General features: G+C 72.1%; 109 protein-coding genes, 1 tRNA gene and 2 riboswitches (1 of these 112 cut by a window edge). Of the genes, 86 read left to right on the top strand and 24 right to left on the bottom strand.

Annotated features, from left to right (window positions below; translation table 11 throughout):
• Positions 1 to 1,265 carry the 3' portion of a dynamin family protein gene (locus D1648_RS13515; RefSeq protein WP_122942696.1) on the top strand. Its footprint begins 415 nt before the window's first position, so 1,265 of the gene's 1,680 nt are visible here — the last part of the coding sequence; the start codon falls outside the window, past its left edge; it ends in the stop codon at positions 1,263 to 1,265.
• A 153-nt stretch (positions 1,266 to 1,418) separates the two neighbouring features.
• Positions 1,419 to 1,517, top strand: coding sequence for a 30S ribosomal protein bS22 (locus tag D1648_RS13510; RefSeq protein WP_019174583.1), 99 nt, complete (start codon positions 1,419 to 1,421; stop codon positions 1,515 to 1,517).
• A 97-nt stretch (positions 1,518 to 1,614) separates the two neighbouring features.
• Here the strand turns inward: D1648_RS13510 and D1648_RS13505 are convergent, their stop codons facing one another.
• Entirely contained in the window at positions 1,615 to 1,920 is a 306-nt protein-coding gene (locus tag D1648_RS13505) for a glutaredoxin family protein (RefSeq protein WP_122942693.1), read from the bottom strand.
• A 93-nt stretch (positions 1,921 to 2,013) separates the two neighbouring features.
• Positions 2,014 to 2,544, bottom strand: a complete 531-nt coding sequence (locus D1648_RS13500; protein ID WP_122942691.1) for a YceI family protein — start codon at positions 2,542 to 2,544, stop codon at positions 2,014 to 2,016.
• A gap of 131 nt (positions 2,545 to 2,675) precedes the next feature.
• Between D1648_RS13500 and D1648_RS13495 the strand changes: the two genes are divergently transcribed.
• The 6 genes from D1648_RS13495 (at position 2,676) to ccsB (ending at position 8,281) form a co-directional block, all read left to right on the top strand.
• A complete protein-coding gene (locus D1648_RS13495) occupies positions 2,676 to 3,293 on the top strand; it encodes a MarR family winged helix-turn-helix transcriptional regulator (RefSeq protein ID WP_241155498.1) in 618 nt (205 codons plus the stop codon).
• 96 nt (positions 3,294 to 3,389) lie between these two features.
• Positions 3,390 to 4,037, top strand: coding sequence for a histidine phosphatase family protein (locus tag D1648_RS13490; RefSeq protein WP_122942688.1), 648 nt, complete (start codon positions 3,390 to 3,392; stop codon positions 4,035 to 4,037).
• Entirely contained in the window at positions 4,034 to 4,633 is a 600-nt protein-coding gene (locus tag D1648_RS13485) for a TlpA disulfide reductase family protein (RefSeq protein WP_164518720.1), read from the top strand. Before D1648_RS13490 ends, D1648_RS13485 begins: the two co-directional genes overlap by 4 nt.
• Complete coding sequence (locus tag D1648_RS13480; protein ID WP_122942686.1) at positions 4,630 to 5,448, top strand: cytochrome c biogenesis CcdA family protein; 819 nt, start codon at positions 4,630 to 4,632, stop codon at positions 5,446 to 5,448. Before D1648_RS13485 ends, D1648_RS13480 begins: the two co-directional genes overlap by 4 nt.
• Complete coding sequence (locus D1648_RS13475) at positions 5,448 to 7,175, top strand: cytochrome c biogenesis protein ResB (protein WP_241155497.1); 1,728 nt, start codon at positions 5,448 to 5,450, stop codon at positions 7,173 to 7,175. The genes D1648_RS13480 and D1648_RS13475 overlap by 1 nt, the downstream gene beginning before the upstream one ends.
• Positions 7,172 to 8,281: a c-type cytochrome biogenesis protein CcsB gene (ccsB, locus tag D1648_RS13470; RefSeq protein ID WP_122942683.1), complete on the top strand. Its 1,110-nt coding sequence runs from the start codon at positions 7,172 to 7,174 to the stop codon at positions 8,279 to 8,281. Before D1648_RS13475 ends, ccsB begins: the two co-directional genes overlap by 4 nt.
• 26 nt (positions 8,282 to 8,307) lie before the next feature.
• Here the strand turns inward: ccsB and D1648_RS13465 are convergent, their stop codons facing one another.
• On the bottom strand, positions 8,308 to 8,703 hold the full coding sequence (locus D1648_RS13465; RefSeq protein ID WP_122942681.1) for a PLD nuclease N-terminal domain-containing protein: 396 nt from the start codon (positions 8,701 to 8,703) through the stop codon (positions 8,308 to 8,310).
• Positions 8,704 to 8,828: 125 nt separating this feature from the next.
• Here D1648_RS13465 and D1648_RS13460 point away from each other — a divergent pair, with 125 nt between their 5' ends.
• Entirely contained in the window at positions 8,829 to 9,236 is a 408-nt protein-coding gene (locus D1648_RS13460; protein WP_122942679.1) for a DUF4229 domain-containing protein, read from the top strand.
• Positions 9,237 to 9,265: 29 nt separating this feature from the next.
• On the opposite strand, the gene D1648_RS13455 is transcribed toward D1648_RS13460, so the two are convergent.
• The 4 genes from D1648_RS13455 to D1648_RS13440 form a co-directional block, all read right to left on the bottom strand.
• Positions 9,266 to 10,162 (bottom strand): 1,4-dihydroxy-2-naphthoate polyprenyltransferase, encoded by an 897-nt coding sequence (locus tag D1648_RS13455; RefSeq protein WP_122942677.1) that lies wholly within the window; start codon positions 10,160 to 10,162, stop codon positions 9,266 to 9,268.
• A gap of 116 nt (positions 10,163 to 10,278) precedes the next feature.
• The gene (locus D1648_RS13450) at positions 10,279 to 11,646 is read right to left on the bottom strand and encodes an AMP-binding protein (protein WP_122942675.1); all 1,368 of its coding nucleotides are present in this window, start codon (positions 11,644 to 11,646) and stop codon (positions 10,279 to 10,281) included.
• Position 11,647: 1 nt separating this feature from the next.
• Entirely contained in the window at positions 11,648 to 12,643 is a 996-nt protein-coding gene (locus D1648_RS13445; RefSeq protein WP_122942673.1) for a 1,4-dihydroxy-2-naphthoyl-CoA synthase, read from the bottom strand.
• A 194-nt stretch (positions 12,644 to 12,837) separates the two neighbouring features.
• Positions 12,838 to 13,389: a GNAT family N-acetyltransferase gene (locus D1648_RS13440; protein ID WP_122942671.1), complete on the bottom strand. Its 552-nt coding sequence runs from the start codon at positions 13,387 to 13,389 to the stop codon at positions 12,838 to 12,840.
• A 55-nt stretch (positions 13,390 to 13,444) separates the two neighbouring features.
• Between D1648_RS13440 and D1648_RS13435 the strand changes: the two genes are divergently transcribed.
• From D1648_RS13435 to D1648_RS18450, 3 genes are read left to right on the top strand one after another with little or no spacing between them, the layout of a single operon-like run.
• Complete coding sequence (locus tag D1648_RS13435; protein WP_122942669.1) at positions 13,445 to 14,422, top strand: o-succinylbenzoate synthase; 978 nt, start codon at positions 13,445 to 13,447, stop codon at positions 14,420 to 14,422.
• A 34-nt stretch (positions 14,423 to 14,456) separates the two neighbouring features.
• Positions 14,457 to 16,313, top strand: a complete 1,857-nt coding sequence (gene menD / locus D1648_RS13430) for a 2-succinyl-5-enolpyruvyl-6-hydroxy-3-cyclohexene-1-carboxylic-acid synthase (protein ID WP_122942667.1) — start codon at positions 14,457 to 14,459, stop codon at positions 16,311 to 16,313.
• A gap of 22 nt (positions 16,314 to 16,335) precedes the next feature.
• Entirely contained in the window at positions 16,336 to 17,820 is a 1,485-nt protein-coding gene (locus D1648_RS18450; protein ID WP_122942665.1) for a trypsin-like peptidase domain-containing protein, read from the top strand.
• Between the two features lie 18 nt (positions 17,821 to 17,838).
• Here the strand turns inward: D1648_RS18450 and D1648_RS13420 are convergent, their stop codons facing one another.
• Complete coding sequence (locus D1648_RS13420) at positions 17,839 to 19,137, bottom strand: isochorismate synthase MenF (RefSeq protein WP_164518719.1); 1,299 nt, start codon at positions 19,135 to 19,137, stop codon at positions 17,839 to 17,841.
• 157 nt (positions 19,138 to 19,294) lie between these two features.
• On the opposite strand from D1648_RS13420, the gene D1648_RS13415 reads away from it, so the two are divergent.
• Positions 19,295 to 20,818, top strand: coding sequence for a DUF6350 family protein (locus tag D1648_RS13415; RefSeq protein ID WP_241155496.1), 1,524 nt, complete (start codon positions 19,295 to 19,297; stop codon positions 20,816 to 20,818).
• Here D1648_RS13415 and D1648_RS13410 read toward each other — a convergent pair.
• On the bottom strand, positions 20,796 to 21,224 hold the full coding sequence (locus tag D1648_RS13410) for a hypothetical protein (protein WP_122943330.1): 429 nt from the start codon (positions 21,222 to 21,224) through the stop codon (positions 20,796 to 20,798). The two genes, D1648_RS13415 and D1648_RS13410, sit on opposite strands and share 23 nt — an antisense overlap.
• Positions 21,225 to 21,287: 63 nt before the next feature.
• Between D1648_RS13410 and purN the strand changes: the two genes are divergently transcribed.
• The 3 genes from purN (at position 21,288) to ppk2 (ending at position 24,699) form a co-directional block, all read left to right on the top strand.
• Complete coding sequence (gene purN / locus D1648_RS13405) at positions 21,288 to 21,860, top strand: phosphoribosylglycinamide formyltransferase (protein WP_164518718.1); 573 nt, start codon at positions 21,288 to 21,290, stop codon at positions 21,858 to 21,860.
• Between the two features lie 30 nt (positions 21,861 to 21,890).
• A riboswitch (ZMP/ZTP riboswitch) is annotated at positions 21,891 to 21,969 on the top strand.
• A gap of 30 nt (positions 21,970 to 21,999) precedes the next feature.
• The gene (gene purH, locus D1648_RS13400; protein WP_122942659.1) at positions 22,000 to 23,667 is read left to right on the top strand and encodes a bifunctional phosphoribosylaminoimidazolecarboxamide formyltransferase/IMP cyclohydrolase; all 1,668 of its coding nucleotides are present in this window, start codon (positions 22,000 to 22,002) and stop codon (positions 23,665 to 23,667) included.
• Between the two features lie 126 nt (positions 23,668 to 23,793).
• Positions 23,794 to 24,699, top strand: coding sequence for a polyphosphate kinase 2 (gene ppk2 / locus D1648_RS13395; protein ID WP_122942657.1), 906 nt, complete (start codon positions 23,794 to 23,796; stop codon positions 24,697 to 24,699).
• Between the two features lie 38 nt (positions 24,700 to 24,737).
• On the opposite strand, the gene D1648_RS13390 is transcribed toward ppk2, so the two are convergent.
• A complete protein-coding gene (locus tag D1648_RS13390) occupies positions 24,738 to 26,270 on the bottom strand; it encodes an aspartate ammonia-lyase (protein WP_122942655.1) in 1,533 nt (510 codons plus the stop codon).
• 84 nt (positions 26,271 to 26,354) lie between these two features.
• Here D1648_RS13390 and D1648_RS13385 point away from each other — a divergent pair, with 84 nt between their 5' ends.
• The 4 genes from D1648_RS13385 (at position 26,355) to galK (ending at position 30,705) form a co-directional block, all read left to right on the top strand.
• A complete protein-coding gene (locus D1648_RS13385) occupies positions 26,355 to 26,645 on the top strand; it encodes a DUF3017 domain-containing protein (protein ID WP_122942652.1) in 291 nt (96 codons plus the stop codon).
• 116 nt (positions 26,646 to 26,761) lie between these two features.
• Positions 26,762 to 28,258, top strand: coding sequence for a threonine/serine exporter ThrE family protein (locus D1648_RS13380; RefSeq protein ID WP_122942650.1), 1,497 nt, complete (start codon positions 26,762 to 26,764; stop codon positions 28,256 to 28,258).
• A complete protein-coding gene (locus D1648_RS13375) occupies positions 28,255 to 29,331 on the top strand; it encodes a beta-propeller fold lactonase family protein (protein ID WP_122942648.1) in 1,077 nt (358 codons plus the stop codon). The genes D1648_RS13380 and D1648_RS13375 overlap by 4 nt, the downstream gene beginning before the upstream one ends.
• A 132-nt stretch (positions 29,332 to 29,463) precedes the next feature.
• Complete coding sequence (galK, locus tag D1648_RS13370) at positions 29,464 to 30,705, top strand: galactokinase (protein ID WP_122942646.1); 1,242 nt, start codon at positions 29,464 to 29,466, stop codon at positions 30,703 to 30,705.
• A gap of 6 nt (positions 30,706 to 30,711) precedes the next feature.
• Here galK and D1648_RS13365 read toward each other — a convergent pair whose 3' ends face one another.
• Both D1648_RS13365 and D1648_RS13360 read right to left on the bottom strand, forming a co-directional pair.
• The gene (locus tag D1648_RS13365) at positions 30,712 to 31,746 is read right to left on the bottom strand and encodes an adenosine deaminase (RefSeq protein ID WP_122942644.1); all 1,035 of its coding nucleotides are present in this window, start codon (positions 31,744 to 31,746) and stop codon (positions 30,712 to 30,714) included.
• Entirely contained in the window at positions 31,743 to 32,969 is a 1,227-nt protein-coding gene (locus D1648_RS13360; RefSeq protein WP_122942642.1) for a pyridoxal phosphate-dependent aminotransferase, read from the bottom strand. Before D1648_RS13360 ends, D1648_RS13365 begins: the two co-directional genes overlap by 4 nt.
• A 221-nt stretch (positions 32,970 to 33,190) precedes the next feature.
• Here D1648_RS13360 and D1648_RS13355 point away from each other — a divergent pair.
• The 14 genes from D1648_RS13355 to tuf all read left to right on the top strand — a co-directional run bounded on the left by D1648_RS13355 (position 33,191) and on the right by tuf (position 52,454).
• A tRNA-Trp gene (locus D1648_RS13355) sits at positions 33,191 to 33,263 on the top strand.
• Positions 33,264 to 33,296: 33 nt separating this feature from the next.
• Positions 33,297 to 33,593: a preprotein translocase subunit SecE gene (secE, locus tag D1648_RS13350; RefSeq protein ID WP_241155495.1), complete on the top strand. Its 297-nt coding sequence runs from the start codon at positions 33,297 to 33,299 to the stop codon at positions 33,591 to 33,593.
• Between the two features lie 76 nt (positions 33,594 to 33,669).
• Entirely contained in the window at positions 33,670 to 34,584 is a 915-nt protein-coding gene (gene nusG, locus D1648_RS13345; RefSeq protein WP_122942639.1) for a transcription termination/antitermination protein NusG, read from the top strand.
• A 243-nt stretch (positions 34,585 to 34,827) separates the two neighbouring features.
• Positions 34,828 to 35,259 carry a 50S ribosomal protein L11 gene (gene rplK, locus D1648_RS13340; protein WP_122942637.1) on the top strand — a complete coding sequence of 144 codons (432 nt, stop codon included), beginning with the start codon at positions 34,828 to 34,830 and terminating at the stop codon, positions 35,257 to 35,259.
• Between the two features lie 5 nt (positions 35,260 to 35,264).
• Positions 35,265 to 35,984: a 50S ribosomal protein L1 gene (gene rplA, locus D1648_RS13335; RefSeq protein ID WP_122942635.1), complete on the top strand. Its 720-nt coding sequence runs from the start codon at positions 35,265 to 35,267 to the stop codon at positions 35,982 to 35,984.
• Between the two features lie 638 nt (positions 35,985 to 36,622).
• The gene (gene rplJ / locus D1648_RS13330) at positions 36,623 to 37,141 is read left to right on the top strand and encodes a 50S ribosomal protein L10 (RefSeq protein ID WP_122942633.1); all 519 of its coding nucleotides are present in this window, start codon (positions 36,623 to 36,625) and stop codon (positions 37,139 to 37,141) included.
• A 147-nt stretch (positions 37,142 to 37,288) separates the two neighbouring features.
• Positions 37,289 to 37,678, top strand: coding sequence for a 50S ribosomal protein L7/L12 (gene rplL, locus D1648_RS13325; protein WP_122942631.1), 390 nt, complete (start codon positions 37,289 to 37,291; stop codon positions 37,676 to 37,678).
• 587 nt (positions 37,679 to 38,265) lie between these two features.
• The gene (gene rpoB, locus D1648_RS13320) at positions 38,266 to 41,754 is read left to right on the top strand and encodes a DNA-directed RNA polymerase subunit beta (RefSeq protein WP_122942629.1); all 3,489 of its coding nucleotides are present in this window, start codon (positions 38,266 to 38,268) and stop codon (positions 41,752 to 41,754) included.
• Positions 41,755 to 41,873: 119 nt separating this feature from the next.
• Positions 41,874 to 45,758, top strand: coding sequence for a DNA-directed RNA polymerase subunit beta' (locus tag D1648_RS13315; RefSeq protein ID WP_122942627.1), 3,885 nt, complete (start codon positions 41,874 to 41,876; stop codon positions 45,756 to 45,758).
• A gap of 463 nt (positions 45,759 to 46,221) precedes the next feature.
• The gene (locus tag D1648_RS18445; protein ID WP_122942625.1) at positions 46,222 to 47,496 is read left to right on the top strand and encodes a resuscitation-promoting factor; all 1,275 of its coding nucleotides are present in this window, start codon (positions 46,222 to 46,224) and stop codon (positions 47,494 to 47,496) included.
• Positions 47,497 to 48,057: 561 nt separating this feature from the next.
• A complete protein-coding gene (gene rpsL, locus D1648_RS13305) occupies positions 48,058 to 48,432 on the top strand; it encodes a 30S ribosomal protein S12 (RefSeq protein WP_053917140.1) in 375 nt (124 codons plus the stop codon).
• Positions 48,432 to 48,902, top strand: a complete 471-nt coding sequence (gene rpsG / locus D1648_RS13300) for a 30S ribosomal protein S7 (protein ID WP_010550341.1) — start codon at positions 48,432 to 48,434, stop codon at positions 48,900 to 48,902. Before rpsL ends, rpsG begins: the two co-directional genes overlap by 1 nt.
• A gap of 92 nt (positions 48,903 to 48,994) precedes the next feature.
• Positions 48,995 to 51,142, top strand: a complete 2,148-nt coding sequence (gene fusA / locus D1648_RS13295) for an elongation factor G (protein ID WP_122942622.1) — start codon at positions 48,995 to 48,997, stop codon at positions 51,140 to 51,142.
• A gap of 124 nt (positions 51,143 to 51,266) precedes the next feature.
• Positions 51,267 to 52,454 carry an elongation factor Tu gene (gene tuf, locus D1648_RS13290; protein ID WP_122942620.1) on the top strand — a complete coding sequence of 396 codons (1,188 nt, stop codon included), beginning with the start codon at positions 51,267 to 51,269 and terminating at the stop codon, positions 52,452 to 52,454.
• 445 nt (positions 52,455 to 52,899) lie between these two features.
• Here the strand turns inward: tuf and D1648_RS13285 are convergent, their stop codons facing one another.
• Positions 52,900 to 53,757: a general stress protein gene (locus D1648_RS13285; protein WP_122942618.1), complete on the bottom strand. Its 858-nt coding sequence runs from the start codon at positions 53,755 to 53,757 to the stop codon at positions 52,900 to 52,902.
• Between the two features lie 160 nt (positions 53,758 to 53,917).
• Between D1648_RS13285 and ngcE the strand changes: the two genes are divergently transcribed.
• From ngcE to rpsQ, 14 genes are all read left to right on the top strand, one after another.
• Positions 53,918 to 55,390 (top strand): N-acetylglucosamine/diacetylchitobiose ABC transporter substrate-binding protein, encoded by a 1,473-nt coding sequence (gene ngcE, locus D1648_RS13280; RefSeq protein ID WP_122943325.1) that lies wholly within the window; start codon positions 53,918 to 53,920, stop codon positions 55,388 to 55,390.
• Positions 55,390 to 56,397, top strand: a complete 1,008-nt coding sequence (locus tag D1648_RS13275; RefSeq protein ID WP_122942617.1) for a carbohydrate ABC transporter permease — start codon at positions 55,390 to 55,392, stop codon at positions 56,395 to 56,397. Before ngcE ends, D1648_RS13275 begins: the two co-directional genes overlap by 1 nt.
• A complete protein-coding gene (locus D1648_RS13270) occupies positions 56,394 to 57,290 on the top strand; it encodes a carbohydrate ABC transporter permease (protein ID WP_122942615.1) in 897 nt (298 codons plus the stop codon). The genes D1648_RS13275 and D1648_RS13270 overlap by 4 nt, the downstream gene beginning before the upstream one ends.
• Positions 57,291 to 57,897: 607 nt before the next feature.
• Positions 57,898 to 58,206 carry a 30S ribosomal protein S10 gene (rpsJ, locus tag D1648_RS13265; RefSeq protein WP_015776378.1) on the top strand — a complete coding sequence of 103 codons (309 nt, stop codon included), beginning with the start codon at positions 57,898 to 57,900 and terminating at the stop codon, positions 58,204 to 58,206.
• 11 nt (positions 58,207 to 58,217) lie between these two features.
• Complete coding sequence (gene rplC, locus D1648_RS13260; protein WP_122943323.1) at positions 58,218 to 58,898, top strand: 50S ribosomal protein L3; 681 nt, start codon at positions 58,218 to 58,220, stop codon at positions 58,896 to 58,898.
• A gap of 5 nt (positions 58,899 to 58,903) precedes the next feature.
• A complete protein-coding gene (gene rplD / locus D1648_RS13255; RefSeq protein WP_122942613.1) occupies positions 58,904 to 59,851 on the top strand; it encodes a 50S ribosomal protein L4 in 948 nt (315 codons plus the stop codon).
• The gene (gene rplW / locus D1648_RS13250) at positions 59,848 to 60,150 is read left to right on the top strand and encodes a 50S ribosomal protein L23 (RefSeq protein ID WP_122942611.1); all 303 of its coding nucleotides are present in this window, start codon (positions 59,848 to 59,850) and stop codon (positions 60,148 to 60,150) included. The genes rplD and rplW overlap by 4 nt, the downstream gene beginning before the upstream one ends.
• Before the next feature lie 46 nt (positions 60,151 to 60,196).
• Positions 60,197 to 61,033 carry a 50S ribosomal protein L2 gene (gene rplB / locus D1648_RS13245; RefSeq protein WP_122942609.1) on the top strand — a complete coding sequence of 279 codons (837 nt, stop codon included), beginning with the start codon at positions 60,197 to 60,199 and terminating at the stop codon, positions 61,031 to 61,033.
• Positions 61,034 to 61,048: 15 nt separating this feature from the next.
• Positions 61,049 to 61,330, top strand: coding sequence for a 30S ribosomal protein S19 (gene rpsS, locus D1648_RS13240; protein WP_010550329.1), 282 nt, complete (start codon positions 61,049 to 61,051; stop codon positions 61,328 to 61,330).
• A 52-nt stretch (positions 61,331 to 61,382) separates the two neighbouring features.
• Positions 61,383 to 61,736 (top strand): 50S ribosomal protein L22, encoded by a 354-nt coding sequence (gene rplV, locus D1648_RS13235; RefSeq protein ID WP_010550328.1) that lies wholly within the window; start codon positions 61,383 to 61,385, stop codon positions 61,734 to 61,736.
• 10 nt (positions 61,737 to 61,746) lie between these two features.
• A complete protein-coding gene (rpsC, locus tag D1648_RS13230) occupies positions 61,747 to 62,583 on the top strand; it encodes a 30S ribosomal protein S3 (RefSeq protein WP_122942607.1) in 837 nt (278 codons plus the stop codon).
• Between the two features lie 5 nt (positions 62,584 to 62,588).
• A complete protein-coding gene (gene rplP / locus D1648_RS13225) occupies positions 62,589 to 63,008 on the top strand; it encodes a 50S ribosomal protein L16 (RefSeq protein WP_053917130.1) in 420 nt (139 codons plus the stop codon).
• The gene (gene rpmC, locus D1648_RS13220) at positions 63,008 to 63,241 is read left to right on the top strand and encodes a 50S ribosomal protein L29 (protein ID WP_010550325.1); all 234 of its coding nucleotides are present in this window, start codon (positions 63,008 to 63,010) and stop codon (positions 63,239 to 63,241) included. Before rplP ends, rpmC begins: the two co-directional genes overlap by 1 nt.
• Positions 63,242 to 63,261: 20 nt before the next feature.
• On the top strand, positions 63,262 to 63,597 hold the full coding sequence (gene rpsQ, locus D1648_RS13215) for a 30S ribosomal protein S17 (protein ID WP_122942604.1): 336 nt from the start codon (positions 63,262 to 63,264) through the stop codon (positions 63,595 to 63,597).
• Between the two features lie 92 nt (positions 63,598 to 63,689).
• On the opposite strand, the gene D1648_RS13210 is transcribed toward rpsQ, so the two are convergent.
• Positions 63,690 to 64,097, bottom strand: coding sequence for a hypothetical protein (locus D1648_RS13210; RefSeq protein WP_122942602.1), 408 nt, complete (start codon positions 64,095 to 64,097; stop codon positions 63,690 to 63,692).
• Positions 64,098 to 64,535: 438 nt separating this feature from the next.
• Between D1648_RS13210 and rplN the strand changes: the two genes are divergently transcribed.
• The 20 genes from rplN to D1648_RS13110 all read left to right on the top strand — a co-directional run bounded on the left by rplN (position 64,536) and on the right by D1648_RS13110 (position 77,493).
• Complete coding sequence (rplN, locus tag D1648_RS13205; protein WP_102235363.1) at positions 64,536 to 64,904, top strand: 50S ribosomal protein L14; 369 nt, start codon at positions 64,536 to 64,538, stop codon at positions 64,902 to 64,904.
• A 1-nt stretch (position 64,905) separates the two neighbouring features.
• Positions 64,906 to 65,292 (top strand): 50S ribosomal protein L24, encoded by a 387-nt coding sequence (gene rplX / locus D1648_RS13200; protein WP_122942599.1) that lies wholly within the window; start codon positions 64,906 to 64,908, stop codon positions 65,290 to 65,292.
• Position 65,293: 1 nt separating this feature from the next.
• Positions 65,294 to 65,866 (top strand): 50S ribosomal protein L5, encoded by a 573-nt coding sequence (gene rplE / locus D1648_RS13195; RefSeq protein WP_122942597.1) that lies wholly within the window; start codon positions 65,294 to 65,296, stop codon positions 65,864 to 65,866.
• Between the two features lies 1 nt (position 65,867).
• Positions 65,868 to 66,053, top strand: coding sequence for a type Z 30S ribosomal protein S14 (locus tag D1648_RS13190; RefSeq protein WP_010550318.1), 186 nt, complete (start codon positions 65,868 to 65,870; stop codon positions 66,051 to 66,053).
• 72 nt (positions 66,054 to 66,125) lie between these two features.
• Entirely contained in the window at positions 66,126 to 66,524 is a 399-nt protein-coding gene (gene rpsH, locus D1648_RS13185; protein WP_122942594.1) for a 30S ribosomal protein S8, read from the top strand.
• A gap of 22 nt (positions 66,525 to 66,546) precedes the next feature.
• Positions 66,547 to 67,089 carry a 50S ribosomal protein L6 gene (gene rplF, locus D1648_RS13180; RefSeq protein WP_122942592.1) on the top strand — a complete coding sequence of 181 codons (543 nt, stop codon included), beginning with the start codon at positions 66,547 to 66,549 and terminating at the stop codon, positions 67,087 to 67,089.
• A gap of 2 nt (positions 67,090 to 67,091) precedes the next feature.
• Positions 67,092 to 67,478 carry a 50S ribosomal protein L18 gene (gene rplR, locus D1648_RS13175; protein ID WP_122943321.1) on the top strand — a complete coding sequence of 129 codons (387 nt, stop codon included), beginning with the start codon at positions 67,092 to 67,094 and terminating at the stop codon, positions 67,476 to 67,478.
• 37 nt (positions 67,479 to 67,515) lie between these two features.
• A complete protein-coding gene (rpsE, locus tag D1648_RS13170; protein ID WP_122942590.1) occupies positions 67,516 to 68,190 on the top strand; it encodes a 30S ribosomal protein S5 in 675 nt (224 codons plus the stop codon).
• A complete protein-coding gene (gene rpmD, locus D1648_RS13165) occupies positions 68,187 to 68,369 on the top strand; it encodes a 50S ribosomal protein L30 (RefSeq protein ID WP_164518750.1) in 183 nt (60 codons plus the stop codon). Before rpsE ends, rpmD begins: the two co-directional genes overlap by 4 nt.
• A 1-nt stretch (position 68,370) precedes the next feature.
• Complete coding sequence (gene rplO, locus D1648_RS13160) at positions 68,371 to 68,829, top strand: 50S ribosomal protein L15 (protein WP_122942585.1); 459 nt, start codon at positions 68,371 to 68,373, stop codon at positions 68,827 to 68,829.
• Between the two features lie 153 nt (positions 68,830 to 68,982).
• Complete coding sequence (gene secY / locus D1648_RS13155) at positions 68,983 to 70,287, top strand: preprotein translocase subunit SecY (RefSeq protein ID WP_122942583.1); 1,305 nt, start codon at positions 68,983 to 68,985, stop codon at positions 70,285 to 70,287.
• On the top strand, positions 70,284 to 70,889 hold the full coding sequence (locus tag D1648_RS13150) for an adenylate kinase (RefSeq protein ID WP_122942581.1): 606 nt from the start codon (positions 70,284 to 70,286) through the stop codon (positions 70,887 to 70,889). Before secY ends, D1648_RS13150 begins: the two co-directional genes overlap by 4 nt.
• Positions 70,886 to 71,722, top strand: coding sequence for a type I methionyl aminopeptidase (gene map, locus D1648_RS13145; protein ID WP_122942579.1), 837 nt, complete (start codon positions 70,886 to 70,888; stop codon positions 71,720 to 71,722). The genes D1648_RS13150 and map overlap by 4 nt, the downstream gene beginning before the upstream one ends.
• A 294-nt stretch (positions 71,723 to 72,016) precedes the next feature.
• Entirely contained in the window at positions 72,017 to 72,238 is a 222-nt protein-coding gene (infA, locus tag D1648_RS13140; protein WP_010550308.1) for a translation initiation factor IF-1, read from the top strand.
• 22 nt (positions 72,239 to 72,260) lie between these two features.
• Positions 72,261 to 72,374 (top strand): 50S ribosomal protein L36, encoded by a 114-nt coding sequence (rpmJ, locus tag D1648_RS13135; RefSeq protein ID WP_010532506.1) that lies wholly within the window; start codon positions 72,261 to 72,263, stop codon positions 72,372 to 72,374.
• A gap of 223 nt (positions 72,375 to 72,597) precedes the next feature.
• Positions 72,598 to 72,972 carry a 30S ribosomal protein S13 gene (gene rpsM / locus D1648_RS13130; RefSeq protein ID WP_122942577.1) on the top strand — a complete coding sequence of 125 codons (375 nt, stop codon included), beginning with the start codon at positions 72,598 to 72,600 and terminating at the stop codon, positions 72,970 to 72,972.
• 109 nt (positions 72,973 to 73,081) lie between these two features.
• On the top strand, positions 73,082 to 73,486 hold the full coding sequence (gene rpsK / locus D1648_RS13125; protein ID WP_122942575.1) for a 30S ribosomal protein S11: 405 nt from the start codon (positions 73,082 to 73,084) through the stop codon (positions 73,484 to 73,486).
• Between the two features lie 166 nt (positions 73,487 to 73,652).
• Entirely contained in the window at positions 73,653 to 74,648 is a 996-nt protein-coding gene (locus D1648_RS13120) for a DNA-directed RNA polymerase subunit alpha (protein ID WP_122942573.1), read from the top strand.
• Between the two features lie 27 nt (positions 74,649 to 74,675).
• Positions 74,676 to 75,167 (top strand): 50S ribosomal protein L17, encoded by a 492-nt coding sequence (gene rplQ, locus D1648_RS13115; protein ID WP_122942571.1) that lies wholly within the window; start codon positions 74,676 to 74,678, stop codon positions 75,165 to 75,167.
• Positions 75,168 to 75,420: 253 nt separating this feature from the next.
• Entirely contained in the window at positions 75,421 to 77,493 is a 2,073-nt protein-coding gene (locus D1648_RS13110; RefSeq protein ID WP_122942569.1) for an N-acetylmuramoyl-L-alanine amidase, read from the top strand.
• Positions 77,494 to 77,506: 13 nt separating this feature from the next.
• Here the strand turns inward: D1648_RS13110 and purL are convergent, their stop codons facing one another.
• From purL to D1648_RS13095, 3 genes are all read right to left on the bottom strand, one after another.
• Positions 77,507 to 79,834 (bottom strand): phosphoribosylformylglycinamidine synthase subunit PurL, encoded by a 2,328-nt coding sequence (gene purL / locus D1648_RS13105; RefSeq protein WP_122942566.1) that lies wholly within the window; start codon positions 79,832 to 79,834, stop codon positions 77,507 to 77,509.
• Positions 79,835 to 79,970: 136 nt separating this feature from the next.
• A complete protein-coding gene (locus D1648_RS13100) occupies positions 79,971 to 82,124 on the bottom strand; it encodes an acyl-CoA dehydrogenase (protein ID WP_122942564.1) in 2,154 nt (717 codons plus the stop codon).
• Positions 82,121 to 82,798 (bottom strand): TetR/AcrR family transcriptional regulator, encoded by a 678-nt coding sequence (locus D1648_RS13095; RefSeq protein WP_122942562.1) that lies wholly within the window; start codon positions 82,796 to 82,798, stop codon positions 82,121 to 82,123. Before D1648_RS13095 ends, D1648_RS13100 begins: the two co-directional genes overlap by 4 nt.
• Positions 82,799 to 82,881: 83 nt before the next feature.
• On the opposite strand from D1648_RS13095, the gene D1648_RS13090 reads away from it, so the two are divergent.
• From D1648_RS13090 to D1648_RS13075, 4 genes are all read left to right on the top strand, one after another.
• The gene (locus D1648_RS13090) at positions 82,882 to 84,204 is read left to right on the top strand and encodes an acetyl-CoA C-acetyltransferase (RefSeq protein WP_122942559.1); all 1,323 of its coding nucleotides are present in this window, start codon (positions 82,882 to 82,884) and stop codon (positions 84,202 to 84,204) included.
• 25 nt (positions 84,205 to 84,229) lie between these two features.
• A complete protein-coding gene (locus D1648_RS13085) occupies positions 84,230 to 85,570 on the top strand; it encodes a 3-oxoacyl-ACP reductase (protein WP_122942557.1) in 1,341 nt (446 codons plus the stop codon).
• Entirely contained in the window at positions 85,570 to 86,508 is a 939-nt protein-coding gene (locus D1648_RS13080; protein ID WP_122942554.1) for a MaoC/PaaZ C-terminal domain-containing protein, read from the top strand. Before D1648_RS13085 ends, D1648_RS13080 begins: the two co-directional genes overlap by 1 nt.
• 455 nt (positions 86,509 to 86,963) lie before the next feature.
• Entirely contained in the window at positions 86,964 to 88,667 is a 1,704-nt protein-coding gene (locus D1648_RS13075; RefSeq protein ID WP_122942552.1) for an HNH endonuclease signature motif containing protein, read from the top strand.
• Positions 88,668 to 88,782: 115 nt separating this feature from the next.
• Here D1648_RS13075 and D1648_RS13070 read toward each other — a convergent pair whose 3' ends face one another.
• Both D1648_RS13070 and D1648_RS13065 read right to left on the bottom strand, forming a co-directional pair.
• A complete protein-coding gene (locus tag D1648_RS13070; RefSeq protein ID WP_122942550.1) occupies positions 88,783 to 89,742 on the bottom strand; it encodes a nucleoside hydrolase in 960 nt (319 codons plus the stop codon).
• 103 nt (positions 89,743 to 89,845) lie between these two features.
• Positions 89,846 to 90,046 (bottom strand): hypothetical protein, encoded by a 201-nt coding sequence (locus D1648_RS13065; protein ID WP_122942548.1) that lies wholly within the window; start codon positions 90,044 to 90,046, stop codon positions 89,846 to 89,848.
• A gap of 77 nt (positions 90,047 to 90,123) precedes the next feature.
• Between D1648_RS13065 and D1648_RS13060 the strand changes: the two genes are divergently transcribed.
• The 3 genes from D1648_RS13060 (at position 90,124) to D1648_RS13050 (ending at position 93,095) form a co-directional block, all read left to right on the top strand.
• Positions 90,124 to 90,522 (top strand): MmcQ/YjbR family DNA-binding protein, encoded by a 399-nt coding sequence (locus D1648_RS13060; protein ID WP_122942546.1) that lies wholly within the window; start codon positions 90,124 to 90,126, stop codon positions 90,520 to 90,522.
• 72 nt (positions 90,523 to 90,594) lie between these two features.
• Positions 90,595 to 91,650, top strand: coding sequence for a pirin family protein (locus tag D1648_RS13055; protein ID WP_122942544.1), 1,056 nt, complete (start codon positions 90,595 to 90,597; stop codon positions 91,648 to 91,650).
• A 122-nt stretch (positions 91,651 to 91,772) separates the two neighbouring features.
• Positions 91,773 to 93,095, top strand: a complete 1,323-nt coding sequence (locus tag D1648_RS13050; RefSeq protein ID WP_122942542.1) for a class I SAM-dependent methyltransferase — start codon at positions 91,773 to 91,775, stop codon at positions 93,093 to 93,095.
• A 194-nt stretch (positions 93,096 to 93,289) separates the two neighbouring features.
• On the opposite strand, the gene purQ is transcribed toward D1648_RS13050, so the two are convergent.
• Positions 93,290 to 94,015, bottom strand: a complete 726-nt coding sequence (gene purQ, locus D1648_RS13045) for a phosphoribosylformylglycinamidine synthase subunit PurQ (RefSeq protein WP_122942540.1) — start codon at positions 94,013 to 94,015, stop codon at positions 93,290 to 93,292.
• Positions 94,015 to 94,266: a phosphoribosylformylglycinamidine synthase subunit PurS gene (gene purS / locus D1648_RS13040; protein WP_122942538.1), complete on the bottom strand. Its 252-nt coding sequence runs from the start codon at positions 94,264 to 94,266 to the stop codon at positions 94,015 to 94,017. The genes purQ and purS overlap by 1 nt, the downstream gene beginning before the upstream one ends.
• 221 nt (positions 94,267 to 94,487) lie before the next feature.
• Here purS and D1648_RS13035 point away from each other — a divergent pair, with 221 nt between their 5' ends.
• The 5 genes from D1648_RS13035 to D1648_RS13015 all read left to right on the top strand — a co-directional run bounded on the left by D1648_RS13035 (position 94,488) and on the right by D1648_RS13015 (position 100,016).
• Positions 94,488 to 95,240 carry an MBL fold metallo-hydrolase gene (locus D1648_RS13035; RefSeq protein ID WP_122942536.1) on the top strand — a complete coding sequence of 251 codons (753 nt, stop codon included), beginning with the start codon at positions 94,488 to 94,490 and terminating at the stop codon, positions 95,238 to 95,240.
• A gap of 6 nt (positions 95,241 to 95,246) precedes the next feature.
• On the top strand, positions 95,247 to 95,969 hold the full coding sequence (locus D1648_RS13030; protein ID WP_255414293.1) for a protein-L-isoaspartate O-methyltransferase: 723 nt from the start codon (positions 95,247 to 95,249) through the stop codon (positions 95,967 to 95,969).
• Between the two features lie 52 nt (positions 95,970 to 96,021).
• Positions 96,022 to 96,130: riboswitch (TPP riboswitch) on the top strand.
• A 37-nt stretch (positions 96,131 to 96,167) separates the two neighbouring features.
• Positions 96,168 to 96,917 (top strand): Ykof family thiamine-binding protein, encoded by a 750-nt coding sequence (locus D1648_RS13025; protein ID WP_241155494.1) that lies wholly within the window; start codon positions 96,168 to 96,170, stop codon positions 96,915 to 96,917.
• The gene (locus tag D1648_RS13020; protein WP_122942533.1) at positions 96,914 to 97,558 is read left to right on the top strand and encodes an ECF transporter S component; all 645 of its coding nucleotides are present in this window, start codon (positions 96,914 to 96,916) and stop codon (positions 97,556 to 97,558) included. Before D1648_RS13025 ends, D1648_RS13020 begins: the two co-directional genes overlap by 4 nt.
• A complete protein-coding gene (locus D1648_RS13015; protein WP_122942531.1) occupies positions 97,548 to 100,016 on the top strand; it encodes an ATP-binding cassette domain-containing protein in 2,469 nt (822 codons plus the stop codon). Before D1648_RS13020 ends, D1648_RS13015 begins: the two co-directional genes overlap by 11 nt.
• A gap of 48 nt (positions 100,017 to 100,064) precedes the next feature.
• Here D1648_RS13015 and D1648_RS13010 read toward each other — a convergent pair whose 3' ends face one another.
• Positions 100,065 to 100,979 carry a phosphoribosylaminoimidazolesuccinocarboxamide synthase gene (locus tag D1648_RS13010; protein WP_122942528.1) on the bottom strand — a complete coding sequence of 305 codons (915 nt, stop codon included), beginning with the start codon at positions 100,977 to 100,979 and terminating at the stop codon, positions 100,065 to 100,067.
• The gene (gene purD, locus D1648_RS13005; RefSeq protein ID WP_122943315.1) at positions 100,976 to 102,250 is read right to left on the bottom strand and encodes a phosphoribosylamine--glycine ligase; all 1,275 of its coding nucleotides are present in this window, start codon (positions 102,248 to 102,250) and stop codon (positions 100,976 to 100,978) included. The genes D1648_RS13010 and purD overlap by 4 nt, the downstream gene beginning before the upstream one ends.
• Before the next feature lie 181 nt (positions 102,251 to 102,431).
• Here purD and truA point away from each other — a divergent pair, with 181 nt between their 5' ends.
• The 5 genes from truA (at position 102,432) to D1648_RS12980 (ending at position 107,750) form a co-directional block, all read left to right on the top strand.
• Positions 102,432 to 103,433, top strand: coding sequence for a tRNA pseudouridine(38-40) synthase TruA (truA, locus tag D1648_RS13000; RefSeq protein ID WP_241155493.1), 1,002 nt, complete (start codon positions 102,432 to 102,434; stop codon positions 103,431 to 103,433).
• Between the two features lie 315 nt (positions 103,434 to 103,748).
• On the top strand, positions 103,749 to 104,192 hold the full coding sequence (rplM, locus tag D1648_RS12995) for a 50S ribosomal protein L13 (RefSeq protein ID WP_122942526.1): 444 nt from the start codon (positions 103,749 to 103,751) through the stop codon (positions 104,190 to 104,192).
• A 51-nt stretch (positions 104,193 to 104,243) separates the two neighbouring features.
• Positions 104,244 to 104,744 (top strand): 30S ribosomal protein S9, encoded by a 501-nt coding sequence (gene rpsI, locus D1648_RS12990; protein WP_122942524.1) that lies wholly within the window; start codon positions 104,244 to 104,246, stop codon positions 104,742 to 104,744.
• 265 nt (positions 104,745 to 105,009) lie between these two features.
• On the top strand, positions 105,010 to 106,278 hold the full coding sequence (locus D1648_RS12985) for a hypothetical protein (RefSeq protein WP_122942522.1): 1,269 nt from the start codon (positions 105,010 to 105,012) through the stop codon (positions 106,276 to 106,278).
• Positions 106,279 to 106,421: 143 nt separating this feature from the next.
• Positions 106,422 to 107,750, top strand: coding sequence for a CoA transferase (locus tag D1648_RS12980; RefSeq protein WP_122942520.1), 1,329 nt, complete (start codon positions 106,422 to 106,424; stop codon positions 107,748 to 107,750).
• 87 nt (positions 107,751 to 107,837) lie between these two features.
• Here the strand turns inward: D1648_RS12980 and D1648_RS12975 are convergent, their stop codons facing one another.
• On the bottom strand, positions 107,838 to 111,209 hold the full coding sequence (locus tag D1648_RS12975; RefSeq protein ID WP_122942518.1) for a DEAD/DEAH box helicase: 3,372 nt from the start codon (positions 111,207 to 111,209) through the stop codon (positions 107,838 to 107,840).
• A gap of 165 nt (positions 111,210 to 111,374) precedes the next feature.
• Here D1648_RS12975 and glmM point away from each other — a divergent pair, with 165 nt between their 5' ends.
• Positions 111,375 to 112,721 (top strand): phosphoglucosamine mutase, encoded by a 1,347-nt coding sequence (gene glmM / locus D1648_RS12970; RefSeq protein ID WP_122942516.1) that lies wholly within the window; start codon positions 111,375 to 111,377, stop codon positions 112,719 to 112,721.
• The last annotated feature ends 111 nt before the right edge of the window (positions 112,722 to 112,832 follow it).

The raw sequence follows: 112,832 nt of genomic DNA, 5'->3' as shown, positions 1-112,832 counted from the left end.
CCGAGGGGAGCGCCGTGCCCGGCGTGGTGCTGCTGGACCTGCCGGACCTCGACTCCGTCGCGTCCGCCCACCGCGACATCGCCGAGCGGATGACCGGGATGGTCGACGTGATCGTGTGGGTCACCGATCCGCAGAAGTATGCCGATGCGCTCCTGCACCACGAGTTCGTGCGCCCCTTCGCCGGGCACGACGCGGTCACCGTCCTGGTCCTGAACCAGGCCGATCGCCTGCGGCAGGGCGAGCTCGAGAGCGTGCTCGCCTCCCTCGCCCGGATCGCCCGCGCCGACGGGCTCCAGGACGCGCCCGTGCTCGCGACCTCCGCCGAGACCGGGGACGGCGTCGCGGAGCTGCGCGAGCACCTGCTGGGCATCGCCCGCAGCCGCGAGGCGAGCATCCAGCGCCACCGCGCCGACGTGCGCGGGGCCGCCGAGGAGCTGCGCCGTGCCGCCGACCCCGCGGGCATGGCCGAGCGGGCCGCGCCCGCCGCGGTGGACGAGCTGGTGGACGACCTCGCCCAGGCCGCCCATGTCGAGCCCGTCTCCCGTGCCGTCGGCGCCTCCTACCGCCACCGGGCCGCGCGCCGGGTCGGCTGGCCGCCGCTGCGCTGGGCTCGCGGCCTGCGCCCGGATCCGCTGGGCCGACTCGGGATCGGGCGGGCGCGGGACGGCGCGGGGCTCGAGCGCACCTCGCTGCCCGCTCCGGACGCCGCCGCGGCCGCGCGCGCCTCGAGCGGGCTGCGCCGCTTCGCCGACGAGGCCTCCGCCGGCGGCACCGATCCCTGGCGCGCTGCGGTCCGGGCCGCGGCCCGCAGCGGCGAGGCGACCCTGCCGGACGCCCTCGACCAGGCGGTCGCCGGCGCGGACCTGCACGCCGGGCGGACCTCCTGGTGGTGGCGCGTGCTGGACGTGCTGCAGTGGCTCGCGCTGCTGGTCGGCGTGGTGGGCCTGGGCTGGCTGGGCCTGAACGCGGCGCTGGCCTTCCTCGGAGTGCCCCCGCCGCCGATGCCGATGGTCGAGGACCTGTGGATCGCGATCCCGCTGCCCACGGTGATGCTGGTCCTCGCGATCGCGGCCGGGATCCTGCTGGGCGTCGCGGGCGGTGCGATCGCGGCGCTGACCGGGGCCCGGCATCGGCGTCGGGCGCGGCGCGTGCTCACCGCCCGGGTGCGGGAGACGGCGCACGAGCTGGTCGTCGAGCCGGTCGACGCGACGCTCGCCCTGGCCGCCTCCTCTGCGAGGGATCTCGCAGTCGCGCACGGCGAATGATGCGGCCGGACGGTGTAGAGTTGCTCGTCGACCGTGGCGTCGGCCCGGCGTCGGCCCGGGAGACGGCTCAGCCTGCCCCGCACGCTGACCGGCCGCGCATCACAGATCCGCTGCATCACACCGCAGGCCAGTCCTGCAGAACAGAGGCTACCTATGGGTTCTGTCGTCAAGAAGCGACGCAAGCGCATGTCCAAGAAGAAGCACCGCAAGCTGCTTCGCAAGACCCGTCACCAGCGCCGCAACAAGAAGTGAGCGACGCCTGACCTGCGAGAGCCCCCACCCGGCGGTGGGGGCTCTCGCATGTCGCGGCCCGTCGGCCCGCGGCGCGGGCGCAGTCGCTCGGGGCCGTTCAGGCGCGGCCGGTGAGGCGACGCCACCAGGGGCGACGGCGCAGCGCGCCGCGCAGCTGCTCGGACTCGACCCGGTAGCGGGCGTGGACCTTCCCGTCCACGATGATCACCGGGACGTCGTGGTCCCAGTCGGTGCGCAGGCGCTCGTCCTCGTCGATGTCGCGCACCTCCACCGCGGTGCCGGCCCGGTCGGCTTCGGCCCGCACCACCGGCAGCGCCTCCTCGCAGAGGTGGCAGCCCTCGCGGGTCAGGTACAGCACCCGGGCGTCGGGGTCGGCGGGGGAGGGGATGTGCTGCGAGCTCATGGGCGGCACTGTATCCGGGACGGCGGACGGGCCGCCCGCATGCTGCGGACGGCCCGTCGGGCTCGCGGCGGAGTGCGCCGCGCGGGGGAGGGGTCAGGCGGCGGTCGGCGCGGTGAACTCGGCCTCGATCGAGATCTTCACGGCGTCGGCGACCAGCACGCCGCCGGCCTCGAGGGCGGCGTTCCAGGTCAGGCCGAACTCCTTGCGGGAGATCGTGGTCTCGCCGGTGAAGCCCGCGCGGTAGACGCCGAACGGATCGGTGGCGGCGCCCTCGTAGGAGAAGTCGAGCTCGACGGGCTTGGTGGTGCCGCGGATGGTCAGCTCGCCGTGGAGGGTGTCGCCCTCGAGGGAGGTGGAGCGGAAGGTGATCTCCGGGTGGTTCTCCACGTCGAAGAAGTCGGCGCTCTTGAGGTGCCCGTCGCGGTCCTCGTTGGAGGTGGAGACGGACTCGGTCCTCAACGTCGCGGTGAAGGCGAGGTCCTCGCCGCCCTCGCCGACGACGAGGCTGCCCTCGACGTCGGTGAACTGGCCGCGGGCCTTCGAGATGCCGGCGTGGCGCACGGTGAACGCCGCGGAGGTGTGGGCGGGGTCGAGGGTCCAGGTGCCGGGGGTGAGGTCGCTCATGGGGTGTCTCCTTGTCATCGAGCTGCGGGGTGACGGGCGATCGGCAGGGCCGGTGGGGCCGTCTTGCTTGAAAGATAAACTAAAATGGGGGATGATGGCAGGCGTCGGAACACCTGCAGAGAGGAAACGTGATGCATGACACGACGTCAAGAGGTGAGGCTGCCGGCGGGGACGTCCGCGAGCCCGAGGCGGCGGAGACCGCGAGGTCCAGGGCGGCTCGGGACCGTGCCTCGACGCCCGAGGAGCTGTGGCTGAGCCCGAACGAGCAGGAGGCCTGGCGCACCTTCCTGTATGCGACGACCCTGCTCAACGACCGCTTCGGCGAGGCGCTCCAGTCCGACCCCGAGATCGGACTCACGCTCGGCGAGTACGAGATCCTCGTGCGGCTGAACGAGGCCGAGGGCGGGTTCCTGCGCATGTCCGAGCTGGCCGACAAGGTCGTCCACTCCCGCTCCCGCCTCACCCACACCATCACCCGCATGGAGAAGAGGGGCCTCGTCGAACGCGTGCGCTGCTCCTCCGACGGCCGCGGCCGTCAGGCGCAGCTGACCGCCGAGGGTCGGGCGCTGCTCGAGCGCGCCGCCCCCACGCACGTGCGCTCCGTGCGCGAGCTGCTGCTGGACGTGATCGGCCACGAGGACCTCCTCGAGCTCGGGCGGATCCTCGCCAAGACCATCGCCGAGGACGCCCCGATCGCGGTGGGATGTCCGGCACCTCACGCACAGGCTCCCGCTCCCGGTCGATCCTGAGGTTCGGTTGGTACCGTGAGGCGGCTCGGCGGGAGCCCGCGTCGCGGCCCGTCCGCACGCCCCCGGGCCGGCGACAGCGAAAGAGGAACGTCTGCGATGACCACCACCACGGTGCATCTCGTCCGCCACGGCGAGGTGCACAACCCGGAGCGCATCCTGTACGGGCGCCTGCCCGGATACCGGCTCAGCGCCCGTGGTGAGCAGATGGCGCAGCGCGTCGGCGAGCACCTCGCCGGCGCCGACATCGCCCTGGTGCGCTCCTCGCCGCTGCTGCGCGCCCAGCAGACCGCCGCCCCGATCGCCGCCCCGCACGATCTGCCGATCAGCACCGACGAGCGCCTGATCGAGTCGGGCAACCGCTTCGAGGGCCAGCGGATGGGCCACGGCGACGCGAAGCTCACCGATCCCCGCAACTGGCGCTGGTTCATGAACCCCTTCCGTCCCTCCTGGGGCGAGCCCTATCGCGAACAGGTCGCGCGCGTCGTCGCCGCCGTGCACGAGGCGCGCGCGGAGGCGGAGGGTCGCGAGGCCGTGCTCGTGCTGCACCAGCTGCCGATCTGGGTCACCCGTCGCAGCGCCGAGGGCAAGCCCCTGTTCCACGACCCCCGCCGCCGCCAGTGCGGGCTGTGCTCGGTGACCAGTCTGCGCTTCGTCGGCCCGCACCTGGTGGGCCTCGACTACGCCGAGCCCGCCGCCGCCCTCTACGACGGGGCGGTCGACGCGACCGGCGGGAAGCTCACATGACCCGCGCACGCCATGCCCCGAGCAGGCGCCGCCTCCTCGCCGCCGGCGCGGGAGTTCCGCTGGCGCTGCTCCTGGCCGCCTGCGGGACCGACACCTCCGACCGCTACGCCTCCGGCGACGCGGGCTACGTCTCCGGCGACGGCGTCGCCGTCGAGATCCCCGCCGAGGAGCGCGACGAGGAGATCGCCTTCAGCGGCACCACCTACGACGACGAGCCCTTCGACCTCGCCGACACCCGCGGCGAGGTGATGGTGCTCAACGTCTGGTACGCCTCCTGCCCGCCCTGTCGCAAGGAGGCCCCCGATCTGCAGGCGATCCACGAGGAGTACGCCGAGCAGGGCGTGAGCTTCCTCGGCATCAACGTCCGTGACGCCGCCGGGCCCGCCGAGGCCTTCGAGGAGCGCTACGGGATCACCTACCCCTCCCTGCCCGACACCGGCGCGGAGATCATGTACGCCCTGCGCGGGCAGGTCTCCCCGAACGCCGTCCCCTCGACGCTGGTGCTGGACCGGGAGGGCCGGGTCGCCGCCCGCATCTCCGGCGCCGCCGACCCGTCGGTGCTGCGCGCGATGATCGACGCGGTGGTCGCCGAATGAGCCTCGCCGAGATCGGGGACGCCTTCCAGGCGACCGCGCTGTCCGGATCGCTGCTGCTGGCGATCGCCGTCGCCGCCGCGGCCGGGATCGTCGCCTTCCTCTCTCCGTGCGTGCTGCCCGTCGTGCCCGGCTATCTCGGCTACGTCTCGGGCCTGGCCGGGCAGGGCCCCGCCCCGGCGTCGACGAAGGGCTCCGGCCGGCGCGCCGCCCGCCCCGCCCGTCCCGGAGCCGGCCGGATGCTCGCCGGATCCCTGCTGTTCGTCGCCGGTTTCGCGCTGGTGTTCATGGTGCTCGGCGGCTTCGCCGGCGCCGTCGGCTATCTCCTGCAGGAGCACGCCGTGTGGATCAACCGCGTCGCCGGCGCGATCGTGATCCTCATGGGCCTGGTGTTCATGGGGGCGATCCCGGGCCTGTCCGCCACGAAGCCGATCTCCTCGAAGAAGCCCGACGCCGGCCTGCTCGGCGCCCCGCTGATGGGGGTCGTGTTCGGGCTGAGCTGGACCCCCTGCATAGGCCCGACCTACGCGGCGATCATCGCGCTCTCCCTCGACGGCGGGGGAGACGGGGCGGCCGTGCGCGGCGGGGTGCTGGCGCTGGCCTACTCCCTCGGACTCGGCATCCCCTTCGTGCTCTTCGCACTGCTCTTCGAACGGGCGCTCGGCCTCAGCCGGAAGCTGGCGGCCCACCGCCGCACCATCGGCCTGCTCTCCGGCGCGCTGCTGCTCGCCATCGGCGTGCTGCTGATGACCGGCGTGTGGGCGACCTGGATGAGCCAGCTGCAGGGACTGATCGCGACCTTCGAGCCGGTGGTGTGATGAGCGAGAGGACCACGTCCCAGGACCCCCGGGAGAAGAGCGCCGAGCCGGGCGCGGGCGCCGAGTCCGGCCGCTGGTCCAGCAAGCCCGAGGTCGACGGCGCCCGCGCGGCCGTGCCCTCCCTCGGCCTGCGCGGCACGCTGCTGTTCCTGTGGCGCCAGCTGACCTCGATGCAGACCGCGCTCGTGCTGCTCATGCTGCTCGCGGTCGCCGCGATCCCCGGCTCGCTCTACCCCCAGCGCAGCGTCAACCCGGCGCTGACCGAGCAGTTCCTCGACGAGAACGGCCGCTGGGGCGAGATCCTCGATGCGCTGGGCTTCTTCGAGGTGTTCTCCTCGCCGTGGTTCTCCGCGATCTACCTGCTGCTGTTCATCTCCCTGATCGGCTGCATCGTGCCGCGCGTCGGCGTGCACCTGAAGCAGCTGCGCGCGAAGCCGCCGCGCACCCCCTCCCGCCTGACCCGCTTCACCGGCTACACCCGCGTCGAGCTGCCCGGCGAGCAGGCCGATGCGCTGATCGAGTCGGCCCGCCGCAGCCTGCGCCGCTCGCGCTACCGCACCGAGGTGCGCGAGGAGAGGAACGGCCGCTCCGTCAGCGCCGAGCGCGGTCTGCTGCGCGAGACCGGGAACCTGCTGTTCCACATCGCGCTCGTCGGCGTGCTCGTGTGCGTCGCGGGAGGCAGCCTGACCAGCTACCGCGGCCAGGTCACCGTGATCGAGGGCGACGGCTTCTCGAACTCCCTGACCCAGTACGACTCCTTCGAGGCCGGGGCCTGGTTCGACGAGAGCGACATGCCCGACTTCCGCTTCACCCTCGAGGACTTCCGCGCCACCTACGTCGAGCCCGGCGAGTCCGGGAAGGTCGGCGAGCCGCGCTCCTTCGAGGCCGACGTGCAGGTGTCCACCCCCGGGCAGGAGGACGAGTCCCGCACGGTGCAGGTCAACAAGCCCCTGCACGTCCCCGGCGCCTCGATGTACCTGCTCGGCAACGGCTACGCCCCCGAGATCACCGTCACCGACCCCGAGGGCACCGTCGTCGCCGAGGGGCCGCTGATCACCGTCCCGATGGGCGATGTCGGCTACACCTCGCAGGTCGTGCTGAAGGCGCCCGACGCCCAGCCCGAGCAGACGGCCGTCGTCGGCTTCTTCCTGCCCACCGGCACGATCGACGAGCAGGGGCCGCGCTCCCTCTACCCCGACGCGGTGGACCCGCAGCTGGCCCTGACCGTCTACCAGGGCGATCTGGGGCTGGACTCCGGCGTGCCGCAGAACGCCTACGAGGTCGACCTCACCACCCTCACCGCGGTCCCGGGCGAGGACGGCGATCCGGTGCTGATCCGGCTCTACCCCGGCGAGGAGTACGAGCTCGCCGACGGCACCACCGTGAGCTTCGACGGTCTGCGCCGCTACGCCGCCTTCGACATCGCCCACAACCCCTTCGAGCGCGGGATCCTGGTGAGCGCCCTGGTCGCCGTCGGCGGCCTGATCCTCTCCCTCTTCGTGCCGCGCCGACGCCTGTGGGTGAGGGTGCGCGAGGCCGACGGGACGGCCGTGCTCGAGGTGGCCGGGCTCGCACGCAGCGACGATCCGGCTCTCGAGACGGACGTGAAGGCCCTGGCATCCCGGCTCGCGGGAGCGCACGATGGGAACCGGCCCCCGGACGCCGCCTCGTCCGGGCACCCCGCGGCAGACGCCGACGGCGGACACCGAGAAGGAAGTGCCCAGTGATCAACCAGCAGCTGGCGGAGATCTCGAACCTCGCCCTCGTGGTGACGATCGTGCTCTACGTGCTCGCCCTGATCGGCTTCGGCGCCGATCTGGCCTCGTCCTCGCAGCGCCGCAGCGATGCGCGCCTCGCCGCACGCGAGCGGCAGGAGGCCGAGCAGGAGGCGCAGCCGGCCACGGTCGGCGCCGCCGCCGGGCACACCTCCGGCACGACGACGGGCGGCTCCCCGGACAGCGCGGATGCGAAGGGTGTCGCGGATGCCGCGAGCGCCGGCGACGTCACGGATCCCGCCGGCGCCGAGCACGTCGCGGCGGGCACCATGACCGCCCAGCGCTTCGCCTTCGTGCTGACCTCCGCCGCGACCGTCCTGCACCTGGCCGGCGTGATCACCCGCGCCCTGGCGACCCAGCGCGTGCCGTGGGCGAACATGTACGAGTTCGCGACCACGAGCACCGCGATCGTGATGGTCGCCTTCCTCGCCTTCAGCATCCGACGCACCGAGCTGCGGGCGCTGGGCACCTTCGTGGTGGGTCCCGTGCTGCTCGTGCTGCTGCTCGCGCAGACCTTCTGGATCGTCCCCGCCGCGGAGCTGACCCCGAGCCTGCAGAACTCCCACTGGATCTACATCCACATCGGCGTCGCGATCCTGGCGACCGCCCTGTCGATCCTCGGCGCGGTCGTCGCGAGCCTGCAGCTGCTCCAGGCGAAGCACGAGCGGACCCTCGCCGAGCGTGCCGCGACCGAGGACTTCCCCGAGCACTGGGGCCGCTTCGGCCACGTGCTGGACCGCCTGCCGTCCTCCTCCTCGCTCGAGTCGCTGAGCTTCCGCATCCACTCGCTCGCGTTCGTGTGCTGGACCTTCACGCTGATCTTCGGCGCGATCTGGGCGAGGGAGGCCTGGGGCCGCTTCTGGGGCTGGGACCCCAAGGAGGTGTGGACCTTCATCATCTGGGTGATCTATGCGGCCTACCTCCACGCCCGCGCCACCGGCGGCTTCCGCGGCTCGCGCGCGGCGGGCCTGGCCCTGGCCGGCTTCGTGGCCGTGATCTTCAACTACACGATCGTGAACACGGTCATCAACGGGCTGCACTCCTACTCCGGGCTCTGAGCCGCCGCGGCTCTGCCGCCGCCCGGTCAGGCGCCGCCGTGGTCGCGGGGGCGACCGTCGTCGGCCCCGGGTCCGTCATCGGTCTCGCCGGGGGACTCGGGACCCAGCGCGTCGCGGCGGCGCTGCTCGCGGCGCTCCCGACGGATGTCCTCGTCGAGCTGGCGCAGGAAGTCGGGATCCTCGTCGGGGGCGAGGGGCCCGTCGCGGCGCGGTCCGGAGCCGCCGGCGGAGCCTCTGCCCCAGGAGCGCTCCCGGCCCGCGAACAGCCAGGTGAGCGGGCCCACCCAGGGGATCACCACGATCAGCACGATCCAGGCCCATTTCGGCACGCCGCGGACCTTGTCGTCCTGGGTCTGCACGCAGTCGGCGAGTGCGAAGACCGTCAGGGCGATCGAGAGGACTGCCAGGATGCCGCGGGCCATGGGGACAGTCTAGGCGTCGGACCTGGGACGGGGGTGGTCCCGGTGCAGGCCCCCGAGGCGTGATCCTGACCCCGGCACGGCACCGCGGCCAGACGGTTCCCGGGCGGGGGACCTACTCTGGGGCGATGCGACAGTTCCTGCTCTACGCCGTAGTCCGCCTCGGGATGTGGGCCCTGCTCTGGTGGCTGCTCACCCTGGCCGGGGTGGGGGTCATGCTCGCGGGCGTGCTCGCGGCGCTGATCGCGATGCTGATCTCGATCCTGTTCCTGGACCGGCTGCGGGACGGGGCGGCGATGCGCTGGAAGGACGCGCACGAGCGACGCGTGGAACGTCGCGGCGAGGTGGTCGACGAGGACGCCGAGTACGAGGACGGGCTCTTCGCCGACGACGTCGAGATCCTCACCGAGCAGGACGCCGCCGATGAGCACGCCGCCGACGATGACGGCGAAGAAGCGGATCCCACCGATCTGCCGTCGCTCGAGGAGGACCCCGACGCCGAGGACGAGGGACCGCAGGCCGCGCCGGAGCGCTGAGCCTCAGCAGGCCGACCGCGGCACCGACCTCAGAGGACGAGGCCCGCCAGCAGCAGCAGCGAGAAGACCAGCTCGAGGCGTCCGGTCGCGCCGAGCACCGCGATCAGGTCCCGCCCCTTCGCGCCGCCGAGCACGGCCCGCACCGGACCCACCGTGAGCGGGAGGGCCAGCAGCACGAGCGCCGCCGGCCGGTGGGCGATCATCACCGGCATCATGAGCACGAAGGGCGCCACGACCGTCGCGGTGTACAGCGCCCGGGTGCCCCGCTCGCCGAGCCGCACCGCGAGGGTGCGCTTGCCGGAGACGGCGTCGGTGGGGATGTCGCGCAGGTTGTTCGTGAGCATCAGCGCGACGGCGAGCAGCCCGATCGCGACCGAGGCGAGCAGCGCCGCCCACGAGGCGCGGCCGGTGATCGCGAGCGCGGTGCCGTTGACGGCGATGAGCCCGAAGAACACGAAGACGAACAGCTCCCCGAGCCCCATGTAGCCGTAGGGCTTCTTCCCACCGGTGTAGAACCAGGCCGCGGCGATCGCGGCGGCGCCCACCGCGAGCGCCCACCACAGCTGCGCGAGGAGCACGAGCGCCACGCCGAACAGACCGCCGAGGGCGAGGGAGAGGAGCGCGGCGCGCTTGACGGTCGCGGGGCGGGCGGCGCCGGAGCCGGTGAGGCGGAAGGGGCCCACCCGCTCGTCGTCGGTGCCGCGGATCCCGTCGGAGTAGTCGTTGGCGAAGTTCACGCCGATCTGCAGGGAGAAGGAGACGGCGAGGGCGAGCAGCGCGCGCGGGACGACGAGGGACCAGTCGACCGCGCCGTCGTCGGCTCCGAGCTGCCACACCGCGGCACCGGTGCCGGCGGCGACCGGGGCGAGCGCCGCCGGAAGGGTCTTGGGGCGGGCGCCCTGCACCCACTGCGACAGGCTGGCCATCGTGCTCCTCGTGCGATCTGCGGCCGGCGGTCGACGGCCCCGTCGAGCTTACGCCGTGACGTGCGGGTCGGCGGCGTGAGGCCGGTCGCGCACCCGGTCCGGCCGGGGCGCTCCGCTCAGCCCCCGGCGTGGCGCCGGGCGGCGGCCCGGTCCACCTTCCCGATCCCCAGCAGCGGCAGCTCCGCGACGACGTGGACTCGCTTGGGGATCATGTGTGCGGGCACCTCGGTGGTCCGCAGCGCCGCGCGCACCAGGGCGGGGGCCTCGTCCGGGTCGGCGCCCTCCTCGAGGGTCACCAGCGCCTCGACGCGCTGGCCCCACTCGGGATCCGGCACGCCGACGACCACGGCGCCACGCACGAGGCCGCGCAGCATGAGGGAGCGGTCGATCATCCGCTCGACGTCCTGCGGGATCACCTTGCGGCCGCCGGTGTTGATCACGTCGTCGGCGCGCCCGAGCACCGTCAGCGCGCCGTCGGCGTCGAGCTCGGCGAGGTCCGAGGTGCGGAAGGAGCGCCTCGCACCGGCAGGCCCCGCACCGTCGGGACGCACGCTGTCGGGCCTCACGCCGTCGGGGCCCGCCTCGTCGGCCGACGGGCCCGGCCCGACGAACACGCCGCCGTCGGTGCCGCCGTCCTCGGTGAGATAGCCGAGGGCGAGGGTGGGGGAGGAGACCTGCAGCCGCCCCGCCCCGGAGTCGTCGGGCTCGAGCACCGACAGGGACACCCCCGGCAGGGGCCGGCGGTCGTAGACGCAGCCGCCGGCCGTCTCGGAGGAGCCGTAGGTGGTGCGCACCGCGATCCGCTGGCCGCGGGCCCGGGCGAGCACGTCGGGGCTGGTCGCCGCGCCGCCCACGAGCACGGCCGCGAAGCGCTTCAGCAGGGCGCGGGCCCTGGCGTCGTCCCCGCTCGCGCCGGTGACGATGCGGGTCAGCTGGGTCGGGACGAGGGAGGTCAGCGCCGGCAGCCCGGCCCGCTCGGCCTGCTCGAGGGCGGGCCCGGCGAGCTCGACGAAGGCGGCGGCGTCGAAGTGGCCGCGCAGGTCCGGCAGCGGATCCGGCAGGGCGGGGACGGGCAGGCCCAGCACCTGCGCGGTGCGATGGGCGCGGGCGAGGACCTGCACCCCCGCGATGTGCGTCGGCGGCAGCAGCGGCAGCCAGAAGCCGTGCCCGCGCGTGCCCGACGCCGTGCCGTCGGCCGCGAACAGCGCAGCGGTCGCGTCCTGCGAGGCGTGCAGGGCCCCGAGGCTCAGCGCGACCGCCTTCGCCGCCCCGGTCGACCCGGAGGTCGGGACCACGAGCGCGGTCCCCTCGTACCCGGCGGGCAGCGTCGCGGGGGCGGGGAAGGGGCCCAGCCACAGCCGGGCCCGGCCGGCCATCATCTCGCCGATCGCGGCCGAGTGCGCGCCGAGGGAGGCGGCGGAGGCGTCGTAGGAGGGCGGGCCGAGCCAGGGCAGGGCGTCGTCGACCCCGGGCGAGTCGCTCATCTCAGCCCTGCGGGTGGGGGAAGGCGGACCAGTCGGGAGCGCGCTTCTCGAGGAAGGCGTCGCGGCCCTCGGCGGCCTCGTCGGTCATGTACGCCAGGCGCGTCGCCTCCCCGGCGAAGACCTGCTGGCCCATGAGCCCGTCGTCGGCGAGGTTGAAGGCGAACTTCAGCATCCGGATCGCCTGGGGGGACTTCGTCGCGATCGTCGCGGCCATGGCGAGCGCCTCGTCCTCGAGGCCCGCGTGGTCCACGACCCGGTTCACCGCGCCCCAGTCGTAGGCGTCCTGGGCGGAGTACTCCTCGGCGAGGAAGAAGATCTCCCGCGCCCGCTTCTGCCCGACCTGCTCGGCGAGATAGGCGGAGCCGTAGCCGCCGTCGAAGGAGCCCACGTTCGCATCGGTCTGCTTGAAGCGGGCATGCTCGCGGGAGGCGATCGAGAGGTCGGCGACCACGTGCAGGGAGTGCCCGCCGCCCGCGGCCCAGCCGTTCACCACCGCGATCACGACCTTGCCCGTGGTGCGGATCAGGCGCTGCACCTCAAGGATGTGCAGGCGCCCCGCGGAGCGGGCCCGCACCGAGCCGGTCTCCTCGAGCGCCTCCTGCTCGGCGTACTCGTAGCCGGAGCGGCCGCGGATCCGCTGATCGCCGCCGGAGCAGAAGGAGTGCCCGCCGTCCTTGGGGGAGGGGCCGTTGCCGGTCAGCAGGATCACGCCGACGCCCGGGTCGAGCCGGGCGTGGTCGAGGGCTCGGTACAGCTCGTCGACGGTGTGCGGGCGGAAGGCGTTGCGCACCTCGGGCCTGTCGAAGGCGATGCGCACCGTGGGCAGGTCCCGCTCGGTCAGCTCGCCGTCGGGGGACTCGATCCGCTCCACCGCCCGGTGGTAGGTGATGTCGGTGAGCGCCTCGCCGCCGTGCTCGTGCGCCGGCACCTCCCGCCAGCGGCGGGGATCGAAGGTGTCGGAGACCCGACGGGGCAGCGGGGAGGGCACGGTGGTCATGGGGCTCAGGGTATCGCCGGGGCACCGGGCTGGTGCCTGGCCGACGCGCAGACGCCGGGCCGACGGGGCGGAGAAGGCTCCCCGCACCCCGAGCGCGCCCTCGGCGACCGCCAGCTTCGCCGACGTCACCGGGGACCTGCTGGGCCCCTGGGCCGCCTTCTTCGCCGGCTGGACCGACTGGTTCTGCTGGGTGGTCACCGCCAGGGGAGCCCGGCCGTGGGCGGCGCCGGATCGCTGCGCAGCCTGCCCATCACGTGCACGTCCCGACGTAGGCCGTCCACGAGGAACTTGCCGCGCTCGGTGCCCTCGTGCACGAACCCGGCGGCACGGGCCACCGCCCCCGAGCCGGCGTTCTCGACCCGGTGGCCGAGCTCGAGCCGCTCGAGCCCCCAGCCTCCCTCGTCCGACGGGGTCAGCGCGTGCTCGGCGACGGTCGCGGCCGCCCGGGCGGCGAGGCCGCGGCCGCGATGTCCGGCATGCAGCCAGTAGAAGAACCAGCCGCTGCGGTTGTCCTCGTCGACGCTGATCGCCACCAGGCCGACGAGCAGATCGTCCTGATCGACGATCGCGACCGCTCGACGCTGCGGCGCGCGCAGCCAGGCCACCTGCTCCTGCGCCTGCTCGAGGGTCTGCACCCCTCCCTGACGCGCCATGTCCGCGGCGGAGCGGAAGGCGGCGAGCACTGCGGGCGCATCCGAGGTGCGCACGGGGCGCAGTGCGCATCGGTCGTCGGCGGTGGGCTGCATCGCCCCATCGTGCCGCGCCTCGCACCGGCGGCGCACGCTCATTACCCTCGTGGCCATGCGTATTCCCCCCGCCCTGCGCGAGCGCGGCATCGACCGCGCCCTCGCGTGGTCGATCCCGATGACCACCCGCTTCCGACGGATCACGGAGCGCGACGGCATGCTGCTGCGCGGCCCCGAGGGGTGGGCGGAGTTCTCCCCGTTCTGGGACTACGACGCGGTCGAGTCCGCGGCCTGGCTGCGCGCCGCGCTCGAGGACGCCACCACGCAGCGTCCGGCGCCGCTCCGCACAGAGGTCGAGGTCAACGCCACGATCCCCGTCCTCCCGCCCGTGCTCGCCGCGCGGATCGCGACCGTCGGCGGAGCGCGGACGGCGAAGGTCAAGGTCGCCGATCCCGGCTCCGATCTCGCGGCCGACGCGCAGCGGCTCGAGGCGGTGCGGGAGGCGATGGGTCCCGACGCGCGCCTGCGCATCGACGCGAACGCCGCCTGGACCCTCGAGGAGGCGCTCGAGGCGCTGCCCGTCATGGACCGGGCCGCGGGCGGCCTCGAGTACGCCGAGCAGCCGTGCGCCGCCCTTGAGGACCTCGCCGCGCTGCGCCGCGCCCTGGACGTGCCGATCGCCGCGGACGAGTCGGTGCGCCGCGCGGAGGATCCGCTGCGGGTCGCCCGGGCTGAGGCCGCCGACGTGCTGGTGATGAAGGTCCAGCCCCTCGGCGGCGTGACCCGCTGCCTCGAGCTGGCCGAGCAGGCGGGGCTGCCGGTGGTGGTCTCCTCCGCGCTCGAGTCCAGCGTGGGCCTGGGCGCCGGGATCGCGCTCGCCGCCGCCCTGCCCGAGCTGCCCCACGCCTGCGGGCTCGCGACGGCCACGCTGCTCACCGGCGATCTGGTCGAGCAGCCGCTGCGCGCGGCCGACGGGATGCTTCCCGCCCATCGGCCCGCCCCGAGCGAGGAGCTGATGTCCCGTCACGCCGCGGACGACTCCCTCGCCGCCCGCTGGGAGGAGCGCCTCGCCGCCTGCGCCGCACAGCTCTGACCGGCGCCGAGCAGCGCAGGACTACCCTGGCGAGGTGCACGCTCACTCCGCTCCACTGCCCGCACCGGCCACGATCCCCGCTCCGCGCCCCACCGGCTCCGGCGCCGTGGACCAGGCGGTCGCGCTGTGGTCGGCGCTGGCCGAGCTCGGGCTCTCCGAGGCGGTGCTCGCGCCCGGCTCCCGCTCCGCCCCGCTGGTCCACGGACTCGCAGCCCCGGAGGTCGCCGGGCGCATCCGCGCCCACGTGAGGATCGACGAGCGCGCCGCCGCCTTCACCGCCCTCGGCCTCAGCCGTCACGACCCCGCCCGCCCCGCCGCGGTGGTCACCACCTCCGGCACCGCCACCGCACACCTCCACGCCGCGGTGATGGAGGCGCATCACTCCCGGATCCCGCTGCTCGTCCTCACGGCGGACCGGCCGGCCGAGCTGCGGGAGGTCGGCGCGAACCAGACGACGCGGCAGGCCGGCATGTTCCGCTCCCTCACGCGCCTGGCGGTGGACCTGCCCGCCCCGGCCGCGGACGCGGCGAGCCCGCTCGAGCTGCGCACCGCCGTCTCCACCGCCGCGCGCGCCCTCGCCGCCGCGACGGGGGAGCATCCCGGGCCGGTGCACCTGAACCTCTCCTTCCGCGACCCCCTCGTGCCCCGACCGGGCAGCGGGGGTCGCGATGCCGTCGGCAGGGCCGACGACGCTGCCGCCTCCGCCCCGGAGCGGATCGTGGTCACCCGCCGGCTCCCCGCCCCGGCCCCCGCTCCGCAGCCGGTCCCGGTGGACTCCCGCACCGTCGTCGTCGCCGGCGACGGGGCGGGCCCGGCCGCCGCCGCGCTCGCCGACGCACACGCGCTGCCGCTGCTCGCGGAGCCGAGCTCCGGCGCGCTGCACGCGAAGAGTCTGGTCCCGCGCTATCCCGCGCTGCTGCGTGAGGTGATGGCCGACCCGGAGCATCCGCTGCGTCCGCATCGAGCGATCGTGCTCGGTCATCCGACGCTCTCCCGCCCCGTCGTCGGCGCCCTGCTCGGTGCCGCCGACGTCGAGGTCGTCGTCGTGGACCCGCACCCGGACTGGCCCGACGTCGCACGCCGGGCGAGCCTCGTCGTCCCCGCCGCGCTCGGCGAGGAGACGGCGGCGCCGTGCACCGCAGCGACCGACTCGTCGGCATCCGGCACGGCGCCGATCGACCGAGCAGCACGCCTCGACGCGTCGTCCGAGGCGCAGGAGCGGCATGCCTGGATCGAGGCCTGGAGGACCGCGGCCGATACCTCCGTCGCCGCGCTGCCGCACCCCTGGCAGCAGCGGGCCGCGCTCGCGGTGTGGGAGGCCTCCGGGCCCGGCGACCTGCTCGTGCTCGGCTCCTCGAGCCTCGTGCGGGACCTCGAGCAGCACGCCGGCCCCACCGCCGCCCGCGTGATCGCGAACCGGGGCCTGGCCGGCATCGACGGGACCACCGCGATGGCCGGCGGCCTCGCCCTCGCCCGTGCCGCGGGCGCGGCGTCCGACGGCGCGGCGGGGCCGAGCGCTGCCGGGCCGAACGCAGCGGAGCGGCCGGGCCGCACCCGGCTGCTGGTCGGCGACCTCACCGCCCTCCATGACCTCACCGGCCTGCTCGTCGGCCCCGAGGAGCCCCGGCCGGACCTCGACGTGATCGTGGTCGACGACTGCGGGGGCCGCATCTTCTCCGGGCTCGAGCACGCCGCGGCCCCGCCCGAGCTGCTGCGCCGCTTCTTCACGACCCCGCACGGCGCCGACATCGCGGCGGCCGCCTCCGCTCTCGGCGCGAAGGCGTGCTCGCTCGGCGTCGAGCAGCTGCCCGAGGCGCTCGACGAACCCGCGCACGGGCTGCGGATGCTCGTCGTCCAGGAGTCGCCCAGCCCGGTCCCGAGGAATTCTTGACGAACGGTGGTGACATGACCCCATGAACGACGAGCACTCCCCGCAGCCGCCCCGCGACGACGACACCGCGATCCCGGCCGCGCCCAGCCCGGACGCGTCGAGCCCGGCCGCGTCCGGCCCGGAGACGTCCATCCCGGACTCGAGCACTCCCGGCACCGCGCCGCTCCCGCCGCAGGCCGCTCCGGATCCCGGGCCGAGCTGGTACGGCGCGTCCGGCGCAGGCTTCTCGTACGGCGCGGCGACCCCGCACGGCGCCGACGTCTCCTCTGGGGGCGGCGCGCCCTACGGGCCCGACGCCCCGTACGGTGCGGGCGCGTCCTACGGCGCCGACGCGACCGAGCCGCTCCCCGTCACCGCCGCCGCACCGGCAGCTGCATCCGCCGGCACGGCCGCCCCTCGCCGCGGCCCGGGCTGGATCGGCACCGGCGGCCTCGTGATCGCCGGCATGCTCCTCTCCAGCGGCCTGACCCTCGGCGGCGTCATCGCCTACGACCAGCTGCAGGACGACGAGCCCGTCGCCGCCTCCTCGAGCTCGACCACCACCGAGGCCCGCCCCGCCGCGACCACCACCGCGGAGGATCCCGACTGGGCGGAGATCGCCGAGCAGGTCTCGCCCAGCGCCGTCTCGATCCTCGCCTCCACCGGCGCCGGCACCAGCCAGGGCACCGGCGTGATCCTCGACGAGGAGGGCACGATCCTGACCAACGACCACGTCGTCGGCGAGGCGCGCTCCCTCCAGATCACCACCAGCGACGGGCGCAGCTACACCGCGAGCCCCGTCGGCACCGACCCCACCACCGACCTCGCCGTCATCCGCCTAGACTCCCCGCCGGACGACCTGCAGCCCGCGACCTTCGCGGACTCCTCGACGGTCGCCGTGGGCCAGCCCGTCATGGCGCTCGGCACCCCGCTCGGGCTCGAGAACACGGTCACCACCGGCATCGTCTCGGCGCTGGACCGGCCCGTGACCGCCTCCGGCGAGGAGACCGACGGCTCGGACACCACCTACACCTCCGCGATCCAGACCGACGCCGCGATCAATCCCGGCAACTCCGGCGGCCCGCTCGTCGACGCCGCCGGCCAGGTCATCGGCATCAACACCGCGATCGCCTCCATCCCGAACGAGTCGGGGCAGGCCGGCAGCATCGGGCTCGGCTTCGCGATCCCCGCGAACACGGCCATGCTGATCGCCGATCAGCTCGAGGACGGCGGCCCGGTCGAGCACGCCTTCCTGGGAGTGACCACCACCGACGGCTCCGCGGACGACGGCAGCGCCGGGTACCGGGGCGCCCAGGTCGTCTCCGTCGAGCCGGGCAGCCCCGCCGCCGAGGCGGGTCTGGCCGAGGGGGATCTCATCATCGGGGTCGACGACACGACCATCGGCGGCGCCGGCGCGCTCACCGGCGCGGTGCGCGGGCTGGAGGTCGGCTCGACCCACCAGCTCGAGGTGGTCCGCGACGGCGGCATCCAGCAGGTCGAGGTCACCCTCTCCGCACGGGAGGGCTGATCGGTCCGGGCGTCGGGCTCAGGCGCCGGCGTCGCCCCGCAGCGCGCGCAGCATCGGACGGCACTTCGCGAGCGCCTCGGCATGCTCGGAGACCGGGTCCGAGGCCGCGACGAGCCCGCCGCCGGCCTGCAGCACCGCCGTGCGCTCCCCGGTCAGGTGCGCCATCCGCAGCGCGATCGCCCACTGGCCGTCGCCGCTCGCGTCCATCCAGCCGACGGGGGAGGCATAGCCGCCGCGGTCATGCGGCTCGAGCCGGTCGATGATCTCGTCGGCCCGCTCGCGCGGCGTCCCGGAGACCGCGGCCGACGGGTGCAGGCGCGCCGCGACGTCCAGGCTCGTGACCCCCTCGTGGAGGCGGGCCGAGACGTCCGAGGCGAGGTGCTCGAGCCCCGGCAGGCGCAGCACGAACGGCTCGGGGGAGACCTCCGGCTCCGCGGCGAGATCGGCGAGCCGCTCGACCACCGAGTCCACCGCGTAGGCATGCTCGGAGCGCTCCTTGCGGTCGCTGCGGAAGGCACGGCGATCCGCCTCGTCCAGCTCGCCGTCGTCCGCGACGGGCCGGGAGCCGGCCAGCACGCGGGAGAACACGCGGCCCTGCTCGGTCTGGGCGAGCATCTCCGGGCTCGCGCCGACGACGTCCTCGAGGTGGTACACCCAGGTCGAGGGATAGTCGCGCGCGAGCCGCGTCAGGAGCAGGGCGGGGGACAGCGGCCGGGGCGCGCGCACGGAGGTGCGTTCGGACAGCACGATCTTCTCCGCCGCCCCGGCCCGGATCTCCTCCACGGCCTGCTGCACGAGGGCCTGGTACTCGTCGGGCGTGTGATCCGCCTCGAGGTCCAGAGGGACGTCCGCGGGGACGTCGGCGGGGGAGGAGGGGAACAGGTCCCGCCAGGAGACGGGCAGCTCCGGCTCCTCGTCGATCCCGACGACGGTGAGGAAGGCCTCGCCGTCGTGGACGCCGAGCAGCGCGCGCGGCACCAGCAGGGTCGAGGCCCGCGCGGAGGACGCCGCGTAGGAGAAGGAGCCCAGCGCGATCAGGCCGCTGGTGCGCACCCGCACCTCGTCGTCGATGCGGGCGCGGGAGGCGAGCTCGCGGAAGGCGGCGCTCGCCGCCGCGAAGCGGTCCGGCCCCCGGGTGCGGACCGACCAGGCGGTGCCCAGGGCGACCACGCCCTGACCGTGCCGGAGCCAGGCGCCGCTGACGCCCTCGGGGACGTGGCCCAGCAGGTCCACCGGCTCCTCGATCCGCATCGTGCGGACGACGGGCGTCGCAGTCACGGGTGCGGTGAGATCGGGGCGAGGGAGAGGAGCGGACATCCGTGTCATTATGCGTCACCCCCGCGCCGCCGCGCCGTGACTCGCGTCCCGTGCCCGGATGCGTCGGCGGGACCGGCCGAGGTGCGACCATGGACCGGCGAGAGACCACGGGCCCGGCACCGTCCGGGCGCCTTCCCCCACCCCCGAGGAGCATCGCGTGAGCACAGACGGCGACAGCATCACGACGCCACTGGTCCGCGGGCTCCTCGCGGCGCTGTCCGTGCTCGGCGTCGCGCTCGCCGTCGTCGTCGTGCCGGCCCTGGCCGCGCAGGTCGCCGGGACCTCCTCGAGCGCGACCGCCCTGGACGCCGTGCTGATCGCGCTGAGCATCCTCGTGCTCGGCCACGGCGGCGGGGTCGTGCTCAGCACCGGGGTGATCGACGGGGCCGTGACGCTCACCCCCGTCGGCCTGCAGATCCTCCTGGTGCTCCTGGCCGCGCTGAACCTGCGCCGGGTCGGGCGGCGCCTGCAGCTCGTGCGGGAGGACGGGGTGCTGCGCGTCGGCGCCCTGCGCGAGGCCGGGGTGGCGCTGGCCGCCTTCGCCGGCACCTATGCGATCGGCCTGTCGATCCTCGCCGCGATCGGCCGCAGCGCCGAGGCGACACCGGTGGTGACCTCAGCGTTCGTCTCCGGTGCGCTCGTCTCCGTCGGCGGCGGGCTGATCGGCCTGCTGTGGTCGCTGCGCCGGGAGGCGACCTCCACGGTGCCGGGGGTGAGGGTGCTGGACCTGCTGCCCGCCCCCTACGACGCGGTCGCGCGAGCCGCGGCGATCGCCCTGCTGGGCCTGGTCGCCGCCGGGCTGCTGCTCGTGCTCGGGCTGGCCGCCTTCCGCGTGCCCGCCCAGACCGCGCTGTTCGACCAGCTCGCACCGGGGATCGTGGGCGGTCTCGTGCTGCTGCTGCTGCAGCTCGCGCTGCTGCCGCTGCTGGCCGTGTGGGCGCTCGCGGTGCTGCTCGGCGGCACCGTCGTGGTGGGGACCTCGACCGGGATCTCCCTCGGCGAGGCGCAGACCGGGGTGCTGCCGGCTCTGCCGCTGCTGGGAATCCTCCCCGATCCGGGCGGCTTCCCGGTCTGGACCTGGGCGCTCATGCTGCTGCCCGCGATCGCGGTGGGGCTGGGCGCGTCCTCGCTCGTGCGGGACGTCGCCGAGCTCGGACGGCGCGAACGGCTCACCGCCTGGATCGCCTATCCGGCGGCGGTGATCGTCGCGGTGCTGCTGCTGGCGGGCCTGACCACCGGCGGGATCGGGGACGGACGCCTGGTGCACCTCGGCCCGCAGATGTCGACCCTCGCCCTGCCGCTGCTGGGCGTGGTGGTGCTCGCCACCGGGGCCGTCCTCGCCGTGCGCGGCACCGACCTCGTGCCGTGGACGCGCCGCGGCATCGCCTCCCTGCGGCAGCGGGTCGAGGAGGCCGAGTCCCGTGAGCGCGGCGAGGACGAGGACCGCCCGCTCACGTCGAGCGGGAGGGGAGACGCCGACGGGAGCGCCGCGTCCGCGGCGAGCGCCGTCTCGGCCGGGAGCGCTGACTCTGCGGCGAGTGCTGGCTCCTCGATGAGCGCCGCCTCGGCCGGGAGCGCGGCCTCGCCCGACGTGAGCCCGGCCGCGTCACCGCGGAGCCCGGTGGACAGCCCTGCCTCGCCCGCGGACGAGGACCCGCTCAGCCCCCCAGCAGGCCGCTGAGCCACTCGACCATCGAGCCCTGCGCCTCCGCATCGCACTTCACGCGCGCCTGCTCGGTGATCGCCGTGGCCCGGCAGTCCTCGAGCTCGGCCAGCGGCGTGTAGAACAGGGTGCTCAGCAGGGCGCCGGCGATGATCATCAGCGTCGCCGGGAGCCCCAGGAACACGCCGATGACCGCCGTCGACCAGCGGCCGTCCTTCACCGACTGCACCACCACCAGGACCAGCAGCACCAGCGCGGACAGCCCCGTCAGCCCTGCCAGCAGCGAGATCGGCAGCGGCATCATCATCAGCAGCCACGAGGCGAGCAGCGTGAGGGCGAGCGCCCCGAGCCGGCGACGGTGACGGCTCCCCGAGGTGCCGTCGGAGCGCGGGGACGAGGAGCGATCGCTGTTCACCCCACCCATTGTGCCGTGCGCGCGCGGCGGGCCGCACAGGACGGGCACCGCGCCGGCCACTACCCTGGGACGGTGACTCGCACCCCCGTCGTCGTCCTGATCTCCGGCACCGGCTCGAACCTCGCCGCCCTCCTCGCCGCCTCCGCCGAGGAGCAGTGCCCCTACGAGGTGGTCGGCGTGATCGCCGACCGCGAGGCCGCCGGCCTCCACCACGCCCGCGCCGCCGGCATCCCCGCCGAGGTGATCGCCCTCGGCGACCACCCGGACCGCGATGCCTGGGACCGGGCGCTCGCGGCGGCGGTCGCCGCCCACGCGCCGCAGCTCGTGGTCCTCGCCGGGTTCATGAAGCTCGTCGGCCCGCCCCTGCTCGAGGCCTTCGGCGGCCGGATCATCAACACCCACCCGGCGCTGCTGCCCGCCTTCCCCGGCGCGCACGGGGTGCGCGACGCGCTCGCCCACGGCGTCAAGGTCACCGGCTGCAGCGTGATCGAGGTCGACGCCGGGGTGGACACCGGGCGGATCCTCGCCCAGCGCGCCGTGGACGTGCTCGAGGACGACACCGAGGCCGCCCTGCACGAGCGGATCAAGGCTGTCGAGCAGCCGCTGCTGGTCGAGGTCGTGCGCCGTCTCACCGCCGCCCGCTGAGCGCCGGCGCGCGAGCCCGGCCCGGTAGGCTGACCGGGACACGACTGGCGAAGGTGGGGGACCACCGGGGAGTGTGACGTCGGGGGCATCGACCGCCTGGGTGCCCGCCGCAAGCAGATCCGACCAAGGAGCACGCCACGTGAGCACCGCAGACCGCCGCCCGATCCGCCGAGCCCTCCTCTCCGTCTTCGACAAGACCGGGATCGTCGACCTCGCCCGCACCCTCGCCGAGCAGGGCGTGGAGATCCTCTCGACCGGCTCCACCGCCGCGAGGATCCGCGAGGCCGGCGTCGCCGTGACCGACGTCGAGTCCGTCACCGGCTTCCCCGAGATGCTCGACGGCCGGGTCAAGACCCTCCACCCGCGCATCCACGGCGGGATCCTCGCCGACCAGCGCCTGGAGGGACACCGCGCGCAGCTCGCCGAGCACGACATCGCCCCGATCGACCTCGTGGTCGTGAACCTCTACCCCTTCGCCGAGACCGTCGCCGCCGGCGGCACCTTCGACGAGATCATCGAGAAGATCGACGTGGGCGGACCCACCATGGTGCGCGCCGCGGCGAAGAACTTCGCCTCCGTGGCCGTGGTCGTGGACCCCGAGGGGTACCCGATCGCGGCCGAGGCCGCCGAGGCGGGAGGCTTCACCCTCGCCGAGCGCCAGGAGCTCTCGACCATCGCCTTCACCCGCACCGCCGAGTACGACGAGGCGATCAGCGACTGGATGCTCGGCCAGCTCGCCGAGGACGAGGCAGACGCGGGCGGCGAGGCCCAGGCGGCGGAGGCCGACGCGGAGGGCGAGCTGCCCACGATCCTGGACCTCTCCGACGCCGACGCCGCCGAGCTCGGCATCTCCGCGACCCTCCGCTACGGCGAGAACCCCCACCAGCGGGCCCGCCTGGCCGTCACCGACGAGGACGAGCCCGGCATCGCCGGCGCCGAGCAGCTCGGCGGCAAGGCCATGAGCTACAACAACTACGTCGACGCGGACGCCGCGGTGCGCGCCGCCCACGACCACACCCGCCCCGCCGTCGCCGTGGTCAAGCACAACAACCCCTGCGGCATCGCCGTGGTCGACGAGGACGAGGACATCGCCCGCGCCCACGCCCTCGCACACGGCACCGACCCCGTCTCCGCCTACGGCGGCGTGATCGCGGCCAACCGCACGGTCACCCTCGCCATGGCCCAGCAGGTCAAGCCCATCTTCACCGAGGTGATCCTCGCCCCCGGCTACGAGGACGAGGCCCTCGAGCTGCTGCGCACGAAGAAGAACCTCCGCATCCTGAAGCTCGAGGGGGAGTACACCCGCGGCGTCGAGATGCGCGAGATCTGGGGCGGCATGCTGATCCAGGACGCCGACCGGATCGACGCCGAGGGCGATGCCCCGGCCGGCTGGACCCTCGCCGCAGGCGACGCGGCCGACGCCGCGACCCTCGCCGACCTCGAGTTCGCCTGGCGCGCCGTGCGGGCCGTGAAGTCCAACGCGATCCTGCTGGCCTCCGGCGGCGCGGCCGTCGGCATCGGGATGGGCCAGGTCAACCGCCTGGACTCCTGCCGCCTGGCGGTCGCCCGCGCGAACAGCCTCGGCGAGCACGCCGAGGGCGAGACCGCCCCGGAGCGGGCCCGCGGCGCGGTCGCCGCCTCCGACGCCTTCTTCCCCTTCGCCGACGGCGCGCAGATCCTGCTGGACGCCGGTGTGCGGGCGATCGTCCAGCCCGGCGGCTCGATCCGCGACGAGGAGGTCGTCGAGGCCTGCCGCGCCGCGGGCGTGACCCTCTACCTCACCGGCACGCGCCACTTCGCGCACTGACGGCGTCCCCGCGCCGCCCCGCCCGGCCCCCGACGCGGCGGGCGGCGCAGGACCTCCGTTCACCTACGGGTCATCAGCGACCTCTAGAGTTGAGCGCATCGACCAGCGAGCCCCGAAGGAGTGAGCGTGAGGATCCCCGACAACCAGAGCCTGCGCGAGTACATCGAGCACCTGCGCGAAGAGGGCTACTCGGTCCAGGACGGGCACACGCCGGACCCCGACCTGATCGACCCTCAGGGCAACCCGGTCTACACCTGGCAGGAGGGCTACCCGTACGAGACCCGCATGGACCGGGACGAGTACGAGTTGGAGAAGTACAAGCTGCAGGTCGAGCTGCTGAAGTACCAGTACTGGCTCGAGGACCACGACCAGAAGTCCGTGATCATCTTCGAGGGGCGGGACGCGGCCGGCAAGGGCGGCACCATCAAGCGCTTCACCGAGCACCTCAACCCCCGCACCGCCCGGGTCGTCGCGCTGAACAAGCCCTCCGACCGCGAGCGCGGCCAGTGGTACTTCCAGCGCTACATCCAGCACCTGCCCACCGAGGGCGAGATGGTCCTGTTCGACCGCTCCTGGTACAACCGGGCCGGCGTCGAGCGGGTCATGGGCTTCGCGACCCCCTCCGAGTACGAGACCTTCATGAACCAGGTCCCGTTCTTCGAGCGGATGCTCGTCGACTCCGGCATCCACCTGACGAAGTTCTGGTTCTCCGTGTCGCAGAAGGAGCAGCGCACCCGCTTCGCGATCCGGCAGCTGGACCCGGTGCGACGCTGGAAGCTCTCCCCGATGGATCTCGAGTCCCTCGACCGCTGGGAGGCGTACACGCTGGCCAAGGAGGAGATGTTCCGGCGCACGGACAAGAAGTACGCGCCGTGGACGATCATCCGCTCCAACGACAAGAAGCGCGCCCGCCTGAACGCGATGCGCTACTTCCTCTCCCAGTTCGAGTACGAGGGCAAGGACCACGAGGTCGTCGGCACCCCGGATCCGAAGCTCGTCATGCGAGGGAAGATGGAGGAGGCCGACGAGTGAGCCGCCCGCGCGCGGCCTGACGTCTCGTCGGCCGGTGCTCAGAAGTCCAGGCGCTCCGTGGGCGGCACCGCCATCTCCCCCGAGTCGGGCTGCTCCGTGGTCTCCGCCGGCTCCGCGTCCTCGTCGAGCACCGGGATGGTGCCCGTCGCCGTCGCGCGGTGCGGCGCGGTCATCGAGGCGGGGGAGAGCAGGCCGGCCAGGCGGTCCTCGTCCAGCAGCCCCCGTTCGAGCACGAGCTCCTTGACCGGGCGGCCCGTCTCCAGCGCGGACTCCGCGATCTCCGTCGCGGCGGCGTAGCCGATCACCGGCACCAGCGCCGTCACCAGCCCGATCGAGCGGTGCAGGTAGTCCTGCAGCACCCCGTCGTTCAGGGTGATCCCGGCGACGCAGCGATCGGCGAGGGTGTTCATCGCCCGGGTCATGATCTGCGTGGACTCGAGGATGTTGAACGCGATCACCGGCTCGAACACGTTCAGCTGCAGCTGCCCGCCCTCGGCCGCGAAGGTCACCGAGAGGTCGTTGCCGATCACCTCGTAGGCGACCTGGTTGACGACCTCCGGGATCACCGGGTTCACCTTGCCGGGCATGATCGAGCTGCCCGGCTGCACGGCCGGCAGGTTGATCTCGTGCAGCCCCGCCCTCGGCCCGGAGCTCAGCAGGCGCAGGTCGTTGCAGATCTTCGAGATCTTCACCGCGATGCGCTTGAGGATCCCCGAGAAGGTGACGAAGGCGCCCGTGTCGCTGGTGGCCTCGACCAGATCCGCGGAGACCACGAAGGGCACCCCCGTCAGCTCCTCGAGCTCGTGCGTGGCCATCGCCGCGTAGCGCGGGTCGGAGGTGATGCCGGTGCCGATCGCGGTGGCGCCGAGGTTGATCTCCTGGAACAGCGTCGCGGTGCGGGTCAGGCGCTGGACGTCCTCCTCGATCGTGGTGGCCCAGGCGTGGAACTCCTGGCCCACCGTCATCGGGACCGCGTCCTGCAGCTGGGTGCGGCCCATCTTCAGGACCGAGGAGAACTCCTCGCCCTTGGCGCGCAGGGTCGTGATCAGGTGGTCCATCGCCTCGGCCAGCGCCGGGAAGGACAGCATGATCGTCAGCCGGATCGCCGTCGGGTACACGTCGTTGGTGGACTGGCCGAGGTTGACGTGGTTGTTGGGGTGCAGCACGTCGTACTGCCCCTTCTCATGCCCGAGGATCTCCAGCGCGCGGTTGGCGATCACCTCGTTGGCGTTCATGTTCGTGCTCGTGCCGGCACCGCCCTGGATCATGTCCACCACGAAGTGCTCGTGCAGGGCGCCGCCCACGATCTCCTCGCAGGCGCGGTCGATCGCGGCGAAACGCTCGTCGTCGAGCGCCCCCAGGCGGTGGTTGGCGCGGGCGGCGGCGCGCTTGACCTGGGCGAGGGCCTCGATCATCCGGGGGAAGTGCTGCAGCTGCACCCCCGTGATGTGGAAGTTCTCCTGTGCACGCAGGGTCTGGACGCCGTAGTAGGCATCGGCTGGGACGTCGCGGTCTCCGAGCAGGTCGTGCTCGCGGCGGGTGCCGACCGACGTCGCACCGGGGCTGGTCATCGTGGGATCCTCCGGATGTCGCGGTGGCCGACGGCTCTGCCGGCCCCTGCCAGGGTAACCGTGCGGTACCCGTACCATGGCCGGATGCCGCCAGCCCGTTCCCCCCACACCCTGGGCGCCGCCTTCCGACGGCAGGCGGTGCTCACCCTCGCGCTGTCCGCGCTCGCGCTGATCGTGGTGATCGGCACGGCGGTCTCCGCCTCGCTCGCCGGGATCCTGCTCTCGGCCCTGCTGCTCTCGCTCGCCCTGCTGCGCGCCCTGCTGCCCGTCCGCGCGGTGGGCGCGCTCGCCGTGCGCTCCCGCGGCCTGGACACCGCCGTCCTGCTCGTGCTCGCCCTCTCGATCGCCGCGCTGACCACGTCGCCGAACCTCTGAGGGACACGTCCGCAGGAGCCCCCGCAGGAGCCCCCGCCGGAGCGTCCGGGGGAGTGTGAGCATCATGTCCCCCGCCGTCGGCGCGAGGCCCGGCGGGGGTGTGGCACGATCGATCCGTGCCCACCGACTCCACCCGGCTCCATGCCGTGTTCGACCTCGCCATGAGGATCGGGGAGGGCCTGCTCACCAACGGCGCCGCGGCCTCCGAGGTCACCGCCACGGTGCTGCGGGTGACCAGCTCGTCCGGCCTGCGCAACGTCTCCGTGCAGGTCACCTTCAACGAGGTCACGATCTCCTATCTGGAGGACGAGTCCGCGACCCCGTTCACGAGGGTCCGCTCGGCGGGGGAGCGGACCCAGGACTTCGCGCGCCTGGCCGCCTTCGAGGACATCTCCCACCAGTACCTCTCCGGCGAGCTGCCGCTGGACGAGGCGCGCCATCGCGCCGCCGCGATCCCGCAGCGCCAGCCGCTGTACCGCCTCGCGCTCGTCGTCGGCGGCTTCGCGGTGATGGGCGGTGCGGCCGCCCTGAGCTTCGGGGCGGGCAGCCTCGTCGTCATCGCCGCGACCCTGGCCGCCGGGCTGCTGATCGCGATCGCCGAGGTGCTCGCCCGCTGGTCCATCCCGCCGTTCTACAGCCAGGCCCTCGGCGGGCTAGTCGCCGTCGCCGCGGCCATCGGCGTCTCGGTCATCGACCCCACCGAGAACTCCTCGATCGTGGTCGTCTCCTGCCTGATCGTGCAGCTCGCGGGGCTCAGCTCGATCAGCGCCGTGCAGGACGCGGTCACCGGCTGGTACGTCACCGCCGCGGGGCGGATGCTCGAGACGCTCATGCTCACCATCGGGATCGTCGTGGGGGTGCGGGCAGGGCTGCTGATCGCCGACGCGGTCGGTGCGGACATCTCCGTGACGGCCTCGATGCCGCTGTCGATCACCACGGCCCTGGTGGTGCTGATCTCGGGCCTGGGGATGGGGCTCGGCTACGGCGTCGGCACGCAGACCCCCGCCCGGCTCCTGCTCGCTCTCGCCCTGGTCGCCGCCGGATCGGGGCTCATCTCCCATGTGATCACCGGGCTGCTGCAGGACCGCACCGTGGGCGTGGGCGCCGCCGCCTTCACCACGGGTCTGGTCGCGACCGCGCTCGCCGACCGGGTGCGCGCCCCCGCCCTCGCCTTCGTCATGGGCGGCGTCATCCCGCTGGTCCCCGGCAGCCGGATCTACCGGGGGCTGCTCGGGCTGCAGGACGACCTGGACGTCGGCATCGCCGAGCTGCTCGAGGCCGCGCAGATCGCGATCGCGATCGCGGCGGGAGTCGTGCTGGGCCAGCTCATCTCCTCCCGCGTGATGCCCTACGTCCGGCGCAGCGGCATCGCCTACACCCCGGCGATCTCCTCCCCGTTCACCACGCTGCGCCGTCGCCGTCTCTCGCTCGGCACCCGGAAGATGCGGCGTCGCAGCGGCGGGCCCGTGATCGAGCCGTCTACGATGACCGGTGAGATGACGGCGCTGTCGCCGTCCCTGTTCGACGACCCGGAGCTGCTCGAGGACCTCGAGCCGCCCGCGGACCTCGAGGACGGACCGACGCGCCGCGGCGAGGACGAGGAGGTCCCATGAGCACCCACGCACTGCTGGCCGTCGGCGGCTACTCCACGAGCGGCACCGGCCGAGGGCGCGGCATCGAGCTGCTGCACCTGCACGACGACGGGCAGGATCTCGCCGTCGAGCGCCGTGCCGCGGTCGACCTGCCCGACCCCTCCTTCGTCCTGTGGAGCGAGGACGGCACCCTGCTCCACGCGGTGCTCGAGACGGATCCCACCCGGCTCGTCACCCTGCGCGTGGACGAGGACGGCATGCGCCCGGAGGTCGTCGCGGACCTGCCCCTGGACGGGGCGGGCGGCTGCCACCTCGCCCTCGGGCACGACGGACGCTCCCTCGTCGTCGCCCAGTACGGCTCGGGCTCGGTCGCGACGGTGCGGCTGGACGAGGACGGCCTGCCCAGCGCGCAGATCGACCTCGACGAGCACCGCGATCTCGTCGACGGGATCGCGGACCTCTCCCCGCACCCCCACCAGGTCGTCGCGCTGCCCGGCACAGGTGCGCTCGCCGTCCCGGATCTCGGCCTGGACCGCGTGATGCTGTACCGCCAGAGCATCCGCGGGGAGATCGACCTGGCCGGGGAGATCCCGCTGACCCGCGGCAGCGGACCGCGGCACCTCGCCGCCGATCACGAGTCCGAGCAGATCCACATCGCCTGCGAGCTCTCGGGCATGGTCGCCACCGCCGTGCGCACCGCCGAGGCCCCGAGCCGCGCGGTCCCGGCCGTCATGCCTCCGGCCCCGCGCCGCTGGACCGTGCGCTCGATGACGCCCGCGAGCGGCCGCGCGGCCGATGCCGCCCTCTCGCACATCGAGCTCGTCGCCGACGAGTCCGCGCTCCTGGTCGCCGCCCGCGGCCCCGACACGCTCTGCCTGCTCTCCCTCGACGCGATGCGGCCCGAGTGCGTCACCGAGGTCGAGGTCGGCGCGCATCCGCGCCATTTCACGCAGTGGGGCGATCTGGTCCTGGTCGCCGCCCAGGAGGGCGACCGGATCGACGTGCTGCGGCGCAGCGGGGAGCATCTGACCCCTGCGGGAGAGCCGGTCCCCGCCCCGTCGGCCGCCTGCCTCGCCCTGCGCCCGAGCCGCTGAACTGCGCGGACGCCCCGCACGCCGCCCGTTTGCCGTTCCTGTCCATCGGACGGATAGACTCACCGACGCCCTGCCGGTCGATCGGCGGGCTCCGTCGCGCCCCCACGTACTCGTCCCGGAAGGACACTCCCGATGGCTGCAGCCGCTGACCCCACGACCGTTCCCGCACCGCAGGGCATCGAGCTCTCGGCCGCGCCGGAGCGCTCCGCGGCCGCCGACCGTGCCGCGGAGAAGTTCGAGGAGTCCTTCGGCTACGCGCCCGACGGGGTGTGGTCCGCGCCCGGCCGCGTCAACATCATCGGCGAGCACGTCGACTACCAGGACGGGCTGTGTCTGCCGATGGCGATCTCGCACCGCTGCTTCGCCGCTGCGGCCCGCACCCCCACCTCGCGCCTGCGCCTGCGCTCCGCCCAGAACACCCTCGAGCTGGACCTGGACGCCGGCGAGCTCGCCCCCGGTGCCGTCGAGGGATGGCCCGCCTACGTCGCCGGCGTGCTGTGGGCGCTGCGCCCCTTCATCTCCGGCGCCGTCACCCAGGGCATGGACATCCTCATCGACGGCCAGGTGCCGCTCGGCGCGGGCCTGTCCAGCTCCGCCGCCCTCGAGTGCGCCTCCGCCGAGGCGATCGAGGCGCTGCTGACCCTGGGCACCGAGCCGCTGGACCGGGTGCGCGCCGCGATCACCGCCGAGACCGACTTCGCCGGCGCCTCCACCGGCGGCCTGGACCAGTCCGCCTCCGTGCTCTCCCGCGAGGGCCATGCCCTGTTCCTGGACTGCCGCGACTTCTCCACCCGGCCCGTGCCGTGGGACCTCGCCTCCCAGGGCCTGGCCCTGCTGATCACCGACACCCGCGCCGAGCACTCCCACGTCGACGGCGAGTACACCGCCCGCCGCGCCGACAGCGAGCGGGCCGCCGAGGCGCTCGGCGTGCCGACCCTGCGCGACGCCGAGCCGGCCCGGCTCGAGGAGCTGCTGGCGAGCATCGACGACGAGGTCGTGCGGCGACGCGCCCGCCACGTCATCACCGAGATCGAGCGCGTGCGCGAGTTCGACGCGCTGCTCGCCTCGGGCACCGTGCGCGAGCACGTCGCCGAGCTCGGCGCGCTGCTGGACGCCTCCCACGACTCCCTGCGCGAGGACTACGAGGTGACCGTCCCGCAGCTCGACCTCGCCGTGGACACCGCCCGGCAGGCCGGGGCGCACGGCGCCCGCATGACCGGAGGCGGCTTCGGCGGCTCGACCATCGCGCTCGTCGAGGCGGACCGCGCGCAGGAGATCGCCGAGACGATCGCCGCCGCCTTCGACGGCGCCGGCTTCACCGCGCCGGAGTTCTTCCTCGCCCTGCCCTCGGAGGGCGCCGGCCAGGACCGCTGAGGCCGGTCAGGGCGCGGGCGACCCGAGCCAGTCCCGCACTCCGTCCAGGAGCCTGCTGCGCACCGGCTCGGGCGCGGCCGAGAGCCGGATCGAGGAGGCCGCGAGGCCCGCGAGCTCGGCGTCGTCCAGCCCGATCCGACGCGCCGTCTCGTACTGCTCGAGCAGGCGCGAGCCGAACAGCAGCGGATCGTCGGCCCCGAGCGCGATCTGCGCCCCCGCCGCCATCAGGGTCCGCAGCGGCACGTCCTCGGCGACCTGCAGCACGCCGAGCGAGGCGTTCGAGGCGGGACACACCTCGAGCCCGATACCGGCCTCGACCACGCGGTCCAGCAGCTGCGGGTCCTCGACGGCCCGCACCCCGTGGCCGAGCCGGTGCGGATGCAGGTGCTCGACCACGTCGCGCACATGGGACGGGCCCAGCAGCTCCCCGCCGTGCGGCACCGACAGCAGGCCCGCCTCGCGCGCGATCCGGAAGGCGGGCCCGAACTCGGCGGTGTCCCCGCGTCGTTCGTCGTTCGAGAGCCCGAAGCCGATCACGCGGCCCGCCTGGCGCGCGGCGAGCCGGGCGAGGGTGCGTGCGTCCAGCGGGTGCCGGGTGCGGGAGGCGGCGATCACGATCCCGACGCTCACGCCGGTCGCGGCCTCGGAGCGCTCGGCCTGGTCGAGCACGATCTCGACGGCCGGGGTGATCCCGCCGACGAAGGGGGCGTAGCTGGTCGGGTCCACCTGCAGCTCGAGCCGGCCCGAGCCCTCGGCCGCGTCGTCCTCGACGGCCTCGTGCAGCAGGCGGCGCATCGCCTGCTCGGAGTCGACGACCGCCCGCGCGGTGTCGTACTGCCGCTGGAAGCGGAACCAGCCGCGCCGGGTCGGCTCGACCTGCAGCGCGATGTCGTCGGTGAGGGAGCGGGGCAGGCGCATGCCCCGCTCCCCGGCGAGCTCCTGCAGCGTCGCCGGCCGCATCGACCCCGTGAAGTGCAGGTGCAGATGCGCCTTCGGGAGGTCGCGCAGGTCACGGCCCGCGCCGGTGGGGGAGGAGGTCATCCCGCCAGGAGCGCGGCCACCCGGTCGATCCCCTCGACGATGTCCTCGTCGCCGAGCGCATAGGAGAAGCGCAGATGGCCGGGCGCGCCGAAGGCCTCGCCGGGCACGGCCGCGACCTCGGCCTCCTCGAGGATCACGGTCGCGAGCTCGGTGGTGGTGGTGACCTTCCGGCCCCGGATCTCCCGCCCCAGCAGCTGCGAGACGTCGGGGAAGACGTAGAAGGCGCCGGTGGGGGTGGGGACCGTGAATCCCTCGATCGCGGAGAGCTTCTCGACGATCAGGCGGCGGCGCCGGTCGAAGGCCTCCCGCATCGCCTCCACGGGCTCCGTCGGCCCGGTGATCGCCGCGAGCGCGGCGCGCTGGGCGATGTTGTTGACGTGGGAGGTGAGATGGGACTGGAGGTTCGTGGCGGCCTTGATGACGTCGGCCGGCCCGACCATCCAGCCCACCCGCCAGCCGGTCATCGCGAAGGACTTCGCCACCCCGCCCAGCAGGATCGTGGTCCCGGCCAGCTCCGGCACCTCGGCGAGGACCGAGGTGAAGGGCACGCCCTCGTAGGTCAGGGACTGGTAGATCTCGTCGGTGATCACCCACAGGCCGTGCTCGTGGGCCCAGCGGCCGATCTCCCCGATCTGCTCGGGGGTGAGCACGGCGCCGGTCGGGTTCGACGGCGAGCACAGCACCAGGGCGCGGGTGCGCTCGGTGAGCGCGGCCTCGAGCTGGTCGACCGTGGGGACGTATCCCTGGTCCGCGCCGGCGAGGACGGGCACCTCGCGGGCGCCCGTCTGCCGGATCGCCTCCGGATAGGTGGTCCAGTACGGCGCGGGCAGCAGCACCTCGTCGCCCGGGTCGAGCACCGTCGCGAAGGCCTGGAACACGGCCTGCTTGCCGCCGTTGGTGACGAGCACCTGGGCGGGATCGATCTCGAGATGCGTGGTCGCGGAGACCGAGGCGGCCAGCGCCTCGCGCAGCTCGGGCAGGCCCGGCGTCGCGGAGTAGCGGTGGTTGCGGGGATCCCGTGCGGCCTCGACGGCGGCCTCGACGACGTGCGCCGGGGTAGGGAAGTCGGGCTCGCCGGCACCGAAGCCGATCACGGGCCGGCCGGCGGCCTTGAGCGCCTTCGCGGTCGAGTCCACGGCGAGGGTGGCCGAGGGCTCGATCGCGCCGATGCGCTCGGAGATGCGGGAACGGGTGGCGGGTGTGCGGGCGTCGTCGGTGGTCACGGGTCCATCGTGGCAGAGCTCGCGCCGCCTCGCCAGGATCTCCCTCCTTCGGACGGCGGGTGCTGCGAGGGGAGGGGCGACCGGCTCGGATGTGACGTGGTGCGGGTCGATTCGCACGAGCCCCCGTCGGCTTGTATGCTGGTCGCTGGTCAGAATCGCTCAGGCCTCCTCGGGTGCGTCCCGGAGCTGGGCGAGAGGGCCTGCGGGGTGCGTCCCCGCGAAGGGCAGTGGCGCAATTGGTAGCGCAGCGGTCTCCAAAACCGCAGGTTGCAGGTTCGAGCCCTGTCTGCCCTGCCGGTCCGGCCGGGGTCACCCGGCCGGATGCGGATGACCTCGACGAGATCGGACAGCCCCCACGTGAACTCCAGCCAGAACGCCCCGTCGGCACCGCGCACCGGTGACGCCCAGGGCTCCGGGTCGAAGAACCCGTTCCTGGCCATCGGTCTGTTCATCCGCCAGGTGATCGCCGAGCTGCGCAAGGTGGTCGTCCCCAGCAGGCGCGAGCTGGTCCTGTACTCGATCACCGTGCTGCTGTTCGTCGCCTTCATGATCCTGATGATCTTCGGGTTCGACGCGGTCTTCAGCTGGCTCTCCCGCATCGCCTTCACGGTCCCGGACGTGTGAGCGAGCGTCCCGTCCGCACCGCGCCCCGTCCCGTGACCGATCAGTCCACCGCCGCCAGGAAGGCAGGTTCCCGCCGATGAGCGAGACGACCTCTACCCCCGACGAGTCCTTCGACGACGTCGACGACACCCTCTCCTTCTCCGCCTCGGCCCCCGCCGAGCAGGCCCCGGCCGCGGACGCCGCCGACGAGGGCGTCCCCGCCGCGGAGGACGGGGTCGACGCCGAGCACGGCGCCGATGTCGACGCCGCCGAGGCCGAGGCCGACGAGAGCGCCGTGGCTCCTGCCGACGCCGACGAGGACCCTGAGGCCGCCGCCGAGGGTGACGAGGACGAGCAGCCCGCCGAGGGCGAGGCCGCCGCGTCCGAGGAGCCCGAGGAGGACCCGCTCCAGCAGCTGCGCATGCACCTGCGCTCCGCCATCGGCGAGTGGTACGTCATCCACTCCTACTCCGGTCACGAGAACCGCGTGAAGACCCAGCTCGCCACGCGCACCGAGACCATGGACATGGAGGACTACATCTTCGAGGCGCAGGTCCCGATGGAGGACGCGACCGAGGTCAAGAACGGCCAGAAGAAGATCGTCCGCCGCGTTCGCGTCCCCGGCTACGTGCTGGTGCGCATGGACCTGACCACCGAGTCCTGGCGCGTCGTGCGCGACACCCCGGGCGTGACCGGCTTCGTCGGCAACGCGACCGAGCCCACCCCTCTCACCTTCGACGAGATCTACTCGATGCTCGCCCCCTCCGTCGGCCTGCCCGAGAAGAAGCGCTCCTCCGGCGGTGCGGGTGCGTCCTCGAAGCCCGCGGCCGCGCAGAAGGTCCCCGACTTCCAGGTCGGCGAGTCCGTCACCGTCATGGACGGCCCCTTCGAGACCATGCCGGCCACGATCTCCGAGATCCACTCGGAGGCCCAGAAGCTGCAGGTGCTCGTCTCGATCTTCGGCCGCGAGACCCCGGTCGAGCTCGGCTTCGACCAGGTCGCCAAGATCTGAGCCCCCGGATCCGGGCCGCGCCGGCCCGGGTCCCCATGAACCGATCCGCCTCGCGGATCCGCGGCGACGTGCGGCCCCGGCCGCGCGGATACGACCAGGATCACCCCCGATCCGGGTCGACGCCGCCGCGACGTGCAGGTAGCGTCGCATCCCGGACCCGAGCCGCCGTGGGCGCACGGGTCCCGCAGTGGGAGGAGCGCGTGATGAGCTCCGCCCGGACCACACCACAGTGAGGAAGAGTCAATGGCTCCCAAGAAGAAGATCGCGAGCATCATCAAGCTCCAGATCCAGGCCGGCCAGGCCACACCTGCGCCGCCCGTGGGTCCCGCGCTCGGCGCCGCCGGCGTGAACATGATGGAGTTCGTGAAGGCCTACAACGATCGCACCGCCGATCAGCGTGGCAACATCATCCCCGTCGAGATCACGGTCTACGAGGACCGCTCGTTCACCTTCATCACGAAGACCCCGCCGGCCGCTGAGCTCATCAAGAAGGCCGCCGGCCTGCAGAAGGGCTCCTCGACGCCGCACACCGACAAGGTCGGCAAGATCACCCAGGCTCAGGTCCGCGAGATCGCGGAGACCAAGATGCCTGATCTGAACGCGAACGACATCGAGGCCGCGGCGAAGATCGTCGAGGGCACCGCTCGTTCCATGGGCATCACGGTGGAGGGCTGAGAACGATGGCATTCCGTAGCAAGGCTTACAAGAACGGTGCGGCGCTGATCGAAGAGGGCCGCACGTACTCCCCGCTGGACGCGCTGCGCCTCGCGCAGAAGTCCTCCCCGGCGAAGTTCGACGCCTCCGTCGAGGTCTCGATGCGCCTGGGCGTCGACCCCCGCAAGGCGGACCAGATGGTGCGCGGCACCGTCAACCTGCCCAACGGCACCGGCAAGACCGCCCGGGTCATCGTCTTCGCGACCGGAGCGCAGGCCGAGGCCGCTCTCGCGGCGGGCGCCGACGAGGTCGGCGACGACGACCTCATCGAGAAGGTCGCCGGCGGCTGGACCGACTTCGACGCCGCCGTGGCGACGCCGAACCTCATGGGCAAGGTCGGCAAGCTGGGCCGCGTGCTCGGCCCCCGCGGCCTCATGCCGAACCCGAGGACCGGCACCGTGACCATGGACGTCACCAAGGCTGTGAACGACATCAAGGGCGGCAAGATCGAGTTCCGCACCGACCGTGCGGCGAACCTGCACTACATCGTCGGCAAGGTCTCCTTCTCCGACCAGCAGCTCGTCGAGAACTACGTCGCGGCGCTGGACGAGATCCTGCGTCTCAAGCCGTCCGCCTCGAAGGGCCGCTACATCACGAAGATCACGGTGTCCACCACCATGGGCCCCGGCATCCCGGTCGACGTGAACCGCACCCGCAACCTCCTCGAGGACACCGACGAGGCCTGAGCGCGCTTCTGCCGCCGCATCCCGACGCCCCGTCCACCCCAGCGGTGGGCGGGGCGTCGTGCTGTCCGGGCGGGGGAGGAGGATGGTCAGGTGGTGGCGTATGGCGTACCACTGCGGTGATATCACCGTACTGGGACGCCATGCGCCAGCAGATGACCATCCGCAGGGGGCGGGGCATGCCGGAGCGGGCGAGACGCCCTCGTCCCGGGCCGAGGCGCCTGCCTCCCCGGTCGGCCGCACGCCCAGGGGCGCAGGCACAGAGTTCTTCGACGAGATGGACCAGGAATGCGGAACAGGTCGTCGAAGAACTGCCCGGACCCGCCCCGCTCGGCTGCACCCGCCGTGGAACTGTGACGCAGACCGCCGCTCTCGCCATGGCGTGCAACGGCCCGGCTGCACTACGCTGGACCTACCGAAGACCGCCGGTCGTCGCTCTCCGCCCGGGGAGCGTCCGAAGAAGTCCCGAGGGGACGGCCTGCGCAGGTGGACGAACGCGACCCGCACGGTCGCGCCCTCCGCGGAGCAGCAGCTCCCGGGGAGCCGGATCGTGCGTGCTGGCCTCGACACCTGCGTGTCGAGGCCTTTTCCCTTCCCAGGGCTCCTTCACCCGGTGGCGAGAGACCTCTGGAAGGAGGGCCATGGCGAATCCCGAGAAGGTGGACGCCGTCGCGGAGATCGCGGACATGTTCCGCACCTCCGACGCCGCCGTCATCACCGAGTATCGCGGGCTCAGCGTGGGGGAGCTCAAGGAGCTCCGTCGTGCGCTGGGTTCCGAGACGACCTACGCCGTGGTGAAGAACACGCTCACGGAGATCGCCGCTCGCGAGGCCGGCATCGACGTGTTCGACGGCACGCTCAGCGGGCCGACCGCGATCGCCTTCATCAAGGGCGAGCCGGTGATGCCTGCGAAGGCTCTGCGTGACTTCGCCAAGACCCACGAGAACCTCGTGGTCAAGTCCGGCTACTTCGAGGGCAAGCTGCTCTCGCAGGAGGACGTCCAGAAGCTCGCGGACCTCGAGTCCCGCGAGGTCCTGCTGGCCAAGGCCGCCGGCGCCATGAAGGCGTCGATGTCCAAGGCCGCCGCAGTGTTCGCTGCGCCGCTGTCCAAGACGGCGCGCACCGTGGACGCGCTGCGGGCCAAGCAGGAAGCCGCCTGAGCAGAACCGCTCAGCGGATTCCGCACCACAGCCTCAGCGCTGTCCACCGGCTGCCCCGTCGGAGCAACCGGACCGCATGACCTGGCGCGCGAGCGCCGCTCCAACACCGCAGGGACGCAGGTCCCGCCTACAGGAAGGAACGCCCTCATGGCGAAGCTCAGCAACGACGAGCTCATCGAAGCTTTCAAGGAGATGTCCCTCATCGAGCTCTCCGAGTTCGTGAAGCAGTTCGAGGAGGTCTTCGACGTCACCGCCGCCGCCCCCGTGGCCGTCGCCGGTGCCGCTCCCGCCGCCGGTGGTGGCGAGGCCGCCGCCGAGGAGGAGAAGACCGAGTTCGACGTCATCCTCGAGTCGGCCGGCTCCGCGAAGATCGCCGTCATCAAGGAGGTGCGCGGCCTGACCTCCCTCGGTCTGAAGGAGGCCAAGGCGCTCGTCGACGAGGCCCCCAAGCCCGTCCTCGAGGGTGTCAAGCAGGAGGACGCCGACGCCGCCAAGGCGAAGCTCGAGGAGGCCGGCGCGACCGTCTCCGTCAAGTGATCTCCGGCGCACGCCCCGGTGTGCGCCTCACCTGACGGCAGTCGCACTGCTCCGAGGAGGGCCGTCCCGCATCGCGCGGGGCGGCCCTTCCGCATGCTCGGGGGAGGGGCGTGCGTCCACGGGGCCGCGGGAAGAGGCGCCTCGCGGCCACCGCCCTGAGCCGTGCTCGCACGGCGTGGAGCGCGCGCACCGACCCGCGGCGACGCGCGCGATCCGCCTCTGACGTGGCGCGACAGCGCGCCGTCGGCCCCGCCTGCTTGACTGCGCCGAGATTTCCCGCCACACTTTTTCCCGTACGGGGCTGTTCCTGCCGCATGTGCCCGGTGTGATGACACCGCCGGGCCGGTCGAGCCAGACGGGCAGGAAGCGCCGACGAAGAACCCCCGCGCCAGGCATATAGCGGCCGACGCGGATGGAACGGCTCCTCAGGGGGCCTTGTCTCCATCCGCGATTTTGTGTATGCTCGGTCCTTGCGCTGTGCGTCTCCCGTGGGTTCCGTCGCCTGATCTCGACACCGTTCGCTCCACCGCCTGACGGGTGTTCGCCGCGCCTGGGATTCCGTCATCGGCCTGTGGAAGGACCCCCCTTTGGCTGCCTCGAGCACCGATCGCACCACCGACATCGCACTTCGCACCGCCTCCCCTCGCGTCACCTTCGCGAAGCTCGGCGACCCTCTCGACGTCCCGGATCTGCTGAGTCTGCAGACCACCTCGTTCGACTGGCTGCTGGGCAACGAGCGCTGGCAGGAGCGTGCGGCCGACGCCGCCTCCGCCGGCCGCGAGGACGTCCCGCAGACCTCCGGTCTCGCGGACATCCTCGAGGAGATCTCCCCGATCGAGGACTTCGCCGGCAACATGTCGCTGTCGTTCCGCGATCACACCTTCGACGACCCGAAGTACACGGTCGAGGAGTGCAAGGAGAAGGACCTCACCTACGCGGCTCCGCTGTACGTCATCGCGGAGTTCATGAACAACGAGACCGGTGAGATCAAGACCCAGACGGTCTTCATGGGCGAGTTCCCGCTCATGACCGACAAGGGCACCTTCATCATCAACGGCACCGAGCGCGTCGTCGTCTCGCAGCTCGTCCGTTCCCCGGGCGTGTACTTCGAGGAGTCGATCGACAAGACCTCGGACAAGCACATCTTCTCGGCCAAGGTCATCCCCTCGCGCGGTGCCTGGCTCGAGTTCGAGGTCGACAAGCGCGACCAGGTCGGCGTGCGCATCGACCGCAAGCGCAAGCAGTCCGTCACCACGCTGCTGCAGGCGCTGGGCATGTCCCACAGCGACATCCTCGAGGAGTTCGGCGAGTTCGAGTCGATGCGCTCCACGCTCGAGAAGGACCGCATCACCTCCCAGGACGAGGCCCTCATCGACATCTACCGCAAGCAGCGCCCGGGCGAGCCGCCCACGCGCGATGCGGGCGAGGCGATGCTGAACAACCTCTACTTCAACGCCAAGCGCTACGACCTGGCGAAGGTCGGTCGCTACAAGATCGACAAGAAGCTCGGCCTCGAGGGCAGCCTCTCCGAGTCGACCCTGCGCCTGCAGGACATCGTCGCGACCATCAAGTACATCGTCGCGCTGCACGACGGCGTCTCGGAGTACACGAGCGTCGACGACCGCGCGGTGCGCGTCGAGACCGACGACATCGACCACTTCGGCAACCGTCGCATCCGCGCCGTCGGCGAGCTGATCCAGAACCAGGTCCGCACCGGCCTGTCCCGGATGGAGCGCGTCGTCCGCGAGCGCATGACCACGCAGGACGTCGAGGCGATCACCCCGCTGACGCTGATCAACATCCGTCCGGTCACCGCCGCGATCAAGGAGTTCTTCGGAACCTCCCAGCTGTCGCAGTTCATGGACCAGAACAACCCGCTGTCGGGCCTGACCCACAAGCGGCGCCTGTCCGCGCTCGGCCCGGGCGGCCTCTCCCGCGACCGCGCCGGCATGGAGGTCCGCGACGTCCACCCGAGCCACTACGGCCGCATGTGCCCGATCGAGACCCCCGAGGGGCCGAACATCGGTCTGATCGGTTCGCTGGCGACCTTCGCCCGGATCAATCCCTTCGGCTTCGTCGAGACCCCGTACCGCAAGGTCGAGAACGGCCTCGTCACCGACGAGATCGTCTACCTCACCGCGGACGACGAGGACCGTCACATCATCGCCCAGGCGAACGCGAAGATCGACGAGGACGGCCGCTTCCTCGAGGACGAGGTGCTCGTGCGCCTCGCCGGCGGCGAGCCGGACCTCGTGCCGATCGCGGACGTGGACTACATGGACGTCTCCGCGCGTCAGATGGTCTCCGTCGCGACCGCGATGATCCCCTTCCTCGAGCACGACGACGCCAACCGCGCGCTCATGGGCTCGAACATGCAGCGCCAGGCCGTGCCGCTGCTCCGCTCCGAGATGCCGCTGGTCGGCACCGGCATGGAGCGTCGCGCCGCGGTCGACGCGGGCGACGTGGTCGTGGCCAGCAAGGGCGGCGTCATCGAGGAGCTCTCGGCGGACCTCATCGTGGTGATGGCCGACGACGGCACCCGCCAGACCTACCCGATCGGGAAGTTCCAGCGCTCCAACGCCGGCAACTCCTACAACCAGCGCGTCCTCTTCGACGAGGGCGACCGGGTCGAGGCCGGCTCGATCCTCGCCGACGGTCCCTCGACCGATCAGGGCGAGCTCGCCATCGGCAAGAACCTGCTGGTCGCGTTCATGTCGTGGGAGGGCCACAACTACGAGGACGGCATCATCCTGTCCTCGCGCATGGTCCAGGACGACGTCCTCACCTCGATCCACATCGAGGAGCACGAGGTCGACGCCCGCGACACGAAGCTGGGCAAGGAGGAGATCACCCGGGACATCCCGAACGTCGGCGACGACGTGCTGGCCGATCTCGACGAGCGCGGCATCATCCGCATCGGCGCCGAGGTCGAGCCGGGCGACATCCTCGTCGGCAAGGTGACCCCGAAGGGCGAGACCGAGCTGACCCCCGAGGAGCGCCTGCTGCGCGCGATCTTCGGCGAGAAGGCCCGCGAGGTGCGCGACACCTCGCTGCGCGTCCCCCACGGCGAGTCCGGCACCGTGATCGGCGTGCGGGTGTTCACCGATGACGAGGACGGCGACATCCTCCCCACCGGTGTCAACGAGATGGTCCGCGTGTACGTGGCCCAGAAGCGCAAGATCACCGACGGCGACAAGCTCGCCGGCCGCCACGGCAACAAGGGCGTCATCGCGAAGATCCTGCCGGTCGAGGACATGCCGTTCCTGGAGGACGGCACCCCGATCGACATCATCCTCAACCCCATGGGCGTGCCCGGCCGCATGAACATCGGCCAGGTCATGGAGACCCACCTCGGCTGGGTCGCGAAGTCCGGCTGGGACCTCGAGGCCTCCGACGCCGTCGCCGCGGACCTGCCCGAGGCCGCGCTGCACGGCGAGCCCGGCACCCCGGTCGCGGTCCCGGTCTTCGACGGCCTCACCGCCGACGAGGTCACCGGCCTGATCGCCAACCACCGCCCCAACCGGGACGGCGAGCGGATGGTCAAGGAGAACGGCAAGGCGCGCCTGTTCGACGGCCGCTCCGGCGAGCCCTTCCCGGACCCGATCTCCGTGGGCTACATGTACATGCTGAAGCTCCACCACCTGGTGGACGACAAGCTGCACGCCCGCTCGACCGGTCCGTACTCGATGATCACGCAGCAGCCGCTGGGCGGCAAGGCCCAGTTCGGCGGCCAGCGCTTCGGCGAGATGGAGGTGTGGGCCCTGGAGGCCTACGGCGCCGCCTACGCCCTGCAGGAGCTGCTGACCATCAAGTCCGATGACATCTCGGGCCGCGTGAAGGTCTACGAGGCGATCGTCAAGGGCGAGAACATCCCCGAGCCCGGGATCCCGGAGTCCTTCCGCGTGCTGCTCAAGGAGATGCAGTCGCTGTGCCTGAACGTGGAGGTGCTGTCCAGCGACGGCACCGCCCAGGAGGTCCAGGAGAGCGACGAGGAGGTCTTCCGCGCCGCGGAGGAGCTCGGCATCGACCTGTCCCGCCGACCCCACGAGGGCGTCGGCTCCATCGAAGAGGTCTGACGGACGGGGGACCGGGAGGGATCCCGCGCGGCGCCCGCCGCCCCTGAGACCCCTCCCGGCCCCGCCCTCGACCCCCGTTCCCTCAGACACCACGACTTCCGATCGAGAGAAGGACACCTGTGCTCGACGTCAACACCTTCGATGAGCTGCGCATCGGCCTCGCGACCGCCGATGACATCCGCGGCTGGTCCCACGGCGAGGTCAAGAAGCCCGAGACCATCAACTACCGCACCCTGAAGCCCGAGATGGACGGCCTGTTCTGCGAGCGCATCTTCGGTCCCACCCGGGACTGGGAGTGCTACTGCGGCAAGTACAAGCGCGTCCGCTTCAAGGGCATCGTCTGCGAGCGCTGCGGCGTGGAGGTCACCAAGTCCTCCGTGCGCCGTGAGCGCATGGGCCACGTGGAGCTCGCGGCCCCCGTCACCCACATCTGGTACTTCAAGGGCGTGCCGAGCCGTCTCGGCTACCTGCTGGACCTCGCGCCGAAGGATCTCGAGAAGATCATCTACTTCGCCGCGTACATGATCACCGACGTGGACGAGCAGGCCCGCCACGACGACATGCCCGATCTGCAGGCCCGCTTCGACCTCGAGGTCAAGGAGCTCGGCAGCGAGCGCGACGCCGCGATCAACCAGCGCGCCGTCACCGCGGAGAAGGACCTCGCCCAGCTCGAGGAGGAGGGCGCCAAGGCCGACGCGAAGCGCAAGGTCCGCGACTCCTCCGAGCGCGAGCAGGCCCAGATCCGCAAGAAGTACGACGCGGAGATCGACCGCATCACCCGCGTGTGGGAGCGCTTCAAGACCCTCAAGGTCGCCGACCTCGAGGGCGATGAGCAGCTCTACCGCGCGATGAAGCTCCGCTACGGCACGTACTTCGAGGGCGGCATGGGCGCCGAGGCGATCCAGCGTCGCCTCGCCGACTTCGACCTCGAGGCCGAGGCGGCCTCGCTGCGCGAGGTCATCGCCACCGGCAAGGGGCAGAAGAAGGCCCGCGCGCTCAAGCGCCTCAAGGTCGTCTCCGCCTTCCTCACCACCACGAACTCTCCCGTCGGCATGGTGCTGGACGCGGTCCCGGTGATCCCGCCGGACCTGCGCCCGATGGTGCAGCTGGACGGCGGCCGATTCGCGACCTCCGACCTCAACGACCTGTACCGCCGCGTGATCAACCGCAACAACCGCCTCAAGCGGCTGCTGGATCTCGGCGCGCCCGAGATCATCGTGAACAACGAGAAGCGCATGCTGCAGGAGTCGGTCGACTCGCTGTTCGACAACGGCCGCCGCGGCCGCCCGGTGACCGGTCCGGGCAACCGCCCGCTGAAGTCGCTCTCGGACATGCTCAAGGGCAAGCAGGGGCGCTTCCGCCAGAACCTGCTCGGCAAGCGCGTGGACTACTCCGCCCGCTCCGTGATCGTCAACGGCCCGCAGCTGAAGCTGCACCAGTGCGGTCTGCCCAAGGGCATGGCGCTCGAGCTGTTCAAGCCCTTCGTCATGAAGCGCCTGGTCGAGCTCAGCCACGCCCAGAACGTCAAGGCCGCCAAGCGCATGGTCGAGCGCGCCCGTCCCGAGGTCTGGGACGTGCTCGAGGAGGTCATCACCGAGCACCCGGTGCTGCTGAACCGTGCGCCGACGCTGCACCGCCTGGGCATCCAGGCCTTCGAGCCGCAGCTCGTCGAGGGCAAGGCGATCCACCTGCACCCGCTGGTGTGCGCCGCCTTCAACGCGGACTTCGACGGCGACCAGATGGCCGTGCACCTGCCGCTGTCCGCGGAGGCGCAGGCCGAGGCGCGCATCCTGATGCTGTCCTCGAACAACATCCTGAAGCCCTCCGACGGCCGCCCGGTCACCATGCCCGCGCAGGACATGATCATCGGCCTGTACCACATCACCACGGTGCGCGAGGAGGTCGAGGGCGCCGGTCGCTCCTTCGCCTCCGTCGCCGAGGCGATCATGGCCCACGACCGCGGCGAGCTGCATCTGAACGCCCCGGTCTCCATCCGCTTCGAGGACATCGTCCCGCCGAGCGACTGGCAGGCCCCGGAGGGCTGGTCCGAGGGCGATCCGATCGTCCTGACCACCACCCTGGGCGCGGTGTACTTCAACGAGACGCTGCCGGAGGACTTCCCCTTCGTGCAGGGCCAGGTCGGCAAGAAGCGTCTGGGCGGGATCGTCAACGCTCTCGCCGAGCGCTACGACAAGGGCCAGGTCGCCGCGTCCCTGGACGCGCTGAAGGCCTACGGCTTCTCGTGGTCGACCCGATCGGGCGCGTCCTTCGCGCTGTCCGACGTCGTGACCCCGCCTGCGAAGGCGGAGATCATCGCGAAGTACGAGGCGAAGGCCGCGCAGGTCCAGGAGAACCGTGACCTGGGCCTGGTCTCCGAGTCCGAGCGCAACATGGAGCTCATCGACATCTGGACCGAGGCGACCAACGAGGTCGACCAGGCCATGCGGGCGAACTTCGAGCCGACCAACACCATCTACCGCATGGTGGACTCCGGCGCCCGAGGCAACTGGATGCAGATCCGCCAGATCGCCGGCATGCGCGGCCTGGTGAACAACCCCAAGGGTGAGATCATCCCGCGCCCGATCCTCTCCAACTACAAGGAGGGGCTGTCGGTCCTGGAGTACTTCATCGCCTCGCACGGCTCCCGCAAGGGCCTGGCGGACACGGCGCTGAAGACCGCCCAGTCGGGCTACCTGACCCGACGTCTGGTCGACGTCTCGCAGGACGTCATCGTCCGCGAGGACGACTGCGGCACCACGAAGGGCCTGGTCCTGCCGATCGCGGTCGAGGAGGGCGGCGTGCTGCGCCCCCACGAGCACGCGGAGTCCACGGTCTACGGCCGTGTGCTGGCGACCGCCGCGATCGGGGCCGACGGCACCGAGGCGGCACCCGCGGGCACCGAGCTCGGCGACGTGCTCATCGAGCAGCTCGTCGAGGCCGGCGTGCGCGAGGTGAAGATCCGCTCCGTGCTGACCTGCGACTCGGCGGTGGGCACCTGCGCCCAGTGCTACGGCAAGTCGCTCGCCACCGGCCAGCTGGTCGACATCGGCGAGGCCGTCGGCATCGTCGCGGCGCAGTCCATCGGCGAGCCCGGCACGCAGCTGACCATGCGCACCTTCCACTCCGGTGGTGTGGCCAGCGCCGACGGCGACATCACGCACGGTCTGCCGCGTGTGCAGGAGCTCTTCGAGGCCCGCACCCCGGCCGGCTTCGCGCCGATCTCCGAGTTCGCCGGCCGCGCCGCGATCGAGGAGAACGACAAGCAGCGTCGGATCACGGTCACGCCGGACGACGGCTCGGACGAGGTGACCTACACCGTCTCCAAGCGCGTCACCCTGCTGATCGCCGACGGCGACCACATCGAGGTCGGCCAGCAGCTCACCCAGGGCTCCGTCGACCCGAAGCAGGTGCTGCGCATCCTCGGCCCCCGCGCGGTGCAGCAGCACCTCGTGGACGAGGTCCAGAAGGTGTACATCTCCCAGGGCGTGGACATCCACGCCAAGCACATCGAGGTCATCGTGCGGCAGATGCTCCGCCGCGTGACGGTCATCGAGTCGGGCGACACCGATCTGCTGCCGGGCGACTTCGCCGAGCGCGTCACCTTCGAGCGGGAGAACCGTCGGGTCCTCTCCGAGGGCGGTCAGCCGGCCTCGGGCCGTCCGGAGCTGATGGGCATCACCAAGGCGTCGCTCGCGACCGAGTCGTGGCTCTCGGCGGCCTCCTTCCAGGAGACCACCCGCGTGCTCACCGAGGCCGCCCTGAATCGCAAGAGCGACCAGCTCATGGGGCTCAAGGAGAACGTCATCATCGGCAAGCTCATCCCGGCGGGCACCGGCCTGTCGCGGTTCCGCCGCATCGCGGTCGAGCCCACCGACGAGGCGAAGGCGCAGATGTACCAGGTGCCGGGCTACGACGAGCTGGACTTCTCCGGCTTCGGCCAGACCGGCGCGGTCAACCTCGACGACATCGACTACGCCGATCCCTTCCGCACCGACTTCCGGTGACGGAGCAGCGGTGAGCGGGTGCTGAGCGCCCGCTGACCGAGAACGCCGCGGGGCGGTCCCACCACACGGTGGGGCCGCCCCGCGGCGTCTGCGCACCCGGCCGGCGGCAACCCCTGACAGCGCACCCGCGTCGTCGGGCGAGCGCGGACGGGCAGGGGCGGGCGGATACGTGGCCCAGGTCGCCTCCGCGCCATCCTCCAGGCACCTCGGCGTGACCTGTCGGACGCCGAACTTCACGAGACGGTAAAGGCCTCGTGGGCGCTTGTCCAAAGTCCGGTCCGTCCCCTTACGTCATCCCGAGAAGAACGGAAGCATGGCTTCCGGCAGTTCCCGCGCGACCTTTCCTGATGCACCTCTCCGTGATGGTGCGCGCGTGCCGGAGCTGCAGATCCCGCCGAGCGGGGTCCGAAGCTCAGGGAACGACACGCGAACGCCGCACGTGCGGCAGGGAACAGGTGGAACAGTGAAGAAGACTCCGTGGATCGTCGGCGCCGCGACCGTGTGCGTCGTGGCCGTGGGTGGAGGCGGCACCGCCTTCGCGATGTCCAACGAGGCCCAGATCAGCGCCTACGGCGAGGAGTCCGCGGTCCGCGTCTTCTCCCAGCCCACCGTCGGCGACCTCCTCGCCGCGCAGGGCATCGAGGTCAAGGACACCGACCTCGTGACCCCGGGCCTCGAGGAGCTCGTCACCGACGGCATCGACATCCAGGTCGTCCAGCGCACCCCCGTCACCATCACGATCGACGGCGAGGACCAGGAGCTGCTCACCACCGGTGACACCGTCGCCGACGCGCTCGCGGAGACCGACTACGAGGCCGAGGGCGCGAAGATCAGCCCCGAGCCCGAGACCGCCCTCGACGACACCGACGGCCAGGTCTCCGTGGTCACCCAGAAGACGGTCACCTTCGTCGGCCAGTACGGCAAGGACACCTTCGACGTCACCGCCCTCACCGTGGGCGAGGCGATGGAGAAGGTGCTCGGCAACATCGAGGACACCGACAAGGCCGACGTCCCCCGCGACGAGCTGCTCGAGGACGGCGAGACCTACACGGTCCAGCGCATCCGCGAGAAGGAGCGCACGGAGTCCGAGGAGATCCCGTTCGAGACGAAGACCGTCGAGGACGACTCCCTCACCGAGGGCACCACGAATACGAAGACCGAGGGCAAGGTCGGCGAGACCGAGAAGGTCTACACCGACAAGGTCGTCGACGGCGAGGTGACCGACTCCGAGCTGGTCTCCGAGGAGGTCGTCGCCGAGCCCGTCACCCAGGTCGTCGTCAAGGGCACCAAGCCGGCCCCCGAGCCGGAGCCCGAGGTCGAGGAGGCCCCGTCGGCCCAGAAGACCGAGAAGCGCGAGTCGGACACCAAGTCCAACCGCAGCTCCGAGCGCAGCTCCACGGAGGACTCCGACTCCTCGTCGAAGTCGGAGTCGAAGTCCGAGTCCACGTCCGACTCCGGCAACACCGGCGCCTCCGCCCCGGCCGCCGCCTCGGGCGGGGTGTGGGATCGCCTCGCCCAGTGCGAGTCCGGCGGCAACTGGTCCATCAACACCGGCAACGGCTACTACGGCGGCATCCAGTTCAACCAGCAGACCTGGGCTGCCTACGGCGGTACGAAGTACGCCTCCCGCGCCGATCTCGCCACCCGCGAGCAGCAGATCGACATCGCCAAGAAGGTCCAGGCCAACCAGGGCTGGGGCGCCTGGCCCTCCTGCACCTCCCAGCTCGGCATCCGCTGACCTGCTGATCGACGTATCGCGAGGGACGAGAGATAGGAGATCAGCGCAAGAACGCTGCTGATCGACCGCACGGTCATCTCCACCGCCGACGAGCGCGCCGCCCACGAGGGCGGCGCGCTCGTCGCGTCCTGCGCGGCTTACCTCGCCCGTTCGCCCCGATGCAAGCTCCAGGCCACATGCCGTCATGTGATCTGCGTCGGAAGACTCCGGAAGCTTTGACCCTGCCGCGCGGGCGTCAGTAGAATCTGTGACGCGTCCGGAGTGCCCTCTGGTCGTGACCGGGACAGGACCGCCGCTCCACGGAGCGGCGGGGGAGTCCCCCGCGAGGAGCGGATCCTCGCGGCGTGCCCGAAAGCGAGAAGGCGGCCAGGCCCGGCCCCGGCCCGCGGGCACCGATCACGGTCCTCCAGGACGCCCGGCAGGTGCCATCACCTGGCGGGCGGGTCGACCCGCCGAGCCCCGGGCCATGGGGCGGCGGATCGGGTCGCAGGCCGCGCGAGCGGTCGAAGAAGTCGATCCAGCGGGACGAACAGTCCCGGTGGCCGAACAGGAAGAGAAGCTGTGCCCACTATCCAGCAGCTGGTGCGCAAGGGGCGGGACGCCCGGTCGTCCGCCTCGAAGACGCCTGCGCTCAAGGGGTCTCCCCAGCGCCGCGGCGTCTGCACGCGCGTCTACACCCAGACCCCCAAGAAGCCGAACTCCGCGCTGCGCAAGATCGCGCGCGTGAAGCTCTCCACCGGCGTCGAGGTCACCGCCTACATCCCCGGTGAGGGTCACAACCTGCAGGAGCACTCGATCGTGCTCGTCCGCGGCGGCCGTGTGAAGGACCTGCCCGGTGTCCGCTACAAGATCGTGCGAGGCGCCCTGGACACCCAGGCCGTCAAGGGCCGCCAGCAGGCGCGCTCCCGCTACGGCGCGAAGAAGGAGAAGAAGTAATGCCTCGTAAGGGCCCCGCTCCCAAGCGCCAGCTCGTCGTCGACCCGGTCTACGGCTCGCCGATCGTCACCCAGCTCATCAACAAGATCCTCCTGGACGGCAAGAAGACCGTCGCCGAGGGGATCGTCTACGGAGCGCTCGAGGGCGCCCGTGAGAAGAACGGCCAGGACCCGGTCGTCACCCTGAAGAAGGCGCTGGACAACATCCGGCCGTCCCTCGAGGTCCGCTCCCGCCGCGTCGGCGGTGCGACCTACCAGGTGCCGATCGAGGTCAAGCCCGGCCGCTCCACCACCCTCGCGCTGCGCTGGCTGGTCAGCTACTCCCGCGCGCGCCGCGAGAACACCATGACCGAGCGTCTGATGAACGAGATCCTCGACGCCAGCAACGGCCTCGGCGCCGCTGTCAAGCGCCGCGAGGACACTCACAAGATGGCCGAGTCCAACCGGGCCTTCGCTCACTACCGCTGGTGAGAGCACGGTGGGGTCCGCTCCTTCGGGGCGGGCCCCACCGATCGCCTCCCGGCGGCTCCTGCAGCACCCGTTCTCCAGAAAGGCACAAGCCCGTGGCACTCGAAGTGCTCAGCGACCTCACCAAGGTCCGCAACATCGGCATCATGGCTCACATCGATGCCGGCAAGACCACCACGACCGAGCGCATCCTCTTCTACACCGGCGTGAACTACAAGATGGGCGAGACCCATGACGGCGCCGGCACGATGGACTGGATGGAGCAGGAGAAGGAGCGCGGCATCACGATCACGTCGGCCGCGACGACCTGCTACTGGCACGACAACCAGATCAACATCATCGACACCCCCGGCCACGTCGACTTCACCGTCGAGGTGGAGCGCTCGCTCCGCGTGCTCGACGGCGCCGTCGCGGTGTTCGACGGCAAGGAGGGCGTGGAGCCCCAGTCGGAGACCGTCTGGCGCCAGGCCGACAAGTACGACGTCCCCCGCATCTGCTTCGTCAACAAGATGGACAAGCTGGGCGCCGACTTCTTCTTCACCGTGAAGACGATCGTCGACCGCCTCGGCGCGAAGCCGCTGGTCATGCAGGTCCCGATCGGCGCGGAGAACGACTTCCGCGGCGTCGTCGATCTCGTCGAGATGAAGGCCTACGAGTGGCCCGAGACGCTCGAGGAGGACATGAAGGCGATCAACTCCAAGAAGGGTGATCCGGCGCTCGGCCAGTGGCAGCGCGAGATCCCGATCCCGGAGGACCTCCAGGACACCGTCGACGAGTACCGCGCCAAGCTCGTCGAGGACGTCGCCGAGAGCTCCGAGGAGCTCATGGACAAGTACCTCGAGGACGGCGACCTCACGGTCGAGGAGCTGAAGGCCGGCATCCGCCGGCTCACCATCTCCTCGGAGGCCTACCCGGTCTTCTGCGGCACCGCCTTCAAGAACAAGGGCGTCCAGCCCGTCCTGAACGGTGTCGTCGACTACCTGCCCTCGCCGCTGGACGTGCCCGACATGGTCGGCCACAAGCCGGGCGACGAGTCGGTCGAGCTGACCCGCGCCGCGGACTGGGACGCGCCGTTCTCGGGTCTCGCGTTCAAGGTCGCCGCGCACCCGTTCTTCGGGTCGCTCACCTACGTCCGCGTCTACTCGGGCCAGGTCAAGCAGGGCGAGCAGATCCTCAACGCCACCACCGGCAAGAAGGAGCGCGTCGGGAAGCTCTTCCAGATGCACTCCAACAAGGAGAACCCCGTCGACGAGGCCTTCGCCGGCCACATCTACGCGTTCATCGGCCTGAAGGACACCACCACCGGTGACACCCTGACCGATTCGGCGAACCCGATCCAGCTGGAGTCGATGAGCTTCCCGGAGCCCGTGATCTCCGTGGCCATCGAGCCCAAGACCAAGGGCGACCAGGAGAAGCTGGGCGTGGCCATCCAGAAGCTCGCCAAGGAGGATCCGACCTTCCAGGTGGAGCTCGACGAGGAGACCGGCCAGACCGTCATCCGCGGCATGGGCGAGCTGCACCTCGACGTGCTCGTGGACCGCATGCGCCGCGAGTTCAACGTCGAGGCGAACATCGGCAAGCCGCAGGTGGCCTACCGCGAGACGATCAAGCGGACGGTGGAGAAGTTCGACTTCACCCACAAGAAGCAGACCGGCGGCTCCGGCCAGTTCGCGAAGGTCCAGATCACCTTCGGCCCGCTGACCGATGCCGAGGACGGCGTGTTCTACGAGTTCGAGAACAAGGTCACCGGCGGTCGCATCCCGCGCGAGTACATCCCGAGCGTGGACGCGGGCATCCAGGACGCCCTCCAGGGCGGCATCATGGCCGGCTACCCGGTCGTGAACGTGAAGGCCACGCTGCTCGACGGCGCCTACCACGACGTCGACTCCTCGGAGATGGCCTTCAAGATCGCCGGCTCCATGGCGGCCAAGGAGGCCCTGCGCAAGGCGCAGCCGGTCCTCCTCGAGCCGCTCATGGACGTCGAGGTCCGTACTCCTGAGGAGTACATGGGAGATGTCATCGGCGACCTGAACTCGCGTCGCGGGCAGGTCCAGTCGATGGAGGACGCGAGCGGGGTCAAGATCGTCCGTGCTCTCGTCCCGCTGTCGGAGATGTTCGGGTACGTCGGCGACCTGCGGTCCAAGACCCAGGGTCGCGCGATGTACACGATGCAGTTCGACAGCTACGCGGAGGTCCCGTCCAGCATCGCTGACGAGATCGTCGCGAAGACCCGGGGCGAGTGAGAGGCCGGGGGAGCAGGTAGGCTCCTTCTCCTGTTCCCCCGCTTCCCTCGGAACCCTTCCTCGCGGAGGGGATCCGATCCCGATCCAGAAGTACCACGAGAAGAAGTCCTAGGAGGACACCACAATGGCCAAGGCCAAGTTCGAGCGGACCAAGCCGCACGTCAACATCGGCACCATCGGTCACGTCGACCACGGCAAGACCACGCTGAGCGCCGCGATCTCCAAGGTCCTGTACGACAAGTTCCCGGAGCTCAACGAGAAGCGTGACTTCGACACGATCGACAACGCGCCCGAGGAGAAGCAGCGCGGCATCACGATCAACGTCTCGCACATCGAGTACGAGACCGACAAGCGCCACTACGCGCACGTCGACGCGCCCGGCCACGCCGACTACGTGAAGAACATGATCACCGGTGCGGCGCAGATGGACGGCGCCATCCTCGTGGTCGCCGCCACCGACGGCCCCATGGCCCAGACCCGTGAGCACGTGCTGCTCGCGAAGCAGGTCGGCGTCCCCTACCTGCTCGCCGCTCTCAACAAGTCCGACATGGTCGAGGACGAGGAGATCCTCGAGCTCGTCGAGATGGAGGTCCGCGAGATGCTGGGCTCCCAGGGCTTCGACGAGGAGGCGCCGGTCATCCAGGTCTCCGCGCTCAAGGCGCTCGAGGGCGACCCCAAGTGGGTCAAGTCCGTCGAGGACCTCATGGACGCGGTGGACGAGAAGATCCCGGACCCGGTCCGTGACCTCGACCAGCCCTTCCTCATGCCGATCGAGGACGTCTTCACGATCCAGGGTCGCGGCACCGTCGTCACCGGCAAGGTGGACCGCGGCAAGCTCGCGATCAACTCCGAGATCGAGATCGTCGGCATCCGTGCGCCCCAGAAGACCACGGTCACCGGCATCGAGATGTTCCACAAGCAGATGGACGAGGCGTGGGCCGGCGAGAACTGCGGCCTGCTGCTCCGCGGCACCAAGCGCGAGGACGTCGAGCGCGGCCAGGTCGTGGTGAAGCCGGGCTCCATCACCCCGCACACCAACTTCGAGGCGCAGGTCTACATCCTGTCCAAGGACGAGGGCGGCCGCCACAACCCGTTCTACTCGAACTACCGTCCGCAGTTCTACTTCCGGACCACCGACGTCACCGGCGTCATCACGCTGCCCGAGGGCACCGAGATGGTCATGCCCGGCGACAACACCGAGATGACGGTCGAGCTCATCCAGCCGATCGCCATGGAGGAGGGCCTCGGCTTCGCCATCCGTGAGGGTGGCCGCACCGTGGGCTCCGGCCGCGTCACCAAGATCATCAAGTGATCTGAGCGGGCCAGCGCCCGCTGACGCGGCTCGCCCCTCCGGGGCGCCGCGCACAGGAAGGCCCCGCACCGGTTCGCCGGTGCGGGGCCTTCCCCATGCCCGGACGGCGCTGCCGATGATGCGGTGGGAGGCCGCTGCAGCGCGGCGCCGAGGGGTTCGTCGATGGTCCGTGCCACCTCACCCGCTCCGGCGTGCCCCGGGTCGCTGTGTCTGGTCATCTGCTGGCGCATGGCGTCCCACTACGGCTATATGGCCGTACTGGGACGCCATGCGCCAGCACCTGACCATCGGCCCGCTCCCGCCCCGAGCGCTCCCGCCCCGGGCGCGCCCGCCCGAGCGCTCCCGCCCGCGACTCCGTCCCGCCCGGGGAGGACCTCCGCCCGTGCGGCACGATGCCCCCGTGCCGAGGCTCTCGGCGCGGGGGCATCGTGGGGGTCGGTGCTGCTCAGCGCTCCGGGGCGTCGTCCTGGCGGGCTCCGGCGGCAGGCGGGCGGCCCTCGCCGGGAGCGGCGCCGTCGGCGGGGGAGTCCTGCGGGGGAGTGCTCGCCGGCCGCCCGAAGCTCGGGCGGTGCGGGCGCGCCTCCGGCGCCGTCCCCTCCTGGGCGGCGGGAGCGCCGTACCGACCGCTCGTCGTCTGCGAGCCCGGTGCCGCCTGCTGAGCCGCCGCGCCCTGAGCCGCCGCGCCCTGCGCCGCGGAGGGCGCTCCGTATCCGGCCGAGGGGGAGGGAGCGGAGGTGCCGAAGCGACCCGCGGCCTGCGGGGAGACGGGAACCGGCCCCGTGGCGGGCGTCGGGGCGTGTGCCGGCGCGGCTCCGGTCTCCGCGAGGATCTGCCGGGCCTGCTGGGCGTGCTTGTGCTCCACCAGCAGCTCGTACTGCATCGGGATGGTGGCGGTCATCGAGGTGAAGTCGCGCTTCCCGCCGGTCATCGCGTAGCCGATCACCGACCAGACGGTGAAGAACACGATGCCCATCAGCACGCTCGAGATCACGATCATCAGGTCACCGGGCGTGATCAGCATGAACAGCAGCCCCAGGAACAGGCCCATCCACAGGCCCGAGAGCACGCCCTGACCGATCACCTTCGGCCAGGTGCGCCGGCCGGTCACCCGCTCCATGAGCTTCAGATCGGTGCCCACGATCAGAGTGGACTGCACCGGGAACTCGCGATCGGCGAGCGTGTCGACGACGGACTGCACCTCCTGGTACGTGCTGTACACGCCCAGGGAGCGCGGGTACTCGAGGTCGTACAGGCGCGCGGTGAGTGGCGATGCCGGGCGGTGGCTCTGCGGGGGCTGGCTCATGGCGCCCACGGTAGACCAGGCGCCCCGGAGTCCGCTGGGCACCGGCAGATCACGATCTGGGAGCGGGCGCGCCGAAATGCAGGACAGCAGTGTGAAAGGTACTACGCTCCACATCAGCACTCGTTATTCACCGACGAACAACGACCGGAGCGTGACCACCATGTCCACCCAGCACGAATCCCCCGAGAGCTCCACCGAGTCCCTCGAGACCCCGCTCGACCGGCTCGCCGCATCGCGCCGTCGCTTCCTCTCCCTCGCCTCCCTGGGCACCGGCGCGGTCGCGCTGAGCGCCTGCGCGACCGGCGGCGGCGGGGACGACGACGACAGCGGCGGCGACGTCGCCGAGGGCGGTGGGGAGGTCTCCGACGACAACCCCTTCGGCGTGGATCCCTCGAAGCCCGTCGAGGTCGTCATCTTCGACGGCGGCTACGGCGACCAGTACGCCAAGGACGCCGGCGAGGCGATGGCAGCCCTGCACGAGGGCATCGAGGTCAACGTCAGCTCGACCGTCGACATCCAGCCGGAGCTGCAGCCCCGCTTCGTCGCGGGCGAGCCGCCGGATCTCTACGACAACTCCGGCGCCCAGTCGATGAACACCGCGGCGCTGGTGAGCGAGGGGCAGCTCTCCGATCTCGCGGCCCTCATCCAGGCGCCCTCGCTGGACGGCGGCACCGTGGAGGACTCGCTCCTGCCCGGCGCTCTCGAGCCCGGCACCTACTCGGGCACCCTCTACTCCCTGAACTACGTCTACACGGTCTTCGCCCTGTGGTACTCGGCCAAGCAGTTCGAGGAGAAGGGCTGGTCCGCCCCGGTCACCTGGGAGGACGTCATGACCATCGGCGAGGAGGCGAAGAAGGAGAAGCTCTCGCTCTTCGCCTACGGCGGGCAGAACGCCGCCGACTACTACCACACCCTCGCGATCTCGATGGCGGTCAAGGAGGGCGGCCCCGAGGTCGCGACGATGCTGGACAAGCTCGACGCAGGCGCCTACGAGCAGGACGCCGTGGTGAAGGCCTTCGCCGCGATCGAGGAGGCCGTGAAGGCGGACTTCTTCCTCCCCGGCGGCTCGGGCATCAAGCACACCGACGCCCAGGCCCAGTGGGTCAGCGGCAAGGCCGTGATGTACCCCTCGGGCTCGTGGATCGAGAACGAGCAGAAGGGCGTCACCCCGGAGGACTACGAGATGACCGGCTGCCCCGAGCCGCAGCTCAGCTCCTCGGCGGCCATGCCGGCCGAGGCCATCCACGGCACCGCCGGGGAGCCCTTCCAGGTGCCCGCCCAGGCGAAGAACGGCGCGGGCGGTCTCGAGTTCCTGCGCGTGATGCTCTCCAAGGAGCAGGCGCAGAACTTCGCGAAGGTCACCTCCTCGACGACCGTCGTCAAGGACTCGGTGCCCGACGACGCCTTCGGCTCGACGGCCCTCGCCTCGGTCAACGAGATGATCAAGGCCGCCGGCGAGAACGTCTACACCTGGAACTTCACGGACTGGTACAACCTCGGCACGGACTTCAAGCCGCTGTGGAACGAGTTCCTCAACGGCGACATCGGCGCCGACGAGGCCCGCGAGCGCTCTCAGGAGCTGGTCGACGGGGTCCGTGAGGACGACAGCGTCGACAAGTTCGACGTCGAGTGATGACGGCAGTCCCCACGACGCTCGAGAGCCCGTCGTCCGACGCATCGGCACCTCGCCGGCGCGTCGGGCGGCGGCCCTCCGCGTCCCGCCTCCTGTTCTTCGCGGTCTTCCTCGGGGTGCCGCTGCTCGTCTACATCGTCTTCGTCGTCTCGCCGTTCCTGCAGGCGTTCTACTACTCCCTGACCAGCTGGCGGGGCGTGAGCGGGAACGCCGACTTCATCGGTCTGGACAACTACCGGACGATCTTCGCGGACCCGGTGTACCGCAAGGCGCTGGCGAACAACCTGCTGCTGATGATCATCCTGCCCACGGTGACGATCACCCTCGCGTTCATCCTCGCGGTGATGGTGACGATCGGCGGCGACTCCCGCGGCGAGATCCGAGGCATCAAGGGGGCGAGCATCTACCGCGTGGTGAGCTTCTTCCCCTACGTGCTGCCCGCGGTCGTGATCGGCATCCTCTTCGCCTTCATCTACTCGCCCAACGGCGGGCTGCTGAACGGCGTCCTGAACCTCCCCGTCGGCCTGCTGAACCAGCTCGGCGCGGACATCGACCCCATCGGCCTCGCCTGGCTGGGGGAGCGGCGCTTCGCCCTGGCCGCGATCATCGCGGCGGTCGTGTGGTCGCTCGTCGGCTTCTACATGGTGCTGTTCGTCGCCGCGATCAAGGCCATCCCCTCGGAGACCATCGAGGCGGCCCGTCTCGACGGCGCGGGGCGTGCGCGGCTCGCGTTCCAGGTGGTGCTCCCGCAGATCCGCGAGAACGTCTCCACGGCGGTGGTCTACATGGGGATCATGGCGCTGGACATGTTCGTCTACATCTCCGTCATGACGCCCTCGGGCGGGATCGGCAAGAGCACAGAGGTCGTCTCCCGCTATCTCTACGAGACGGCGTTCGCCCGCTCCCAGTTCGGCCTCGCCTCCGCCATGGGCGTGGTCCTGGCGCTGGTGACGATGCTGATGGCCGTGGTGGTCCTGTTCGCCTCCCGGTCGAAGGAGGACCGATGAGCACCACCACCGACACCCGAGCGGAGACCGGCACGCAGGTGACTCCCCGTGAGCACCCCCGCAGCCGTGGCGACCGCGCGTTCTCCACGATCGCCCACATCGTCCTGATCGCCTGGGCGCTCGTGGTGATCCTGCCGCTGCTGTGGACCTTCTACAGCTCGTTCAAGACCTCCGGGGAGATCCTGCTCTCGCCGTTCGCGCCCCCGTCCTCGCTGAACCTCGACAACTTCGTCACGGCGTGGAACGAGGCCGGCATCGGCAGGTTCTTCTTCAACACGATCATCGTCGTGGGCGGGGCGCTGGTGCTGGTCATGCTGCTGGGCGCGATGTGCGCCTACGTGCTGGCCCGCTTCGAGTTCCCCGGTCGGCGGCTCATCTACTACGGCATGATCGCGGGGCTCACGTTCCCGATCTTCCTCGCGGTGGTGCCGCTGTTCTTCGTGCTGCAGAACATGGGGCTGCGCGGCACCTATCTCGGGCTGATCCTGGCCTATGTCGGGTTCGCGCTCCCGTTCACGGTGTTCTTCCTCTACGCCTTCTTCCGGCAGCTGCCGGAAGAGGTCTCCGAGGCCGCGGCCATCGACGGCGCGGGGGACTTCCGCACCTTCTTCCAGATCATGCTGCCGCTGGCCGCGCCCGGCCTGATGAGCGTCACGATCTTCAACTTCCTGGGGCTGTGGAACCAGTACCTGCTCCCGGTGGTGCTGAACACGGACGGGGACAAGTACGTCCTCGCCCAGGGGCTCAAGAGCCTCCAGGCCCAGCAGGGCTATGAATCGGACTGGGGCGCGATGTTCGCCTCGGTGACCATCACGATCCTGCCGGTGATGATCGTCTACGCGATCTTCCAGCGGCAGCTCCAGGGCGGTCTCGGGCCGAGCACGAACAAGTGAGGCCCAGCCCGGACCGCGCACGCGGGACGGGGAGGGCATCGAGGGCCGGGCCGCGGGGGCGCGCACGTCGCGCCGTCGCGGCCCGGCCCTCTGCCCGCCAGGGGAGCTCCGTCTGCCCCGGCCCTCCGCCTGCCCCGGCACTTCCGCCGCCTCCGGCCCGCCCCGCGGCCGGGGGAACGGTCAGGTGCTGGCGCCTGGCGTCCCGCTGTGCCCATATAGGCGTACTGGTACGCCCTGCGCCAGTAGGTGACCATCGCCCGCTGCCGGCCGGCCCCGGCACCCTCGTTGTGACGGGGTGCACGGCCCTCTCCCTTGTCGTGCCCTGCGCATGTCTGGCAGACTGTTCGAGTTGTCTGCGCGGGCCGACATGCCCGGTTCCGTTCTCCGAGGAACTCCTCGGCGAATGATCACCGGATGAGGTCCGTCCCGAGGATGCGAACTGCACCATCGTGCAGAGCGCGCATCAGAGGTAGGGATCCGACGCAGAAGCAGCCGATCCACGGCGGTCCCGTGCTGGGCTCGTGTGCCCCGCACAGGCCGACACGCCCGTCCTCGGGTACCGGGGAGAGGCCGCATCCATGCCAGACGAGAAGAGAGACAGGACGCCATGGCGGGACAGAAGATCCGCATCCGGCTCAAGTCGTACGACCACGAGGTGATCGACAGCTCGGCGCGCAAGATCGTCGACACGGTGACCTCCGCGGGCGCGACTGTGGTGGGCCCGGTGCCGCTGCCGACCGAGAAGAACGTGTTCTGCGTGATCCGTTCGCCTCACAAGTACAAGGACTCCCGTGAGCACTTCGAGATGCGCACGCACAAGCGACTGATCGACATCGTCGATCCCACGCCCAAGGCCGTGGACTCGCTCATGCGTCTCGACCTGCCGGCGGACGTCAACATCGAGATCAAGCTCTGAGGGTGGTGGAGATGAGCAACGAACTGACCGGCCAGAAGGCCGCCCCGGTGGCTGGCGTGCTCGGCACCAAGCTCGGCATGACCCAGGTCTGGGACGACAGCGGCAAGCTCGTCCCCGTGACCGTCGTGCAGACCGGCGCGAACGTCGTCACCCAGATCCGCTCCGTCGAGACCGACGGCTACGACGCGGTCCAGATCGCCTACGGGCAGATCGACCCGCGCAAGGTGTCCAAGCCGCTCAAGGGCCACTTCGAGAAGGCCGGCGTGACCCCGCGCCGTCACCTCGTCGAGCTGCGCACCGCCGACGCCGCCGACTACTCGCTCGGCCAGGAGATCGACGCCTCGGTCTTCGAGGCCGGCCAGAAGGTCGACGTCGTGGGCACCTCCAAGGGCAAGGGCACCGCGGGTGTCATGAAGCGTCACGGCTTCGCGGGCGTCAGCGCCACGCACGGCCAGCACCGCAACCACCGCAAGCCCGGCTCCATCGGCGGCGCCTCCACCCCCGGTCGCGTGTTCAAGGGCCAGCGCATGGCTGGCCGCATGGGCGGCGACCGCACCAGTGTCCAGAACCTGACCGTTCACGCGGTCGACGTCGAGAAGGGCCTCGTGCTCGTCAAGGGTGCCGTCCCCGGCCCCAAGGGCGGTCTCGTGCTGGTCCGCTCGGCTGTCAAGACTCCCGCGAAGGAGGCCTGAGCCCGATGGCAGCGAATCTGACCGTCGACGTGCTCGACCCGGCCGGCAAGAAGTCCGGCACCGTCGAGCTGCCTGCGTCGATCTTCGACGTCCAGACCAACGTGGCCCTGATCCACCAGGTCGTCGTCGCCCAGCAGGCGGCGGCCCGCCAGGGCACCCACAAGGCCAAGACCCGCGCCGAGGTGCGCGGCGGCGGCAAGAAGCCCTGGAAGCAGAAGGGCACCGGCCGTGCGCGCCAGGGCTCGCTGCGCGCCCCGCAGTTCACCGGCGGCGGCACCGTCCACGGCCCCGTCCCGCGCGACTACGGCCAGCGCACCCCCAAGAAGATGAAGGCGGCCGCCCTGCGCGGTGCCCTCTCCGACCGGGCCCGCAACGGCCGCGTGCACGTCGTCTCCTCGCTCCTGGCGGGCGAGGCCGCGTCCACCAAGGCCGCGCGCACCACCCTGTCGCACGTCTCCGACCGTCGCCACCTGCTGGTGGTCGTGCGCCGCGACGACGACCTGGGCGCGCTCAGCACGCGCAACCTGCCTGCCGCTCACGTCCTGTACGCGGACCAGGTGAACACCTACGACGTCATGCTCGCCGACGACGTGGTCTTCACCGCCGGTGCGCTCGAGGACTTCGTGGCCCAGGCCTCCCTGAACCTGCCCACCTCGACCTTCGCCGCGGCGAAGTCCGCCGCGTCGGCCCCGGCCGCCGCTGCTGCTCCCGCCGCCGCGCAGGACGCCCCGTTCGGCGAGGGCTCCGCGGCCCCGCTGGCCGACGGCTCCGCCCCCGAGGGCTTCGACATCAAGGGCAACCAGGGCTCGAAGAAGTTCCACACCCCGGACTCCCCGTGGTACGGCCGCACCAAGGCCGAGGTCTGGTTCGCGACGGAGGAGGCCGCCAAGGCCGCCGGGTTCGTGAACGCGGTCAAGGAGTCCGCCTCGTCCGATGAGGAGGCCGCCAAGTGAGCGCGCTGAACAAGGATCCCCGCGACGTCCTGCTGTCCCCGGTCGTCTCCGAGAAGAGCTACGGGCTGATGGACGAGGGCAAGTACACCTTCGTGGTGGCTGCCGACGCCAACAAGACCGAGATCAAGATCGCCGTCGAGAAGATCTTCGACGTGAAGGTCTCCTCGGTGAACACGATCAACCGTCAGGGCAAGGCGCGCCGCACGCGCTTCGGGATGGGCAAGCGCAAGGACACCAAGCGCGCCATCGTGACCCTGACCGACGGAGCCATCGACATCTTCGGAGGGTCGGTCGCCTGAGGCGGCCGATGTCCGAGGAGCCGAAGAGAGTCTGAGGGAAACCCACATGGCAATTCGTAAGAGCAAGCCGACCACTCCCGGTCGTCGCGGCTCGAGTGGCGCCGACTTCGTCGAGGTCACCCGGTCCACGCCGGAGAAGTCCCTGGTGCGCCCGCTGTCCAAGAGCGGCGGCCGCAACAGCAACGGTCGCATCACCTCCCGTCACCGGGGCGGCGGCCACAAGCGGGCCTACCGCGTGATCGACTTCCGCCGTCACGACAAGGACGGCGTCAAGGCCAAGGTCGCTCACATCGAGTACGACCCCAACCGCACCGCGCGCATCGCGCTGCTGCACTACCTGGACGGCGAGAAGCGCTACATCCTCGCGCCGGCCAAGCTGCGTCAGGGCGACTGGATCGAGAACGGTGCCGGGGCCGACATCAAGCCCGGCAACAACCTGCCGCTGCGCAACATCCCGCTGGGCACCGTGGTGCACGCGATCGAGCTCCGCCCCGGCGGCGGCGCGAAGATCGCCCGTTCGGCCGGCGCCTCCGTGCAGCTCGTCGCGAAGGAGGGCCCGTACGCCCAGCTGCGTATGCCCTCCGGCGAGATCCGCAACGTCGACGCCCGCTGCCGCGCCACCATCGGCGAGGTCGGCAACGCCGAGCAGTCCAACATCAACTGGGGCAAGGCCGGCCGCATGCGGTGGAAGGGCAAGCGCCCCCACGTCCGCGGTGTCGTCATGAACCCCGTGGATCACCCCCATGGTGGTGGCGAGGGCCGCACCTCGGGTGGTCGTCATCCGGTGTCGCCCTGGGGTCAGCCCGAGGGCCGTACCCGAAAGCCGGGCAAGGAGAGCGACAAGCTCATCGTGCGCCGGCGTCGGACCGGCAAGAAGCGCTGATAGGGAGAACCGCACATGCCTCGCAGTATTTCCAAGGGCCCGTTCGTGGACGACCACCTGCAGAAGAAGGTGGACGCCCAGAACGAGAAGGGCACCAAGAACCTCATCAAGACCTGGTCGCGTCGTTCGGTGATCACCCCGGACTTCCTCGGCCACACCTTCGCAGTGCACGACGGCCGCAAGCACGTCTCGGTGTTCGTCACCGAGTCGATGGTCGGCCACAAGCTCGGCGAGTTCGCCCCCACGCGGACTTTCAAGGGCCACGAGAAGGACGACAAGAAGGGCCGTCGTCGCTGACGTGATGTCAGCAGCGACTGCACTTCTCGAACTCGAGAGAAAGCAGGAAGCAATGGAAGCCAAGGCGCAGGTGCGGTACCTCCGCATGTCGCCCATGAAGGCTCGCCGCGTTGTGGACCTGATTCGTGGCAAGAGCACGGCCGAGGCCCTGGACACCCTGCGGTTCGCCCCGCAGGCCGCCAGCGAGCCCGTCCTCAAGCTCGTGGAGTCCGCGATCGCCAACGCGCGGGTGAAGGCAGATCAGGCGGGGGAGCGCTTCGACGAGCGCGAGCTCGTCGTGTCCGCCGCATTCGTCGACGAGGGCCCGACCATGAAGCGGTTCCAGCCGCGTGCTCAGGGTCGTGCCTTCCAGATCAAGAAGCGCACCAGCCACGTCACCGTGGTGGTCGCTCCCGTGAACAAGTAAGGAGTCCCGAATGGGCCAGAAGGTCAATCCGAACGGGTTCCGCCTCGGGATCACCACGGAGCACAGCAGCCGGTGGTTCGCCGACTCCTCGAAGGAGGGGCAGCGGTACCGCGACTACGTGAAGGAAGACGTCGCGATCCGCAAGCTCATGTCCGAGGGGCTCGAGCGCGCCGGCATCTCCAAGGTCGAGATCGAGCGCACCCGCGATCGCGTCCGCGTCGATCTCCACACCGCCCGCCCGGGCATCGTCATCGGGCGTCGCGGCGCGGAGGCCGAGCGTCTGCGCGGTGAGCTGGAGAAGCTCACCGGCAAGCAGATCCAGCTGAACATCCTCGAGGTCAAGAACCCCGAGGCCGATGCTCAGCTGGTCGCCCAGGGCATCGCCGAGCAGCTCGCCGCCCGCGTCTCCTTCCGCCGTGCGATGCGCAAGGGCATGCAGTCCGCGCAGCGCGCCGGCGCGAAGGGCATCCGAGTGGCCGTCTCCGGTCGCCTCGGCGGCGCCGAGATGAGCCGCAACGAGTTCTACCGCGAGGGGCGCGTGCCGCTGCACACCCTCCGCGCGAACATCGACTACGGCTTCTACGAGGCCCGCACCGCCTTCGGCCGCATCGGCGTGAAGGTCTGGATCTACAAGGGCGACGTCACCGCCAAGGAGCTCGCGGCCCAGCAGGCCGCCTCGCAGGGTCCCCGCTCCGGCGGCCGCGGCCCGCGTGCTGAGCGCCCGCGGGGCCGTCGCAACGAGCGCAACGCCGCCGCCCGTCGTGAGAACACCGCGTCTGCCCCGCAGACCGCTGCTCCCGCCGAGCAGGCCGCGGCTCCCGCGCAGCAGCCCGGAACGGAGGCCTGAGCGACATGCTGATCCCTCGCAGGACCAAGCACCGCAAGCAGCACCACCCGACCCGCAGCGGCATGGCCAAGGGCGGCACCGAGCTGGCGTTCGGCGACTACGGCATCCAGGCGCTCGCGCCGGCCTACGTCACCAACCGCCAGATCGAGGCGGCTCGTATCGCCATGACCCGCTACATGAAGCGTGGCGGCAAGGTGTTCATCAACATCTACCCCGATCGTCCGCTCACCAAGAAGCCTGCCGAGGTCCGCATGGGCTCCGGCAAGGGTTCGGTCGAGTGGTGGATCGCCAACATCAAGCCGGGACGCGTCATGTTCGAGGTCGCCGGCGTCGAGGAGGAGGTGGCTCGCGAGGCACTGCGCCTGGCGATGCACAAGCTCCCCATGAAGTGCCGCATCCTGAGCCGAGAGAGTGGTGACATCTGATGGCAGCGACCAAGCTCACCGCCGATGAACTCGACAAGCTGGACGACTCCAAGCTGGCCGAGGAACTGGCGAAGGCGAAGGACGAGCTGTTCAAGCTCCGTTTCCAGAACGCCACCGGTCAGCTCGAGAGCTCCGGCCGTCTGCGGTCCGTCAAGAAGGACATCGCACGGATCTACACGATCCTGCGCGAGCGCGAGCTGGGGATCCGTCAGGCGCCCGGCGCCGCCGAGTGACCCCGGAGCGAGGAACAGAGATGACTGAGAAGAATCAGGTCGAGTCCAACGAGGCCGTGGCTGTCGAGGAGCTCGCGAAGGAGGGCGCCCAGGCCTCGTCGGCCGAGCGTCCCTACCGCAAGACCCTGCGCGGCTACGTGGTCTCCGACAAGATGGACAAGACGATCGTGGTCGAGGTCGAGGAGCGTGTGAAGCACGCCCGCTACGGCAAGGTCACGACCAAGACGAGCCGTTTCAAGGCCCATGACGAGGAGAACACCGCCGGCATCGGCGACCGCGTCCTCATCATGGAGACCCGCCCGCTCTCCGCGTCCAAGCGGTGGCGGCTGGTCGAGATCCTCGAGCGCGCCAAGTGATCCGTCGGCGGTCCGCGTGACCGCCGTGGAGCTCTGAGAAGGGCCGGTCCTCCCCACGGGGAGGGCCGGCCCTTCCGCTGTGCGCAGGCACGTCAGCCCCCGAGATGCACGAGCAGCGCGCCCGCGAGCGCGTCCTCCGCCCGGGGCGCTGCGATCTCCCGGGAGCCGCCGCCTGCGAGGCGCAGCTCGACCACGTGCCCGCCGTGCTCCCGGCGCCGCAGCGCGATGAAGGCCCCTCCGAGGGCCTCCCGCAGCTGGTCCGCCCGCGGCAGCCACACGGCCTCGGCCTGCTCGACGGAGTCCAGCGCCCATTCCGTGGTGCCGTTGAAGCGCAGCAGCCGGGTGCCGCTGCGCCCCCTGCCCACCTCGACCACCATCGAGGAGAGCATGAACGACTCCTCGCGCAGCTGCGCGTTGTCGATCGCGAACAGGTCCCCGTCGGCCGGCTCCCAGGCGAGACCCGCGTCCCGCAGCCGGCGTGCCACGTCGATGTCGATCATGGGCCGAATCTACGCTCTCCGCCCGCCGTCCGGCGACGGATCGGGGCGAGGGGGCGCCGGGGACGGGAGAGCAAGCACACACGCCCGAGCCCGCCCCGCAGGGGTGACAGGCACGAGGGCGGCGCGTAGTCTAGGACGGTTGCCGGAGGACTGCGCCCCCGCCGCTCGCGGTGGAGGCGCCGGACTCCGCGGCAGGATCCGGGACACCTGGTCCGTCCTCGCCGGAGACCTCGCACCTGAGGCGAACGCCCCGCGTTCACCACGCCAGTGCCTGAGTCCGGCAGAGGGTTTTTTGGTGCCCGGGGCCCGTCGGCGGCGACGCCCGGTCGTGCAAGCGGCCGACGGCGCCCTCGTGCATGGTCCATATTCCGTTCCGCCAGGCTCGGCCGGCCCGCTCCTGCGGGCGGGAAGAGAACCGGTGAGACGATAGGAGAACGAGTGATTCAGCAGGAGTCGCGACTGAAGGTCGCCGACAACACGGGTGCCAAGGAGATTCTCTGCATCCGTGTTCTCGGTGGCTCCGGTCGCCGTTACGCCAGCATCGGCGACACCATCGTGGCGACCGTCAAGGACGCCATCCCCGGTGGCAACGTCAAGAAGGGCGACGTCGTCAAGGCGGTCGTCGTCCGCACGTCCAAGGAGGTCCGTCGCGTCGACGGCTCCTACATCCGCTTCGACGAGAACGCGGCGGTCATCCTCAAGACGGACGGCGAGCCGCGCGGTACCCGCATCTTCGGCCCCGTCGGCCGCGAGCTGCGCGACAAGCGCTTCATGAAGATCGTCTCGCTGGCACCGGAGGTGCTGTGACATGGCAAAGATGAAGATCAAGAAGGGCGATCTCGTCCAGGTCATCACGGGTCGCTCGAGCGACTCGGACAAGGCCGCCGCGCGCGGCCTCGAGCCCGGCGACAAGGGCAAGCAGGGTCGCGTCCTGCAGGTGTTCCCCGACACCCAGCGCGTGCTGGTCGAGGGCATCAACCGCCGCACCCACCACGTCAAGCCGAACCAGGCCGGCGGCGCGGGCGGCATCGAGCAGCGCGAGGCCCCCATCCACGTCTCCAACGTGGCCCTGGTCGACCCGGAGGACAACAAGCCGACCAAGGTCGGCTACCGCGTCGAGACCGTCGAGCTCGAGAACGGCCGCACCAAGCAGGTGCGCGTCCGCTTCGCCAAGCGCTCCGGGAAGGACATCTGAGATGAGCGAGACCGCCACCCAGGCGCCCACCCCGCGTCTGAAGACGAAGTACAACGAGACCATCAAGGCGCAGCTGACCGAGCAGTTCGGCTACGAGAACGTCATGCTGGTGCCCGGGCTGACCAAGATCGTCGTGAACATGGGCGTCGGCGACGCCGCTCGCGACTCGAAGGTCATCGACGGCGCCATCAAGGACCTCGCGGCCATCACCGGTCAGAAGCCCCAGGTCACCAGGGCCCGCAAGTCCATCGCGCAGTTCAAGCTGCGTGAGGGCATGCCGATCGGTGCGCACGTCACGCTGCGCAACGCCCGGATGTGGGAGTTCCTGGACCGCCTGCTGTCCACCGCGCTGCCGCGCATCCGCGACTTCCGCGGCCTGTCGCCGAAGCACTTCGACGGCAACGGCAACTACACCTTCGGTCTCACGGAGCAGGTCATGTTCCACGAGATCGACCAGGACAAGATCGACCGCGTCCGCGGCATGGACATCACGGTCGTCACCACCGCGAAGACCGACGACGAGGGACGCGCGCTGCTGAAGCTGCTCGGCTTCCCCTTCAAGGAGGAGAACTGATATGGCGAAGACAGCCCTGATCAAGAAGTCGGAGCGCAAGCCCAAGTTCGCGGTCCGCGCCTACACCCGGTGCCAGCGCTGCGGCAGGCCTCACTCGGTCTACCGCAAGTTCGGCCTCTGCCGCGTCTGCCTCCGCGAGATGGCTCATCGCGGAGAGCTGCCCGGCGTCACCAAGAGCAGCTGGTAAGGACTACCGCCACAGGTCCCCATTCCCCGTCACGGGGCGCGGGGGAAACCAGGTGAGGAAGAAGCAACAGACATGACCATGACCGACCCGATCGCGGACATGCTCACGCGGATCCGGAACGCCTCCGGGGCGTACCACGAGACCGCGTCCATGCCGTATTCGAAGCTCAAGGCCCGCATCGCGGACATCCTGAAGGCAGAGGGCTACATCCTCGGCTGGCGCGAGGAGGAGGCCGAGGTGGGCAAGTCGCTCGTCCTCGAGCTCAAGTACTCCGACAGCCGCGAGCGCGCCATCTCCGGGATCCGCCGCATCTCGAAGCCGGGCCTGCGCGTGTACGCGAAGTCCACCAACCTGCCCAGGGTCCTCGGCGGACTGGGCGTGGCGATCCTGTCCACGTCCTCCGGCCTCCTGACCGACAAGCAGGCTGCCAAGAAGGGTGTGGGTGGGGAAGTCCTCGCCTACATCTGGTGAGCGGGAGAGGAGAACACTAGCTATGTCCCGCATCGGACGCCTGCCGGTCGCAGTGCCGGCCTCAGTCCAGAACGTCACCATCGAGGGCCGCACCGTCACGGTGACCGGCCCCAAGGGCGAGCTCACCCACGAGGTGCCCGAGCCCCTGACCGTCGAGCGCGACGACGAGGGCCGCATCCTCGTCTCCCGCCCCGATGACGAGCAGGAGAACCGTGCGCTGCACGGCCTGACCCGCACGCTCGTCAACAACATCGTCCTCGGCGTCACCGAGGGCTTCACGAAGAAGCTGGAGATCGTCGGCACGGGCTACCGCGTCGTCGCCAAGGGCACGGATCTCGAGTTCGCGCTCGGCTTCTCGCACCCCGTCGTGGTGAAGGCGCCCCAGGGCATCACCTTCACCGTGGAGTCGCCGACCAAGTTCTCGGTCAGCGGCATCTCGAAGCAGCAGGTGGGGCACATCGCCGCGAAGATCCGCGGGATCCGTCCGCCCGAGCCCTACAAGGGCAAGGGCGTGCGGTACGCCGACGAGGTCGTGCTCCGCAAGGCCGGAAAGGCTGGTAAGTGACCATGGGTTACGCACTCAAGCACACCAAGGGCAACCGCGGCAGCAAGCTGCGTGCACGCGGCCGTCGTCACCTGCGCGTGCGTCGTCGCATCATCGGCACCGCCCAGCGTCCGCGCCTGGTGGTCACCCGCTCGTCGCGTCACGTCTTCGTGCAGGTCGTCGACGACTCGCTGGGCCGGACCATCGCGTCGGCCTCGACGATGGAGGCCGACCTCCGCGGCGCCGAGGCGACGAAGTCGGACAAGGCCCGCACCGTCGGCACGCTGGTCGCCGAGCGCGCCAAGGCCGCCGGCATCGACGCGGTCGTCTTCGACCGCGGTGGCAACAAGTACCACGGCCGCGTGGCCGCCGTCGCCGACGGCGCCCGCGAGGCCGGCCTGGCGCTGTGACCGCCGCCCGGACACAGGACGAGAAGAGGATCTGAATATGGCTGCACAGCAGCGCAACAACGGTCCCGCGGCCTCCGGCCGGCGGGACGACAACTCCAGCAACAGCAACGAGCGGGGCGGTCGCCAGGGCGGCCGTCAGGGTGGTCGCGGCCGCGGTCAGGACGCCGAGAAGTCGGCGTTCCTCGAGCGCGTCGTGAGCATCAACCGCGTCTCCAAGGTCGTCAAGGGCGGCCGTCGGTTCTCCTTCACCGCCCTCGTGGTGGTGGGTGACGGCGACGGCACCGTCGGTGTCGGCTACGGCAAGGCCAAGGAGGTCCCCGCGGCGATCTCGAAGGGCGTCGAGGAGGCGAAGAAGAACTTCTTCCGCGTCCCGCGCGTCCAGGGCACCGTCGTGCACCCGGTCCAGGGCGAGGATGCGGCGGGCGTCGTCCTGCTGCGCCCGGCCGCCCCGGGAACCGGCGTGATCGCCGGCGGTCCGGTCCGCGCCGTGCTCGAGTGCGCCGGAGTGCACGACGTGCTCTCCAAGTCGCTCGGCTCGACCAACGCGATCAACATCGTGCGGGCCACCGTCGACGCCCTCAAGCAGCTCGAGGAGCCGGAGGCCGTGGCCGCGCGCCGTGGCCTCGCGGTCGAGAACGTCGCCCCGGCGGCGCTCCTGCGGGCCCAGGCCGAGGGCCGCGCCGCCGCGCGCGCCGAGAAGGTGGGTGCCTGATGCAGATCAAGGTGACCCAGACCCGTTCCGAGATCGGCGGCACCCAGAGCCAGCGGTCCACCCTGCGCGGCCTCGGCCTCAAGCGCATCGGTGACACCGTGGTGAAGGAGGACCGCCCCGAGATCCGCGGGATGATCCGCGCCGTCGCCCATCTGGTGACGTTCGAAGAGGTGGACTGACATGACCGATTCCCAGCAGAGCCCCCTGAAGCTCCACGACCTGCGCCCCGCGCCCGGCTCCAAGACCGCGCGCACCCGCGTCGGCCGTGGTGAGGCCTCCAAGGGCAAGACCGCCGGTCGCGGCACCAAGGGCACCAAGGCCCGCTACCAGGTGCCCGTCGGCTTCGAGGGCGGGCAGATGCCGCTGCACATGCGGCTGCCGAAGCTCCGCGGCTTCACCAACCCCTTCCGCGTCGAGTACCAGGTCGTGAACCTGTCGACCCTGCAGGAGCTGTTCCCCGAGGGCGGCGCCGTCACGGTCGAGGACCTCGTCGCCAAGGGCGCTGTCCGCAAGAACCAGCCCGTGAAGGTGCTGGGCCAGGGCGAGGTGAGCGTCAAGCTCGACGTCACCGCCCAGAAGTTCTCCGCCTCGGCGGAGCAGAAGATCGCGGCGGCCGGCGGGTCCGTCACCACCGCGTGACCTCTCTTTGACGGGCACCGCGGCGCAGAATACTCTGTGCCGCGGTGCCCTGTCGTCATTCCAGGGCCGGTCCGACGGCCGCTCAGCCTCTGCGGCACCGGGACGCACCGCGCCGGCATCGGTCCCGTCCCCGGACCTCCAGGAGGGAAACAGGTGAACTCGTTCGTGCGCGCGCTGCGCACCCCCGAGCTGAGGGCGAAGCTCCTCTTCACGCTCGGTCTGATCGCCGTCTATCGACTCGGCGTCTTCATCCCGACCCCGGGATTCGACGCCACCAACGTCATGATGTGCGCGGACCAGGCCGCCACGGGTCAGGGCGCCAGCGCGCTGGGCATGGTCAACATGTTCTCCGGCGGCGCCCTGCTGCAGCTGTCCGTCTTCTCCCTCGGCGTGATGCCGTACATCACCGCCTCGATCATCGTGCAGCTCCTGCGCGTGGTGATCCCGCGGTTCGAGGCCCTCCACAAGGAGGGCGCCTCCGGCACCGCCAAGCTCACCCAGTACACCCGCTATCTCACGATCGGCCTCGGCGTCCTCCAGGCCACCACGATCATCACGCTGGTGCGCTCGGGCAACTTCTTCGTCGGCTGCACCCTCGAGCTCGTCCCGGACCAGTCGATCCCCACCCTGCTGATCATGGTGCTGACCATGACCGTCGGCACGGTGCTGATCATGTTCATGGGCGAGATGATCACCGAGCGCGGCGTCGGCAACGGCATGTCGCTGATGATCTTCTCCTCGATCGCCGCGAGCTTCCCCGCCTCCTTCGGCCAGGTCTGGCAGCTCAAGGGCTGGCTGACCTTCTCCCTCGTGATGGTGGTGGGCCTGCTGATCATGGTCGGCATGGTCTTCGTCGAGCAGTCCCAGCGACGGATCCCGGTCCAGTACGCCAAGCGCATGGTGGGTCGGCGCATGTACGGCGGCACCTCCACCTACATCCCGATCAAGGTCAACCAGGCCGGCGTCATCCCCGTCATCTTCGCCTCCTCGATCCTCGCGCTGCCGCAGATGGCCGCGTCCTTCGGGGACCCGGAGGCGGGCTGGGTGCAGTGGGTGAACAGCCATCTCGTGCTGGGCTTCAACTTCTCCTGGATCTACGCGGTCGTCTACACCGCGCTGATCGTGTTCTTCGCCTTCTTCTACGTCTCGATCACCTTCAACGCGGAGGAGATCGCCGACAACATGAAGAAGTACGGCGGCTTCGTCCCCGAGATCCGCGCGGGCAAGCCCACCGAGCGCTACCTGCGCTACGTCATCAACCGCATCCAGAGCGGCGGCGCCGTCTACCTCGCGGTGATCTGCCTGATCCCGCTGGTCGCGCTGTTCTACCTGGGCACCTCGCAGGACTTCCCGCTCGGCGGCGTGTCCCTCCTGATCGTCATCGGCGTGGGACTGGACACCGTGAAGCAGATCGACGCGAAGCTCCAGCAGCACCACTACGAAGGGATTCTCCGGTGACCACCACCTCCTCCGACGCCTCCGCCCCCACGGCCCGCCGCCTGCTCATCGTGGGCCCGCCCGGAGCGGGCAAGGGCACGCAGGCCGTGCGCGTGGCCGAGGAGCTGTCGATCCCCGCGATCTCCACGGGCGACATCTTCCGCGCGAACGTCTCGGGGCAGACCGAGCTCGGCGTGTTGGCGAAGTCCTACATGGACAAGGGCGAGTACGTCCCCGACTCCATCACCAACGACATGGTCCGCTCGCGCCTGGCCGAGGCCGACGCCCGCGACGGCTTCCTGCTGGACGGCTACCCCCGCACCCTCGACCAGGTCGAGGCGCTCGACGGCATGCTCGCCGAGCTCGGCACCGAGCTGGACATGGTGCTGCTGCTCGTGGTCGAGCAGGAGGAGGTCGTGGGCCGCCTGGTGGCGCGCGGCGCCGAGCAGGGCCGCAGCGACGACACCGAGGAGACGATCCGTCGCCGTCTCGAGGTCTACGCGGAGCAGACCGCCCCGCTGATCGACGTCTACGAGCAGCGCGGCCTGGTGCGCCGGGTCGACGGCATGGCCTCGATCGACGAGGTCACCGCCGCGCTGCGCGAGGCCCTCGGCAGCCGATGAGCCTGCTGCCCCCGAGGGTGGAGTGGAAGACCCCCGAGCAGATCGCGGTGATGCGCCGCAGCGGGCACCTGCTGCACCGCGTCCACGAGATGCTCGCGGAGCAGATCCGCCCCGGCGTCACCACGGACGAGCTCGACACCCTCGCCCACACGATGATCCGTGACGAGGGAGCGACGCCGAACTTCCTGGGCTACCAGGGATACCCGGCGACGCTGTGCATCAGCGTCAACGAGGTCGTCGTCCACGGCATCCCCGACGCGCGCCCGCTCGAGGAGGGGGACGTCGTCTCCATCGACGGAGGGCTGATCGTCGAGGGCTGGCACTCCGACGCCGCCCGCACCCACATCGTCGGCCGGGCCCGCTCCGTCGGCGACGAGGACCTGGTGCGGATCACCGAGGAGGCCCTGTGGGCCGGGATCGCGGCGCTCGCGAGCGCCGAGCGCGTCGGCGACGTCGGCGCCGCCATCGAGGACTTCGTGACCGAGGCGGCGGGGGAGTCCCTCTCCCATCTCGAGGGCTTCGGGGGGCACGGCATCGGCACCGCGATGCACCAGGCCCCCGACGTCATGAACTACCGCACCCGCTCGCGCGGCCCGCGCGTGCGCCCCGGCCTGTGCATCGCGATCGAGCCGATGCTCATCCAGGGCCAGGGCAACTGGGAGCTCGAGGACGACGACTGGACCGTGCGCGCGACCGGCGGCGGCCGCGCCGCGCACGCCGAGCACTCCGTCGCCGTCACCGAGCAGGGGCTGCTCGTGCTGACCGCCGGCGACGGGGGAGCGGCCGAGCTCGCCCGGCGTGGTGTCACGGCCGCTCCTGACCCGCTCTCCTGAACGGACGTGACCGGCATCATCGCCTGCACCCTCGCCCCTGCGGGCCCGCGCGTGTAGGCTGATCCATCGGGTGTGCTCCGATCGTGCGTGCGAACGCGCGGTCGTGCAGTCCCGTCGCGCTCCTCGTCCGCCCGGTCCCTCGGACCGTCGGCAGAGGCCGACGACCTGCCTCGGCGCCACCCTCGTCGATCATCGCCCCGTCACCCGACGGGCGATGAGCAGGGCCTGGGCAACCAGGAACCAAGTACGCGGAACTCGGCCCCGGCATCGCCGGAGGCGGGAGATTGGGGAGGCATGGCGAAGAAGGACGGAGTGATCGAGGTCGAGGGCACGGTCACGGAGGCGCTCGCGAACGCGCGCTTCCGGGTCGAGCTCGACAACGGGCACATGGTGCTCGCGCACATCTCCGGAAAGATGCGCCAGCACTACATCCGCATCCTTCCCGAGGACCGTGTGGTCGTCGAGCTGAGCCCCTATGACCTCGACCGGGGCCGCATCGTCTACCGCTACAAGTGATCGTCCCGGGAGAAGGAAAGCTATGAAGGTCAAGCCGAGCGTCAAGCCGATCTGCGACAACTGCAAGGTGATCCGTCGCCACTCGCGAGTCATGGTCATCTGCTCGAACCCGCGTCACAAGCAGCGCCAGGGCTGAGCCAGGGGGACGCGAGTCCCCGCAGCCACGGCACGCCGTGACCCCGCCGCCGCGAGGCGGCACGCCCCGCAGGGGCACCGCCCGCTCCCGCGGGCACCACACAAATGAAGAGACGACACCACCGGCACGAGCCGGTCACCCGCAGGACGGAGGCTGCGGCGTCGGGCAGACGGTCCCGGCGAGGTGTCGGCTCAGGCCTCCGAGACAGTAGGAGAATCTGCACATGGCACGTCTGGTGGGAGTGGACCTTCCGCGCGAGAAGCGCCTCGAGGTCGCCCTGACGTACATCTTCGGCGTGGGCCGGACCCGCGCCCAGGAGACCCTGGCCGCGACCGGCGTCTCCGGCGACAAGCGCGTCCGCGAGGTGACCGACGAGGAGCTCGTCCAGCTCCGCGATCACATCGAGGCGAACTACATGGTCGAGGGCGACCTGCGCCGCGAGGTGGCCGCCGACATCCGCCGCAAGGTCGAGATCGGCAGCTATCAGGGCCTGCGTCACCGCCGCGGCCTCCCGGTGCACGGTCAGCGCACGAAGACCAACGCGCGCACCCGCAAGGGCCCCAAGCGCACGGTCGCCGGCAAGAAGAAGGCTCGCTGATCCGCGGCATCCGCTGATCGGCCGCCCGGCTCCGAGACCGGAGCCCGCAGTCACTTCGCGCCGCTGAGGGAACCGGCGCACCCCCACACCACCAGAGGAGTTCTGCCGCATGGCAACCAAGACCCGTCAGGCCGCTGCGCGCAAGCCGCGCCGCAAGGACAAGAAGAACATCGTGAGCGGCCAGGCCCACATCAAGAGCACGTTCAACAACACCATCGTGTCCATCACGGACCCGACCGGCGCCGTCATCTCCTGGGCCTCCGCCGGCCAGGTCGGCTTCAAGGGCTCGCGCAAGTCGACCCCCTACGCCGCGCAGATGGCCGCCGAGGCCGCCGCGCGCCAGGCGCAGGAGCACGGCCTGAAGAAGGTCGACGTCTTCGTCAAGGGCCCGGGCTCGGGCCGCGAGACCGCGATCCGCTCGCTGACCGCGACCGGCCTCGAGGTGGGCTCGATCCAGGACGTCACCCCGCAGCCGCACAACGGCACCCGTCCGGCCAAGCGCCGCCGCGTCTGATCCCGTCGGCCGCGACGACGGGGCACCCCGCTCGTCACGGCCCGTCCGTGCCGGGCGGGGTCTCCCGCGCCCGGCACCCACGGCTGACGTGGACACCCCCGTACCTTCCAGGCCCACCGCCCCCTTCTGAGCGTCATATGGCGGACGCTCGCCGAAAGGATCCACAGTGCTCATTGCACAGCGCCCCACGCTGACCGAAGAGGTCGTGTCGGACAACCGCTCCCGGTTCGTCATCGAGCCGCTCGAGCCGGGCTTCGGCTACACCCTCGGCAACTCCCTGCGCCGCACCCTGCTGTCCTCCATCCCCGGCGCCGCGGTCACCTCGATCCGCATCGACGGCGTGCTGCACGAGTTCAGCACCGTCCCCGGCGTCAAGGAGGACATCACCGAGGTCATCCTCAACATCAAGAACCTCGTCGTCTCCTCCGAGAACGACGAGCCCGTCGTGATGTACCTGCGCCGCGAGGAGGCCGGTCGCGTCACCGCCGCCGACATCACCCCTCCGGCCGGTGTGGAGATCCACAACCCCGACCTGCACATCGCGACCCTCAACGAGAAGGGGCGCCTGGAGGTCGAGCTGATCGTCGAGCGCGGCCGCGGCTACGTCTCCGCCGCGCAGAACAAGGGCGTGGACGGCGAGATCGGCCGGGTCCCGGTCGACTCGATCTACTCGCCCGTGCTGAAGGTGACCTACAAGGTCGAGGCGACCCGCGTCGAGCAGCGCACCGACTTCGACAAGCTCATCGTCGACGTCGAGACCAAGCCGGCCATCAGCCCCCGCGACGCGGTGGCCTCGGCGGGCAAGACCCTGGTCGAGCTGTTCGGTCTGGCCCACGAGCTGAACCAGGAGGCGGAGGGCATCGAGATCGGCCCCTCGCCCACCGACCAGGCCCTGGCCGCTGACCTCGCGCTGCCGATCAACGACCTGAACCTCACGGTCCGGTCGTACAACTGCCTCATGCGCGAGGGCGTCCACACCGTCGGCGAGCTCACCGCCCGTTCCGAGGCGGACCTGCTCGACATCCGCAACTTCGGTCAGAAGTCCATCGACGAGGTCAAGGCGAAGCTCGCCGAGCTCGGTCTGTCGCTCAAGGACTCCCCGGCCGGGTTCGACCCCGCCGCGCTGGAGACCTACTCCGACGACTTCGGCGACCAGTACTGACCTTCACTTCCACCAAGGAGAACGACCATGCCTGCACCCACCAAGGGCGCGCGCCTCGGCGGATCCCCCGCGCACGAGCGGATGATCATCGCGGGCCTCGCCACCGAGCTGTTCCGTCACGGCCGGATCACGACCACCGAGACCAAGGCCAAGCGCCTGCGCCCCCACGCGGAGCGTCTGGTCACCCAGGCGAAGAAGGGCGATCTCGCCTCCCGTCGCCGCGTGATGCAGACCATCCGTGACAAGGGCGTCGTGTACCAGCTCTTCGAGGAGATCGCGCCGACCTTCTCGGAGCGCCCCGGCGGCTACACCCGCATCACGAAGATCGGCCCCCGCAAGGGCGACAACGCCCCGATGGCCGTCATCGAGCTGGTCACCGAGGAGTACTCCCCGAAGCAGGCCGTGGTGAAGGAGGCCGAGGGCGCCGCGAAGGCGAGCGCCAAGGCCGACGAGAAGCCCGCCGCCGAGGAGACCCCCGCCGAGGAGACCGCGGCCGCCGAGGAGCCCACGGAGTCCTGAGCGTCGAGGGTTCTGCGGAGCCCACGACCGGACGCGGAGAGCCGCGCACACCGCCGAGGGCGGGCCGACGGGAGAGATCCCGACGGCCCGCCCTCGACGTGTGTCCCCGCGAGGTCTTTGTCGGATCGTGACCGGCGCGGGACGTGCCCCGTCAGGGCGTGGACTACCGTGACGGTGGCAGCCGTGCGTCCGCCGGGTCCCACCCGGCCGCGCTCAGCGGCCTTCCCCGCCCCCTTCTCCCCAGGAGCCCGTGATGTCGAAGCGGAACCTGTCCACCGTCCCCGAGGATCGCCGCGCCGTCTCCCTCACGCGCCGCACCCTGATGGCCGCGACCGCGGCCGCCGTCCCCGCCGGCGCGGTCGCCCTCTCGGCGGCCCCCGCCCTCGCGGACCCGTCCGTCACCGGCGGTGAGACCCGGGTGGTCGATGTCCCCCTCGCGCAGACCGAGCTCGTCGACGCCGACGGGGACCAGGTGCGCGATCTGCCCGAGCAGCCCGGCACCATGGTGGGCGTGACCTGGCCGCACGAGGTCGAAGCCCCCGAGGTGCAGGTGCGAGGCCGGCTCGAGGGCGGCGAGTGGACCGACTGGGAGCTGCTCGAGACGGCGGAGGACCCCGAGACGGGCGAGGACGCGCCCGGCACGGAGTGCGCATGGATCGGTGTGGTCGGAGCTCTCCAGATCCGGGCGGAGCTCGACGGCGAGGACGTCACGGACAGCCTCACCGCGCACATCATCACGACGTCTCCCGCGCCGGAGGACGCCGCCGTCGCGGATGCTGCGGGCGCCCCGGAGCCGATGACGCTCTCCGCCCGGCAGAGCGTCGCCCGGGCCGCGCAGGCGGTGACCATGGCGAACCCGGCCACCCCGGCGCTCGGACCCGGGACGCCGAAGTACACCTCCCGCAAGGGCTGGGGCGCGGACGAGTCCCTCGTGCGCGGCACCAGCGCGGCGGACCAGCTCAAGGCCGTGGTCATCCACCACACGGCCGGCACCAACAGCTACACCGCCGCGCAGTCGGCGGAGCTCGTGCGCGGCATCCTGACCTATCACACGAAGACCCTGGGCTGGGCCGACATCGGCTACAACGTCCTGGTCTCCAAGCACGGGCAGATCTTCGAGGGCCGCAGCGGCGGGCTGCACCGCAACATCGTCGGCGCCCACGCCTACGGCTTCAACACCGGCTCCTTCGGCATCTCGGTGATGGGCAACTACCAGAGCACCTCCGTGCCCTCGGCGGCGCGGAGCGCGGTCGCGCAGCTCGTCGGCTGGAAGCTGCTGAGCACCTTCCAGACCAAGGTCTCCGCGACCTCCTCCTGGACGCCGGGCTCGGGCACCCGCTTCCCCGCCGGCAAGAAGGTCTCGCTGCCGAAGATGTTCGGCCACCGCGACGTGAACTACACCGACTGTCCCGGCGACGCGCTGTACAAGCAGTTCGGCACGCTCCGCTCCGAGGCGCAGAAGGCGCTGGACGGGGGCTGGAAGGACCACCTGAACGCCTTCACGAAGGCCGGCGGCTCCTCGAAGCTCGGCACCGTGGTCAGGAGCGCGCACGAGAACGGCCCCTTCACCGCCACGATCCTCACCAAGGGGCTGGTGCTCCAGGGCGGCGGCGGAGCGACGGGCTACACGTCGTCCTTCGCCCCGGAGTGGGAGCACGACTGGCGTCGGCCCGAGGGCAGCGCGCGCAGGGACGGCGACCGTGTCGTCCAGCCGTTCCAGCGCGGCGTGGCCGTCCGGGAGGGCGACGAGGTCCGCTTCGTGACGCCGTACTTCAGCGACGTCCCGACCACCAGCACCTTCTTCGTGGACGTCAACGACCTGGCCGCTCTCGGGATCACCAGAGGCTGGGGGACCCCGCCGAATGCGGAGTTCCGCCCCGGCGAGGCGAACCGCCGCGACGTGATGATCACGTTCATCGTCCGGGCGCTGGAGATGCCGGCCGACTACAAGGGGCCGCAGAAGTCCCCGTTCCGGGACGTCACGCCGAACATGACCTTCTACGACGAGATCTGCTGGGCCTTCGAGAAGGGCATCGCCAGGGGGCGGGGGAGCGGCGAGAACCGCACCTTCAGCCCCTCGGCGACCTTCCGGCGCGACGAGCTCTCGGCGTTCCTCTACCGCGCCGCCGGGGCGAAGGACACCAGCACGTCGAACAGCTTCACGGACGTGCCCGCGACGCACACCTTCGCCAAGGAGATCACCTGGATGGCGAAGATGGGCATCGCCCGCGGCTCAGGCGGCATCTTCGGCCCGAGCTCCGTGGTGCGGCGCGATCACATGGCCGCCTTCATGGTGCGCTGGATGCGGGCCACCGGGCGGGCCTGAGCGCCGCGGACGTTCAGCCGAAGTAGCGCGGCAGGGTCCGCTCCCGCAGCTCCCGCAGCTCGCCGACGGCGAAGGCGCCGAGGCCGTCGATCTCCAGGGAGTCGCCGCCGGTGGTGCCGAGCGCGAGCACCGGTACCCCGTGCTCGTCGGCGAGGGCGCGGAAGCGCTCCTCCGCCTCGGCCGGGATCGCGACGACGGCGCGGGCCTGCGACTCGGAGAACAGGGCGGTGGCGAGGTCCACGCCGTCACGCTCGAGCACGGCGGCGAGGTCGACCCGGGTGCCGGTCCCGAAGCGGACCACGGCCTCGACGAGGGCCTGGACCAGGCCGCCCTCGGAGAGGTCGTGCGCGGCGGAGGCGAGCTGCTGCTCGGAGGAGGCGATCAGCACTCGGGCCAGGGACCGCTCGGCCTCGAGGTCCACGCGCGGGGGCAGCCCGCCGAGGTGCTGGTGGACCACGTCGGACCAGGCCGAGCCCGAGAGCTCCTCGCGGGTCGTGCCCAGCAGCAGCACCGTCTGGCCGTCTGCCTGCCAGCCGGACGGGAGGCGATGCGCGACATCGGTGAACACGCCGAGCACGCCGACGACGGGGGTGGGGTGGATCGCGGAGTCGATCAGCCCGGGCTCGCCGGTGGAGTTGTACAGCGACACGTTGCCGCCGGTGACGGGCACCTCGAGGGTCTCGCAGGCCTCGGCGAGGCCGCCGATCGCCTCGACCAGCTGCCACATGGGGCCCGGGTCCTCGGGGGAGCCGAAGTTCAGGCAATCCGTGATCGCCAGCGGCGTCGCCCCGGAGGTGGCGACGTTGCGGTACGCCTCGGCGAGGGCGAGCTGGGCGCCGCTGCGGGGGTCGAGCTTGGTGTAGCGTCCGTTCGCGTCGGTCGCGAGCGCGATGCCGCGCCCGGTCTCCTCGTCGATGCGCAGCACGCCCGCATCGTCGGGCATCGCAAGCGCCGTGTTCCCGCCGACGTACCGGTCGTACTGGTCGGTGACCCAGCTCTTGGAGGCGAGGTTCGGGGAGGAGATCAGCGCCCGGACCTGCGCGGCGATCTCCTCGGCGGACTCGGGGCGGGCGAGCGCCTCGGCGGCGTCGGCCTGGAGCGCGTCCTGCCAGTCGGGACGGGCGTAGGGGCGGTCGTAGACGGGGCTGTCGATCGCGACGGTCGCGGGATCGACGTCGACGATCCTCTCTCCATGGTGGTCGACCGTGAGGCGGCCGTCGCCGGTGACCTCGCCGATCACAGCGGCCTCGACGTCCCACTTCGCGGCGATCTGCTGGAACTCCTCCAGCCGCTCGGGCGCGACGATCGCCATCATGCGCTCCTGCGACTCGCTCATGAGGATCTCCCCGGCATTCAGCGTCGGGTCGCGCAGCAGCACCTCCTCGAGATGGATGTGCATGCCGGAGCCGCCGTTGGCGGCGAGCTCGCTGGTGGCGCAGGAGATTCCGGCCGCGCCGAGGTCCTGGATCGCCGCGACGGTGCCGGCCGCGTACAGCTCGAGGCAGCACTCGATGAGCACCTTCTCCATGAACGGGTCGCCCACCTGGACGCTGGGCCGCTTGACGGGCCCGTCCTCCTCGAAGGTCTCCGAGGCCAGGATCGAGGCGCCGCCGATCCCGTCCCCGCCGGTGCGGGCGCCGAAGAGCACCACCTTGTTGCCGGCGCCGGTCGCGGCGCCGAGGCGGATGTCCTCGTGGCGCATCATGCCCACGGCGAGCGCGTTCACCAGGGGGTTCTTCTGGTACGAGGCGTCGAAGACGGTCTCCCCGCCGATGTTCGGCAGGCCCAGGGAGTTGCCGTAGCCGCCCACGCCGGAGACCACGCCGTGGACCACGCGCGCGGTGTCGGGGTGGTCGACGGCGCCGAAGCGCAGCTGGTCCATGACGGCGACGGGGCGGGCGCCCATCGAGATGATGTCGCGCACGATGCCGCCGACGCCGGTCGCGGCGCCCTGGTACGGCTCGACGTAGGAGGGATGGTTGTGGGACTCGACCTTGAAGGTCACCGCCCAGCCGTCGCCGATGTCGACGACGCCGGCATCCTCGCCCATCCCCACCAGGAGCTTCTCCCGCATCGCCTCGGTGGTGTGCTTCCCGAAGGTGCGCAGGTGCTTCTTGGAGGACTTGTAGGAGCAGTGCTCCGACCACATCACCGAGTACATGGCGAGCTCGGCGTTGGTGGGGCGGCGCCCCAGCAGCTCGCGGATGTTCGCGTACTCGTCCTCCTTGAGGCCGAGCTCCGCGAAGGGCTGCACCTGGTGCGGCGTGGCGGCGGCGTTCTCGACGGTGTCGGTCTCCGCGGCGGAGCCGTGCGGGGTGGAGGGAGTGTTCTCAGCGGTCATCGCGGGGTCGGGTCCGTTCGTCACGAGGGCTGGCCGGGGGAGCGCCGGGCACTCGGCCCGGCGCCCGCCCAGTCTACGGTCGACGCGCGATCGGGGGCGGAGCGGTTCAGCGCCGACGGAGGCGGCGTCGTCGGCCTCAGCGCCGCCGCGCCCGCTTCGCCGCATCGCGCAGCGACTTCTCGCTCACGGGGGCGTCGCTGCGCGCCCGCTGCGCACGGAAGTACGCCGCGGCCTCGTCCTGCCGCTGCTGCTCCCCGCCGAGCGCGATCGGGGCCCGCACGTGCCCGGGGCGCACGTCGAAGGCCGCGACCAGGTCCAGCACGTGGGGGCGCAGCCGCCACAGCAGACGCCGCAGGTCCCCCTCGATCTGGCGGCCGCGCTGGGTGGAGATCATCCCCGAGAGCAGGAACCAGGCGAGATCGTCGTTGATCGCGGAGAGGCCGAACAGGTCACGCACATCGGTGAGCACGGCGCGGGAGCCCTCGGCGCCGGGGCCGTCGAGCGCCTCGATGCCGGCGGTGAAGGCGCGCCAGCGCACGAGGTCGGCGTGGGCGCGGGCCGCGTCCAGCATCTCGACCTGGTGCTTGTTGACCTCGGCGGCGGCGTCGGCCGGGCTCATCCGGGCCGCGCCGCGCAGGGAGAGGGCGACCTCCTCGACCTTCACCCGGGCGCGGTCGGCGAGCATCTCCTCCTGGAAGTCGGCGTTGCGCATGGAGTCGAAGGCGCGCTTGGCGTTGCCGCGGTCGGCGACGGACTGCCCGAGCCGCGCCCAGGGGGTGTGCCGCTTGGCGAGCACCTCGGCGCGCTGGGCGATGAAGCGCCCGATCCCGGCGCGGTCCACGTTCTTCAGCTCGGAGGTGTAGTCCGAGAGCAGGCGCTTGGCGACCAGCTGCAGCAGGATCGTGTTGTCGCCCTCGAAGGTCGCGTACACGTCGAGGTCCTGGTGGAGGCCCACGAGCTGGTTCTCCGCCATGAAGCCGGCGCCGCCGCACGCCTCGCGGCACTCCTGGACGGTGTCCAGGGCGAGCCGGGTCGAGGTGGGCTTGAGCGTCGCGGCGAGCGTCTCGAGGTCCTCGCGGGCCTCGGGGGTGTCCTCGCGGCCGGAGAACACGTCGTCGAAGGCCTGGAGCAGCTGCTCGTGGGCGAAGGCGCCCGCATAGGTCGCGGCGAGCTTCGGCAGCAGGCGGTGCAGATGGGCCTGGTAGTCCATGAGCACGGTCTCGCGGGTCGGGTCCGCGGCGGTGAACTGACGGCGCTGGGTCGCGTAGGTGATCGCGATGTGCAGCGCGAGCTGCGAGGCCCGGATCGCGGAGCCGTCGAGGGAGACGCGGCCCTGCACGAGGGTGCCGATCATCGTGAAGAAGCGTCGGCCGGGGGACTCGATGGGGGAGGAGTAGGTGCCGTCGGGGGCGACGTCGCCGTAGCGGTTCAGCAGGTTCCGCCGCGGCACGCGCACGTGGTCGAAGGCGAGGCGGCCGTTGTCGATGCCGTTCAGCCCGCCCTTCTCGCCGTCGTCCTCGCTCGCCACGCCCGGCAGGAGGTTCCCCTCCTCGTCGCGCACGGGCACGTAGAAGCAGTGCACGCCGTGGTCGACGCCCTTGGTGATCAGGCGCGCGAACACCGTCGCGGCGCGGGCATGCACGGCGGCGTTGCCGAGGAAGTCCTTCCAGGCGGCGCGGAACGGGGTGTGCAGCACCCACTCGCCGTCCTCCCCGCCGTCGGGGTCGAAGGTCGCGGTCGTCGCGAGGGACTGGACGTCCGAGCCGTGCCCGATCTCCGTCATCGCGAAGGCGCCGGGGATGGTGAGGTCCATGGCCCCGGGCACCCAGGCGCGCTGCTGCTCCTCGTCGCCGAGCTGCACGATCGCGGAGGTGAACAGGCCCCACTGCACCCCGGCCTTGATCTGCAGGGAGGGGTCGGCGACGACGAGCTCCTCGAAGGCCGCGACGTTCGCGCCGTTGTCGTTGGGGCCGCCGAGGTGCTCGGGCAGCATCGGCAGCGAGACCTCCTCCTCCGCCAGCTGCTGCAGCTGGGAGAAGACCCTTTCGCGGTGCTCGGCGACGCTCGCGTCGACGGGGCGGTGCAGCTCGGGGCGGGCGGCGCGCTCGCGGGCGGTGCGACGCGTCTCGGCCCAGCGGCCCAGCAGCGCCTCGGAGACGCGCTCGACGTCGAGGCGCGGGCTGCCGTCGGCGGGGACGGGGATCGGTCCGGTGGGCGTGGTGCTCGCCGGCCGGGCGGCGGGGGTCGACGCGGCGGTGGAGGTCGTGGTGGTGGGCAGGTCGGTGGTCATGGGCGCAGTCCCTTCATGAGCCAGGTGACCAGGTGGGTCACGAGCTGATCGGAGGTGAGGGGGGTGGGGGCGTCGGCGGCGGTGCCGTCGTCGGGGGCGTCCTCCGCAGCCGTGCCGTCGGGCGCGGTCGCGGCGGCGGTCTCGAGGTCGGTCATCCAGGTGTCCACGGCGCGCTCGACGAAGCCGACCGCGCCGGTGGCCCAGATCTGCGGCGAGGGCGTGCCCGCGGGGAGGAAGGTCGCGACCAGGCGGGTGACGGAGGCGAGGAAGTGGGACAGGCCGTCGCTGGGCCGGGTCACGAAGCGGTACACGCCGGGGGAGCGCTGGGCGGTCTCCACATAGGCCCGGATCATGGAGCGGATGCGCTCCTCGGGCTCGGGCTCGCGGCCCACCCGCTGCTCGAGCGCCCGCATCTCCTCGAGCAGCTTGTCGTGCATGGCCCGCAGGATGCTGCGGCCGAGGGTGCGCTGCAGGTGGGCCTTGTCCTCGAAGTACCGGTAGACGATGGACTTCGAGGTGCCCGAGGCCGCGGCGATGTCCTCCATCGTCACGTCGGGTCCGCGCTCGTGGATGAGGTGGCGGGCCACGTCCAGCAGCTCGGAGCGGCGCTGTTCGCGGTGCCGGGCCCAGCGGGCCGAGCGTCCGTCCACGGGGGCTTGCGTCGTCGCATTCACAGAACCTAGGGTATCAAGTACCGACGGTTCTATGTAAAGTCCTGTCCGTCGACAGCAGACGTGACCACGAAGAGGTGCCCACAGTGACCCCCACAGCTCCCCCGCGCGATGCGCTCGTCCTCGGCGGCAACCGGATCCCGTTCGCCCGCTCCGGCGGACCCTACGCCGGGATCTCCAACCAGGACATGCTCACCGCCGCCCTCGAGGGGCTCGTCGCCCGCTTCTCGCTGCAGGGGGAGAAGCTCGGCGAGGTCGCCGGCGGGGCGGTCCTCAAGCTCGCCGGAGACCTCAACCTCACCCGCGAGAGCGCGATGGGCACGCCGCTCGACCCCCGCACCCCGGCGCTCGACATGTCCAAGGCCTGCGCGACCAGCCTCGAGACCGTCCTGCACGTCTCCAACCGGATCCGCCTGGGCCAGATCGACTCCGGCATCGCCTGCGGCGTCGACTCCGCCTCCGACTCGCCGATCGAGGTCACCCCTCGCCTGCGCCGCATCCTGCATCGCGCCTTCGCCGCGAAGACTCCGGTGCAGCGCGTCAAGGCGCTCGCCGCGATCCGCCCCGCCGACCTCGCCCCGGTCCCGCCCCGCAACGGCGAGCCCCGCACCGGGCTGTCCATGGGCGAGCACCAGGCGCTGACCACCGCGCTGTGGGACATCACCCGTGAAGCCCAGGACGAGCTCGCCCTCGCCTCCCACCAGAAGCTCGCCGCCGCCTACGACGCCGGCTTCCTCGACGACCTCGTCACCGGCTACCGCGGCCTCGCCCGCGACCAGAACCTGCGCCCCGACTCGACCCTCGAGAAGCTCGGGACCCTGAAGCCCGTCTTCGGCGTGCGCTCGCCGCAGGTCGCCGAGCCCACCATGACCGCCGGGAACTCCACCCCGCTCTCCGACGGCGCCTCCTCCGTGCTGCTGGGCAGCGCCGACTGGGCCGCCGAGCGCGGCCTGATCCCGCTCGCCCGCGTGGTCGACGCCCGCAGCGCCGCCGTCGACTTCGCCCACGGCGACGAGGGGCTGCTCATGGCCCCCGCCTACGCCGTCCCCGAGCTGCTGGACGCGAACGGCCTCGCCCTCCAGGACCTCGACCTCTACGAGATCCACGAGGCCTTCGCCTCCACGGTGCTGACCACCCTGAAGGCCTGGGAGTCCGAGGAGTTCTGCCGGCGGCGGCTGGGCCGCTCGGCACCGCTCGGCGCGATCGACCGCGACCGCCTGAACGTCACCGGCTCCTCGCTCGCGGCCGGGCACCCCTTCGCCGCCACCGGCGGACGCCTCGTCGCGACGCTCGCGAAGCTCCTCCACGCCCGGGCGGTCGAGACCGGCCGCGTCCAGCGCGGCCTCATCTCGGTGTGCGCCGCCGCCGGACAGGGCACCGTCATGCTGCTCGAGTCCGTCACCGACTGACCCCCGACACGTCACGGAGGACCCCATGGCCGACGCCTACACCCGCTTCATCCGCTCCGCCCCCGGCGGCCTGCTCGCCAAGCAGCTGGGCCTGCCCCGCCCCTCCCGGCTCCTGCGCCGGGAGGACCGCCCCGAGCCCGTGCTCGGCCCCGTCGTGGTGCTCGGCGCCTCGGCCGGTGCCGACGCCGTCGCCCAGCGCCTCCTCGAGCAGGGCGCCGACGTGCGCCGCCGCGTCGAGGAGCTGCGCACCATCGGCACGGTGATCGTCGTGGCCGACGAGCTCGCCGCCCCCGCCGAGCTCGGGCCGCTGGTGCTCCCGCTGGCCGGGGCGATGCGCTCCCTCGCCCCCGGCGCGCGGATCGTGACCATCTCCCGCCCCGCGACGGGCGAGGACCCCGCCCGGGACGCCGCCCGCGGCGGCGTCGAGGGCTTCCTGCGCTCCCTCGCGCACGAGATGCGCGGCGGCGGGACCGCCAACGGCATCCTGCTCGAGGACGGCGTCGAGGTCGACGCCCCCGGCGCGATCGGCGCGCTGAGGTTCTTCCTCTCCGCCCGCAGCGCCTTCGTCACCGGCCAGCTGCTGCGCGTCTCCTCCACGGCCGGGTCGGCCACGGAGAACCCCACGCTCCCGCTCGCCGGACGCACCGCCCTGGTCACCGGCGCGGCGCGCGGCATCGGCGCGGCGATCGCACGCACCCTCGCGGCCGACGGGGCCCGGCTGGTGCTGCTGGACGTGCCCGGCGCCGGCACCGAGCTCGCCCGGCTCGCCAACGAGCTGCGCGCGGTGCCGATCCAGCTCGACGTCACCTCCGACGGGGCGGGGGAGCGGCTGATCGCCTTCCTCCGCGAGAAGGGGCTGAGCCTCGACGTGCTCGTGCTCAACGCCGGGATCACCCGCGACAAGCTCTTCGCGAACATGACCCCGGACCGCTGGGATCCGGTGCTCGCCGTGAACATCACCAGCCAGATCTCGCTCACCGAGGCGCTGCTCGAGGCCGGGGACGTGCTCGGTGAGCACCCGCGCGTCGTATCGCTGGCCTCCACCAGCGGCATCGCCGGCAACCGCGGCCAGACCAACTACGCCGCCTCCAAGGCCGGGGTCATGGCCTTCGTCGACGCGCTCGCCGGGCGGCTCGCCGCCGTCGACGGCACCGCGAACGCGGTCGCGCCCGGCTTCATCGAGACCGAGATGACCGCGAGGATGCCGGCGCTCACCCGGGAGGTCGCCCGCCGCCTGAACTCGCTGCAGCAGGGCGGGCTGCCGGTGGACGTCGCCGAGGCGATCGCCTTCCTCGCGAGCGACGAGGCCGGCGGCGTGCAGGGGCAGACCCTGCGCGTGTGCGGGCAGAACATGGTGGGCAAGTGATGGCCGAACGCGTCAAGGACCTCACAGACGTCCCCTCCTTCCCCGCGATCTACGCCGCCGCGCTGGACCCCCGCTCCCGCCTGGGCGGACGGCGCGGCCGGGCGCGCACCAGCTCCGAGCAGCTGCCGAGCCTCGCCTACCGGGTGCGCTCGGTGCGGATCGACGCCGACCGCGCCCGCGACTTCGACCACCTCATGGGCGGGCCCGCCACGGATCTCGTCCACCCCGGGGTGCTGCACGTGCTCGCCTTCCCCGTCTCCCTCGCGCTCATGGCACGGCGCGACTTCCCCTTCCCGCTGCTGGGACTCGTGCACCTGCGCAACCAGGTGCTCCAGCACCGGCCGGTGCGGGTGGAGGAGCTCGTGGACGTCGAGTGCCGGGTGCGGGACCTGCGCCCGCATCGCAGGGGCCGCACCTTCGAGGCGGTCTCCACGATCCTCGGGCAGGGCGGCGAGATCATCGCCACCGACGTCTCGACCTATCTGGTCAGGGGAGCTGAGCCGGGGTCGGGGGAGCCCTCGGGCACCTCGCCGGCGGACGAGGGCGGCTCGCGTCGGCGCGAGTTCGTGCCGCCGCGCCCGACGGGCCGCTGGGAGCTGGGCGCGGACACCGGGCGGCGCTACGGTGCGGTCTCGGGGGACGTGAACCCGATCCATCTCTCCTCCCTCACCGCGAAGGCGTTCGGGTTCCCCTCGGCGATCGCGCACGGGATGTACACGGCCTCCCGCGCCTTCACCGAGGCGCGCGTCGACCTCGCGAAGCCCCTGCGCTGGGACGTCACTTTCGACGCCCCGGTCACGCTGCCGGGCTCGGTGCTCGTCGCCTACGAGGACGACGCCGCGACGGGGACCGCGCGCTGCGTGGGCTGGAAGCCCGGACGCGGGGAGAAGGGGCCGCGGCGCTGCTTCGAGGTCGAGGTGACCACGCTCGAGCGCTGAGAACGAGCGCCTCGGTCGGCTCGAGCGGCTCGAGCGGCTCGAGCTCCTCGAGAGGCCCTGCAGGGGCTCGACGAGGGCGGCTCGTGGCGGGGGCGGCACGTGTTCTCGAGCGACGGGCGGCGGCCGGTGGGGAGCTCTCTCCACCGGCCGCCGTCGTGAAGTCCGGGTCCGTTCGGTCGCGGCTGATGACGTCGGGGTGAATGTCGGGGTGAATGTCGGGGCGAATGTCGGGGTGAGTTCTGCGAGGTGAAAGCTGTGCGAATCCCTCGGAGGTCCCATCGTCTTCGGGCGAGGGGGCGTGCGGTGGGTCCACGCTCCTCGATCGTCGTGCGATATCGTCGTGCGATCTTGTGACCTCTCCTCCCCAGGGGAGGGTTATCCACAATTGCGGACTGCTGACCAGTAGTATTGCTCCAGCCCTTCCCCATGGCGAACAGACCTGCGAAAATACTGTCATGTCATTCGATTCGCAGGGAGCGCCCGCCGAGCGCCCGGAGCCCGACGAGGCGACCCGTCGGTCCGGCGCCGCGCCGCGCCCCGTGCGACTCTCCGCGGGCGTCGAGGAGCTCGTGGTCGACGACATCGACATCCGGGAGGCGAAGGATGCGCTCGCACGGCTCGGAGCCCAGGGCTCGCCCGATCTCGAGCGGCTCTCCTCGGAGGGGACGATCACCCTGCTCGCCGAGCTGCGGGAGCTCGCTGGCGCGATGGCCGCGATCGAGGCGCGCGCCCTGGTCCGCCTCGAGGCCGCGATCATGGATGACAGCCTCGAGCGGGGCGAGACGCCCCGCCAGGCGCGGAAGGTCGCCCGTGCCGAGGCCTCCTTCGCGCTGAAGAGGTCCACCTCCGCCGCGGGACAGTGCATGGCCTCCTGCCGGCGGCTGGTGGCCTCGATGCCGGGCATGCTCGCTGCTCTCGCCCACGGCCGGGCCGTCCCGGCCGCCGGCCATCAGGTGGGCAGGGCGATGAGCCCCGCCACGCCGGAGCAGCGTCGACAGGTCGACCAGATCCTCACCACGCACCTGGCGCACCTCGAGGACTGCTCCCCCGGGGAGTGGGCCGATGAGGCGGCACGGGTGCTGCATGCGCTCGATCCCGAGGGCGCGGCGGCGCGGCATCGCGAAGCACGTCGCGAGCGCGGCGTCACCGTGCGGCGAGGACGCCATGGGATGGCGACCCTGACGGCCCACCTCCCCGGGCTCGACGCCGCCCGGATCCGCAAGACCCTCTCGGTCACCGCGGAGCGGACGCGGGCCGGCGGCGATCGCCGCGGTCACCAGCAGATCATGGCGGATCTCCTCGTCGACGTCCTGCTCGACCGCGGCGAGGGCGGCGACCTCGCGACCGTCGACATCGGGGTGATCCTCACCGACCGTTCGCTGCTCGCCCCCGCCCATGCGGACGCCGCCACGGTCGAAGGGCTCGGCGCCGTGCCCTACGAGCACGTCCGCGAGGAGATGCTGCGCGCGATGGAGACCGAGGACCCCGACGTCCTCCTCGCGCTGCGCGCGCTCTACAAGGACCGCGAGGACGGTCAGCTCGTCGCGGCCGAGTCCCGAGCGCGGCGGTTCCCGCGCGGTCTCAGTCACTTCCTCGGCCTCGCCCACCAGACCTGCCGGGCACCGCACTGCGAAGCGGGCATCCGGCAGATCGACCACATCGTCCCCTGGTCGGAGGGTGGGGCGACATCGCTGGACAACGGGAACGGCCTCTGCGCCGGGGACAACCAGAAGGAAGAGGCCGGGGTGCGGGCGCGCGTCGTCACCGACGAGCACGGCGTCCGCCGCACGGTCGAGTGGACCACCCGCTACGGACAGACCGCCCGACGTCGAGGCGTGAACTTCGACCCCGTCGGCACGGCGCAGCGAATGCTGGCGCAGGAGGTCGAGCAGGTCCGCACGGCGGACGGTGCACCGGCCGAACGGTCACCGGGCCAGGACGGTGCTCCGGCGGAACGGCCACCGGGCCAGGACGGTGCTCCGATCCGCCCGATCCGGCCGAGCAGCTCACCGCCGCAGCCCGCCGAGCCGCCGACCATGCTGCGACAGCTGCGTCTGGTCACGTCGTCGACCGCTGAGACCGGGGATCTCGAGGAACCGCCTCGGACCGGCCGGGGCCGCAGACGACACCGCCCGCACCGCATCGACTTCGCGGCCTGACACGGCCCTGCGCGGTCCGCTGCGATCTGGTGCCATCCGGCGCACCCTGTCGCGGCACACTTCCGCCCGACCCGGTCCGCCCCAGCCCGACCCAGCCCACTGCCGTGGCGGCGGATCAGCCCAGGTGATCCTCCAGCGTCGTCAGCAGATGCTCGACGAACTCCTCGGCGCGCACCTCGGTGAGCAGGTCGATGTTCGGCTCCCGACCCCAGCGGCCCAGCTCATCGCCCACGGTCTGTCCGCGGGTGAGGGTCCCGGCGAGCTCGACGTCGACCGCGAGCGGACGGGTCCCCGCGAACCCGCCAGTCACGGCATGTGCAGTGACGAGGGGGTCGTGCACGTGCGCCATCCAGCCGAAGCCGTCGGCCTCGTGGAACTCGAAGTAGAACCGCACCGCGTCCGCCAGGATCCGTGGGACCGGGTGCGGCGATCGTGAGGCGAGGTCCTCGAGCCGCGCGAGGGTCGCCCCGGTGAAGCGCACGGTCTCGGTCGCCTCGAGAGAGCCCAGCACCGGTCGTCGCGGGGCGCCGGTGAACGCGGCGAGCACGCGCTGTGCGGCCTCCGGATCCACGGCGATGTTCCACTCGCTCGTCGGCCCCGTGTTGCCGCGATGATGGATCGCCCCGCCCATCACGTGCAGACGCCGCAGCAGATGCGGCAGCTCCGGCGCGATCTCCAGCGCGAGGGCGAGGTTCGTGTGGGGGCCGAGCACGATGCCGACGAGCTCCCCGGGGCGTGCGCGGGCGAGATCCACCCACAGCTGCGCCCCGGAGCGCGGGTCCTCGGCGCGGTCCGGAGCAGGGAGGACCGCGTGGCCCAGACCCTCCGGCCCGTGGGTGTCGTCGGCGAACATCGGCGGCTCGACGAGCGGCCGGTCCGTCCCGAGGGCGACCGGAGCCTCGAGTCCGAGCAGGCCGGTGAGCGCGAGGTTGTTGCGATGCACGGTCGCCGCCGGCACGTTCCCGCCGCTGGACACGATCCCCGTCACCTCGACGTCGTCGCGGCAGGCGAGATAGGCGAGGGCGAGCGCGTCGTCGATGCCGGTGTCGCAGTCGACCAGGAGGGGGATGCTCATCTGCCCAGCCTACGGGCGATGGCGGGACCCGGCGCGGCGGGGATCGTCCCGGCGGCCGACGGCGGGAGAGCGCCCCGCCCACATGGTCGAGACCGCGCGATTCTCAGCCGAGCGGCGAGAACAGGAGGAATGCGACTGCGGTGATGAGGACCGACCCCACGAGCATCATCCCGCCGAGGAACAGCTGGGGGTGGCCCTCCGAGGAGCGGCGTCTCGCTCTCAACCCCTGACGGATGAACCAGGCCGAGAACACGACATCGATCAGGGCCACGACGAGCAGCAGGTAGAAGGCCATCGAGTCCATGCGGCCATCTCATCACACTCGCACCCCGCACCCTCAGCCCCCTTCTCCTCCCGTCCGGGACGGTGCAGGATTCCGCCATGGCGCATCCGCAGATGTTCGACGACGACGATCCGATGCTCGAGCGCGTCCGCGCGATCGCGCTCGCCCTGCCCGGGGCGAGCGAGAAGATCAGCCATGGCCGGCCCGCCTTCCACACCGTGAAGGTGCACTGCTACTACGGCGGCTCGCGGAAGGTCGACGGTCAGTGGGAGCAGCACTCGCAGGCGGTCCTGCTGCACCTGCCCCCTCGTGAGCGGGCCGCGCTCGCGCAGGAGGCGCGCAGCTTCGTGCCCGCCTATCTCGGGCCCTCCGGCTGGCTGGGCCTGGACCTCGCAGAGGACACGGATCTCGTCGAGCTCGCCGAGCTGATCGAGGAGTCCTACCGCACCGTCGCCCCGGCACGGCTGATCGCGCAGCTCGAGACGCGCGGCAGCTGAGTCGGGGGGGGAAATCAGCGAGGTGGCCGGGGCCGGGCCGGGCGGCCGAGCGCCGCCGCCTAGACTCGGGCCATGACCACCTTCGAGGACTTCGTGCTGCTGGAGCCGCGCGAGGTGCCGCTCGGCGGACCGCGCGGGATGACCGTGCACCGCACCCTCCCCGCTCGGCGCACCTCTCTCATCGGCGCCTGGTGCTTCGCGGACCACTTCGGGCCCGACGACGTCTCCGCGACCGGCGGGATGCGCGTCGCCCGCCACCCCCACACCGGGCTCGCGACCGTGTCCTGGCTGTTCGCGGGCGCGATCACGCACCGCGACTCGATCGGCAGCCACGCTCTCGTGCGTCCCGGGGACGTGGACCTCATGGTCGCAGGCTCCGGCATCACCCATTCGGAGTTCTCCACCCTCGACACCACCGTCCTCCACGGTGTGCAGCTCTGGTACGCGCTGCCCGACCGCGCCCGCTTCCGCGACCGGGAGTTCACCGTCCACACCCCCGAGGAGGTCGCCACCGGGACCGCCCGCGCCCGCGTGGGCCTCGGGACGCTGCACGGCGTGGACGGGGACGGCGACCTCCTCACCAGCCGCAGCCCCGTGGTCACCGACACGGCGCTGGGCATGGCACAGCTGGATCTGCGCGCCGGCAGCACGCTGCGGCTCGACCTCGATCCCGGTCACGAGCACGGCGTGCTCGTGGACCGCGGCACCGCCCACCTCGCGACCACCCGGGACGGCACCGCGCCGAGCACCGACGTCTCCGCGCGAGAGCTCGTGGTGCTGCCCGACGATGTGGACCATCTCGAGATCGCGGCGACGGGGGAGGAGGACCTGCGCCTCATGCTCCTCGGCGGGGAGCCTCTGGGCGAGGACATCGTGATGTGGTGGAACCTCGTCGGTCGCAGCCATGAGGAGATCGTCGACTTCCGTGCCCGCTACCAGGCCGAGATCGGTGTCGAGCTGCCCCTCGAGGACGCTCCGATCGCGGGGATCGCCCGGGAACGCGCGGGACTGGCGGAGGACGCCGAGCAGTTCGGCCCCTTCGCCTCGCACGCCCCCTCCGCGCTGCCCGCCCCGGCCCTGCCCCACGGGCGTCTGCGCTCCCGCGGCCGACGGGGCATGCACGCCTGAGCGAGCACCCCGCGACCGCTCGGCAGGGCTCGCCCGGGACCTGCCCGTGACTATCGACCGCCCTGCTCCCCACAGCCGCCCTGCGCCCCGCCGCCGGGCCGCTCCCCTCCCGGAAGGCTCATGTGACCAGCTTCGACCCTGCACCGCTCCCCGATGTCCCTGCTCCTGATCAGACCGAGCGGGTCATCCTGCGCGCCGCCGAGGAGGAGGGCGGGACCGGATGCCCCTGCGACCTGATCGTCCTCGGCGACTCGACCGGCGCGCTCACCGCCGCCGCCCTCGAGCTCGTCGCGGCACAGTCCGAGGCGAAGGTCTGGTCCTGGGGCACCTCGTGCGCGGCGACCGCCGCTCTCGCCCGGCTGCTTCCCGGCTCGCTCGCCGCGGGGCGGCTCGTGCTGCCGACGGGCGACGACCCCGTCCCGCTCGAGGAGTTCGCCGCCGGCGCCGAGGCGCACCTCGTCCTCGCCCGTCTGCCGAAGTCGCTCGCGGCCCTCGAGGACCTCGCCCGTCGCCTCGCCGTCCTCGCGGCCCGCGGCGGACGGGAGGACCTCACCCTCGTCGCCGGCGGCCGCATCAAGCACATGACCCGTTCGCAGAACGACGTCCTCGCGACCGCCTTCGCCGAGGTGCGCGGCTCCCGCGGGCTGGGCAAGTCCCGCGCCCTGATCGCCTCCGCGCCGCGACCGGAGACCACCATCGCCGAACCGGTGCCCGGCCGCGCGACCGTGACGGTGCGGGGCCAGCGTCGCGAGCTCGTGCTCTGCGGCGTCGGCGGCGTGTTCGGCGGGGCGCGGGCCGACGCCGGCTCGCTCCTGCTGGTGGGCGCGCTCGATGCCGCGCTCCTGAGCGGGGAGATCGTGACCGCGCACGCGGAGGAGTTCGACGCGACGGGGACCGGGCCGGGGGCCGGGGCCGCCTCGGCGGCCGGCCCCGGCACTGCGGTCGACCTCGGCTGCGGCAACGGCCTGCTGACCGCCTATCTCGCCGCAGCCCTGCCGGAGGCCCGGGTGCTCGGCAGCGATGACGACGCCGATGCCGTCGCCGCGACCCGTGCGACCCTCGCCGCCTCCAGGCTGGACCGCGACGGGGTGGAGGTGGCGTGGGACGAGTCCCTCTCGCAGGTCGCAGAGGGGAGCGTCGACCTCGTCGTCCTGAACCCGCCCTTCCACGACGGCACCGTCGTGGACGCGACGCTCGTGCAGGGCCTCCTCGACGCGGCGGTCCGGGTGCTGCGTCCCGGCGGGCAGCTGTGGTTCGTGCACAATTCCCACCTGCGCTACCGGGGCGAGGTCGAGGCCCGCTTCCCGCAGGTGAGGCAGCGCGCCCGCGACCGCCGCTTCACCGTGCTCAGCGCGGTGGCCGGCCGGGGCACCCGTGACGCCGGCGAGAGCGGCGAGGCCGGCAGCGACGGCCACGACGGCGGTGAGGGCAGCAGCGACGACTGAGGACGTCGGGCCGGTCTCAGCTCACGACGCTCGCGACCGGCCCGTGTCAGGTTCTGAGCCGTTTCCGGATCGGAAGCGGCTCAGAACCTGACACGCGGCGTGGCTGCGCGGTGTGGCTGCGCGGCGTGGTTGCGCGGTGTGGCCGGGCGGAGCGAGGCTGCGCGGCGTGGCCGGGCGGAGCGAGGCTGCGCTGGTCAGGCGACCATGCTGCGCAGCACCGAGGTGAACATCGTCAGGCCGTCGGTGCCGGTCCGGGTGCCCGCGCCGGGCTCGTCCGGGCCGAAGCCCGCCTCGACCGCGTGCTCGGGGTGCGGCATGAGCCCCACCACGTTCCCTGCGGCGTTGGTGATGCCCGCGATGTCGTGGCGGGAGCCGTTGGGGTTCTGCTCGAAGCCGGCCGGGCCGTGGGTGGCGCCGGCGGCGTAGCGGAAGACCACGCGGCCCTCGTCCTCGAGCTGGGCGAGGGTGCGCTCGTCGGCCACGTACTGGCCGTCCTGGTTCTTCAGCGGCACCCGGATCACCTGGCCGGCCTCGTAGCCGGTGGTCCAGGCGGTGCGGGTGTTCTCCACGGTCAGCGGCTGGTCGCGGCAGATGAAGGAGCGGTGCGCGTTCTTGATCATCGCGCCCGGCAGCAGGTGCGTCTCGCACAGGATCTGGAAGCCGTTGCAGATGCCGAGCACGGGCATCCCGCCCTTCGCGGCGTCGACGACCTGGTCCATCACCGGCGCGAAGCGGCTGATCGCCCCGGCCCGCAGGTAGTCGCCGTAGGAGAAGCCGCCGGGCAGCACGATCGCCTCGACGTCCCTGAGGTCCGCATAGCCGTGCCACAGGGAGACCGGCTCGGCCCCGGCCAGACGCACGGCGCGCAGCGCGTCCCGGTCGTCGAGCGTGCCGGGGAAGGTCACCACACCGATGCGCATCAGGCGTCCTCGACCTCGATCGAGACGACGTCCTCGATCACCGGGTTCGACAGCAGGGTCTCGGCGGCCTCGCGCAGGGAGGCGAGCACCTCGTCGGTGACCTCGCTGTCGACCTCGAGCTCGAACCGCTTGCCCTGACGCACCGAGGAGATCCCCTCGAAGCCCAGGCGCGGCAGCGCGGCGGCGACTGCCTTGCCCTGCGGGTCGAGGATCTCCGGCTTCGGCATGACGTGGACCACGACACGTGGCATGGGTGCTCTCCTGAGGGGACGACGGGCGCGCGCGGCGGCGGCAGGGGTCATGGCGCCGGGCAGAACCCGACCTTCCCATCGTACCGAGGGGCGGACGGCGGCGGACGGGATGCCCACGGCGTGGCGCCAGTGGCCGCCCCCGTCCTGTCCGGCGCCCTGGCCCGTGCGGCGTGCGGGGACTAGGTTCGAGGGCACGAGACCTCGACCCCCGGGAGGAACCGATGAAGATCCGCCACCTCGTCCACTCATGCCTGCTCGTGGAGGTCGCCGGCCGTCGGCTGCTCGTGGACCCGGGCAGCTTCAGCACCCGGGCCGTGCGCGAGCTCGGCGCCGAGCCCCTCGTCGGCCTCGACGCCGTCCTGATCACCCACCAGCACGCCGACCACGTCGACCCCGGCCTGCTCGCCGAGGTGCTCCGCGCCGCCCCGGACGCCGAGGTGATCGCCGAGCCGGAGACCGCACGGCTCCTTACCGGCACCGCCCCCGACGGCGACGAGGGCGATCGCCCCGTGCTCGAGCGCGATCGGGTGATCCCCCTCGCCGCGGGGGAGTCGCACCTGTTCACCCCCGTCGGCGCGCATCCGCCGCTGCAGGTCCAGGCCGTGGGCGGGCGCCACGCGATCATCCATCCCGACATCCCCCGCGTCGGCAACTGCGGGATCGTCCTGGCCGCCGGGGACGGACCGCGCCTGGGCATCACGGGCGACTCCCTCGAGCCGGTGACGGAGTTCCACGGCATCGACGTGCTCGCCTTCGCCGTCACCGCGCCCTGGTCGAAGATGTCGGAGACGATCGACTTCCTGCGCGCCGTCGGGCCGCGCCTCGCGCTGCCGGTGCACGACGGCGTCGCGAGCGAGCCGGGCCGCGCGATCTACCTGCGACAGTCGACCGCCCTCGCCCCCGAGGGCACCGAGGTGCGGGACTGGCCGGCCGACGGGGTCGTCGAGGTCGGCCGGGGACGAGCCGAGGGGTGAGGGGCCGTGGCGACCGGAGAGAGCATCCCCGAGGACGACGGGACCGGCCGCGGTCGATCCGCGTCGGGCGCTGACGACCGGGTCGCGGCGGGCGCCGGCGGTCGACTCACGGCGAGCGCCGCCGACCGGGTCGCGCTCGCCGTCGCCGCCGTGCCGCGGGCGCGGTTCCTGCCCGCCGAGCTGCAGGAGCTCGCGGAGCAGGACCATCCCCTGCCCATCGGGCTCGGGCAGACCAGCTCCCAGCCCACGACCGTGCGGGACATGCTGACCCTGCTCGACGTGCGTGCGGGGCACCGGGTGCTCGACCTCGGCGCAGGCTCCGGCTGGACCACGGCGCTGCTCGCCCGCCTCGCGGGACCGGGCGGGCGGGTGATCGGCGTGGAGCGCCATGCGCCGCTGCTCGGACCGGCGAGGGAGGCGCTCGCGGAGGCACTTGCGGACGCGGGTGCGGGTGCAGGCGCGTCGGGCGATGCCGCCCATGCCGAGATCCGTCAGGCCAGGCCGGGGGTCCTCGGCATGCCCGAGGACGGCCCCTACGACCGGATCCTCGTCTCCGCCGGGGCAGACCACCTCCCCTCCGCGCTCACCGCGCAGCTCGCCGACGGCGGCGTGATGGTGATCCCGGTGCGGGAGCGGATGCTGCGCGTCGTCCGCCGCGAGGAGGACCTGCAGGTGACCCGCCACGGCGCCTATGTCTTCGTGCCGCTGGTCGAGGACCCGTCCGAGTGAGCATCCCCGGAGCGGACCGGGCGGGACGAACGGCGCCGGAGCAGATAGGGTGCCGGATGTGCACGGGAGTCCGGTGAGCCGGGCTGAGAGGGAGTACTCGAACTCCGACCGTAGAACCTGATCCGGATCATGCCGGCGCAGGGAGCTCCGCCGAGCGATCGTCGCCGCGCGCCCGTGCCCGTTCGAAAGGCATGGACCGTGACCACACCGCCCTCGGCCACCGCATCCGTCGACGTCCCGCGCGTCGACGTGCACACCGACTCGCCCGCCGCCCCGGACGCCGCCCAGGCCGCCGATCCGACCGCCACGCCGCTCGGCTTCGGGGTCGGCGCCCGCGTGACCGCCGCCGTGATGAGCGAGGACTACGCCAGGATCCTCACCGACGCCCTCTCCCGGCTGGACCTCACGGGACTGGTGCGCGAGACCGGCGACGTCTCCACCTATCTCGGCGGCCACGAGACCCATCTGCAGCGCGTCCTGATCGACCTCGCCGAGGCGCTCGCCCGCACCGGGCACCACGCGACCGTGTCCGTGCTGCTCTCCCGCGGCTGCCCCGGCGAGGTCGTGTGCGAGCTGCCCGGCGGCGCCGGCCCCCGCAGCGCCGCGGTGCCCGCACCGCGCCGCACCGGACGCTTCGCGAGCGCCGAGTGGGCGGTGTACCCGCTGGCCGACGAGGTGGCCGTCGACGGCACCGCCCCCGATCACATGCGCGACATCCACGCCGCGATCGACCATGCCCGGCAGCTCGGCACCTTCCGCGGCTCCGAGCACTTCGTCACCCGGCTCGAGGGCGATCTCGGGGACGTGATCGCGACGGCGCTCGGGGGCTGGCTGTTCGTCGGCCGCGGCGTCCAGCACGTCACCAGCCACCTGACGCTCTCGCTGAACAGCCCCTCCCACGAGCTGCGCGAGCGGGCGGGCGCGGACGACGAGGAGGCGATCCGATGACCGCCCCGCACCTCGCCCCGGAGGAGGAGCCCGGCTCCCGCCGACGCACCCCGCTGACCCTGCGCGAGCTGGTGCTGGTGGTGGTGCTCGGGGTGGTGTTCGGGTTCCTGTACTGGGTGTTCGTGCAGGCCTGGAACGCGCTCGCGATCGCCATGGGGCCGGCCGGGGACCTCTCCCAGCACCTCGTGTTCGGGTCCTGGCTGCTGGTCGCCCCGATCGCCATCGCGATCCTGCGCCGGCCCGGCGTGGGCATCCTCGCCGAGATGCTCGCCGGGACCATCGAGGTGGTCTTCCTCGGCAGCCCCGCAGGCCCCCTGCTGATCCTCTCCGCGGCGCTGCAGGGGCTCGGCTCCGAGCTGCCCTTCGCCCTGACCCGCTACCGCCGCTACGGCTGGGGCGTGTTCGCCGCCTCGGGCGCGCTCGGCGCGGGCCTGGTGTTCTTCTGGACCGCGTACCGGATGGGCTGGTACGGACAGGACCTGCTCACGATCCGCCTGGGCATCCAGGTGCTCTCCGGGATCGTGCTGGGCGGACTGCTCGCGAAGGTGATCGTCCGCGCCCTCGAGCGCACCGGCGTGCTCGCCGACTTCGCGATCGGCGCCGCGAGCGGCGGGACCATCCCCGAGCGCCGTGTCCGCTGAGCGGGCCGGAGCCGCGGTGGCGCCGGATGCCGCAGCGGGAAGGATCAGCACGCGTCCCGGCGCCCCGGTGCTCGTGGTCGACCGGCTCGAGGTGGTGCTGCGCTCCGGGGCTGGCGTCGGCCCCTGGAGCGGGACGATCCACGACGGGGAGCAGGTGCTGCTGCTCGGCCCCTCCGGCTCCGGCAAGTCGACCCTGCTGCGCGCACTCGCCGGGGCGATCCCGTCCCACCAGCGTGGCCGGGTCACCGGCTCGGTGCGCCTGGCCGGGGACGTCGACCCGGTCGCCGGCGGGGTGCTCGCCGCCGCGCCCGTGCTCGGCCATCTCGGGCAGGACCCGGTGGACGGGGTGTGCCTCCCGCGGATCGCCGACGACGTCGCCCTCCCGCTCGAGAGCGCCTGCACGCCCCGGGAGCGGATCGGTCCCCGCGTCCACGAGACGCTCACGGCGCTCGGCGTGGGCGGGCTCGCCCACCGCAGCGCCGCGACCCTCTCCGGCGGGCAGCTGCAGCGCGCCTCCCTCGCCGCGGCGATCGCGGCCGGGCCGCGCCTGCTGCTGCTCGACGAGCCGACCGCGATGCTCGACGCCGACGGGGTCGCCGCGGTGCGCCGCGCCGTCGACGTCGCCGTGGAGAGCACCGGCTGCGCGCTGCTGCTGGTCGAGCACCGCCTGGACGACTGGGCGGGGGAGCGCGGGATCGCGGGGCTCCCCGCCCGCACCATCGCGCTGGACCGCTCCGGCCGGGTCCTCGCCGACGGGCCGACGCGCGAGGTGCTCACCGCGCACGGCCCCGCGCTGCGGGAGCAGGGCAGCTGGCTGCCCAGGGAGATCGAGGAGCAGATCGACGGCGGGGCGCAGCTCGAGGGCGGAGCGAGGGCCGACGGATGTGAGCGCTCCGCTCCCGACCCGGCGGCACCCACCGGCCAGGAGCTGCTGCGGCTGCGCGGCGCGAGGCTCGGCCCGCCCGGCCGGGACGTGCTCACCGACGCCGACCTCACCGTCCGTGCCGGGCGCCTGCTCGCCGTCGTCGGCCGCAACGGGGCCGGGAAGTCCACGCTGCTCGGCGCGCTCTCGCGCCTGGACCCGCTGCGGGCCGGAACCCTCGACGGGGCCGGGACGGGCCTCGTGCTCCAGCGCCCCGAGTCCCAGTTCGTCGCCGACACGGTCGCCGGCGAGCTCGGGGCCTCCGGCGCGACCGCCGCCGCGCAGGAGACGATGCTGGGCCGTCTCGACCTCGCGGACCAGGCCTCGCAGAGCCCGTACCGTCTCTCCGGCGGACAGCAGCGCCGCCTCTCCCTCGGCGCGATGCTCCTCGCGGACCGGCCGGTGCTCCTGGCCGACGAGCCCGGCTACGGCCTGGACCGGGCCGCGCAGGGCACCGTCCTGTCCCTGCTGCGGGAGGCCGCCGACGAGGGACGCGGCGTCGTCATGACCACCCACGACCTGCACACCCTCGAGGCGGCGGACGAGGTCGTCGTCATCGCGGACGGGCGCCTCCTGGGTCCCTTCGCGCCGGACGAGCTCCTGGCCGATGCGGCGCTGCTGCGCCGAGCCGGGCTGCGGGCGGCGGACGAGGCAGGGACGGCAGGGCCCGCCCTGCGCGCACCGGAGGAGACCGGCTCGCACGCCACCGATGAGTCCGGCCCGATGCTGGGTCCGCGCACCCCGGCCCCCTCCGCGACGGACCACCCGCTCACAGCGCTGGACCCGCTCCCGCGACCCCGCGCCCCGCTCGCCCGGAGGGATCCGACCGTGCTGCTCGGCCTGCTGACGGCGCTGAGCGTCGTGTGCATCGCCCTGACCGACCCCGTCCCGCTGCTGGCGCTGTACCTGCTGCTGGCGGCCGGGACGATGCTCGGCCTGCGGATCGGCCCGCTGGCCATGGCCCGCGCCCAGGCGCCGTTCGTGCTCTTCGCCGCGGGGGTGTTCATGGTCAACGTGCTCAGCCGGCCCGGTCACGAGCCCTGGCCGGAGCTGCCCGTGCGGGTCACGAGCGAAGGGATCGTGCTGGGCACCGCGCTCGCCCTGCGGGCGCTGACGATCGGGCTCGGGGCCGTGGCCGTGGTCCGGGCCAGCGACCCCGGCCGCACCATGACGAGCCTGCGCCACCACGCCCGCCTCCCGGCCCGGATCGCCCTCGCGCTCCTGGCCGGTCAGCGCCTGCTCGAGGACCTGCCGCGGCGCTGGGAGACGATCACGCGCGCCCATCGTCTGCGCCGGCCCCCGTCGGCCGACGGTTCCCCGGCCCGGCTCGGGCCCCGTGCGATGCTCCGCTGCGCCTTCGCGCTGCTCGTCGACGCGATCCGCTCCTCGGCCCGGATCGCCTTCGCCCTGGAGTCCCGGGGCCTGGGCACGGCCGAGCGGACGCAGTGGCGCACCGCGCCGCTGACCCGCGCCGATGCCGCGCTCGTGGCCGCAGTGGTGCTCGCCGTCACCGCGGTGCTGCTGCTCAGCGGATGACGCGGCGGGGGCCGGTCCGGAGGCTGACCGGGCCGGCCCCGGTGACGGTCAGAACGTCGTGCCGGTCAGGCGCTCGTAGGCCTCGACGTAGCGGGCGCGGGTCTGGGCGACGACCTCCGCCGGCAGCTCCGGCGGCGGAGTGTTCGAGCCCTTCGACCAGCCGGAGGCGGGGGAGGTCAGCCAGTCGCGCACGAACTGCTTGTCCAGGCTCGGCTGGACGCGGCCCTCCTCGTAGGTGTCCGCGGACCAGAAGCGGGAGGAGTCAGGGGTGAGCACCTCGTCGCCGAGCATCAGCGTGCCGTCGGTGCGGGAGCGGCCGAACTCGAGCTTCGTGTCCGCCAGCACGATCCCGCGCTCACCGGCGATGGTCCGGGCCCGCTCGTAGATCGCGAGGGTCATCGCCTCGAGGTCGTCGGTCAGCTCGGTGCCCAGCAGGTCCTGGGCCTGTGCGACGGTGATGTTCTCGTCGTGCTCGCCCGGACCGGCCTTCGTCGACGGGGTGAACAGCGCCGGGTCCAGGCGCGAGGCCTCGACCAGCCCGGCGGGCAGCAGGTGCCCGCCCACGGAGCCGCCGGCGCGGTAGTCGGCCAGGCCCGAGCCGGTCAGATAGCCGCGGGCGATGCACTCCAGCGGCACCATGTCCAGGCCGCGGCAGCGCAGGGCCCGCCCGGCCACGGCCCGGGGCACGTCGGTCGAGGAGAGCACATGATGCGGGACGAGATCGGCGAGCTGCTCGAACCAGAACACGCTGATCCCGGTGAGCAGACGGCCCTTGTCGGGGATGCCGGGCTGCAGCGAGTGGTCGTAGGCGCTGATGCGGTCGGTCGCGACGACCAGCACCTCCTGCGCGGCCTGGGGATCCGTTCCCGCGGGGACGTACAGCTCGCGCACCTTGCCGGAGACGACATGGTCCCAGCCCTCCAACTCGGGGGCCTCGGTCAGCGGGGCGGCGGGGGTGCTCATCGGGTGGCCTCCTCGGCGGCGCGGCGGGCGATGTCGGTGCGGTGGTGGCTGCCCTCGAGCGTGATCAGCGCGGTCGCCTCGAGCACACGGGTGCGGGCCTGCTCGAGGTCCGCGCCGCGCGCCACGATCGACAGGACCCGGCCGCCGGCGCTGACCAGCTCCCCGTCGGCCTCGGCGGTGCCGGCGTGGATGACGTGGGCGCCGTGGCTCTCGCACTCTCGGATCCCTGTGATGGGATCGCCCGTGCGGGCCGCGGCGGGATAGCCGGCAGAGGCGACGACGACGGTGACCGCCGCGTCCTCGCTCCAGGAGAGCTGCTCGTCCTCGGCGAGCTCGCCGCGGGCCGCGGCCAGCAGCAGCGGCGCGAAGGGGGAGGTGAGGCGCTCGAGGACCACCTGGGTCTCCGGATCGCCGAAGCGGGCGTTGAACTCCACCACGCGCAGGCCGCGGGAGGTCAGCGCGAGACCGCAGTACAGGACGCCCACGAAGGGGATGCCGCGGTCGGCGAGCTCGGCGATCGTCGGGCGCGCGACCTGCTCGAGCACCTCGTCGACCAGACCCTCCGGCGCCCAGGGGAGCGGGGAGTAGGCGCCCATGCCGCCGGTGTTCGGGCCCTCGTCGTCGTCGAGCGCGCGCTTGAAGTCCTGGGCGGGGGCGAGGGGCACCACGCGGGTGCCGTCGCTGACGCAGAAGAGGGAGACCTCCGGGCCGTCGAGATACTCCTCGAGCACCACCTGCCCGCCGGCGGTCAGCACCGCCTCGGCGTGCACCACGGCGGCGTCCCGGTCCTCGGTGACCACGACGCCCTTTCCGGCGGCGAGGCCGTCGGCCTTGACCACGTAGGGCACATCGCCCAGCGGGTTCACCCGGTCCAGGCCCGCGGCGAGCTCCTCGGCGGCGGTGACCGTGACGGAGGCGGCGGTCGGGACTCCCGCGGCGGCCATGATCTCCTTCGCCCAGGACTTGCTGCCCTCGAGCACCGCGGCGGCGGCCGAGGGGCCGAACACGGTCATCCCCGCCTCGCGCAGACGATCCGCGGCGCCCGCGACGAGCGGGGCCTCCGGGCCGATCACGACGAGAGCGGGGCGCAGCTGCTCGGCCAGGCGCACCTGGCCGTCGAGGTCGCCGACGCTCACGTCGTGGCAGGTGGCGAGCTGAGCGATGCCGGGGTTGCCGGGTGCGGCGTGCAGCTCGGGGGCGGGACGGTCGGCGGCGAGGCGACGGATGATCGCGTGCTCGCGGCCTCCGGAGCCGATGACGAGGATCTTCACGCGCGTCAGCGTACCCAGCGCCGGCCGTGCCCCGACGAGGTGCCCGCAGGCGGAGACGGCGACGGTGCGCGCGGCCGGGACCAGGGATTTCGCAACCTGCATCTCGTCCGGAGCCCGGGGAGGCCGGGACCGGATCGCGGGGAGATCGCGGGAAGGGAGCGCCGCCGTTACGATCGAGCGCATGCCCGCAGAGCTCCCGGACCCCGCACCCGCCGCCGCCCGGCTGCGCCTGGACCTCTCCTACGACGGCACCGACTTCCACGGCTGGGCCGCCCAGCCCGGCCAGCGCACCGTCCAGGGCGAGCTCGAGCAGGCCCTCGCCCGCATCGCGCGCGTGCCCGTGAGGGTCACGGTCGCCGGCCGCACCGACGCCGGCGTCCACGCCCGCGGCCAGGTGTGCCATCTCGACCTGCCCCGCGAGGTGCTCGCCACGATCCCCGGCCGCTCCGACCGCAGTCCCGCCGAGGCGCTCGTCACCCGGCTCGCCGGGGTGCTGCCGGCCGACGTCGTCGTCCACGTCGTCCGCGAGGTGACCGGGGACTTCGACGCCCGCTTCGGGGCGCTCTGGCGCCGCTACCGCTACCGGATCTCCGACGGGCCCGCCGCCCACGACCCGCTGCGCCGGGACGTGCTGCGCCACCGTCGGCCGCTCGACGTCGCCGCGATGGCCCGCGCGAGCGAGCCGCTGCTCGGCGAGCACGACTTCCTCTCCTACTGCCGCCCGCGCGAGGGCGCGACCACGGTGCGGGAGCTGCGCGAGCTGCGCTGGGAGCGGCCCGGTGAGGGCCGGGCCGACGAGGGGCTGATCGTCGCGACCGTCGTCGCCGACGCGTTCTGCCACCACATGGTCCGCTCCCTCGTCGGCGCGCTGCTCGGGGTGGGGGAGGGGCGCCGGCCCGAGAGCTGGCCGGCGGAGGTCCTCGCCGCCCGCACCCGCGAGTCCGCCACCCGCGACGGGGCCGGCGCCGCGCCGATGTGCCCGCCGCAGGGGCTCACCCTCGAGCATGTCGCCTATCCGCCCGACGAGGAGCTCGCCGCCTGGGCCGCTCGCACCCGGACGCTGCGCACGCCGCTCCCGATCGAGGACGAGGTCGACGAGCCCGACGGAGCCGACGCGGACGCGCCGGCGCAGCGGGCGTCTGCCGCCGACGCACCCGTCGCGGACCGTGCCGTCGGGGAGTGACCGCATCGGCGAGCGACAGGTCGGAGATCACATCCGCGAGGCCCCTCCCGCGTTGACGCTCGCTCCGCGCGGCCCGTAAGATGAGCGGTCGTTGTGCCTTGATGTGTGCCCGACTCCGCAGCCGTTCTCTCACGCCCGGCGCGAGAAGGGAATCTCACCCACATCCAGGCCCGCCGTCGCGTCGTCAGCGGAGCGGGCCGGGTGCAGCCACAGGGGCCATGCTTTTACCCGAAGGAAGCGTGCCCACGGTCCATTCGAACCGTGCCCGGACGGCGTCCCGCCGCCCTGGCACCACCACGAGAGAAGAAGGCACGAGTGCGTACGTTCACCCCGAAGCCCGGCGATGTCGAGCGTTCCTGGTACGTCATCGACGCAACGGATGTCGTCCTCGGCCGGCTCGCTTCCCAGGCTGCCCAGCTCCTGCGGGGGAAGCACAAGCCGGTCTTCGCACCCCATGTGGATGCGGGCGACTTCGTCATCATCATCAACGCCGACAAGGTCGCGCTGACCGGCAACAAGCGTGAGGCGAAGCTCGCCTACCGCCACTCCGGCTACCCCGGCGGCCTCCGCGGCATCCCCTACTCCGAGCTGCTCGAGAAGAACCCCGAGCGTGCGGTGGAGAAGGCCATCCGCGGCATGCTCCCCAAGAACAAGCTCGCCGATCAGCAGATCAAGAAGCTCAAGATCTACTCGGGTTCCGAGCACCCGCACGCCGCTCAGCAGCCCGTCCCCTTCACCATCGACCAGGTGGCGCAGTAAGCGGGGGCTCCCGCCACTCCGCCCTGCCGCACGGAAGAACCAAGGAGAACCGTGACTGAGACCACCCCCGAGTCCCTCGAGTCCGTGACCGACGAGTCGGCGCCCTCGAGCTTCACCACCGAGTCGACCGGCGAGGCCGTCGTCGGCACCGGCCAGTCCGCGACCGCGCCGGGCTACGGCACCGGTCGCCGCAAGCGCGCCGTCGCCCGCGTGCGCCTGGTCCCCGGCTCCGGCCAGTGGACCATCAACGGCCGCTCGCTCGAGGACTACTTCCCGAACAAGCTGCACCAGCAGGAGGTCAACGACCCGTTCACGGTCCTCGACCTCCAGGGCCGCTTCGACGTGATCGTGCGCCTCGCAGGCGGCGGCCCGTCCGGTCAGGCCGGTGCCGTGCGCCTCGGCGTGGCCCGCGCGCTGAACCAGATCGACGAGGAGCACAACCGCCCGACCCTCAAGAAGGCCGGGTTCCTCCGCCGCGACGCGCGCATCATCGAGCGCAAGAAGGCCGGCCTCAAGAAGGCCCGCAAGGCGCCGCAGTACTCCAAGCGCTGATCCGGCTGCGATCCGCGCGGAGCACACGCTCCGCCGCGGACGCACCGCGCGCACGATGCCCTCGACCTCCGGGTCGGGGGCATCGTCGCGCTCAGGGGGCGTGCGAAGAGGCGTCGCGGCGCGCGATGCCGCAGCGCACGGCGCCGGCCGCCCGGCGGCGCTCCGGGAGAGGAGTACACTGCCTCGGGTGCCCACCGGGCCCGCGATGCTCCCCACTGCGGTCGAGCGCGCCGGTGGCCCGGACACCTAATGAGAAGGAGGATGCGTGTCGCTCGCGCGCTCGGTGAAGATCTCCCTGGCATTCGTCGGCCTGCTGGTCGGCGCCGGCTTCGCGACCGGTCAGGAGGCGATCCAGTACTTCATCTCCTTCGGGCGGATCGGGATCTGGGGCGCCGTGCTCGCCGGGGTCCTCATGGTCGCCGCCGGGGTGGTGATCCTCCAGCTGGGCAGCTACTTCCTCGCCGAGGAGCACAACATGGTGTTCCGGCACGTCTCCCATCCCGTCGTCTCCCGGGCGCTGGACGTCTCGATCACCCTGACCCTGTTCGCCGTCGGCTTCGTGATGCTCGCCGGTGCCGGCTCGACGCTGAACCAGCAGTTCGGGATCCCCGCCTGGATCGGCGCGGGCGTGATGACGCTGCTGGTGATGGTCACCGGGCTGCTCGACGTCGACAAGGTCTCGAACATCATCTCCGCGGTCACGCCCCTGATCGTCGTCGCAGTCGTCGTCGCCTTCGTCCACACCCTCACGACCCTGCCCGGGGACCTCTCCGGCCTCGAGTCGATCGCCACGCTCGCCGACTCCCCGGTGCGGCCGTGGTGGCTGTCTGGCCTGAACTACACCGGCATGGCGCTGCTGCTCGGGGTGTCCATGTGCCTCGTGATCGGCGGGACGGTCCCCGATCCGCGCGAGGCGGGGCTGGGCGGATTCCTGGGCGGGCTGCTGTTCTCCGTGCTGCTGCTGATGAACTGCGTGACCCTGTACCTCTCGAGCGCGCAGACCGAGGGTGCCGAGGTGCCGATGCTGAGGATCTTCGAGTCGATCCACCCCGTCGCCGCGCTGCTCATGGTGATCGTCGTGTTCCTGATGATCTACAACACCGCGATCGGGATGTTCTACGCCCTCGGGCGACGCCTCACCGCGAGCCGGCCGCAGCACTACCGGCCCGTGTTCCTGCTCGCGTGCCTCCTCGGCTACGCGGTGAGCTTCGCCGGCTTCGGCAACCTCATGAGCTACGCCTACCCGGCGATCGGCTACGTCGGCATGGCCATGATCCTCATCGTGTGCACCTGGTGGCTGAAGGAGCGCGGCACCATCGTGGAGGAGACCGGTCGACGCTTCCGCATGCGCGCCCTGCTCACGCTGCGCACCGATCCCGAGCGGCGCTTCTCCCGCCGGCACGCGGCGATGCTGCAGGACGTCGCCGGGGAGTCCAACGTCGAGCCGGAGACGATCACCGGCGCGATCGAGCTCGAGGTCGAGCGGATGCTCGAGACCGAGCCCCAGCACGAGGACGAGCCGCTGACGCGCTGATCCCGGCGCGAGAGCGGGACAGGGCGATGGTCAGCAGATGACCATCCCCTCCCGGCAGGCGGCAGGTGGCACGCTGCAGGTCGCGAGCGGGCAGTGCCTCGCCGACCCGTCGTGGCGGCGTCGACGCCGGTAGGCTCCGACGGATGGACGCCCCTTCCGCTCGCTGGTGGGCCTGCCCCCTCGACGTCGAGACCTTCGCCGTCGACGCGGTCGAACAGGTCCGCGATGCCGCCGCCGCTCTCACCCGCGCGCGGGGCCTCGACCTCCATGTCACGACGAGCCCCGCGCTCACCGCCGCCTCCTTCGCCGCCCTCGAGCACCTGCACGTCGACGGCGTCCCGGCACAGGCGTGGGCGGAGCTGTCGGGCTTCGCCAGGGCGGCCGACGGCTGGGTGCGCCTGCACGGGAACTACCCCCACCATGCCGAGGTGCTGCGGGAGCTCTACGGGATCCGGGACCGGGACGGGCTCGACCGCGTCCTCGCCGTCCGGCCGGCCGCGCAGATCGAGGACGAGGTCGCCGCGGCAGGCGGGATCGCGGTCGCCGTCCGCACCGCCGAGGAGTGGCAGATGCACCCGCACCATCTCGCGACCGCCGGGGAGCCCTGGACCACGGTCGTCGACCGCGGGGCGCGCCCGGCGCTGCACGTCCTGGGCGGGACGTTCCCGGCATTGCCCCTCGACGGCGTTCGGGTCCTGGACCTCACCCGGGTGATCGCCGGCCCCACCTGCACCCAGCTGCTCGCCTGCCTGGGCGCCGACGTGCTCCGCATCGACCCGCCGCACCGCCCCGAGATCCCCGCCCAGCACCTCTCCACCGGAATGGGCAAGCGCTCGGCCGCCATGGACCTGCGCCGGCCCGACCACGCCGTCCGGGTGCGAGAGCTGGCTGCGAGCGCCGACGTGATCCTGGACGGCTACCGCCCCGGTGCGCTCGCGCGGCACGGGCTCGGCACCGAGGACCTCGAGGCCCTCGCCCCGCAGGCCGTGATCGTCTCCCTCTCCGCCTGGGGCGAGCACGGACCCTGGGGGCAGCGCCCCGGATTCGACTCGATCGTGCAGGCCGCGACCGGGATCGCGGTGCGCTGCGGGAGCGCCGAGCGGCCCGGGGCGCTGCCGGTGCAGGCGCTCGACCACGCGACCGGGCACCGGATCGCCGCGCACGTGATCGGGGCGCTCGCCTCAGGCCGCGCCGTCACCGTGCGGGCGAGCCTCCTCGGTGCCGCACGGACCCTGCTCGCCGCCGGGCCGCCCGCCTCCGACGACGTCGTGGGGCCGGCGGTGGAGGCCGCGGGGCCGTCCGTGCCGCGGGTGCGCGTGGTCGCCCGCGGGACGGAGCAGAGGCTCGAGGCGGTGCCGCCCCCGCTGCTGCTGGACGGACACACGATCGAGCAGGACGTGCCCGAGCACGGGGCCGCTGAGCCGGTCTGGCGCGGGAGCGTGGCGGGGCGATGGTCAGGTGCTGGCGGATAGCGATAGCGTCCTCGTACGGATATATCGTCGTACCGGGACGCCATCCGCCAGCAGTCGACCACCGCTCCGCGCCTCGCCCAGCAGGCTTCAGCTCAGCAGCTCGCGCAGGTCCTCGGCGGTGACGGCGGAGCGGAACGCCTCCCCGCCGTCGGTGAGGGCGTCGAACAGCTCGGCCTTGCGGCGCTGGAGGGCGAGGACCTTCTCCTCGATCGTGTCCTCCGCGATCATCCGGTAGACCATCACCTGCCGGTCCTGGCCGATGCGGTGGGCGCGGTCCACGGCCTGGTTCTCCGCCGCCGGGTTCCACCACGGATCCAGCAGGAACACGTAGTCCGCCTCGGTGAGGGTCAGGCCGAAGCCGCCCGCCTTCAGGGATATCAGGAACACCGGCGCGTCCCCGTCGCGGAAACCGCTGACGGCGGCGTCGCGGTCCCTGGTCGAGCCGTCCAGGTGCGCGAAGCCGATCCCGCGCGCGGAGAGCTCCGCGGCGACACGGTCCAGATAGGTCGTGAACTGGCTGAACAGCAGCACCCGGTGCCCGTCGCCGATGACCTCCTCGAGCCGGTCGAAGAGCGCCTCGAGCTTCGAGCTCGGCACGTCGGAGTACTCCTCGGGATCCACGAGCGAGGGATCCAGCGCCAGCATCCGCAGCAGCGTCAGGGAGCGGAAGACGATGAAGCGCGAGCGGTCCAGATCCGTGTCGATCAGGCCCAGCACCTTCTTGCGCTCGCGCTGCAGCACCGAGTCGTAGACCGCGCGGTGCTCCGGCGAGAGCGTCACCGTGAGCACCTCCTCGTGCCTCTCCGGCAGCTCCTTCGCGACGAGCTCCTTGGTGCGGCGCAGCAGGAAGGGGCGGACGCGCCGGCGCAGCTGCTCCATCCGTCCCGGCGCCTCGCCGGAGGCGATCGGCAGCGTGTAGCGCCGGCGGAACCCGATCGCGGAGCCCAGCAGGCCGGGCGCGACGAGGTCCATGATCGCCCACAGGTCGTCCAGGGAGTTCTCCATCGGGGTGCCCGTGATCGCCAGGCGCATGCCCGCGCGTACCCGCTTCGCGGCGAGGTGGGTGCGGGAACGGCGGTTCTTCACGAACTGCGCCTCGTCGAGCACGAAGCCCTGGAAGCGGCGGGAGGCGAAGAGCTCCTCGTCCAGGCGCAGCACCGCATAGCTGGTCACCACCAGGTCCACGCCCTCGAGGTCCTCCTCGCCGTGCCCGCCGCGGGCTGACGAGGTCCCCTCGAGCACCCGCACCCGCAGGTCCGGGGCGAAGCGCTCGGCCTCCCGCCGCCACACCGGCAGCACCGAGGCGGGCGCGACGACCAGGAACGGCGGCGCGACCGGGGACTGCTCGCGCGCGTGCGCGATCAGGGCGAGGGTCTGCACCGTCTTGCCCAGACCCATGTCGTCGGCGAGCACCCCGCCGAGGCCCTGGTCCCACAACAGCGAGAGCCAGGTGAAGCCCTCGCGCTGATAGGGCCGCAGGTCCGCGTGCAGCCCGGCGGGCAGGGACGGCACGGGACGGTCCTCGAGGGAGCGCAGCAGGCCGACGCTCGCGGTCCATTCCGCGCTCGCCTCGGCCTGGTCCGCGATCTCGGCGAGCTCGTCCCACATGTCGACCTGAAACGTCGAGATCCGCTGCACCTCCGGCTCCCACTCCGCGAGCGCCTCGCCCTCGCGGATCAGCTCGCGCAGCGCGTCGAAGGCCGGATGGTCCAGGGAGAAGTAGGTCTTGTCCGGCATCAGCAGCTTGTCCCGGCCGCGCGCGAGCGCCACGAACAGGCTCGGGAAGGGGATCTGCCGGCCCTCGATCGTGATGTCGAAGCCGAGGTCGAACCAGTCGTTCTTGCCGGGGGAGGCGTGCTGGGTGATGCGCACCTGCGGCGCGCCGTCGAGCTCGCGATAGGCGTGGCGGGTGCCGGTGACCTCGACCTCCACATGGTCCAGGCCGTCCAGCGCATCCAGCACGTGCGCGGTGAACTCGGCCGTGTCCACGCCGCTGAGCAGCTGCGCGGCGTCGGAAGGGTGATGCGGCCACAGGGTCATCGCCTCGGCGATCACCTCGTCCTCGTGCTCCATGTCGCGTCGGGCACCCTGGCGCTGGTCGATCGGCAGGCGGCGCTCGGGGTCGTGATAGCGCCAGGACCAGCGCAGCGAGAGCCGGTCCCCGTCGGCATAGGCGGCCTCGAGGTGCAGGGTGGGGCGGCGCGCGGCGGGCAGCGCCACGCTGCCGTCCGTGCTCGTGACCGTGCTGAGCGCGCGCAGCCGCGGATAGGCGACCTCGAGGAAGGTCTCGCGGTCCGCGGCGGGGATCGTCAGCCCCCGCCGACGGTGCAGGAGGGTGCGCAGATCCCGGGGGACGGCGGCGGGCAGCGGGGCGATCCGGCCGGCGAGCAGCTCCTCGCCCGCCGGCGCCGCCTCGAGCACCCCGGCCGCGCCGAGCAGGCGCACCGTGCGGCGCGGGGCGTCCTCGGGCAGGTCGTCGGACTCCTCCTCCGGCGCCCCCGCCGGTCCGTCGTCGGCCGCCCCGGCGATCCCGAGCCGCGGCGCGACCACCAGGTCCCCGCCCTCGAGCCCGCGCACGTCGAGTCCCGCCTGCCCGGCGCCGGCGAGCTGGATCGAGGCGAGCCCGCTGCCGGGCAGCAGCTCGATCCCGGCGTCCAGCGCATGGGCGAGGGCCTGCCACAGCAGCGGCGAGGTGATCGAGTTCAGCCACAGGTGGTCCACCGCGCCGGAGGTGTAGGAGCGCTCCACGGACGCCGCCGCGAAGATCCGTGTGAGCGCCTCGCCCTGCGCCTGGTCGTACTCCCGCCCGGCCCGGCGGAACTCGAAGCTGCGCCAGGAGAGGTCCCCCTTGATCCACAGCCCCTTGCGGCCGCGCGTGACCGGGCGCAGCCCCAGCCACAGCTCCGCCCCGGAGGCCAGGTGCGCGGCGGTCGCGACCTCCCGATGATGGCGGGAGGAGCCGGCCGACGAGGTCGCCGCCTCGAGATCGACCCGCAGCGCGAGCGGCTTCGCGACCGCGGTCCCGGACCGCTCCGCGACCGTGCCGCGGCCGAGCAGGGGCCGCAGCACCGAGCGCCACTCCGCGGGCGGGTCCTCCTTCGCAGCGCGGACGGCGAGGTCGTTCGTCCGGTACAGCAGCGCGCCGACATGCAGGCACGCCTCGCCCACCTCGCAGTCGCAGAGCGAGGAGCGCGGCCGCCACAGCCCGCCCGGCCCCGGCGCCTGGAAGCGGCGCGAGACGGCGTCCTCCTCGTACTCGACGAGGACCGCCTCGGCGCGGTGCTCGACGCCGTCGGCGTCCGTCACCGGTGCGGAGACCGTGGAGCTCGCCTCGTCCCAGTGCACCTCGCCGACGCTCCCGCCGCGCGCCGAGGCGAGGCTCCTGCCCGCCGTGCGATCTCCCACATGGTGGCTGATCGCCGAGGGCAGCAGGCGGGGGAGCAGGACCGATCCGGACATCCCGCCAACGTAACCCGCGACGCGTCCCGCGCACGAGGGATCGCGACGGATCGAACGCCCGCGGCGGGTAGTCTCACAACGTCCTCCCGGCGCGCGGGGGCCGACGCTCCCCGTCGGCCGCGCAGCGGGAGCAGCACCACCACCGACCCTTCCAAGGAGAACCCCGTGGCTCGACTCTTCGGCACCGACGGAGTGCGCGGACGCGCCAACGACGACATCACCGCGGAGCTCGCGGTCGAGCTGTCCGTGGGGGCGGCGCACGTGCTGGGCACCCTCGGCGCCTTCGGCGGCACCCGGCCGCGCGCCATCGTCGCCCGCGACACCCGTCCCTCGGGCCACTTCCTCGCCGCCGCGGTCAGCGCCGGGCTCGCCTCCGCGGGCGTGGACGTGCTCGACGCCGAGGTGCTGCCCACTCCGGGCCTCGCCCATCTCGTCCAGTCCACCGGCGCGGACCTCGGCGTGATGATCTCCGCCTCCCACAACCCCGCCCCCGACAACGGCATCAAGTTCTTCGCCCGCGGCGGCACCAAGCTGCCCGACGAGGTCGAGGACGCGATCGAGGCCCGCCTGGGCGAGCAGTGGGACCGCCCGCAGGGCACCGACGTCGGCACCATCAGCCGCTACGAGGGCGCGATCGAGGAGTACGTGACCCACCTCGTCGGCACGCTGGACCGCTCCCTCGAGGGCCTGACCGTGGTCGCCGACTGCGCCAACGGCGCCGCCTCGCTCTCCGGCCCCGAGGCGCTGCGCCGCGCCGGCGCGCGAGTGCACGTGATCGGCGACGGCACGGACGGCGGGCTGATCAACGACGGCGTCGGCTCCACCCACCTCGAGCCGCTGCAGGCCGCGGTGCGGGAGCACGGCGCCGACATCGGCGTGGCCTTCGACGGCGACGCGGACCGCTGCCTGGCCGTGGACGCCGACGGGGAGATCATCGACGGCGACCAGATCATGGCGATCCTGGCCCTGGATCTCAAGGAGCGCGGCAAGCTCCATGAGGACACCCTGGTCGTGACGGTGATGAGCAACCTCGGTCTCAAGCTCGCGATGAAGGAGCACGGGATCGTGCTGGGCCAGACCGGGGTCGGCGACCGCTACGTGCTCGAGGAGATGAACCTCGGCGGCTTCTCCCTGGGCGGCGAGCAGTCCGGGCACGTGATCCTCGCCGAGCACGCCACCACCGGCGACGGCGAGCTCACCGCCCTCCACCTCCTGCAGCGCATCGCCGAGACCGGCCGCACCGCCCGCGAGCTCAAGGCCGTCATGACCCGCCTCCCGCAGGCGCTGATCAACGTCAAGGACGTCGACAAGGCCAAGGCCACCATCGACCGCGGCGTCACCGACGCGATCGCCGCGGCGGAGGCGGAGCTGGGGGAGACCGGCCGTGTGCTGCTGCGCCCCTCCGGCACCGAGCCCGTGGTGCGCGTGATGGTCGAGGCGCCGACGGACGAGCAGGCGAGCGAGGTCGCCGAGCGCCTGGCGGTCGTCGTGCGCGAGCGCGTCGGGCTCTGAGCCGCGGATCCTCGGCCGAGGCGGCCCGGCCGCCCGGCCCGTCGGCGAGTGCTGCATCTGGACCTGTATTCCGTGCGAATACCGGTCCAGATGCAGCACTCGCCGTCTGTC

Origin of the sequence: Brachybacterium sp. EE-P12 (assembly GCF_003711805.1) — a bacterium.
GTDB lineage: Bacteria > Actinomycetota > Actinomycetes > Actinomycetales > Dermabacteraceae > Brachybacterium.
Note: the sequence above shows the minus strand (reverse complement) of the source record. Positions and strands in the feature narration are given on the sequence as shown.

Bases quoted from the DNA above. Each gene is read 5' to 3' on its own strand.
- rpsC (WP_122942607.1), top strand. From the start codon at position 61,747: ATGGGCCAGAAGGTCAATCCGAACGGGTTCCGCCTCGGGATCACCACG.
- D1648_RS13460 (WP_122942679.1), top strand. From the start codon at position 8,829: ATGCGACAGTTCCTGCTCTACGCCGTAGTCCGCCTCGGGATGTGGGCC.
- purS (WP_122942538.1), bottom strand. From the start codon at position 94,266: ATGCCACGTGTCGTGGTCCACGTCATGCCGAAGCCGGAGATCCTCGAC.
- D1648_RS13110 (WP_122942569.1), top strand. From the start codon at position 75,421: ATGTCGAAGCGGAACCTGTCCACCGTCCCCGAGGATCGCCGCGCCGTC.
- rpsH (WP_122942594.1), top strand. From the start codon at position 66,126: ATGACCATGACCGACCCGATCGCGGACATGCTCACGCGGATCCGGAAC.
- D1648_RS13410 (WP_122943330.1), bottom strand. From the start codon at position 21,224: ATGGGTGGGGTGAACAGCGATCGCTCCTCGTCCCCGCGCTCCGACGGC.
- D1648_RS13035 (WP_122942536.1), top strand. From the start codon at position 94,488: ATGAAGATCCGCCACCTCGTCCACTCATGCCTGCTCGTGGAGGTCGCC.
- rpmC (WP_010550325.1), top strand. From the start codon at position 63,008: ATGGCAGCGACCAAGCTCACCGCCGATGAACTCGACAAGCTGGACGAC.
- D1648_RS13085 (WP_122942557.1), top strand. From the start codon at position 84,230: ATGGCCGACGCCTACACCCGCTTCATCCGCTCCGCCCCCGGCGGCCTG.
- purL (WP_122942566.1), bottom strand. From the start codon at position 79,834: ATGACCGCTGAGAACACTCCCTCCACCCCGCACGGCTCCGCCGCGGAG.
- D1648_RS13070 (WP_122942550.1), bottom strand. From the start codon at position 89,742: ATGAGCATCCCCCTCCTGGTCGACTGCGACACCGGCATCGACGACGCG.
- rpsQ (WP_122942604.1), top strand. From the start codon at position 63,262: ATGACTGAGAAGAATCAGGTCGAGTCCAACGAGGCCGTGGCTGTCGAG.
- rplB (WP_122942609.1), top strand. From the start codon at position 60,197: ATGGCAATTCGTAAGAGCAAGCCGACCACTCCCGGTCGTCGCGGCTCG.
- D1648_RS13495 (WP_241155498.1), top strand. From the start codon at position 2,676: ATGCATGACACGACGTCAAGAGGTGAGGCTGCCGGCGGGGACGTCCGC.
- D1648_RS13450 (WP_122942675.1), bottom strand. From the start codon at position 11,646: ATGAGCGACTCGCCCGGGGTCGACGACGCCCTGCCCTGGCTCGGCCCG.
- D1648_RS13490 (WP_122942688.1), top strand. From the start codon at position 3,390: ATGACCACCACCACGGTGCATCTCGTCCGCCACGGCGAGGTGCACAAC.
- rplD (WP_122942613.1), top strand. From the start codon at position 58,904: ATGGCAGCGAATCTGACCGTCGACGTGCTCGACCCGGCCGGCAAGAAG.
- rpsM (WP_122942577.1), top strand. From the start codon at position 72,598: ATGGCACGTCTGGTGGGAGTGGACCTTCCGCGCGAGAAGCGCCTCGAG.
- tuf (WP_122942620.1), top strand. From the start codon at position 51,267: ATGGCCAAGGCCAAGTTCGAGCGGACCAAGCCGCACGTCAACATCGGC.
- D1648_RS13455 (WP_122942677.1), bottom strand. From the start codon at position 10,162: ATGGCCAGCCTGTCGCAGTGGGTGCAGGGCGCCCGCCCCAAGACCCTT.
- D1648_RS13210 (WP_122942602.1), bottom strand. From the start codon at position 64,097: ATGATCGACATCGACGTGGCACGCCGGCTGCGGGACGCGGGTCTCGCC.
- D1648_RS13065 (WP_122942548.1), bottom strand. From the start codon at position 90,046: ATGGACTCGATGGCCTTCTACCTGCTGCTCGTCGTGGCCCTGATCGAT.
- D1648_RS13390 (WP_122942655.1), bottom strand. From the start codon at position 26,270: ATGACCAGCCCCGGTGCGACGTCGGTCGGCACCCGCCGCGAGCACGAC.
- D1648_RS13190 (WP_010550318.1), top strand. From the start codon at position 65,868: ATGGCGAAGACAGCCCTGATCAAGAAGTCGGAGCGCAAGCCCAAGTTC.
- D1648_RS13465 (WP_122942681.1), bottom strand. From the start codon at position 8,703: ATGGCCCGCGGCATCCTGGCAGTCCTCTCGATCGCCCTGACGGTCTTC.
- D1648_RS13500 (WP_122942691.1), bottom strand. From the start codon at position 2,544: ATGAGCGACCTCACCCCCGGCACCTGGACCCTCGACCCCGCCCACACC.
- rplO (WP_122942585.1), top strand. From the start codon at position 68,371: ATGACCGATTCCCAGCAGAGCCCCCTGAAGCTCCACGACCTGCGCCCC.
- galK (WP_122942646.1), top strand. From the start codon at position 29,464: ATGGCTGCAGCCGCTGACCCCACGACCGTTCCCGCACCGCAGGGCATC.
- rpsJ (WP_015776378.1), top strand. From the start codon at position 57,898: ATGGCGGGACAGAAGATCCGCATCCGGCTCAAGTCGTACGACCACGAG.
- rplA (WP_122942635.1), top strand. From the start codon at position 35,265: ATGGCATTCCGTAGCAAGGCTTACAAGAACGGTGCGGCGCTGATCGAA.
- rpsE (WP_122942590.1), top strand. From the start codon at position 67,516: ATGGCTGCACAGCAGCGCAACAACGGTCCCGCGGCCTCCGGCCGGCGG.
- rplK (WP_122942637.1), top strand. From the start codon at position 34,828: ATGGCTCCCAAGAAGAAGATCGCGAGCATCATCAAGCTCCAGATCCAG.
- D1648_RS13365 (WP_122942644.1), bottom strand. From the start codon at position 31,746: ATGACCTCCTCCCCCACCGGCGCGGGCCGTGACCTGCGCGACCTCCCG.
- D1648_RS13275 (WP_122942617.1), top strand. From the start codon at position 55,390: ATGACGGCAGTCCCCACGACGCTCGAGAGCCCGTCGTCCGACGCATCG.
- rplE (WP_122942597.1), top strand. From the start codon at position 65,294: ATGAGCGAGACCGCCACCCAGGCGCCCACCCCGCGTCTGAAGACGAAG.
- D1648_RS13475 (WP_241155497.1), top strand. From the start codon at position 5,448: ATGAGCGAGAGGACCACGTCCCAGGACCCCCGGGAGAAGAGCGCCGAG.
- rpsG (WP_010550341.1), top strand. From the start codon at position 48,432: ATGCCTCGTAAGGGCCCCGCTCCCAAGCGCCAGCTCGTCGTCGACCCG.
- D1648_RS13505 (WP_122942693.1), bottom strand. From the start codon at position 1,920: ATGAGCTCGCAGCACATCCCCTCCCCCGCCGACCCCGACGCCCGGGTG.
- rplL (WP_122942631.1), top strand. From the start codon at position 37,289: ATGGCGAAGCTCAGCAACGACGAGCTCATCGAAGCTTTCAAGGAGATG.
- D1648_RS13510 (WP_019174583.1), top strand. From the start codon at position 1,419: ATGGGTTCTGTCGTCAAGAAGCGACGCAAGCGCATGTCCAAGAAGAAG.
- D1648_RS13100 (WP_122942564.1), bottom strand. From the start codon at position 82,124: ATGACCACCGACCTGCCCACCACCACGACCTCCACCGCCGCGTCGACC.
- nusG (WP_122942639.1), top strand. From the start codon at position 33,670: ATGAGCGAGACGACCTCTACCCCCGACGAGTCCTTCGACGACGTCGAC.
- D1648_RS13445 (WP_122942673.1), bottom strand. From the start codon at position 12,643: ATGACCACCGTGCCCTCCCCGCTGCCCCGTCGGGTCTCCGACACCTTC.
- secE (WP_241155495.1), top strand. From the start codon at position 33,297: ATGACCTCGACGAGATCGGACAGCCCCCACGTGAACTCCAGCCAGAAC.
- rplV (WP_010550328.1), top strand. From the start codon at position 61,383: ATGGAAGCCAAGGCGCAGGTGCGGTACCTCCGCATGTCGCCCATGAAG.
- D1648_RS13060 (WP_122942546.1), top strand. From the start codon at position 90,124: ATGGCGCATCCGCAGATGTTCGACGACGACGATCCGATGCTCGAGCGC.
- D1648_RS12975 (WP_122942518.1), bottom strand. From the start codon at position 111,209: ATGTCCGGATCGGTCCTGCTCCCCCGCCTGCTGCCCTCGGCGATCAGC.
- D1648_RS12980 (WP_122942520.1), top strand. From the start codon at position 106,422: ATGGACGCCCCTTCCGCTCGCTGGTGGGCCTGCCCCCTCGACGTCGAG.
- D1648_RS13010 (WP_122942528.1), bottom strand. From the start codon at position 100,979: ATGAGCACCCCCGCCGCCCCGCTGACCGAGGCCCCCGAGTTGGAGGGC.
- rplC (WP_122943323.1), top strand. From the start codon at position 58,218: ATGAGCAACGAACTGACCGGCCAGAAGGCCGCCCCGGTGGCTGGCGTG.
- purQ (WP_122942540.1), bottom strand. From the start codon at position 94,015: ATGCGCATCGGTGTGGTGACCTTCCCCGGCACGCTCGACGACCGGGAC.
- D1648_RS13285 (WP_122942618.1), bottom strand. From the start codon at position 53,757: ATGAGCCAGCCCCCGCAGAGCCACCGCCCGGCATCGCCACTCACCGCG.
- D1648_RS13435 (WP_122942669.1), top strand. From the start codon at position 13,445: ATGCGTATTCCCCCCGCCCTGCGCGAGCGCGGCATCGACCGCGCCCTC.
- D1648_RS13485 (WP_164518720.1), top strand. From the start codon at position 4,034: ATGACCCGCGCACGCCATGCCCCGAGCAGGCGCCGCCTCCTCGCCGCC.
- rplQ (WP_122942571.1), top strand. From the start codon at position 74,676: ATGCCTGCACCCACCAAGGGCGCGCGCCTCGGCGGATCCCCCGCGCAC.
- ngcE (WP_122943325.1), top strand. From the start codon at position 53,918: ATGTCCACCCAGCACGAATCCCCCGAGAGCTCCACCGAGTCCCTCGAG.
- D1648_RS18450 (WP_122942665.1), top strand. From the start codon at position 16,336: ATGAACGACGAGCACTCCCCGCAGCCGCCCCGCGACGACGACACCGCG.
- rplJ (WP_122942633.1), top strand. From the start codon at position 36,623: ATGGCGAATCCCGAGAAGGTGGACGCCGTCGCGGAGATCGCGGACATG.
- D1648_RS13420 (WP_164518719.1), bottom strand. From the start codon at position 19,137: ATGTCCGCTCCTCTCCCTCGCCCCGATCTCACCGCACCCGTGACTGCG.
- D1648_RS13375 (WP_122942648.1), top strand. From the start codon at position 28,255: ATGAGCACCCACGCACTGCTGGCCGTCGGCGGCTACTCCACGAGCGGC.
- rplR (WP_122943321.1), top strand. From the start codon at position 67,092: ATGGGTTACGCACTCAAGCACACCAAGGGCAACCGCGGCAGCAAGCTG.
- rplF (WP_122942592.1), top strand. From the start codon at position 66,547: ATGTCCCGCATCGGACGCCTGCCGGTCGCAGTGCCGGCCTCAGTCCAG.
- D1648_RS13020 (WP_122942533.1), top strand. From the start codon at position 96,914: ATGACCGCCCCGCACCTCGCCCCGGAGGAGGAGCCCGGCTCCCGCCGA.
- rplX (WP_122942599.1), top strand. From the start codon at position 64,906: ATGGCAAAGATGAAGATCAAGAAGGGCGATCTCGTCCAGGTCATCACG.
- D1648_RS13385 (WP_122942652.1), top strand. From the start codon at position 26,355: ATGCCGCCAGCCCGTTCCCCCCACACCCTGGGCGCCGCCTTCCGACGG.
- D1648_RS13075 (WP_122942552.1), top strand. From the start codon at position 86,964: ATGTCATTCGATTCGCAGGGAGCGCCCGCCGAGCGCCCGGAGCCCGAC.
- rpsS (WP_010550329.1), top strand. From the start codon at position 61,049: ATGCCTCGCAGTATTTCCAAGGGCCCGTTCGTGGACGACCACCTGCAG.
- rpsK (WP_122942575.1), top strand. From the start codon at position 73,082: ATGGCAACCAAGACCCGTCAGGCCGCTGCGCGCAAGCCGCGCCGCAAG.
- D1648_RS13055 (WP_122942544.1), top strand. From the start codon at position 90,595: ATGACCACCTTCGAGGACTTCGTGCTGCTGGAGCCGCGCGAGGTGCCG.
- D1648_RS13440 (WP_122942671.1), bottom strand. From the start codon at position 13,389: ATGCAGCCCACCGCCGACGACCGATGCGCACTGCGCCCCGTGCGCACC.
- rpmJ (WP_010532506.1), top strand. From the start codon at position 72,261: ATGAAGGTCAAGCCGAGCGTCAAGCCGATCTGCGACAACTGCAAGGTG.
- infA (WP_010550308.1), top strand. From the start codon at position 72,017: ATGGCGAAGAAGGACGGAGTGATCGAGGTCGAGGGCACGGTCACGGAG.
- D1648_RS13080 (WP_122942554.1), top strand. From the start codon at position 85,570: ATGGCCGAACGCGTCAAGGACCTCACAGACGTCCCCTCCTTCCCCGCG.
- map (WP_122942579.1), top strand. From the start codon at position 70,886: ATGAGCCTGCTGCCCCCGAGGGTGGAGTGGAAGACCCCCGAGCAGATC.
- rplP (WP_053917130.1), top strand. From the start codon at position 62,589: ATGCTGATCCCTCGCAGGACCAAGCACCGCAAGCAGCACCACCCGACC.
- D1648_RS13480 (WP_122942686.1), top strand. From the start codon at position 4,630: ATGAGCCTCGCCGAGATCGGGGACGCCTTCCAGGCGACCGCGCTGTCC.
- truA (WP_241155493.1), top strand. From the start codon at position 102,432: ATGCCCGCAGAGCTCCCGGACCCCGCACCCGCCGCCGCCCGGCTGCGC.
- D1648_RS13270 (WP_122942615.1), top strand. From the start codon at position 56,394: ATGAGCACCACCACCGACACCCGAGCGGAGACCGGCACGCAGGTGACT.